110 protein-coding genes and 1 pseudogene (2 of these 111 cut by a window edge) are annotated in these 115,343 nt (G+C 67.0%); 30 read left to right on the forward strand and 81 right to left on the reverse strand.

Going from position 1 to position 115,343, the window contains the following annotated elements; genetic code table 11:
* The 3 genes from IDF66_RS05635 to IDF66_RS05645 all read right to left on the reverse strand — a co-directional run.
* Positions 1–52, reverse strand: partial view of an ABC transporter ATP-binding protein gene (locus tag IDF66_RS05635; RefSeq protein WP_190266333.1) — the 5' portion only. 578 nt of this gene lie to the left of the window's left edge; the window shows 52 of its 630 coding nt (coding positions 1–52); it begins with the start codon at positions 50–52; its stop codon lies beyond the left edge, outside the window.
* Between the two features lie 176 nt (positions 53–228).
* A complete protein-coding gene (cds1, locus tag IDF66_RS05640; protein WP_190265989.1) occupies positions 229–1,362 on the reverse strand; it encodes an L-cysteine desulfhydrase Cds1 in 1,134 nt (377 codons plus the stop codon).
* A 6-nt stretch (positions 1,363–1,368) separates the two neighbouring features.
* Positions 1,369–1,695, reverse strand: coding sequence for a DUF4229 domain-containing protein (locus IDF66_RS05645; RefSeq protein WP_317628599.1), 327 nt, complete (start codon positions 1,693–1,695; stop codon positions 1,369–1,371).
* Between the two features lie 201 nt (positions 1,696–1,896).
* Between IDF66_RS05645 and IDF66_RS05650 the strand changes: the two genes are divergently transcribed.
* From IDF66_RS05650 to IDF66_RS05660, 3 genes are all read left to right on the forward strand, one after another.
* A complete protein-coding gene (locus IDF66_RS05650; RefSeq protein ID WP_164310910.1) occupies positions 1,897–2,118 on the forward strand; it encodes a BldC family transcriptional regulator in 222 nt (73 codons plus the stop codon).
* A gap of 69 nt (positions 2,119–2,187) precedes the next feature.
* The gene (locus tag IDF66_RS05655; RefSeq protein WP_164310909.1) at positions 2,188–2,397 is read left to right on the forward strand and encodes a hypothetical protein; all 210 of its coding nucleotides are present in this window, start codon (positions 2,188–2,190) and stop codon (positions 2,395–2,397) included.
* A 165-nt stretch (positions 2,398–2,562) separates the two neighbouring features.
* A complete protein-coding gene (locus tag IDF66_RS05660) occupies positions 2,563–3,039 on the forward strand; it encodes a helix-turn-helix domain-containing protein (protein ID WP_164310908.1) in 477 nt (158 codons plus the stop codon).
* Here the strand turns inward: IDF66_RS05660 and ccsB are convergent.
* From ccsB to IDF66_RS05705, 9 genes are all read right to left on the reverse strand, one after another.
* Positions 3,024–4,040, reverse strand: coding sequence for a c-type cytochrome biogenesis protein CcsB (gene ccsB, locus IDF66_RS05665; protein WP_190265991.1), 1,017 nt, complete (start codon positions 4,038–4,040; stop codon positions 3,024–3,026). The genes IDF66_RS05660 and ccsB overlap by 16 nt on opposite strands.
* A 21-nt stretch (positions 4,041–4,061) precedes the next feature.
* Positions 4,062–5,765 (reverse strand): cytochrome c biogenesis protein ResB, encoded by a 1,704-nt coding sequence (gene resB / locus IDF66_RS05670; protein WP_190265992.1) that lies wholly within the window; start codon positions 5,763–5,765, stop codon positions 4,062–4,064.
* Positions 5,762–6,568 (reverse strand): cytochrome c biogenesis CcdA family protein, encoded by an 807-nt coding sequence (locus IDF66_RS05675; RefSeq protein WP_164311159.1) that lies wholly within the window; start codon positions 6,566–6,568, stop codon positions 5,762–5,764. Before IDF66_RS05675 ends, resB begins: the two co-directional genes overlap by 4 nt.
* A gap of 2 nt (positions 6,569–6,570) precedes the next feature.
* Entirely contained in the window at positions 6,571–7,230 is a 660-nt protein-coding gene (locus IDF66_RS05680; RefSeq protein ID WP_190265993.1) for a TlpA family protein disulfide reductase, read from the reverse strand.
* A gap of 8 nt (positions 7,231–7,238) precedes the next feature.
* Entirely contained in the window at positions 7,239–7,847 is a 609-nt protein-coding gene (locus IDF66_RS05685; RefSeq protein WP_164311157.1) for a histidine phosphatase family protein, read from the reverse strand.
* Positions 7,848–7,864: 17 nt separating this feature from the next.
* Positions 7,865–9,202 (reverse strand): glutamate-1-semialdehyde 2,1-aminomutase, encoded by a 1,338-nt coding sequence (gene hemL, locus IDF66_RS05690; RefSeq protein ID WP_190265994.1) that lies wholly within the window; start codon positions 9,200–9,202, stop codon positions 7,865–7,867.
* 196 nt (positions 9,203–9,398) lie between these two features.
* The gene (locus IDF66_RS05695) at positions 9,399–10,241 is read right to left on the reverse strand and encodes an endonuclease domain-containing protein (RefSeq protein WP_190265995.1); all 843 of its coding nucleotides are present in this window, start codon (positions 10,239–10,241) and stop codon (positions 9,399–9,401) included.
* A 189-nt stretch (positions 10,242–10,430) separates the two neighbouring features.
* On the reverse strand, positions 10,431–11,303 hold the full coding sequence (locus IDF66_RS05700) for an SGNH/GDSL hydrolase family protein (protein WP_317628600.1): 873 nt from the start codon (positions 11,301–11,303) through the stop codon (positions 10,431–10,433).
* Positions 11,304–11,311: 8 nt separating this feature from the next.
* Positions 11,312–12,814 (reverse strand): PucR family transcriptional regulator, encoded by a 1,503-nt coding sequence (locus IDF66_RS05705; protein ID WP_190265996.1) that lies wholly within the window; start codon positions 12,812–12,814, stop codon positions 11,312–11,314.
* Positions 12,815–12,917: 103 nt separating this feature from the next.
* On the opposite strand from IDF66_RS05705, the gene IDF66_RS05710 reads away from it, so the two are divergent.
* The 6 genes from IDF66_RS05710 to IDF66_RS05735 all read left to right on the forward strand — a co-directional run bounded on the left by IDF66_RS05710 (position 12,918) and on the right by IDF66_RS05735 (position 20,892).
* Positions 12,918–14,312, forward strand: coding sequence for an aminobutyraldehyde dehydrogenase (locus IDF66_RS05710; protein WP_190265997.1), 1,395 nt, complete (start codon positions 12,918–12,920; stop codon positions 14,310–14,312).
* Positions 14,313–14,322: 10 nt separating this feature from the next.
* Positions 14,323–15,675, forward strand: coding sequence for a 4-aminobutyrate--2-oxoglutarate transaminase (gene gabT, locus IDF66_RS05715; protein ID WP_190265998.1), 1,353 nt, complete (start codon positions 14,323–14,325; stop codon positions 15,673–15,675).
* Positions 15,676–15,739: 64 nt separating this feature from the next.
* Entirely contained in the window at positions 15,740–17,710 is a 1,971-nt protein-coding gene (locus tag IDF66_RS05720) for a primary-amine oxidase (protein ID WP_190265999.1), read from the forward strand.
* A gap of 49 nt (positions 17,711–17,759) precedes the next feature.
* Positions 17,760–19,229 (forward strand): NAD-dependent succinate-semialdehyde dehydrogenase, encoded by a 1,470-nt coding sequence (locus IDF66_RS05725; RefSeq protein WP_190266000.1) that lies wholly within the window; start codon positions 17,760–17,762, stop codon positions 19,227–19,229.
* A gap of 66 nt (positions 19,230–19,295) precedes the next feature.
* On the forward strand, positions 19,296–19,844 hold the full coding sequence (locus tag IDF66_RS05730; protein ID WP_190266001.1) for a YdcF family protein: 549 nt from the start codon (positions 19,296–19,298) through the stop codon (positions 19,842–19,844).
* 127 nt (positions 19,845–19,971) lie between these two features.
* On the forward strand, positions 19,972–20,892 hold the full coding sequence (locus IDF66_RS05735) for a type IV toxin-antitoxin system AbiEi family antitoxin (protein ID WP_190266002.1): 921 nt from the start codon (positions 19,972–19,974) through the stop codon (positions 20,890–20,892).
* Between the two features lie 87 nt (positions 20,893–20,979).
* On the opposite strand, the gene IDF66_RS05740 is transcribed toward IDF66_RS05735, so the two are convergent.
* Together IDF66_RS05740 and IDF66_RS05745 are read right to left on the reverse strand one after the other, a co-directional pair.
* Positions 20,980–22,143: an acyl-CoA dehydrogenase gene (locus tag IDF66_RS05740; protein WP_190266003.1), complete on the reverse strand. Its 1,164-nt coding sequence runs from the start codon at positions 22,141–22,143 to the stop codon at positions 20,980–20,982.
* Between the two features lie 113 nt (positions 22,144–22,256).
* Positions 22,257–22,991: a TetR family transcriptional regulator gene (locus tag IDF66_RS05745; RefSeq protein ID WP_190266004.1), complete on the reverse strand. Its 735-nt coding sequence runs from the start codon at positions 22,989–22,991 to the stop codon at positions 22,257–22,259.
* Positions 22,992–23,168: 177 nt separating this feature from the next.
* Here IDF66_RS05745 and IDF66_RS05750 point away from each other — a divergent pair, with 177 nt between their 5' ends.
* Positions 23,169–25,229, forward strand: coding sequence for an acyl-CoA dehydrogenase family protein (locus IDF66_RS05750; RefSeq protein ID WP_190266005.1), 2,061 nt, complete (start codon positions 23,169–23,171; stop codon positions 25,227–25,229).
* A 16-nt stretch (positions 25,230–25,245) separates the two neighbouring features.
* Here IDF66_RS05750 and IDF66_RS05755 read toward each other — a convergent pair whose 3' ends face one another.
* The 9 genes from IDF66_RS05755 to IDF66_RS05795 form a co-directional block, all read right to left on the reverse strand.
* Positions 25,246–25,923, reverse strand: coding sequence for a DUF3093 domain-containing protein (locus tag IDF66_RS05755; RefSeq protein WP_317628601.1), 678 nt, complete (start codon positions 25,921–25,923; stop codon positions 25,246–25,248).
* An 11-nt stretch (positions 25,924–25,934) separates the two neighbouring features.
* The gene (locus IDF66_RS05760; RefSeq protein WP_164310892.1) at positions 25,935–26,351 is read right to left on the reverse strand and encodes a hypothetical protein; all 417 of its coding nucleotides are present in this window, start codon (positions 26,349–26,351) and stop codon (positions 25,935–25,937) included.
* Positions 26,338–27,105: an MATE family efflux transporter gene (locus IDF66_RS05765; RefSeq protein WP_190266006.1), complete on the reverse strand. Its 768-nt coding sequence runs from the start codon at positions 27,103–27,105 to the stop codon at positions 26,338–26,340. Before IDF66_RS05765 ends, IDF66_RS05760 begins: the two co-directional genes overlap by 14 nt.
* A 238-nt stretch (positions 27,106–27,343) precedes the next feature.
* Positions 27,344–28,321 (reverse strand): porphobilinogen synthase, encoded by a 978-nt coding sequence (hemB, locus tag IDF66_RS05770; RefSeq protein WP_190266007.1) that lies wholly within the window; start codon positions 28,319–28,321, stop codon positions 27,344–27,346.
* 85 nt (positions 28,322–28,406) lie between these two features.
* Positions 28,407–30,107 carry a bifunctional uroporphyrinogen-III C-methyltransferase/uroporphyrinogen-III synthase gene (locus IDF66_RS05775; RefSeq protein WP_190266008.1) on the reverse strand — a complete coding sequence of 567 codons (1,701 nt, stop codon included), beginning with the start codon at positions 30,105–30,107 and terminating at the stop codon, positions 28,407–28,409.
* A 113-nt stretch (positions 30,108–30,220) separates the two neighbouring features.
* Positions 30,221–31,177 carry a hydroxymethylbilane synthase gene (hemC, locus tag IDF66_RS05780; protein ID WP_317628602.1) on the reverse strand — a complete coding sequence of 319 codons (957 nt, stop codon included), beginning with the start codon at positions 31,175–31,177 and terminating at the stop codon, positions 30,221–30,223.
* Positions 31,174–32,532, reverse strand: coding sequence for a glutamyl-tRNA reductase (locus tag IDF66_RS05785; protein ID WP_164310888.1), 1,359 nt, complete (start codon positions 32,530–32,532; stop codon positions 31,174–31,176). The genes hemC and IDF66_RS05785 overlap by 4 nt, the downstream gene beginning before the upstream one ends.
* The gene (locus IDF66_RS05790; protein WP_190266009.1) at positions 32,529–33,314 is read right to left on the reverse strand and encodes a redox-sensing transcriptional repressor Rex; all 786 of its coding nucleotides are present in this window, start codon (positions 33,312–33,314) and stop codon (positions 32,529–32,531) included. Before IDF66_RS05790 ends, IDF66_RS05785 begins: the two co-directional genes overlap by 4 nt.
* Positions 33,315–33,505: 191 nt before the next feature.
* Positions 33,506–33,775 (reverse strand): glutaredoxin family protein, encoded by a 270-nt coding sequence (locus IDF66_RS05795; RefSeq protein ID WP_164310886.1) that lies wholly within the window; start codon positions 33,773–33,775, stop codon positions 33,506–33,508.
* A 283-nt stretch (positions 33,776–34,058) separates the two neighbouring features.
* Between IDF66_RS05795 and IDF66_RS05800 the strand changes: the two genes are divergently transcribed.
* On the forward strand, positions 34,059–35,144 hold the full coding sequence (locus tag IDF66_RS05800) for an HAD family hydrolase (protein ID WP_164311154.1): 1,086 nt from the start codon (positions 34,059–34,061) through the stop codon (positions 35,142–35,144).
* Between the two features lie 86 nt (positions 35,145–35,230).
* On the opposite strand, the gene IDF66_RS05805 is transcribed toward IDF66_RS05800, so the two are convergent.
* The 10 genes from IDF66_RS05805 to IDF66_RS05850 all read right to left on the reverse strand — a co-directional run bounded on the left by IDF66_RS05805 (position 35,231) and on the right by IDF66_RS05850 (position 45,226).
* A complete protein-coding gene (locus tag IDF66_RS05805; protein ID WP_190266010.1) occupies positions 35,231–36,394 on the reverse strand; it encodes a zinc-binding dehydrogenase in 1,164 nt (387 codons plus the stop codon).
* A gap of 56 nt (positions 36,395–36,450) precedes the next feature.
* On the reverse strand, positions 36,451–37,644 hold the full coding sequence (locus IDF66_RS05810; RefSeq protein ID WP_223309338.1) for a lysophospholipid acyltransferase family protein: 1,194 nt from the start codon (positions 37,642–37,644) through the stop codon (positions 36,451–36,453).
* A gap of 175 nt (positions 37,645–37,819) precedes the next feature.
* Positions 37,820–38,875 (reverse strand): NAD-dependent epimerase/dehydratase family protein, encoded by a 1,056-nt coding sequence (locus IDF66_RS05815; RefSeq protein WP_190266012.1) that lies wholly within the window; start codon positions 38,873–38,875, stop codon positions 37,820–37,822.
* Positions 38,876–39,001: 126 nt separating this feature from the next.
* Entirely contained in the window at positions 39,002–39,103 is a 102-nt protein-coding gene (locus tag IDF66_RS05820) for a 30S ribosomal protein bS22 (protein ID WP_003402602.1), read from the reverse strand.
* A 243-nt stretch (positions 39,104–39,346) separates the two neighbouring features.
* The gene (locus tag IDF66_RS05825) at positions 39,347–39,580 is read right to left on the reverse strand and encodes a helix-turn-helix domain-containing protein (protein ID WP_161061838.1); all 234 of its coding nucleotides are present in this window, start codon (positions 39,578–39,580) and stop codon (positions 39,347–39,349) included.
* A gap of 189 nt (positions 39,581–39,769) precedes the next feature.
* On the reverse strand, positions 39,770–40,639 hold the full coding sequence (gene proC, locus IDF66_RS05830) for a pyrroline-5-carboxylate reductase (protein ID WP_164310883.1): 870 nt from the start codon (positions 40,637–40,639) through the stop codon (positions 39,770–39,772).
* A gap of 113 nt (positions 40,640–40,752) precedes the next feature.
* The gene (locus IDF66_RS05835; RefSeq protein ID WP_190266013.1) at positions 40,753–41,610 is read right to left on the reverse strand and encodes a thioesterase family protein; all 858 of its coding nucleotides are present in this window, start codon (positions 41,608–41,610) and stop codon (positions 40,753–40,755) included.
* A gap of 44 nt (positions 41,611–41,654) precedes the next feature.
* Complete coding sequence (locus IDF66_RS05840) at positions 41,655–42,578, reverse strand: sugar phosphate isomerase/epimerase family protein (RefSeq protein ID WP_190266014.1); 924 nt, start codon at positions 42,576–42,578, stop codon at positions 41,655–41,657.
* A gap of 8 nt (positions 42,579–42,586) precedes the next feature.
* On the reverse strand, positions 42,587–44,134 hold the full coding sequence (locus IDF66_RS05845) for a hypothetical protein (protein ID WP_190266015.1): 1,548 nt from the start codon (positions 44,132–44,134) through the stop codon (positions 42,587–42,589).
* Between the two features lie 99 nt (positions 44,135–44,233).
* Complete coding sequence (locus IDF66_RS05850) at positions 44,234–45,226, reverse strand: Ppx/GppA phosphatase family protein (protein WP_190266016.1); 993 nt, start codon at positions 45,224–45,226, stop codon at positions 44,234–44,236.
* Positions 45,227–45,371: 145 nt separating this feature from the next.
* Between IDF66_RS05850 and IDF66_RS05855 the strand changes: the two genes are divergently transcribed.
* Positions 45,372–46,199, forward strand: a complete 828-nt coding sequence (locus tag IDF66_RS05855; protein ID WP_190266337.1) for a hypothetical protein — start codon at positions 45,372–45,374, stop codon at positions 46,197–46,199.
* Between the two features lie 32 nt (positions 46,200–46,231).
* Here IDF66_RS05855 and IDF66_RS05860 read toward each other — a convergent pair whose 3' ends face one another.
* The 4 genes from IDF66_RS05860 to IDF66_RS05875 all read right to left on the reverse strand — a co-directional run bounded on the left by IDF66_RS05860 (position 46,232) and on the right by IDF66_RS05875 (position 49,626).
* The gene (locus IDF66_RS05860) at positions 46,232–46,918 is read right to left on the reverse strand and encodes a response regulator (RefSeq protein WP_190266017.1); all 687 of its coding nucleotides are present in this window, start codon (positions 46,916–46,918) and stop codon (positions 46,232–46,234) included.
* Positions 46,915–48,330 (reverse strand): sensor histidine kinase, encoded by a 1,416-nt coding sequence (locus tag IDF66_RS05865; RefSeq protein ID WP_317628604.1) that lies wholly within the window; start codon positions 48,328–48,330, stop codon positions 46,915–46,917. Before IDF66_RS05865 ends, IDF66_RS05860 begins: the two co-directional genes overlap by 4 nt.
* 152 nt (positions 48,331–48,482) lie before the next feature.
* A complete protein-coding gene (locus IDF66_RS05870; RefSeq protein ID WP_164310876.1) occupies positions 48,483–48,815 on the reverse strand; it encodes a GNAT family N-acetyltransferase in 333 nt (110 codons plus the stop codon).
* A 64-nt stretch (positions 48,816–48,879) separates the two neighbouring features.
* Positions 48,880–49,626, reverse strand: coding sequence for a phosphoglyceromutase (locus tag IDF66_RS05875; RefSeq protein ID WP_190266018.1), 747 nt, complete (start codon positions 49,624–49,626; stop codon positions 48,880–48,882).
* A 116-nt stretch (positions 49,627–49,742) separates the two neighbouring features.
* On the opposite strand from IDF66_RS05875, the gene IDF66_RS05880 reads away from it, so the two are divergent.
* A complete protein-coding gene (locus tag IDF66_RS05880; RefSeq protein WP_190266019.1) occupies positions 49,743–51,176 on the forward strand; it encodes an APC family permease in 1,434 nt (477 codons plus the stop codon).
* Between the two features lie 139 nt (positions 51,177–51,315).
* On the opposite strand, the gene IDF66_RS05885 is transcribed toward IDF66_RS05880, so the two are convergent.
* The 3 genes from IDF66_RS05885 to mshA form a co-directional block, all read right to left on the reverse strand.
* The gene (locus IDF66_RS05885) at positions 51,316–52,920 is read right to left on the reverse strand and encodes an AMP-binding protein (RefSeq protein WP_190266020.1); all 1,605 of its coding nucleotides are present in this window, start codon (positions 52,918–52,920) and stop codon (positions 51,316–51,318) included.
* 191 nt (positions 52,921–53,111) lie between these two features.
* Positions 53,112–53,723 (reverse strand): type III secretion system chaperone family protein, encoded by a 612-nt coding sequence (locus IDF66_RS05890; RefSeq protein WP_190266021.1) that lies wholly within the window; start codon positions 53,721–53,723, stop codon positions 53,112–53,114.
* Positions 53,724–53,727: 4 nt separating this feature from the next.
* Positions 53,728–55,077, reverse strand: coding sequence for a D-inositol-3-phosphate glycosyltransferase (mshA, locus tag IDF66_RS05895; RefSeq protein WP_164310871.1), 1,350 nt, complete (start codon positions 55,075–55,077; stop codon positions 53,728–53,730).
* Positions 55,078–55,244: 167 nt separating this feature from the next.
* Here mshA and IDF66_RS05900 point away from each other — a divergent pair, with 167 nt between their 5' ends.
* Both IDF66_RS05900 and IDF66_RS05905 read left to right on the forward strand, forming a co-directional pair.
* A complete protein-coding gene (locus IDF66_RS05900; protein ID WP_190266022.1) occupies positions 55,245–56,534 on the forward strand; it encodes a cytochrome P450 in 1,290 nt (429 codons plus the stop codon).
* A complete protein-coding gene (locus tag IDF66_RS05905; protein ID WP_190266023.1) occupies positions 56,527–57,123 on the forward strand; it encodes a TetR/AcrR family transcriptional regulator in 597 nt (198 codons plus the stop codon). Before IDF66_RS05900 ends, IDF66_RS05905 begins: the two co-directional genes overlap by 8 nt.
* Before the next feature lie 17 nt (positions 57,124–57,140).
* Here IDF66_RS05905 and IDF66_RS05910 read toward each other — a convergent pair whose 3' ends face one another.
* Complete coding sequence (locus IDF66_RS05910; RefSeq protein ID WP_164310868.1) at positions 57,141–57,524, reverse strand: DUF5313 family protein; 384 nt, start codon at positions 57,522–57,524, stop codon at positions 57,141–57,143.
* Between the two features lie 241 nt (positions 57,525–57,765).
* Between IDF66_RS05910 and IDF66_RS05915 the strand changes: the two genes are divergently transcribed.
* From IDF66_RS05915 to IDF66_RS05925, 3 genes are read left to right on the forward strand one after another with little or no spacing between them, the layout of a single operon-like run.
* Positions 57,766–58,686, forward strand: a complete 921-nt coding sequence (locus IDF66_RS05915) for a metal ABC transporter solute-binding protein, Zn/Mn family (RefSeq protein ID WP_190266024.1) — start codon at positions 57,766–57,768, stop codon at positions 58,684–58,686.
* Between the two features lie 4 nt (positions 58,687–58,690).
* Positions 58,691–59,581: a metal ABC transporter ATP-binding protein gene (locus IDF66_RS05920; RefSeq protein WP_190266025.1), complete on the forward strand. Its 891-nt coding sequence runs from the start codon at positions 58,691–58,693 to the stop codon at positions 59,579–59,581.
* Positions 59,578–60,453 (forward strand): metal ABC transporter permease, encoded by an 876-nt coding sequence (locus IDF66_RS05925; RefSeq protein WP_164310865.1) that lies wholly within the window; start codon positions 59,578–59,580, stop codon positions 60,451–60,453. Before IDF66_RS05920 ends, IDF66_RS05925 begins: the two co-directional genes overlap by 4 nt.
* Positions 60,454–60,538: 85 nt before the next feature.
* Here IDF66_RS05925 and IDF66_RS05930 read toward each other — a convergent pair whose 3' ends face one another.
* Entirely contained in the window at positions 60,539–61,054 is a 516-nt protein-coding gene (locus IDF66_RS05930; protein ID WP_223309119.1) for a DUF2599 domain-containing protein, read from the reverse strand.
* Positions 61,055–61,093: 39 nt separating this feature from the next.
* Here IDF66_RS05930 and IDF66_RS05935 point away from each other — a divergent pair, with 39 nt between their 5' ends.
* A complete protein-coding gene (locus IDF66_RS05935) occupies positions 61,094–62,218 on the forward strand; it encodes a beta-mannosidase (protein ID WP_190266026.1) in 1,125 nt (374 codons plus the stop codon).
* Between the two features lie 8 nt (positions 62,219–62,226).
* Here IDF66_RS05935 and IDF66_RS05940 read toward each other — a convergent pair whose 3' ends face one another.
* The 4 genes from IDF66_RS05940 to IDF66_RS05955 are packed head-to-tail and all read right to left on the reverse strand — an operon-like array spanning position 62,227 to position 68,970.
* A complete protein-coding gene (locus tag IDF66_RS05940; protein ID WP_190266027.1) occupies positions 62,227–63,960 on the reverse strand; it encodes a glycosyltransferase family 39 protein in 1,734 nt (577 codons plus the stop codon).
* The gene (locus IDF66_RS05945) at positions 63,957–65,477 is read right to left on the reverse strand and encodes a glycosyltransferase (RefSeq protein ID WP_223309120.1); all 1,521 of its coding nucleotides are present in this window, start codon (positions 65,475–65,477) and stop codon (positions 63,957–63,959) included. The genes IDF66_RS05940 and IDF66_RS05945 overlap by 4 nt, the downstream gene beginning before the upstream one ends.
* Complete coding sequence (locus tag IDF66_RS05950) at positions 65,474–66,997, reverse strand: hypothetical protein (protein ID WP_190266029.1); 1,524 nt, start codon at positions 66,995–66,997, stop codon at positions 65,474–65,476. Before IDF66_RS05950 ends, IDF66_RS05945 begins: the two co-directional genes overlap by 4 nt.
* Positions 66,994–68,970, reverse strand: coding sequence for a hypothetical protein (locus IDF66_RS05955; RefSeq protein WP_190266030.1), 1,977 nt, complete (start codon positions 68,968–68,970; stop codon positions 66,994–66,996). Before IDF66_RS05955 ends, IDF66_RS05950 begins: the two co-directional genes overlap by 4 nt.
* A gap of 233 nt (positions 68,971–69,203) precedes the next feature.
* Here IDF66_RS05955 and IDF66_RS05960 point away from each other — a divergent pair, with 233 nt between their 5' ends.
* Positions 69,204–70,004, forward strand: a complete 801-nt coding sequence (locus IDF66_RS05960; protein WP_190266031.1) for an alpha/beta fold hydrolase — start codon at positions 69,204–69,206, stop codon at positions 70,002–70,004.
* A gap of 67 nt (positions 70,005–70,071) precedes the next feature.
* On the opposite strand, the gene IDF66_RS05965 is transcribed toward IDF66_RS05960, so the two are convergent.
* The 12 genes from IDF66_RS05965 to eltD all read right to left on the reverse strand — a co-directional run bounded on the left by IDF66_RS05965 (position 70,072) and on the right by eltD (position 83,817).
* Entirely contained in the window at positions 70,072–71,622 is a 1,551-nt protein-coding gene (locus IDF66_RS05965) for a carboxylesterase/lipase family protein (RefSeq protein WP_190266032.1), read from the reverse strand.
* A gap of 49 nt (positions 71,623–71,671) precedes the next feature.
* A complete protein-coding gene (locus IDF66_RS05970) occupies positions 71,672–72,433 on the reverse strand; it encodes a LamB/YcsF family protein (RefSeq protein WP_190266033.1) in 762 nt (253 codons plus the stop codon).
* A gap of 28 nt (positions 72,434–72,461) precedes the next feature.
* The gene (gene rlmB, locus IDF66_RS05975) at positions 72,462–73,415 is read right to left on the reverse strand and encodes a 23S rRNA (guanosine(2251)-2'-O)-methyltransferase RlmB (protein WP_190266034.1); all 954 of its coding nucleotides are present in this window, start codon (positions 73,413–73,415) and stop codon (positions 72,462–72,464) included.
* Position 73,416: 1 nt separating this feature from the next.
* Positions 73,417–74,811, reverse strand: a complete 1,395-nt coding sequence (gene cysS, locus IDF66_RS05980) for a cysteine--tRNA ligase (protein WP_164310856.1) — start codon at positions 74,809–74,811, stop codon at positions 73,417–73,419.
* 54 nt (positions 74,812–74,865) lie between these two features.
* Positions 74,866–75,345 carry a ribose-5-phosphate isomerase gene (locus tag IDF66_RS05985; RefSeq protein WP_164310855.1) on the reverse strand — a complete coding sequence of 160 codons (480 nt, stop codon included), beginning with the start codon at positions 75,343–75,345 and terminating at the stop codon, positions 74,866–74,868.
* The gene (locus IDF66_RS05990; RefSeq protein ID WP_190266035.1) at positions 75,342–77,099 is read right to left on the reverse strand and encodes a dihydroxyacetone kinase family protein; all 1,758 of its coding nucleotides are present in this window, start codon (positions 77,097–77,099) and stop codon (positions 75,342–75,344) included. Before IDF66_RS05990 ends, IDF66_RS05985 begins: the two co-directional genes overlap by 4 nt.
* Entirely contained in the window at positions 77,096–78,253 is a 1,158-nt protein-coding gene (locus tag IDF66_RS05995; protein WP_190266036.1) for an ABC transporter ATP-binding protein, read from the reverse strand. Before IDF66_RS05995 ends, IDF66_RS05990 begins: the two co-directional genes overlap by 4 nt.
* Positions 78,250–79,380 (reverse strand): ABC transporter ATP-binding protein, encoded by a 1,131-nt coding sequence (locus IDF66_RS06000; protein WP_190266037.1) that lies wholly within the window; start codon positions 79,378–79,380, stop codon positions 78,250–78,252. Before IDF66_RS06000 ends, IDF66_RS05995 begins: the two co-directional genes overlap by 4 nt.
* Entirely contained in the window at positions 79,380–80,273 is an 894-nt protein-coding gene (locus tag IDF66_RS06005; RefSeq protein WP_190266038.1) for a carbohydrate ABC transporter permease, read from the reverse strand. Before IDF66_RS06005 ends, IDF66_RS06000 begins: the two co-directional genes overlap by 1 nt.
* A 1-nt stretch (position 80,274) precedes the next feature.
* Entirely contained in the window at positions 80,275–81,231 is a 957-nt protein-coding gene (locus tag IDF66_RS06010) for a carbohydrate ABC transporter permease (RefSeq protein WP_190266039.1), read from the reverse strand.
* A 14-nt stretch (positions 81,232–81,245) separates the two neighbouring features.
* A complete protein-coding gene (locus tag IDF66_RS06015) occupies positions 81,246–82,667 on the reverse strand; it encodes an ABC transporter substrate-binding protein (protein ID WP_164310849.1) in 1,422 nt (473 codons plus the stop codon).
* A gap of 61 nt (positions 82,668–82,728) precedes the next feature.
* Positions 82,729–83,817 (reverse strand): erythritol/L-threitol dehyrogenase, encoded by a 1,089-nt coding sequence (gene eltD, locus IDF66_RS06020; RefSeq protein WP_190266040.1) that lies wholly within the window; start codon positions 83,815–83,817, stop codon positions 82,729–82,731.
* Between the two features lie 173 nt (positions 83,818–83,990).
* On the opposite strand from eltD, the gene IDF66_RS06025 reads away from it, so the two are divergent.
* Complete coding sequence (locus IDF66_RS06025) at positions 83,991–85,037, forward strand: sugar-binding transcriptional regulator (protein WP_203588538.1); 1,047 nt, start codon at positions 83,991–83,993, stop codon at positions 85,035–85,037.
* 57 nt (positions 85,038–85,094) lie between these two features.
* Positions 85,095–85,877, forward strand: coding sequence for an SDR family NAD(P)-dependent oxidoreductase (locus IDF66_RS06030; protein WP_164311148.1), 783 nt, complete (start codon positions 85,095–85,097; stop codon positions 85,875–85,877).
* Here the strand turns inward: IDF66_RS06030 and IDF66_RS06035 are convergent.
* The 4 genes and pseudogenes from IDF66_RS06035 to IDF66_RS06050 form a co-directional block, all read right to left on the reverse strand.
* Entirely contained in the window at positions 85,862–87,361 is a 1,500-nt protein-coding gene (locus IDF66_RS06035) for an FGGY-family carbohydrate kinase (protein WP_164310847.1), read from the reverse strand. The genes IDF66_RS06030 and IDF66_RS06035 overlap by 16 nt on opposite strands.
* A gap of 24 nt (positions 87,362–87,385) precedes the next feature.
* A complete protein-coding gene (gene ispF, locus IDF66_RS06040; protein ID WP_190266041.1) occupies positions 87,386–87,850 on the reverse strand; it encodes a 2-C-methyl-D-erythritol 2,4-cyclodiphosphate synthase in 465 nt (154 codons plus the stop codon).
* A 134-nt stretch (positions 87,851–87,984) separates the two neighbouring features.
* A pseudogene (ispD, locus tag IDF66_RS06045) lies at positions 87,985–88,662 on the reverse strand (2-C-methyl-D-erythritol 4-phosphate cytidylyltransferase); the annotation flags it as partial.
* A 41-nt stretch (positions 88,663–88,703) separates the two neighbouring features.
* Positions 88,704–89,192 (reverse strand): CarD family transcriptional regulator, encoded by a 489-nt coding sequence (locus tag IDF66_RS06050; RefSeq protein WP_161061799.1) that lies wholly within the window; start codon positions 89,190–89,192, stop codon positions 88,704–88,706.
* Positions 89,193–89,547: 355 nt separating this feature from the next.
* On the opposite strand from IDF66_RS06050, the gene IDF66_RS06055 reads away from it, so the two are divergent.
* The gene (locus IDF66_RS06055) at positions 89,548–90,135 is read left to right on the forward strand and encodes a hypothetical protein (RefSeq protein WP_190266043.1); all 588 of its coding nucleotides are present in this window, start codon (positions 89,548–89,550) and stop codon (positions 90,133–90,135) included.
* A gap of 90 nt (positions 90,136–90,225) precedes the next feature.
* Positions 90,226–91,605, forward strand: coding sequence for a DNA repair protein RadA (radA, locus tag IDF66_RS06060; RefSeq protein ID WP_164310843.1), 1,380 nt, complete (start codon positions 90,226–90,228; stop codon positions 91,603–91,605).
* A 6-nt stretch (positions 91,606–91,611) separates the two neighbouring features.
* On the opposite strand, the gene IDF66_RS06065 is transcribed toward radA, so the two are convergent.
* Positions 91,612–92,196 carry a PaaI family thioesterase gene (locus IDF66_RS06065; protein ID WP_164310842.1) on the reverse strand — a complete coding sequence of 195 codons (585 nt, stop codon included), beginning with the start codon at positions 92,194–92,196 and terminating at the stop codon, positions 91,612–91,614.
* 28 nt (positions 92,197–92,224) lie between these two features.
* Here IDF66_RS06065 and disA point away from each other — a divergent pair, with 28 nt between their 5' ends.
* Positions 92,225–93,307, forward strand: a complete 1,083-nt coding sequence (gene disA, locus IDF66_RS06070) for a DNA integrity scanning diadenylate cyclase DisA (protein ID WP_190266340.1) — start codon at positions 92,225–92,227, stop codon at positions 93,305–93,307.
* Positions 93,308–93,323: 16 nt separating this feature from the next.
* On the opposite strand, the gene IDF66_RS06075 is transcribed toward disA, so the two are convergent.
* Positions 93,324–94,475 (reverse strand): CaiB/BaiF CoA transferase family protein, encoded by a 1,152-nt coding sequence (locus IDF66_RS06075; RefSeq protein ID WP_190266044.1) that lies wholly within the window; start codon positions 94,473–94,475, stop codon positions 93,324–93,326.
* Complete coding sequence (locus tag IDF66_RS06080) at positions 94,472–95,659, reverse strand: acyl-CoA dehydrogenase family protein (protein WP_190266045.1); 1,188 nt, start codon at positions 95,657–95,659, stop codon at positions 94,472–94,474. The genes IDF66_RS06075 and IDF66_RS06080 overlap by 4 nt, the downstream gene beginning before the upstream one ends.
* Before the next feature lie 104 nt (positions 95,660–95,763).
* Here IDF66_RS06080 and IDF66_RS06085 point away from each other — a divergent pair, with 104 nt between their 5' ends.
* The gene (locus IDF66_RS06085; RefSeq protein ID WP_190266046.1) at positions 95,764–96,771 is read left to right on the forward strand and encodes a LacI family DNA-binding transcriptional regulator; all 1,008 of its coding nucleotides are present in this window, start codon (positions 95,764–95,766) and stop codon (positions 96,769–96,771) included.
* A gap of 58 nt (positions 96,772–96,829) precedes the next feature.
* On the opposite strand, the gene IDF66_RS06090 is transcribed toward IDF66_RS06085, so the two are convergent.
* On the reverse strand, positions 96,830–97,627 hold the full coding sequence (locus IDF66_RS06090) for a hypothetical protein (protein ID WP_164310838.1): 798 nt from the start codon (positions 97,625–97,627) through the stop codon (positions 96,830–96,832).
* Between the two features lie 165 nt (positions 97,628–97,792).
* Entirely contained in the window at positions 97,793–98,428 is a 636-nt protein-coding gene (locus IDF66_RS06095) for a carbonic anhydrase (RefSeq protein ID WP_164310837.1), read from the reverse strand.
* Between IDF66_RS06095 and IDF66_RS06100 the strand changes: the two genes are divergently transcribed.
* Positions 98,427–99,323 carry an HhH-GPD family protein gene (locus tag IDF66_RS06100; protein ID WP_190266047.1) on the forward strand — a complete coding sequence of 299 codons (897 nt, stop codon included), beginning with the start codon at positions 98,427–98,429 and terminating at the stop codon, positions 99,321–99,323. The two genes, IDF66_RS06095 and IDF66_RS06100, sit on opposite strands and share 2 nt — an antisense overlap.
* Here the strand turns inward: IDF66_RS06100 and IDF66_RS06105 are convergent.
* Positions 99,280–100,173 (reverse strand): alpha/beta fold hydrolase, encoded by an 894-nt coding sequence (locus IDF66_RS06105; RefSeq protein WP_190266048.1) that lies wholly within the window; start codon positions 100,171–100,173, stop codon positions 99,280–99,282. The two genes, IDF66_RS06100 and IDF66_RS06105, sit on opposite strands and share 44 nt — an antisense overlap.
* 29 nt (positions 100,174–100,202) lie before the next feature.
* The gene (locus tag IDF66_RS06110) at positions 100,203–100,583 is read right to left on the reverse strand and encodes a DUF427 domain-containing protein (protein WP_190266049.1); all 381 of its coding nucleotides are present in this window, start codon (positions 100,581–100,583) and stop codon (positions 100,203–100,205) included.
* Positions 100,584–100,657: 74 nt separating this feature from the next.
* Between IDF66_RS06110 and IDF66_RS06115 the strand changes: the two genes are divergently transcribed.
* The 3 genes from IDF66_RS06115 (at position 100,658) to IDF66_RS06125 (ending at position 103,257) form a co-directional block, all read left to right on the forward strand.
* Positions 100,658–100,966 (forward strand): antibiotic biosynthesis monooxygenase family protein, encoded by a 309-nt coding sequence (locus IDF66_RS06115; protein WP_164310834.1) that lies wholly within the window; start codon positions 100,658–100,660, stop codon positions 100,964–100,966.
* A gap of 29 nt (positions 100,967–100,995) precedes the next feature.
* Positions 100,996–101,631, forward strand: a complete 636-nt coding sequence (locus IDF66_RS06120; protein ID WP_190266341.1) for an LON peptidase substrate-binding domain-containing protein — start codon at positions 100,996–100,998, stop codon at positions 101,629–101,631.
* Positions 101,632–101,754: 123 nt separating this feature from the next.
* Complete coding sequence (locus IDF66_RS06125) at positions 101,755–103,257, forward strand: aldehyde dehydrogenase (RefSeq protein WP_190266050.1); 1,503 nt, start codon at positions 101,755–101,757, stop codon at positions 103,255–103,257.
* Positions 103,258–103,482: 225 nt separating this feature from the next.
* Here the strand turns inward: IDF66_RS06125 and IDF66_RS06130 are convergent, their stop codons facing one another.
* From IDF66_RS06130 to IDF66_RS06185, 12 genes are all read right to left on the reverse strand, one after another.
* Positions 103,483–104,109 (reverse strand): hypothetical protein, encoded by a 627-nt coding sequence (locus tag IDF66_RS06130; RefSeq protein WP_190266051.1) that lies wholly within the window; start codon positions 104,107–104,109, stop codon positions 103,483–103,485.
* Entirely contained in the window at positions 104,110–105,108 is a 999-nt protein-coding gene (locus tag IDF66_RS06135; RefSeq protein WP_190266052.1) for a hypothetical protein, read from the reverse strand.
* Entirely contained in the window at positions 105,105–106,568 is a 1,464-nt protein-coding gene (locus IDF66_RS06140) for an MCE family protein (protein ID WP_190266053.1), read from the reverse strand. The genes IDF66_RS06135 and IDF66_RS06140 overlap by 4 nt, the downstream gene beginning before the upstream one ends.
* On the reverse strand, positions 106,568–107,821 hold the full coding sequence (locus IDF66_RS06145; RefSeq protein WP_164310830.1) for an MlaD family protein: 1,254 nt from the start codon (positions 107,819–107,821) through the stop codon (positions 106,568–106,570). Before IDF66_RS06145 ends, IDF66_RS06140 begins: the two co-directional genes overlap by 1 nt.
* Positions 107,821–109,086 carry an MCE family protein gene (locus tag IDF66_RS06150; RefSeq protein WP_164310829.1) on the reverse strand — a complete coding sequence of 422 codons (1,266 nt, stop codon included), beginning with the start codon at positions 109,084–109,086 and terminating at the stop codon, positions 107,821–107,823. The genes IDF66_RS06145 and IDF66_RS06150 overlap by 1 nt, the downstream gene beginning before the upstream one ends.
* Before the next feature lies 1 nt (position 109,087).
* Positions 109,088–110,311, reverse strand: coding sequence for an MCE family protein (locus tag IDF66_RS06155; protein ID WP_164310828.1), 1,224 nt, complete (start codon positions 110,309–110,311; stop codon positions 109,088–109,090).
* Positions 110,308–111,366, reverse strand: a complete 1,059-nt coding sequence (locus IDF66_RS06160) for an MCE family protein (RefSeq protein ID WP_164310827.1) — start codon at positions 111,364–111,366, stop codon at positions 110,308–110,310. The genes IDF66_RS06155 and IDF66_RS06160 overlap by 4 nt, the downstream gene beginning before the upstream one ends.
* A complete protein-coding gene (locus IDF66_RS06165) occupies positions 111,359–112,537 on the reverse strand; it encodes an MCE family protein (protein WP_203588534.1) in 1,179 nt (392 codons plus the stop codon). Before IDF66_RS06165 ends, IDF66_RS06160 begins: the two co-directional genes overlap by 8 nt.
* Before the next feature lie 5 nt (positions 112,538–112,542).
* Entirely contained in the window at positions 112,543–113,394 is an 852-nt protein-coding gene (locus IDF66_RS06170) for an MlaE family ABC transporter permease (protein WP_164310826.1), read from the reverse strand.
* Between the two features lie 3 nt (positions 113,395–113,397).
* On the reverse strand, positions 113,398–114,138 hold the full coding sequence (locus IDF66_RS06175) for an MlaE family ABC transporter permease (RefSeq protein ID WP_203588569.1): 741 nt from the start codon (positions 114,136–114,138) through the stop codon (positions 113,398–113,400).
* 116 nt (positions 114,139–114,254) lie between these two features.
* On the reverse strand, positions 114,255–115,145 hold the full coding sequence (locus tag IDF66_RS06180) for a 3-oxoacyl-ACP reductase (RefSeq protein WP_190266054.1): 891 nt from the start codon (positions 115,143–115,145) through the stop codon (positions 114,255–114,257).
* A gap of 95 nt (positions 115,146–115,240) precedes the next feature.
* Positions 115,241–115,343, reverse strand: partial view of a ferredoxin gene (locus tag IDF66_RS06185; RefSeq protein WP_164310824.1) — the 3' portion only. 86 nt of this gene lie beyond the right edge of the window; the window shows 103 of its 189 coding nt (coding positions 87–189); its start codon lies off the right edge, out of view; the stop codon is at positions 115,241–115,243.

Here is a 115,343-nt window from a genome sequence, read left to right on the forward strand (position 1 = left end):
CGTCGAGGGTCAGATCCAGACCGTCCAACGCCCGCACCAGCTGATCCCCCATCTGGTACTCGCGCACCAGACCAACGGCCTTGACCAGCGGTTCACCCTCGACATCGCCCACACGCGAATGCTATCCCACGGGGATGAGGTAACCCTAAGTGCGGCCCTGCGAGATGGTCGCGAGCTCGCTCCTCGGGGAGCAGCGGGGACGCCGCTCCTCGGTGGCCGGGCGCGTGGTCAGGAGACGGCGGCCGTCCACTTCCCGGACGCGAAGAACTCGTCGAGTACTGACGTCGCCTCGGTCAGGTCGAATCCGTGCTCGCCGAGCCACCCGTCGTCGAAATAGGTGTTGCCGTAACGGTCGCCCGAATCGCAGAGCAGGCTGACCACACTGCCGGACTGCCGCTGTGCCACCATGTCGGCGACGATCTGCAGGGCTCCCCACAGGTTGGTGCCGGTCGACGCGCCGACGCGCCGACCGAGCCGATCGCTGATGCGGCGCGCGGTCGCGATGGACGCGTCGTCGGGAACGCCGATCATCCGGTCGATCACCTGGGAGACGAACGACGGCTCCACGCGCGGACGGCCGATGCCCTCGATCCGCGAACCGATCTCGGAGGTGAGCGTGCCGTCGGCGGTGTCGTAGGCCGGCAGGAAGACCGAGTTCTCCGGGTCGACCACGGCGAGCCAGGTGGGATGCCGCCGGTAGCGCACGTAGCGGCCGAGGGTGGCCGACGTGCCACCGGTTCCCGCCCCGACCACGATCCAGGTCGGGATCGGATGATCCTCGTCGGCCATCTGCGCGAAGATCGATTCGGCGATGTTGTTGTTGCCGCGCCAGTCGGTTGCCCGCTCGGCCATCGTGAACTGGTCGATGAAATGGCCGTTCAGTTCGGCTTCGAGCCGGAGCGCCTCGGCATAGACATCACCCGCGCGTTCCACGAAGTGGCAGCGGCCGCCCTCCCGCTCGATGAGTGCGGTCTTCGACGGAGAGGTAGTCGACGCCATCACCGCGATGAACGGGACGCCGATCAGCTTCGCGAAGTAGGCCTCACTGACCGCGGTCGACCCGGACGATGCCTCGATGACGGTGGTGCCCTCCCGCACCCAGCCGTTGCAGAGTGCATAGAGGAACAGCGAACGGGCCAGCCGATGCTTGAGCGAACCGGTCGGATGGGTGCTCTCGTCCTTGAGGTACAGGTCGACGCCGACGTCGTTCCCGTCGTCGGCGGTCCACCTGGACCAGTTCGGCAACAGCACCCTGTGCAGATGTGTGTCGGCGCTGCGGCGGCCGTCCGCCTCGATCAGGCGTACCGCGTTCTCCGACCACGTGCGGTCGCCGCGATGGTCGACGATCCTGGTCGGCTTCATACCGACTCAGTCGGCCTGGCCGCGCAGGCGGGATTGCAGGTCGTCGTGTCGTCGTCGACGGGCGTCGTCGACGGCTGCGATCTGCCGGTTCACCCGCAGACGCAGGGACTTGAACAAGACCATGCCCAGTGGGAGGGCGATCAGGACACCGAACACGGCGGCCACCAACAGCGGCACCTGGACGCCTGCGATCGCGCCGCCACCGATGATGATCGCCGCCACCACGACGACCAGCGCCAGCCTCGCGAGGGTGTAGAGCGCCAGCGACAGCGCAACGCTGCCTGCGGTCGCCTCGCGGTCGGTACTCGTGTCCACTGTCTTGTCTTCACTCACGGTGTCAAGGGTACTGCCCGTGAGGTCGCCCATTTTCGCCCATTTGCGGCGATATGGACGTCTCGAATGTCGGTTTTGCACTCTCTTTACCAATTGCTGACCGTTCGAGTACCCAGGCATCCGGCGTGTATCCATGAACCAGACCCCACATATTTCATTCGTTGCATGTTCATCGTTGCAGGCGAGAGAAGAGGAACACACATGACGGTCATCGACTCAGCCACCCACGGCATCATCACCCCAGGCCTTGCGAGTCAGCACACCCTGACGCCCGGCCAGGTCGCTTCCATGTTCAACGTCAACCCGAAGACCGTGGCCCGCTGGGCCAGCTCCGGCCTGCTGGGATCGATCCGCACCCCGGGCGGTCACCGCCGCTTCCGCGAGGCAGACGTCGTCGAACTCCTGAACCGCCGCACACACTGATCCTGTCGGCCGACGGGGTCCGCCCCACCCGATGGCAACCTCACGTACGCTTGTAGACGGGAGGTTGCCATGACGTTTCTGTTCGCTTTGATCGGCATTGCAGCGATCGGTTTCCTGCTCTGGCGCGCCTTTGGCCCCCAACTCGCCGATCGTGACGATCACGACGACCGACCCACCCGGCCGATCGGCCCGGTCGGGCCCGATGACGACCCCGATTTTCTCCTCGATCTCGACCGCCGCACGCGGGGGCCCAATGGGTCCGATGCCGACGACGCCTGACGCCTCGACGCAAGATCGGTCCTGACGTGGCGAAATCCCGGACTTACGCCCGCGTACCCTACTTGCAGGTAGGGTAATCTCTTTCCATCACGCAGTGCGGATCCACCATGTGGAACGCCGGCGAAAGGTGCAGGAGATCAACGAATCACGCGCGGACAACCGACGTTGACGCCCCAGCTGGGGCGCCCGACGCCCGACGACGAACCCGGCTTCGCAGAGAAGCTGGGCTACCTATTCGAGCACTCACGGGATGAGAACGGCGCGCCGTACACGGGCAAGAAGATCGCCGAACGGGCCAACGACCTCGGGTATTCACTCTCGGACGCCTACATCTCGCAGCTCCGGACGGGTAAGGCCCGGACACCGTCGTTCCGGACCGTCGAGGCCATCGCGCGCGCCTTCGAGGTGAGCGTCACCTATTTCCTCGCCAATCCCGACGAAGACCTCGAGCGCGTCCGCCAGCAACGCGACTACGTGGAGATGCTGGCGACCACCGGAACACACTTGTCCGGGATCGACGTCCGCTCGATCTGCCCGGACACCATCGATGTCGTGATCGCTCTGCTCAAAATGGTCAAGGCGCAGGCTGTGGAGACCCAGCGGACCCCTCCCGGCGAGGACAGCGGTCAGAGTCCCGCGTAGGAGTGCAGGCCGGAGACCACCAGGTTGATGATGAACAGGTTGAACAGCAGCGCCACAAAGCCGGCGACGTTGATCCAGGCGGCCGCGTTGCTCCGCCAGCCGGCAGTCGCCCGAGCATGGAGATACGCCGCATAGATCACCCAGGCGATGAACGACACCGTTTCCTTGGGATCCCAGCCCCAGAACCGGCCCCAAGCCGACTCGGCCCAGATCGCACCGCAGATGACGCCGAGACCGAACAGCGGGAATCCGAAGACGACGCATTTGTAGGCGAGTCGATCGAGGGTGTCCGCGTTCGGGATTCGGTCGATGACCCGTCGCACACCCGCGACAAACCCGGACCCGCCGGCCGCGAGATCGTCGCTCTCCGGGCGACCCCACCGCATCTTGATCAGGTAGAGCGCACTGGCCACACCCGACACCAGCAGCACGCCCGACGACACCGAGATGATCGAGACGTGAATCGCGAGCCAGTAGGACTTCAGCGCGGGGACCACGGGCGCGGCCTGCGTGTACAGCCAGCGACCGCCGACGAACATCAGCAGCGAGACCGGTAGCAGCACGAAGGTCAGCAGCGGCCGGTGTTCGGGCTTGCGCAGCACCACCAGGCCGGCGATGACACAGGCGGCGCACGTCAGCGAGATGAACTCGTACATGTTGCCCCAGGGCGCACGGCCGGTCGCCATACCCCGCAGCACGATGGACGAGATGTGCGCGATCAGTCCGACGACCACCACCGGATACGCCATGTTGCCCAGCCGGTCGCCGAGGTTACGGCGAGGGGTGTCGGCGATCTTGCCGGGTGCCCGATCGTCCACGGCCACCCCGGACCCACCCGCGGTGACCAGTTGGGCCGACGACGTCAGCTTGCGACTACGGGCACCGGCGAGCGCCGCGAGGAACAAGAACATCGCGAGCACGTAGATGGTGATGGCGGTACCGAACAGGAGATCGGAATACCGCGCCAGTGTCTCGTCGACGTGCATCGAACCGGTGTTCATCGCACTCGTCCTCTCAGTCGCTTACAGTCGCCGCCCGCGTATCCGACGTGCCCTCGAGGTGCGCTCGGCGTTCGGGTCGTCCTGGTCGCGCACCAGGTCGTGAGCCTGCTCCTCGAATCCCTCGCCCCAGCCCGCCTGATCGGTGCGTGCCAGACCGGCAATTTCTACTACAGTACGTCGTTCGCCGGCGTCTCCGGAAACCGAACCGGGCACGGGCACGAGCCGGACCCAGATGCGCCGGCGCCGGATCAGCAGCGACACGAGCAGGCCACCGAGCATCACGATCGCCGACACCAGCACCCAGACCTGCGAGGGATCGTGCGAGACCTGCACCGACACCCAACGCTGATACCCGTCGAATCGCACCGAGGTGCCGTCCGCGAGTCTGTGCGTCTGCCCCTGCGCCAGATTCACCTGCGCGCGCTGCTGCAGGCGTCCCTGCTCGATCAGAGTCTGGTCCAGGGAGTACGCATTCTGCGGTTTGCCGGTGTCGAGTCCGGTGTCGCCCTCGTAGATGCGGATCGCCACCGCCGGATCCTTGGGAATCGGCGACGACGAGGTCAGCAGGGTGCCGTGGTAGTTGGCGGTCGGGGCGAACAGCCCTTCCAGAGCGACCTGATGTGAGCGACGCTCGTCCTCGTTCGGGTAGAGCCCGGCCGGGGTGTCGAAGCGCGCCGCCCCCGACGACATCATCGTCTGCATCTCCTCCGGGATGAACAACGCCGTCTGCTGACGTTGCTGACCGTTCGGGAACGTGACCGTGAACGTCGGGGCGTAGCCGTTGCCGAGCACGTAGACGCGATCGCCGGCCACCCGCAGCGGGTCGTTGACCCGGATCGTCGTCGACTTCCAGCTCGACGGGTCCGTCCGCTGGGTGCCCTCGGTGTAGCGCACCTTGGCGGTGTACATATCGGGCTGCCCGTTGGGCAGGAAGGTCGCGTCGAATCCGTCGACGCGGAAGCAGAACGGGTTGAGGTCGGTGCCGTCGACGAGATTGCCCGCCTTGAACGAGTCGTAGACGGCGGTCGAGGTGTTGCAGAGACCCTGCTCGCCGTCGGCGACGAGGCTGCGGGTGCCCTCGTAGCCGTACAGCTTGCCGAAGGCGATCGACACCAAGAGCGCGAGCAGCGCGAAGTGGAAGACCAGGTTGCCGAACTCGCGGAGGTAGCCCTTCTCCGCGGAGACCTCCACCACGCCGTCGTCCTTGACGACGGTGGTGCGTCGCCATCCGCGGAGATTGCCGGAGATACGTCGCGCCAGGCTTTCGGGGTCCCCATCGACCTCGTGCTCGACGTGTCGCGGTAGGCGCTTCAGATTCCGCGGTGCGGCAACGGGTTTGGCGCGCAGGCTGTGAAAGTGCTCGATCATCCGCGGCGTCAGGCACCCGACGAGCGAGATGAACAGGAGTACATAGATGGCGGTGAACCAGGCGCTGGCGAACACGTCGAACAGCTGGAGCCGGTCCATCCACTGGCCGAGCCAGCCGTGTTCGTCGATGTAGGCCTGCGTCTTCTGCTCGTTCAGCGGCCGCTGCGGGAGGAGTGCCCCGGGGATCGCGGCGAGGGCGAGCAGGAACAGCAGCACCAGCGCGGTCCGCATCGAGGTGAGTGAGCGCCAGAGATTGCGAGCGGGCCAGAGCACCCGGCGGAAGATCCAATGCGGACGGGACGGACCGGGCGTCGGGCCGGACACCTCGGCGTCGGGGGTCACGTCTGTCTCGGTCATACGGGCAGCTCCGTGTCGGTGATGAAGGCCTCGCGGACCCACACGATGAATTGATCCCAGAGCCCGGTCACCAGGGCGACCCCGACGGCGATGAGCATGATCCCGCCGAAGATCTGGATCGCTCGTGCGTGATTGCGCAGCCAGCCCAGGCTGCGCAGAGCCCAGGCCGACGAGAACGCGAGCACGACGAACGGGATCCCGAGGCCCGCACAGTAGGCGACGATGAGTGCGACACCCTTGGCGGCGGTCGCGCCCTCGGTGCCGCTGGCGGTCGCGATGACCGCGGCGAGGGTCGGCCCGAGGCAGGGTGTCCAGCCGAGGGCGAACACCGCGCCCAACAGGGGCGCCCCCACCAGGTTGGACATCCGGCGGGGCGCGAAGCGGAACTCGTGCTGGGCCATCGGGACCAGCCCGATGAAGACCAGTCCCATCAAGATGGTCACGACGCCACCGATACGTTGCAGCACTTCGCGATTCACCACGAATGTGTTGGTGATACCGAGCACTGTCGCGGTGGCCGCGACGAAGACGACAGTGAATCCGAGGACGAAGAGTCCGGCGGCGACCGCGACCCGCGAGCGACCGCGTTTGGCCGGTTCGCCGACGGTGACGGCCGGGGCCTCGGCCCCGACGAGCCCGGCGAGGTAGGACAAGTATCCGGGCACCAGCGGGACGACGCAGGGTGATGCGAAGGAGACCAGCCCGGCAACGACACACGCGGCGAGCGCCAGCAGCAGCGGCCCGCTCGACACCGTGGTGGCGAATGTGTCACCGATGGACGCCTGAGGTGCGAGTTCGATCATCGTCATGGTCGGCCCGGGGCCGGTGGGGCCGACGACTGCGGTGCAGGCGAACCCGGTGCGGCCGACGCCGGCGTCGACACCGACTCGGCAGCGACCTTCCGGACGGTCGCGTCGAGTTCGTCGGCCGTGACCGCCTTCAGGAACACCGCGGCAGGCCGATGCTGACGATCCAGGACGACCGTGGTCGGCACCACGGCGGTCGGAGTGGTGAGGCTCGAGAGCGTGATGCCGTCGTAGTCGTAGATCGACGGAAACCCGACACTGCGGTCGGCGACGAAGTCCTTGGCCGACTGCCGATCGTCGCGCAGATTGATTCCGAGGAACTCGACCCCGAGGCCATTGGTCTGCTCGTAGACCCGCTCGAGGTCGTCGGCCTCACCGCGGCACGGCCCACACCACGAACCCCACACGTTGATGACGACGGCCTTGTCGCGGAATCGTTCGTCGGACAGCGAAAGAGGTTGGTCGGTGACGAGATCCGGCCCCGACAGATCGGCGACCTTCTTGCGGTCGGCGGGCGGATAGGTGATCACGGTCTGCCCACCCGGGGAGACGAACTGGAATGTGTCCCCCTGGGCCACTGCGTCATCGCCCGTGCCGCAGCCACTGATCACCCCGATCAGGGCCGCCATTACCGCAACCAGCAGGCAGAACCTTCGCACGCTCGTCCTTACGCTCCCGTTGCCAACGGGTCCGACGCACCGGCGGGCTCGGAGTAGATGATGTCGACGAGGGCGTCGCCCTCGTAGATGAGGCTGGTCAGCGAGGCCAGCGAGCACTGCCGGCGACGCGGGTCGTGCCAGAGCCGCTGGCCCTCGAGAAAGCGACGCAGCGTGTATACCGGCAGCTGGTGGCTGACACAGACGGCCTCATGACCGCGGGCGGCGTCGCGCGCCTTGTTGGCGGCGGCCAGCATGCGGTGCGCGAGTTGGATGTACGGTTCGCCCCACGACGGGGTGAACGGGTCACGCATCTTGGGCCAATGGCGGGGCTTGCTGAGGGCGCCGTCGCCGACCGAGACCTTGAGACCCTCGAAGACGTTGTCGGCCTCGATGAGTTCGTCGTTGGTGACGATGGTCAGCCCGCGGGCGCCTGCGATCGGTGTCGCCGTCTCCTGGGCGCGCTGCAGCGGCGACGCGAACACCGCGGTCACGTCGTGGTCGGCGAGTGTGTCGGCGACCTTGTTGGCCTGCGCGCGACCGCTGTCGGACAGCCGGAACCCGGGCAGGCGCCCATAGAGGATGCCGTCGGGATTGTGCACCTCGCCGTGCCGCATCATGTGGACGATCGTGTTGGTCACTGGGACTCCCCCGTTGCACTGGCCGATGCGCTTGCTGCGGCCCGGGCCGCGGCCGGCAACGCGTCGGCGATTCGTGAGAAAGCATCCTCGTCCAGCGCCGCGCTGACAAACCAGGCCTCGAAGGCGCTCGGCGGCGGATAGACCCCGCGCTCGAGCAGCGCGTGGAAGAACGGCGCGAACCGCCAGGTCTCGGTGGCCTTGACCCCGGCATAGTCGGTGATCGGGTCGGCACGGTCGGTGAAGAAGACACTGAGCAGATTGCCCGCGCTCTGCACGCGGTGCGCCACTCCCTCGGCGCTCAGCGCCTCGGTGAACAGGGCTGCCAGTCGATCTGCGTTGGCGTCGAGAGCGGTGTAGGTCTGCGCATCGGCGTGCCGGAGGGTCGCGAGTCCGGCGGCGACGGCGACCGGGTTCCCCGACAACGTTCCTGCCTGATAGACCGGCCCGGTCGGGGCGAGGTACTCCATGATGTCGGTGCGGCCACCGAATGCCGCCGCAGGCAGGCCACCACTCATCACCTTGCCGAAGGTGTAGATGTCACCGGCCACGCCCTCGATGCCGTACCAGCCGGCCGGACTCACCCGGAAACCCGTCATGACCTCATCGATGATCAGCAGCGCGCCGTGCCGGCGGGTCAGTTCCCGCAGACCGGCGTTGAAACCGTCGTGCGGGGCGATAGCGCCCATGTTGCCCGCAGCCGCCTCGGTGATCACCGCGGCGATCTCGTGGCCGAACTCCTCGAACGCCTTCGCGACGGCCTTGAGGTCGTTGTAGGGCAATACCAGGGTGTCGTGGGCGGAAGCACCGGTGACCCCGGGTGAGGTGGGCAGACCCAGCGTCGCGACGCCCGAGCCGGCGTCGGCCAGCAGCGCGTCGACATGGCCGTGATAGCAACCGGCGAACTTGATGACCTTGGACCGGCCGGTGAATCCACGCGCCAGCCGGATCGCCGACATGGTGGCCTCGGTGCCGGAGTTGACCAGGCGAACGCGCTCGACCGGGTCGACGCGGTCGATGATCTCCTCGGCCAATTCGATCTCGGCCTCGGTCGGGGCACCGAAGGAGAGTCCGCCTGCAGCGGCCTTCTGGACTGCCTCGACGACGGCGGGATGGGCGTGGCCGAGGATCATCGGCCCCCACGAACTGACGAGGTCGACGTAATCATTGCCGTCGACGTCGGTGAGGTGGCAGCCCTTGGCCGACGCGATGAACCGGGGATCTCCGCCCACCGCGGAAAACGCCCGGACCGGGGAGTTGACGCCGCCGGGAGTGGCCGCCGTGGCGCGGCGAAAGAGTTCTGCGGACTTCGCGGCGGCATCAGCGGATCGGGTCACGGCCTCCAGTGTTCCAAACGGCGCCGACGGGGCCCAAATCGTTCAGGCTGCTCTCAGCCTGCGGCAACAGGTCGGTGACGGCGGTCACCCGCGGTGAGATTCGGTCGGCCGGCCGCGATATGGATGCGGTGTCAGCGGGTACTCGCGACAATTATTGATCCGAGACGCCGCTGACGCCGCATTCATATCTGGGCGGTCAGCCGGCGAGCTGCTTCACATGCTCACGCCGGCGAACGAGGTCGAGCACCGTTGCCTCCGCCTGTGCCCACTCGTGCACCACACGCCGGTAACTGAAGCGCAGGGTGACGTAGCCGAGGCGGGCCGCCTCCTCATCCCGCCGACGGTCCTTCTCGATCTGTTCCGGCGACCGATCGTGGTACTCCACACTGTCGATCTCGATGATGAGACGGTCACCGACCAACAGGTCCACCCGGCCCACGCCCGTGATCCGGTGTTGCACCCGCACCCTCATGCCCAGAGCGCGCAGGCGACATCGCACCATCGTCTCGGTGCCCGACTCGGCACCGGGATCGCAGCGGTCGAGGAGGCGACGGATGCGACGAGGAGCGCCGATGAACACCTCGTCGAGGTCGGACCTCTCCAGCATTTGTTGGTGAAGGATCGAGTCGCAGACGACGACGATGCCCTCCTCGTCCAGACACTTGAGCGCATGCCGTAGTGCGGTCCGGATCCCGTCGACGGCGTCGACCTCCCGCTCCGGGGGCGCATACTGCTTGCAGTACCGATGCGCACCGGATCGATGTGCCGCCTCACGACCACGAATGTGCATCTTGCGGGGCCCGGGCGGAATCCAGACCCCGTGGAGTTTCAGCGCCGACACACAACTGACCACACCACCGGCGGCAACAGCCGCCGCCACCGAGGTGTTCGCCGACCTGGTCGCATACCAGCCGCGCCGCAACAGCCGGAGATCGCCGTCCTCGCACGCCCGCCGGAGGCGGCTCTGGGTGACACCGAGGCCTCGCAACTGCGCCCACGATGCGACTCCGTACGGGAGGTGGAGATCACTGAGGTCCATGGAGTCAGCGTGGTGCAGAAATGCTCACGGAACTCGGCAGCGACGGGCAGGATGGCCGATCTGTGAATTGTTCGGTGACTGTGGACAAGTCGCAGCGCGATATGGATGCGGTGTCAGCGAGTGTTCGCGACAACTATTGATCCGAGCCCCCGCTGACGCCGCATTCATATCGCGGCGGCGACGACCGGCCTACCGCAGGGCCGCCGCCACCTGGTCGGCGATTGCCTGCTGGCCCAGCTCGTTCGGATGAGCCGGGGCGGCGCCGGTCGCGCCGACCTGCGGCTCGATCCAGCGCGTACCCACCGGTGCACAGGCGTCGTGCCCCTCCGACACTCCGGACATGTCGACATAAGTGACACCGGCCTGTTCCGCGGCCCGCTGCACCGATCGGTTCAGAACCGCCTGCAACTCACGGAGATACGGCACATCACCGGCCGCCACACGCATCGTCGGGTAGCAGCCCGTCTGCGCCGGGAGGATCCATGGGTAGCCGACCGCCAGCACCTGCGCGCCCGGCGCCTTCGCCCGCACCGCCGCGAGTGCGCGCGCCAACGCCGGGTAGGTGCGATCCCGGACGATGTCGACGTACTCCGCCCCGTGCGCGGCACGGCACGGTGACCCACCCGGATCGGTCGCAGCCACGTCTGAGCACGCACGGATGGCAGTGGTGTAGACCGCGCTGTCGTTGCCGCCGATCATCACCGTCACCACGTCGGGGCCGCCGGCGAGTGCATCCAATTGGGCGGGCACACCGGCGTATTGCGCCGTGAAGAAGTCGGTGGTGTCGGCGCCGCTACAGCTGACGTCGTCGAGCCGGTAACCACGTGCCGCCGCGAGCAGGTGCGCGAAGTTGCGGGATGACCGGAGACACAGCACGGGCGAATCCTCCACCAGCGGCTGCACTCCCGCCGCGGCGCTGTAGCTGTCGCCGAGATTGACCTGCCGAGGCGCAGGCATCGGCGAGCTGCCGGCAGCGGACGTGGGGGTGGATGCCTGCGGCTCGTCGGCGGTGGTCGTGCAGCCGCCGAGTACCGAAGCCACAAGCACCAGAACCGTTGTCACCACCTTCCTCACGCGTCCGCCCCCAGCAGCATCAGCAGCAGCTCGGCCCGGGTCCGCGCGTCGGAGAGGTCGACCTCCAACATGTCCTCGATCCGCTCGATCCGGTGCCGCAAGGTGTGCCGATGCACCCCCCGCGCCGCGGCCGCGACACCCCAGTTGCCGTTCGCCTCCAGGAATGCCAGCAGGCTCTCGCGCAGATTCGTACCGTGCTGTTCGTCGTGGGCGATCACCGGCGAAAGGCGTTGTGCGGATGCATCGGCCAGCGCCTGCCGGACCGGATTCATCGTCAGCAGTGATCGGCTGCCGCACAGGTCGACGAGCTGCCCGACCGCCGCCGACCGACACGCGAGCCGAGCCTGTCGCACCGATTCGCCCACCTCACGCAGCTCGCCCGCCGGCCCGATCCCGCCCGACACGGGGGCACTGCGATTCATCATGGCCAGCAGCCCGACGGCGAACTCCACGTGATCGTCGCCGCGCAACAGGGCGATCACCTCGACGTCGTCCCGATGGACGAACACCGGTCGCCATCGGTGATCGAGGTCGTCGACGAGCCGACGTCGCCCCTGCGCTGCCGCCTCCGGGTCGGCAAAGGTGAAGACCGCGGCGCGGACCCGGCCGGCCCGGTCCGCTGCGCGTCCCAATATCCGGCGCAGTCCCGGTCCGCTGACCGAGCCGCCGATCGCGAGGGCCAGCGCGTCGTCGTGCAGATCCACGACGTCGCGGGTCACCTGACGCGGTTTGGCATGTTCGATGGCGAGCAGCGAGGTGGCGTGCCCGACCAGCATGCGCGCGACATCGTCGAGCGCCGACGTCCCGACGACACCGAGATGCCCGTAGGTCCGACCACCCGAGCCCACCCGGGCAACCGTGATCGTCGCGTCGTCTGTCATCCACACCGCGCCGGCGGATGCGGGATCGCGCACCACCAGATCGCGAATCCGATTGAGGTCGGCGGACGGGATGGTGCGCGGTGCCGTCGCGACCACGGCGAGGCCGGTGTCGAGGAGCACAACATGCTGGTCGATGGCCTCGGCGAGCTCACGGACCAGCGCCGCGGAACCGCCGGACGCGGCCGCGCGGGTCATTCGCGGTTGCGCCTTGGTGGCCGTGACCAAGCGGGCCGACCGTTGTGCGGCGATCTGATCGAGCACGGCCCGGGTCACCGCGGAGAACGGGATCGGCAGCGGCACCTCGAACAACGGCAGACCGAGCTCGTCGGCGGTCTCCGCCATGTCCCGGGGTACCTCGTCGAATCCGAACCCGACACCGAGCCCCACCGCCGCGACACCGACCCGGTCAAGGCCCGCCAGGTACGCACGGCGCACGGCCACATCCTCGCCGAGCCGCAGCCCGGTGGTCAGCAGCACCTCCCCGCCCGACAACCATTCTCCGGCGTCGGCGAGCTCCGAGGACACCGCGCAATCGAGCGAGCGGCCCAGCCCGTCGGCCCCGCCACGCAGCGCCAACTGGAGCCTGCGCTGCGCCAGCAGCCACCGGACGGTCGTCACACACTTCACCCTAGCGACGAATGGACATGATGGAGTGAACTCCGCCTGCGCCTGTACAGAATGTCAGGCCGCGTCACGCCACGGACAGGCGAAGACTGGACCCATGTCCGCACTGCAGAACTACATCAACGGCGAGTTCGTGCCGTCGACGTCCACCGAGACCATCGACATCATCAATCCGGTCGACGAATCCGTCGTTGCCGTGTCACCGGTCTCGACCGCAGCCGACGTCGACACCGCGATGGCCGCGGCCACCGCGGCTTTCGCCGGCTGGAGCACCACCACGCCGTCCGAGCGCCAGAAGGCGCTGCTGAAGCTCGCCGATGCGATCGAGGCCGGATCGGATCGACTCGTCGCGGCGCAGGCCCGCAACACCGGCCAGCCCGAGGAGCAGATCGCCGACGAGGAGGTCACGGTCGGCGCCGACCAGGTGCGGTTCTTTGCGGGCGCGGCCCGCATGCTCGAAGGCAAATCCGCGGGCGAGTACATGTCCGGCCACACCTCGTTCGTCCGGCGGGAACCCGTCGGCGTGATCGGCCAGGTGACGCCGTGGAACTACCCGCTCATGATGGCCATCTGGAAGATCGCGCCGGCCATCGCGGCGGGCAACACCGTGGTCCTCAAGCCCTCGGACACCACGCCGGAATCCACTCTCGTGCTTGCCGAGCTCAGTCAGGGCATCCTGCCGCCGGGCGTGCTCAATGTGGTGCTGGGCAACGGCGAGACGGGGGCGACCGTGGTGGGCCATCCCACGCCCCGGATGGTGTCCATCACCGGCTCGGTACGGGCCGGGATCGCCGTCGCGGTATCCGCCGCGCAGCAGCTCAAGACCGCACATCTCGAACTCGGCGGCAAGGCCCCGGCGGTGGTGTTCGCCGACGCCGATCTCGACAAGACCATCGAACCGCTCGCGGCGGCCGCCTTCTTCAACGCCGGCCAGGACTGCACGGCGGTCACCCGCGTCCTGGTGCACGAATCCATCCACGACAAGGTCGTCGACCTGCTCGTCGCGGAGGCGGAGAAGGCGACCGTCCCGCCCCTCAACAACGTCAACCACTTCTCCAAGGTCACCGCCATCCTGGACGGGATCCCGTCGCACGCGACGGTTGCGACCGGCGGAAAGCGCAAGGGCGACAAGGGGTTCTTCGTCGAGCCGACGATCATCACCGGAGTCCGGCAGGACGACAAGCTGGTGCAGGAAGAGACCTTCGGCCCGGTGATCACGGTGCAGCCGTTCACGGACGAGGCCCAGGCCGTCGAGATGTCCAACGACGTGGCCTTCGGTCTGGCCTCGAGCGTCTGGACCACCGACCACGGTACGGCGATGCGGATGTCGGCCGCACTCGACTTCGGATGCGTCTGGGTCAACTGCCACATCCCGCTGGTCGCCGAGATGCCGCATGGCGGCTTCAAGCATTCCGGCCACGGAAAAGACCTGTCGCTCTACGGTATCGAGGACTACACCCGGGTCAAGCACGTGATGAGCAACATCGAGTGAGGTGAAGGCGATGACCACCATGGCCCACCGGCTGCCGCAGAAGCGGCATCTGGTGACCGAACTGCCCGGACCGCGGTCGAGTTCGTTGACCGTCCGCAGGCGGGCCGCGGTGGCGCCCGCCGTCGGGTCGGCGGCACCGGTGTATGCGGTCGACGCCGACGGTGGCGTGGTCATCGACGTCGACGGCAACTCGCTGATCGACCTCGGGTCGGGCATCGCGGTGACCACCGTGGGGGCGAGCAATCCGGCAGTGGCCGACGCCGTTGCCGCGCAGGCCCATCAATTCACCCACACCTGCTTCATGGTCACCCCGTACGAGGGCTATGTCGCGGTGGCCGAGAAACTCAACGAACTCACCCCTGGCGATCACGAGAAACGCACAGTGCTGTTCAACTCGGGCGCAGAGGCCGTCGAGAACGCGGTCAAGATCGCGCGACTGGCCACCGGTCGCGACGCGGTGGTCGCGTTCGACCACGCCTACCACGGTCGCACCAACCTCACGATGGCATTGACCGCGAAGACGATGCCGTACAAGCACAACTTCGGGCCGTTCGCCCCCGAGGTCTACCGGATGCCGATGAGCTACCCGTACCGGGACCCACTCGCCGCCGACGGCGTGGCCGCCGCGGATCGGGCGATCAGCATGATGGACAAGCAGATCAGTGCCGACAGTCTGGCCGCGGTGATCGTCGAACCCATCCAGGGTGAGGGTGGATTCATCGTTCCCGCACCGGGGTTCCTGCCCACGCTCGCGCAATGGTGCCGCGCCAACCGGGTGGTGTTCATCGCCGACGAGGTGCAGAGCGGTTTCTGCCGCACCGGTGACTGGTTTGCCTGCGACCACGAAGGGGTGATCCCCGACCTGGTCACGATGGCGAAGGGGATCGCTGGCGGCATGCCGCTGTCGGCGGTCACCGGGCGCGCCGAACTGATGGACGCCGTCCATCCCGGCGGGTTGGGAGGCACCTACGGCGGCAATCCGGTGGCGTGCGCCGCCGCACTGGCGGCGATCGACCAGATGACGACCCTCGATCTGCCGGCACGCGCCCGACAGATCGGCGAACTCATCCTGTCGTCGCTGTCGGCCACCGCGGCGTCGCTGGCCAATGACGGACGTGACGTGATCGGCGACATCCGCGGCCGGGGCGCGATGGTCGCCGTCGAACTGGTCAGGCCCGGAACAACCGAACCCGATCCGGAGCTGGCCAAAGCCGCGGCCGCGCACGCCTTCTCGCGCGGCGTCATCGTGCTCACCTGCGGTACATTCGGCAACATCCTGCGATTGCTTCCGCCACTGGCCATCGACGACGAACTTCTCCGTGAAGGACTCGACATCATCGGCGAGGCGCTCGCCGCCGACTGAACCGCACGGTATCCGACGAACAGCACGCGACGAGCACGGCAACCGACGAGCAAGGAGACCGCCCATGACGGACACGGCAGCTCAGGCAGCAGATTTCGGACACCCGCTCGATCCGCTCGACGCCGACGAGTTCCGGGCTGTCGCGGCCCTTCTCGCGCACGAGCACGACGTCGGCGACGGCTGGCGGATCGCCTCGATCGAACTCGCCGAACCGACGAAGGCCGAGCTCGCGGCGTACGCGGCCGACGGCACCGTGCCGGCGCGCCGGGCCGTCGTCATCTGTCTTGACTCCGGGCAGAATGCCACCTACAAGTCATTTCTCACTCTCGGCACGGATCCCGACGTACCCGGCACCGTCGATTCCTTCGACCATCTGCCGGGCGTCCAGGCGAATTTCACCGTCGACGAGTTCGAGGAATGCGATCGTGTCCTGCGGGCGCATCCCGATGTGCAGGCTGCGCTGGAGCGTCGCGGCATCACCGACCTCGACAAGGTCTTCATGGACACCTGGACCTATGGCGGCGCGGTGATCCCCAAGGAGTTCGAGGGGCGCCGACTCGGCTGGTCGGACACCTGGGTCAAGGATGCCGACGGCGCGAATCCCTACGCCAATCCCGTTGCGGGACTGCATTGTGTGATCGACGTGAACACCATGGAGCTGTTGCGCATCGAGGACAGCGGCGGATTCGAGCAGGCGGAGGTGATGGGCGAGTACGTGCCCCGCCACATTCCGCAGCGTATCCGCGACGAGTCCCGCCGTCCGCCTCTGAAGCCGCTCGAGATCACCCAGCCCGAGGGTCCGTCGTTCACCCTCGAGGGCAACCTGCTGAGGTGGCAGAACTGGTCGTTGCGGGTCGGTTTCAACTATCGCGAGGGCATGACGCTGCACACCGTCAGCTATCACGATGCCGGACGGGAACGCAGTGTCGCGCATCGCCTCTCGTTCGCCGAGATGATGGTCCCCTACCGGGACCACTGCGAAGACCATTACCGCCGCACCGCATTCGACATCGGCGAGTGGGGACTCGGCTTCATGACCACCTCATTGGAGCTCGGCTGCGACTGCCTCGGCGAGATCCGCTACCTCGACGCCGTGCTCCACGACAGCGCAGGCGAGCCGTTCACCATCACCAACGCCATCTGCATCCACGAGGAGGACAACGCGGTCCTCTGGAAGCACGTCGACCACGACGCCGGTGCCGAGGTCCGGCGAATGCGCCGCCTCACGGTGAGTTCCCATGTCACCGTGGCCAATTACGAGTACCTCGTCTACTGGCGGTTCTATCAGGACGGCAACATCGAGTGCGAGGTGCGGGCCACCGGCATCATGGTCACCACCCCGATGCCACCCGGTGTGACGTCGAACCCGCACGGCACCACCGTCGACAACCGTACCTACGCACCGTTTCACCAGCATTTCCTGGTCGCCCGGCTCGACCTCGACATCGACGGCACCGACAACACCGTCTTCTCGTCGGAGACCGTCGCCGAACCGATGGGTCCCGGCAACCCGCTCGGGTTGTCGCTGATCCAGCAAAACATCGCGTTGCGCACCGAGTCGGAGGGCATGCAGAACATGAACTTCGCGACGCAGCGGGCGTGGAAGGTCGCCAACACCAACGTCACCACGGCGCTGGGGCACCACCCCGCCTACAAGCTGGTACCCACCGGCGCGCTACCGCCCATGTTCGATCCGGCGTCGCCGATCTTCCGGCGGGCGACGGTGATCGGCCACACCCTGTGGGTGACCCCGAATCAGCCCGATGAGCGTTGGCCGGCAGGCGAGTTCGTGAACCAGTCGGATCACGACACCGGGCTCGGTGAATGGACCAAGGCCGATCGTCCGATTCTCGACACCGACGTCGTGCTCTGGTACACCTTCGGCATCCATCACATCACCCGCCCCGAGGACTGGCCGGTGATGCCGGTGGACACGGTCTCGTTCTGGCTCAAGCCCTTCGGCTTCTTCGATCGGAACCCGGCGCTCGACGTCGAGCCCTCGCCGGGTTCGCACAGCTGCCACGGCGACGACTGATCGCTGCCCCGCACCTGCTCGCACGCAACTGACAAGGATGTGAGATCCGATGAGCAACAACGACGTGGTGGACCCGCAGGCCGTTCTCGACGGCGTCCCGACCGGACTCTGGATCGACGGCGCGTCGGTGCCGTCGACGGCAGGCGGGACATTCGCCGTGTACGACCCGGCCACCGAGGAGGAGCTGGTGTCGGTGGCCGACGCGACGGTCGAGGACGCGCGCCTGGCGCTCGACAAAGCGGTGGCGGCGGCCGACGACTGGGCGGCCACCCCACCGCGCGAGCGTGGCGAGATCCTTCGCCGGGCGTTCGAGCTGCTCACCGACCGCGCCGACGACCTCGCGTTGCTGATGACGCTCGAGCTCGGCCGGGCACTGCCCGACAGTGCCGCGGAAACCAAGTACGGCACCGAGTTCCTGCGGTGGTTCGCCGAGGAGGCGGTGCGCATCGACGGCCGGTTCACGCGATCACCTGCGGGCACCGGGCGCATCCTCGTCTCGCACGCGCCGGTGGGGCCGTGCCTGGCGATCACCCCGTGGAACTTCCCGCTGGCGATGGGCACCCGCAAGATCGGGCCGGCGCTGGCCGCCGGGAACGTGATGCTGGTGAAGCCCGCACACGAGACGCCGCTGACGATGCTGGCACTCGCCGAGGTGTTCGCCGAGGCCGGGCTGCCCGGCGGCGTGTTGTCGGTGCTGCCGACGAGCAGTTCCGGCGACCTGTCCACGGCCATCATCACCGATGACCGGATCCGCAAGATCAGCTTCACCGGCTCCACCCCGGTCGGCCGGAACCTGCTGGGGCAGGCGGCCGAACGCGTGCAGCGTACGTCGATGGAGCTGGGCGGCAACGCCCCGTTCCTGGTGTTCGACGACGCCGACGTCGACGCCGCGGTCGAGGGTGCGTTCGCAGCGAAGATGCGCAATGGCGGAGAGGCCTGCACGGCGGCCAACCGATTCCTGGTGCAGGCGGGTGTTGCCGAGGAGTTCACCGCCAAGCTGACCGAGAAGATGTCGTCGGCGCGCCTCGGCCCCGGCTACCAATCCGGGATCACGCTCGGGCCGCTGGTCAGCGCCAAACAGCGCGACAAGGTTGCCGAGGCCGTCGACGGCGCCGTCGGCGACGGCGCGCGAGTCCGGCTGGGCGGCAAGGTGCCCGAGGGCAAGGGCTTCTTCTACCCGGCAACCGTGCTCGATCAGGTCGACGCGTATGCCCCGGTGACCCGGGGCGAGATCTTCGGTCCGGTCGCCGTGATCAGCACCTTCGAGTCCGAATCCGACGCCGTGAAGGCCGCCAATTCCACCGAATACGGACTCGCCTCGTATTTCTACAGCCGCGACCTCGACCGCTGCATGCGTGTCGCGGAAGCCCTCGATTCGGGCATGGTGGGCGTCAACCGGGGCGTGATCTCCGACCCCGCCGCACCGTTCGGCGGTGTCAAGCAATCAGGCATCGGACGCGAGGGCGGCAGTGAGGGCATCGAGGAGTATCTGTCGGTGAAGTACATCGCGCTCACCTGACCGGCGCTCCCGGGCCGTTGACGTGCGTTCCGTGCATGACACCGTGAATTTTGTACACTCGTGCACATGCGTGTCAGGGTCACCGCCGTTCTCGTATCACTCGTCGCCGCACTGGGCCTCACGGTCGCCGCGCCTGCCCAGGCCGCGCCGGGTCCGGGTAGTTCCGATCTGTTGTCGCCCAACAGCCTGTTCCTCTGGCAGAGCCCGCCGACGCGCTACATCGTCGTGCTCGGGGCGAAGATGGGGACCTTCGGACAGACGCCCGGCATCCTCGAGCAGCGGATGAACGTCGCCGCCGGGCTCGCCAAGTCCCATCCGTTCAACCGCATGATCGTCTCCGGAGGCAACACCTGGTGGCTACCGGTGTCGGAGGCGCAGTTCATGAACGTCGGCCTGCTGCGGCGCGGTGTGCCGGTCTGGCAGATGGTCAACGAGGGTGCGTCCACCAGCACCGTCCAGAACGCCGGCAACACGGTCGGCATGCTCAAGGCGATGGGCGCCTCGGGTGCGCTGATCGTCACCAACGGTTTCCACATGCCGCGCGCCATGAAGGATTTCCGCGACGCGGCCGCCAAGGCACACGTTCGTCTCGACTTCCGTCCCGCATACGCCTGACCATTTCAGGAACCCACTTCTCGCGACAGACCGTTGACGCGCGAAAGGTCTTTTGCGAGAAGTCGGGTCTCTCCGTCTCGTGAGCCGCAGATGCAACCGGCGGCAGGTCCGGTGCGTCTGATATCGCATGGACGGTTTCGCATCACTGCAGGGCGCGGCCACTCGTGCTGAACTGATCTCCGCCGGCTATGCCGACCACGAGATCCGGGCGGCGCTTCGGGCCGGCGTGCTGACCGCGCTCGGGGCCGGGGTGGTCATCCCGGCAGACTTGCTCGACGGTACCCCGGAACAACAGCATCGCGAGCTCGCACTGGCACGGGCCCGCTGCACTGCGACGCCTGGCCGTGCCCTGGCCGGCGCGTCTGCGGCCGCAGTGCTCGGGCTCCCGGTATGGGGCCTCGACACCAGCCGCGTCGCCATGGTCGAGAACGGCACAAAGTCGCGGTCCAGATCGACCGGCGTCATGCGCGTGGTGTCGGATCGGCGTCCCGCCTCGACGGTCGTGGTCGGCGGCGTACCGGTACTCGCACCCGCACGGGTCGTCGTCGACATCGCCCGGCGATCGCCACGGATTCCTGCGATCGCGCTCGGAGATGCGGCGCTGCAGGCCGAGTTGTGCAGTCCCGACGATCTGGCGAACGAACTGGACCTGATCACCGGGATGGCCGGCGCGGCCAGTGCCAGACGGATCATCGGCGAACTCGACGGCGCGGCCGAATCGGTTCTGGAATCGCGCAGCCGCATCGAGATCCTCGACGCCGGGCTGCCCGCGCCCGAACTCCAGGTGGATCTCTACGACGCATGGGGCAAGTGGGTCGCGAGGGTGGACTTCTACTGGCCGCGGCATCGGGTCGTCGGCGAGAGCGACGGGAAGTCGAAGTACTCGGGGGCAGACGGTGACGGCCGCCTGCTCTACGAAAAGGGGCGGACCGATGCGCTCGTCGAGATCGGCAACCGCGTGATCCACTGGGGCTGGGACGACGTCGACCAGCGCGTGCGCTTGATCGCACGACTCACGACGATGTTGTCGGTGTCGAAGGCATCGTGACGACAAAGAAACCTCACCTGGCGCCAGGGACCTTCCGCGTGACGGCGGTCTGTGGCGACAGGTGAGGTTTCCGATGCAGGGGAAGGGTCAGCGCAGCAGCGCGCGACTCATGACGACGCGCTGGATCTGGTTGGTGCCCTCGTAGATCTGGGTGATCTTGGCGTCACGCATCATGCGCTCGACCGGGAAGTCGCGGGTGTAGCCCGCGCCGCCGAAGAGCTGCACGGCGTCGGTGGTGACCTCCATGGCGACGTCGGAGGCGAAGCATTTGGACGCCGCGGAGATGAATCCGAGGTTCTTCTCGCCGCGCTCGGCGCGCGCAGCCGAGGTGTAGACCATCAGGCGAGCGGCCTCGACCTTCATCGCCATGTCGGCGATCATGAACTCGACGCCCTGGAACTTGCTGATCGACTGACCGAACTGCTTGCGGTCCTTGACGTATTCGATCGCCTTGTCGAGCGCACCCTGCGCGATACCGACGGCCTGCGCGCCGATGGTGGGGCGGGTGTGGTCGAGCGTCTGCAGCGCGGTCTTGAAACCGGTGCCCTCATCGCCGACGATCCGGTCCTCGGGAATGGTGCAGTCCTCGAAGTAGAGCTCGGCGGTCGGTGACCCCTTGATGCCCAGCTTCTTCTCCAGCGGTCCGACGGTGAAGCCCGGATCATCCTTGTGCACCATGAACGACGAGATGCCGTTGGCGCCCTTCTCCGGATCGGTCACGGCCATCACGGTGTACCAACTCGACTTGCCACCATTGGTGATCCAGCACTTGGAGCCGTTGAGCATCCAGCTGCTGCCGTCCTTGCGCGCGCGGGTCTTCATCGAACCGGCGTCGGAGCCGGCCTCACGCTCGGACAGTGCGTAGGACGCCATGGCCTCACCGGACGCGATCGACGGCAGCACCTGCTTCTTCAGCTCGTCGGAGCCGTTGAGGATCAGGCCCATGGTGCCGAGCTTGTTCACGGCCGGGATCAGCGACGACGACGCACACACGCGCGCGACCTCTTCGATGACGATGCAGGCGGCGACGGAGTCGGCACCCTGACCGTCGTACTCCTCTGGCACGTGGATCGCGTTGAAACCGGACGCGACGAGTGCGTCGAGGGCCTCCTGCGGGAACCGCGAGTTCTCATCGACGTCCGCGGCGTGCGGTTCGATCTCCTTCTCGGACAAGGCACGGATCGCCTCGCGCAGCGCCACGTGCTCCTCGGGCAGTTCGAAGACGTTGAATTCCGGGTTACCGAATCCCATGATCTCTCCTTACAGGTCTGTGCACTGGGCATGGGGATGACACTGCGTGCCATCGGATAAGTCGAGGCTAACGCACTGCGGCACTCAGTGCCAAGCTGTCCTCACGCTTTCTGTCATTGTCCGCGATGTCGCTGCTCGGCACCCAGTTGTTCGGCGACCTGCCGCGCTATCTCATCCGCCGACGTCCCCGACGGGTAGGTGACCACCGACACCACCGCCCCGGCATCGACCACCGCACCGGTCGATCCGGATTCCTCTGCCGGCGCGGACGCAGCGAAGCTTGCGCGCACCCGTCCGAGTTCGGCGCGCAACCGCTCCATCGTGGCGTCGGCGTCGCCGCGGATCATCGACCGCAGCAAGTAGTTGTGGGCGCCCGTGATCGCAGCCGCGTACGCGACGACACGCACCGGAGACTCCCCCGGCAACCGGGCGCGCAGGAAGTCCTCGAAGAGCCGCTGATATCGATAGGTGGTCACCAGTTCGCGGTCGCGGAGCGCCGGCACCTCCTGCACCACCCGGAACCGTCGTACGGCCAACTCATGGGTGTCCCGGAAGTGCGCGAACACCTGCTCCGCGGCCGAGCACACCACGACCCACGGATCGCCGTCGGCGCCCTCGAGATGCGCGGCCACCTGCGCCAGGAGCGCCTCGTGGTCGGCGAAGATGACATCTTCCTTGGCGCCGAACTGCCGGAAGAAGGTGCGCCTCGAGATGCCCGCGGCCACGGCGATCTGCTCCACCGTCGTCGATTCATAGCCCTGCTCGGAGAAGAGCCGGATCGACTCGGCGACCACGTGGACACGAAAGTCCGCCGGATCGGGGCTGATCGCATCCGTTGCCGTCGACATGGGTTCAGTATCGCCGACGCGCCCACCTTCCCGCTTCCGGCCGCACATACACCCCACTGGCCGCACTCCGATCCCGAGCCGGAACACGAAGGTGCGGCCAGAAACACAGATCGCACCGGGGGTAGCAGCCGCCACAAACCCCTCAACCCGCGCCGGTCCGGTACGTAACGTAGGGGCATGGCAACTCCCATCGAGAGTCCCTCCACCACCGTCGCGGAGACCGACGTCACCGACGACCCCGAGGCCGTCACCCCACCCACCGACGACCTGACGTCCGACGAGCGTGCGCTGCTCGTCGACAACCTCAGGTACGTCCTCGACGGACGGTGGCGCGCGACCCGCGACCTGGTCCGTGAGAGCGCCGATCGTTCCGATCTCCTCCCCGATCCGTCCCGCACCCTCGACGAGGCCCGCACGCGCATCCTCGCGGAGATGCGCGAGTTGGCACAGAACGGTTTCGCCGCAGCCGGATTCGCGGCCGACCACGGCGGCTCCGGCGACGTCGGCGCATCCATCACGGCCATCGAGATGCTCGGGTACGCGGACTTGTCGCTGATGGTCAAGGCCGGCGTCCAGTGGGGACTGTTCGGCGGTGCCGTCGAGAACCTGGGGACGGCGCGCCACCACGATCGCTACGTCACCGCCATCATCAACCTGGATCTGCTCGGCTGTTTCGCGATGACCGAGACCGGCCACGGCTCCAATGTGCAGGCGCTGGAGACGACGGCGACCTACGACGCCGCGACCGAGGAGTTCGTCATCGACTCGCCGACACCGTCGGCGCGCAAGGACTACATCGGCGGCGCAGCCGAGCACGCCCAGGTGGCCGCGGTGTTCGCCCAGCTCATCACCGGCGGTCCGGGCGAGGAGCCGTCGAGCCGCGGCGTGCACTGCTTCGTGGTGCCGATCCGCGACGAGAACGGCGACGATCTGCCCGGCGTGACCACCAGTGACTGCGGATACAAGGGCGGACTCGCCGGTGTGGACAACGGCCGGATCACCTTCGACCAGGTACGCGTCCCTGCGGAGAACCTCCTGAACCGCTACGCCGACGTCGAGGCCGACGGTACGTACACCTCGCCCATCGAGAATCCGAACCGCCGCTTCTTCACCATGCTCGGCACGCTGATCCGAGGCCGGGTCAGTGTCGCCGCCACCGCCGGCGCGGCCGGTCGCAAGGCCCTGACCCTGGCAACGCGATATGGGTTGGTGCGCAAGCAGTTCGAGGCCCCTGAGGGGACCGACGAGATCGTCGTGATGGACTATCTGGCGCATCAGCGCAAGCTGCTGCCACTGATCGCGAAGTCGTATGCGATCGCCTGCGCGCAGAACGAACTCACCTCCGAACTCCACGAGGTGCAGTCGGGCAGCGCCGGCAGCGGGCCGGATGGCCGTCCGGCCGACGATTCGGATGCCGGCCGTCAGCGGCAGCTGGAGAGTGACGCCGCCGGACTCAAGGCGTACGCCACCTGGCACGCCTCGCACACGATCAACGTGTGTCGTGAAGCATGCGGCGGCGCAGGCTATCTCGATGAGAACCAGCTCTCGATCATGCGCGGCGACATCGATGTCTTCACCACCTTCGAGGGCGACAACACCGTGCTGACCCAGCTCGTCGGCAAAGAGCTGCTGTCCGCCTATGCCGACGATGTCCAAGGCCTCTCGACGGCAGGTTGGGTGCGGTTCGTCGTGGGGATGGCTCGCGACGTGGTGGTCGAGAAGACCGCCGCGCGCCAGGTGGTGCAGACCTTGCTCGAGGGCTCCGACGAGGACACCGAGAAGTCGAACCTGACCAACCGCGGCACCCAGATCCGGCTGTTCCGCAACCGGGAGGACCACCTGATCCGTACCTGCGCGCAACGTCTGCGGGTCGCCCTCGACGACGGCAACGACGCGTTCGAGGTGTTCAACAACGCCCAGGACCATTTGCTCAAGGTCGGGCGGGCCCGCACCGAACGCGTCGTGCTCGAGGCATTCATCCAGGCCATCAACGACTGTGATTCACGCTCGGCGGCGGAGGTTCTGGGCAAGGTGTGCGATCTGTTCGTGTACTCGGCCCTCGAGAGCGACCTGTCGTGGTTCCTGATGCACCGCCAGGTGTCCGTGGAGCGTGCCAAGGCGATCCGCCGCGGCGTCAACGAACTGTGTACGGAGCTGCGGCCGCACGCGCGGAGCCTCGTCGACGCCTTCGGGGTGCCTGAGGAACTGCTCGGCGCCGCCATGCTGTCGAACGGCTGAGGGACGAGAGACGGGCTCAGCTGTCGTCGCGTCGGCCGCGCGGCGGCAGCCCCATCTGCGCGGCCTGGTGTGCGACGGTCAGTTCGTCGCGGAACCGCCCGACGTCGCGGGCCCACGCCTGGGCGAGCCCGCCGTCGGCGAGCTTCACGCCGACACCCTTGCGGCGGCGGGGCACGGCGGGGAGTTCACCCAGCGCCCGTGCACTCTCCCACGTCTGATGTTCCGGACCGTTGTTCTCGGGATAGATCTTCGCGATGTCGGTCAACGGCAGCTTGCGCGTGCCCTGCTGCAGGGTCACCTCGGTGAGGCGGACGCTGACATGGGTGCGGGCCGCGTGGACCTGCACGAGGGAGAAGCCGACGAGGATCACCGCGAAGATCATCATCACCGGCCAGTGGACCTGGCCGGGTCCGGCGATCTCCGTCGCGAGTACGGCGCCGATCAGGATCGGGCCGATCGACACCACCCACCAGCTGCCACCGGGTTCGTAGAACAGCACCTCGCCCTCGTCCACCGCCTCGGCAGTGTCGTCGTCGGTCGCGGTGTCGTCGGCGGCCGCGGTGTCGGTGTCGTCGGTGTCAGCGGTGTCGTCGGCGGCCTCAGCCGTGGCGTCTGCCGCGTCAGCAGCGGTCTCCGCGACGTCGGGGATCTCGTTAGCCTCGTCGTCGGGGCGCGACTCGTCCGGTTCGGTCACGTCGGGGCGGCTCACTTCTTGCTGGGCTTCGGCGGATTGGTGGCGGCGTACCAGGCCTCGGATTCCGGGCGGTAGGCCAACAGGGAGCCGAACAGACCCACCAGCGCCGCCACCAACGCGAACGCCAGGATCGGGAGTCCGAAGCTCACGATCAGCAGCATGATGACCACCACCAGGGTCAATGCAGAGAGCGATGACCGCCACCGGGCGTCTCCGACGAAGGCCTTGCTCCCGATGAGGAAGTAGCAGACACCGATGACGGCCACGATGATGCCGACACCGATGGGCAGCAGGGTCGGGCCCGAGGAGACGATGCCCAGCACGATGAACAGGACTCCGAGCGCGACGAGAAGTCCACCCGACACCGTCCAGCACCGATAGGCCCAGACGACGAGTTTCGGTCGCTCGGCGGGATCAGGACTCACCACGTGATTCGTTTCCTTCGTTCGACTGCGGACGCGTGGACTGGGGCTCCGGAGGAGAGTGTTGCCCGTCACCATACGGCCACGATTGCGGCGTTGCCCTGTGGTGGTCTCCTGGACTCGGCGACCACTGCGGCCCGCCTGTGGGCGGTCCCGGCTGGTGTTGTGGCTGTTGAGGATGGTGGGGGTGCTGCGAGTACTGGGGATGTGGCGGGTACTGGGGATGTTGCGGGTACTGGGGTGGCTGCGGTGGGCGTTTCCGGTGAGCGGCCATGTCGCGGCAGTACTGCTCGGATTCCCGACGGAGCAGGAGCACCGACGCACCGACGCCCGCGACCCCGCTGATGATCATCGGGATCATCACCCATCGCGGCGCGACGTCGCCGAACAGACTGAACACCAGATTGACCGTGATGAACACGCCCATGGCGGCCACGATCAGGCGCGCCCAGTTGTAGCCGTTGCGGGTCAGCAGGACCAGGCCGGCGGAGACGACCGTCAGCGCGACGCCGAAGATCGCGAGGACGACGATCAGGGTTCCGTTCGATGTGAGGAGGTCGACCTGCTCACGCGGAGTGTCGGCGGGCAGGGTCCGGATCTGCCGGTCCCACGCGTCCCGCAGTGACGGGTACTGGCCGATGAACGCGACGATCTGACCGATGATCACCACCGCCCACAGCTCGGTGGCGATGGACATGGCGTCCGGGCGATCGGGCCGTGTGCCCTGATCGGGTGGCGCCGGCTGAGTCGGTGCGGTCATGGCTCCAGGGTAATGAATGGCCGAACGCGCTCACCATGTCGATCGCGCCCAGATCTCCGGGAACCGATCGCGTCGGGCAGGCCTATGCCAACCAGCCCGCGACCTCGGTTGCCCACCAACCACACGCGGCAGGCCTATGCCAACCAGCCCGCGACCTCGGTTGCCCACCAACCACACGCGGCAGGCCTATGCCAACCAGCCCGCGACCTCGGTTGCCCACCAACCACACGCGGCAGGCCTATGCCAACCGGCCCGCGACCTCGGTTGCCCAATACGTGAGGATGATCGAGGCGCCTGCACGCTTGATCGAGGTCAGTGATTCGAGGATGGCCCCATCGCGGTCGATCCAGCCACGTTCTGCGGCCGCGGTGATCATCGCGTACTCGCCGCTGATCTGATACGCCGCCACCGGGACGTCGGCGATCTCAGCGGCATCCCGGACGATGTCGAGGTAGCTCATCGCGGGTTTGACCATCACGAGGTCGGCGCCCTCCTCGAGGTCGAGGCGGATCTCGCGCAGTGCCTCGATCCGATTCGAGGCGTCCTGCTGGTACGTCCGGCGATCCCCTTCCAACGACGACCCGACGGCCTCGCGGAACGGGCCATAAAAGGCCGACGCGTACTTGGCGGCGTAGGCCAGGATGCCGGTGTCGGTGAGCCCCTCGGCGTCGAGACCGGCGCGGATCGCGGCGACCTGACCGTCCATCATGCCGCTGGGGCCGAGTAGGTGGGCACCCGCGCGAGCCTGGGCCAGCGACATGGACACATACCGGTCCAGGGTGGCGTCGTTGTCGACCCGCCCACGGTCGTCGATGACCCCGCAGTGCCCGTGATCGGTGAACTCGTCGAGACACGTGTCGGCCATCAGCACGGTCGAGTCGCCGAGGTCGGCCGACAATGTCCGCAGGGCGCGATTGAGCACGCCTTCCGGATCGTCGGCGCCCGATCCGACGGCGTCCTTGTCGTCGGGGGCCGGGACACCGAACAACATCAGCCCCCCGACACCGGCGCGGACCGCCTCGTCGGCAGCCTTGCGCATTGAGTCGGGCGTGTGCTGGACGACGCCGGGCATCGACGAGATCTCGCGCGGCTCGTCGATGCCGTCGGCGACGAACATCGGCAGGACCAGATCCTGCGGTGCGACCACGGTCTCGGCCACCAGGCGCCGCAGCGCCGGAGTGGACCGCAGTCGGCGGGGACGGATCACCGGTGCCATGGACGCATCCTCCTTTGGTTGCGAGCCCTTCGAGACGCTTCGCTCCTCAGGGAACGGCTCACGCTTCGCTCCTCAGGGAGCGGGTTCAGGACCGCGACCGCCGCGACTTCTTCCGCGGAGGCGGCAGCGCGCCCTCGGCACGCAGTCGCGCGGCGTGCTCGGCGAGTGCGTCCACCAGTTCGGACACCGAGGCGCTCTCCGGCTGCACGTCCACGCGCAGACCGAATTCCGTTGCGGTCTCGGCAGTCTTGGGGCCGATGCACGCAACAATGGTGCGCGCGTGCGGCTTTCCGGCGATACCGACGAGGTTGCGGACGGTGGAGCTCGAGGTGAAGCACACGGCGTCGAAGCCACCGGTCTTGATCATCTCGCGCGTCTCGGCGGGCGGCGGTGCGGCCCGGACGGTGCGGTATGCGGTGACGTCATCGATCTCCCAACCGCGTTCACGCAGCCCTTCCGACAGGGTCTCGGTTGCGATGTCCGCGCGGGGCAACAGGATTCGGTTCACCGGATCGAAGACGTCATCGTACGGCGGGAAGTCGTCGAGCAGTCCGAGCGAGCTCTGCTCGCCGGAGGGAATGAGCTCGGGCTGGATGCCGAAGGTACGCACCTTCTCCGCGGTCGCCTCGCCGACGCAGGCGATCTTGACACCGGAAAAGGCCCGGGCGTCGAGACCGAACTCGGCGAACTTCTCCCAGACGGCGCGCACCGCGTTGGTGGAGGTGAACACCACCCACTGGTAGCGGCCGTCCACCAATCCCTTGACAGCCCTTTCCATCTGGGCCGGACTCCGCGGCGGCTCGACGGCGATCGTCGGTACTTCCTTGGGGATGGCACCGTGCGACTGCAGGCGATCGCTCATGTCGCCGGCCTGATCCTTGGTACGCGGCACCAGCACGGTCCAGCCGTACAGCGCGCGCGATTCCCACCAGGAGAGCTTGCCGCGGTGGCCGACGACCTTGCCGATGGTCAGGATCAGCGGGCCGACGAGCGCGTTGCCCTGTTCGTTGAGCGAGGCCAGCGTCGACTCGATGGTCCGCTGGGCGCACGTGGTGCCGTTGACGGTGATGGCGACCGGGGTCTGGGCGGCCATACCGTGTTCGGTCAGCGCGCTCGCGGTCTCCGCGAGGTGTCCGGCGGTGGCGTGCAGCACCAATGGGCCGGGGGCCGCGGCGAGCGCCGCCCAGTCGACCCCCTCCGACCGCACGTCGGCCTCGGTGTGACTGGATCCGAGCGGCATGCCTGCGTAGCTCGGCACCACGGACGCGGCGGGGAGTCCGGGCAGAACCTCGAACTGCACCGACGACCGCGCCACGGCATTCACCTCGGCGAGCACCGAGTCGGTGGTGAGGGGATCCCCCGAGACCACTCGCACCACATCGTCGCCCGCCCTGGCGGCTGCCACGAGGGTCTTGGCGACCTCGGCCGGATCGCCGAGGGCCGGATGGACCACCGATGTCTCGTCCGAGTCGCCCGCGACGTCGGGGTCGGCGGCCTTCGAGGTTTCGGCGTCAGTCGGATCGGACTTGCCCGGGTCGTCCGTGGTGGCGGCGTCCTTGGTGGCGTCCTTGCCCGTCTTCTTGCCCGACCGCGTCGACGACTCGGACTCGACGCGATTGGCCGCGCCGATCATGTCGACCACACCGGCCGGGACGTCGGGATCGATGTAGGCCGTGGTGGCCTTCTCGATGACGTTTCGGGCGCGCACGGTCAGCAGGTCGGGGTCACCTGGTCCCGACCCGACGAACAGGATCCGTCCCGGATTGACCTTTTTCGTACGGCTCATGAGTTCGCACTCTCCTGCCCCTGTCGGAGCTGCAGTTCTCTCTGCTACCGGAGTTGCGAGGGTGAGTGGGCTCGATTGTCGCGACCCGCTCACCAAGGGCGCCGAGGGCGCCGCTAGGCTTGCGAACCGCGGCCGACGAGCACGCCCGCTCCCAGCTCCAGCAGTTCGGCGGCGAGATCCTTGCCGAGTTGCTCTGCACGATCGACGGGTCCCACCACCGAGGCACGGATCACGTCCGATCCGTCCTCGGCCGCCACTGCCGCGCGGAGCGACAGTTCGGCGAAGATGCGCCCGTCGTCGTCGATCGACTCGACCACCTCGGCGATCGCTCCGACCGGGGCGGTGCACCCGGCCTCGAGGGCCGCGAGCACCGATCGCTCGGCGTCGATCGCCGTATGTGTGGACGCGTCGTCCAACTCGGCGAGTATTCTCACCAGTTCGGCATCGTCGGAGCGGCACTCCACGGCCAAGGCCCCCTGTGCCGGCGCCGGTAGCATGACCACCGGCTCCAGGGCCTCGCTGACCTCATCGGCCCTGCCGATGCGTACCAGACCGGCCCTGGCGACCACGACCGCGTCGAGTTCACCGCTGGCGACTTTGCCCAACCGAGAGTCAAGGTTGCCTCGTAGGGGGCGGATTTCCAAACCGAGACCCAATGCTCTAAGCTGTGCCGCCCGGCGCGGCGCCGAGGTCCCCACCGTGGACCCGGGAGGCAGTTCCCCGAGCACCATCCCATCCCTGCTGACCAGTGCATCTCTGGGATCCTCGCGGGGCGGGACGGCGGCGATGGTCAGTCCGGATTCGGGTGCCGTCGGCAGATCTTTGTACGAATGGATCGCGACGTCGATCTCGTCGTTGTGGAGCGCGACGCGGATCGCCGTGGTGAACACCCCGACACCGATCTCGGCCACCGGCGCCTGTGAGGCATCACCGGCGGTGCGGATGATGACCAACTCGGCCGGGTGCCCGGCGGCGACCAAGGCATCGGCGACGGTCTGGGCCTGGGTGGTGGCCAGCAACGAACCACGGGTCCCGATCCGGATCACGGTGCTGTCGGCTCCCGCGCTCACTGCTCGGTCCGGCCGGCGTCGCCCATCTCCGGCGCCGAGACCGATTCCGCGGCACCGGGTCTGAGCTCGAAGAGTTCGCGCAGCGCCTCGGCGTAGTGGTCGCCGTTCGGGGTCGAGGCGAGTTGCTTCACCCGGACGGTCGGGGCGTGGAGAAGCTTGTCGACGACGCGTCGCACCGTCTTGGCGACCTCATCGCGCTGCGGGTCGTCGAGGCCGGGCAGTCGGGTCTCGAGGCGCAGGATCTCCGCCTCCACCACGTCGGCGGCGCGCTGACGCAGCGCGGCGACGGTCGGGGTCACCTCGGCCTGACGCTGGTGGGTCAGGTAGTCGGCGAGTTCGGCGGCCACGATGGACCGCGCGGCGTTGGTGTCGTTCTCCGCGGCCTGGGTCTCGGCATCTCCACGCAGGCCCTCGATGTCGACGACGTGGACGCCGGGCAGCCGTCCGGCAGCCGGGTCGACGTTGCGTGGCAGCCCGAGGTCGCAGATGACCAGCGGGCGCCCATCGGTCCGGGCGGCGAGCGCCGAGTGCACCTCGCCGACGCTGACCACAGTTCCGACCGATCCGGTGCAGGTGACCACGACGTCGGCGACGGCCATCGCGGCCGGCAGCTCGTCCAATCCGGCACCGCGAACCGCGATGCCGTGATTGGCGGCGATGTTGCCTGCGAGGTGTTCGGCGTTGGCGACGGTGCGGTTGACCACGACGAGATCGCGGACACCTTCGCGGGCGAGCTGTGCGGTCGCGAGGCCGCCCATCGCCCCGGCACCGACCACGACGGCCGAACGCAGCCCCGAGGTGGCCTCGGTGCCCTCTGAGCCGGACAGAACGGCCTGCGCCCGATGCAGGGCCACCGAGACGACGGAGGCGCCCGCCCGGTCGATCCCCGTCTCGGTATGGACGCGCTTGCCGACGCGCAGCGCCTGCTGCGCGAGTTCGTGCATGACCCGGCCGGTTGACTGATTCGCATCCGCGTCCAGATAGGCGTTGCGGATCTGCCCGAGGATCTGCTGCTCGCCGACGACCAGCGAGTCGAGGCCGGCGGCGACGGTGAAGAGATGTTCGACGGCCGCCTCCGAGTAGCGGACGTAGGCGTGGCGGGTCATCTCGGTGACCGTCATCCCCGAGTGGTCGCCGAGAACCGCGCCGACCGCTTCGAGTGCGGGGTGGAACGCGTCGACCACCGCGTAGATCTCCACACGGTTGCACGTCGAGACGAGCATCGCCTCGGAGATGGCCCGCGACGACAGCAGTGCGTCGACGAGCTTGGGCCGATCGTGGTCGGAGACCGCCAACCGCTCGAGCACCTCCACGGGTGCACTGCGGTGCGAGACCCCGAACAACAAAACACTCACGCCGTCACCGTTTCCTCACCCGTGGGTGAGCCCATTCGATTCATGCGGGCCCCACCCATCGCGGGTTTCCTGTTCGACGCACGCACACCCGTCGTCCGGCCGGCCGAGGCCGACCCGGGACGCGTTCGCGTCGCGTTGAACGCCAACACCTGTAGCTCCAAGGCTAGATCAACCTGTCGGACGACAACATCGGAGTCCGTCCTCAGTGTCATCTGAGTGACGTTGAGCAGTTGCCGGACCCCGGCCCCGATGAATGCGTCGCACGCGTCCTGAGCGGTGGTGTCGTCGGTCGCGATGACCCCGATCTCGATCGTGTCGGCGCCGTGACCTGCGCAGACATCAGAGATCGTGGACAATGGCGCGATCACCGGACCACCCGGCTCGATGACGCTGCCGATCAGGGTCGGGTCTGCGTCGAACATCGCCACGACCCGGAATCCGTGACCGAATCCGGCGTGTGCGAGCAGTGCACTGCCGAGCCTGCCCGCCCCGGCGAGCGCCACCGCGTGCGCGCTGTCGGTGTGCAGGGCGAGGGAGATCCGTGCCGTCAGCCGTCCGACGTCATAGCCGACCCCGCGCACACCGTTGGCGCCCACATGGGACAGGTCTTTACGCAGGATCGCCGAGTTGACGCCGGCAGCCGTGGCCAGCTGAAGGCTCGAGGCCACCAGAACGCCCTGCTCGCTGAAGGACCGAAGCACGTGAAGATAGGTGGCCAGGCGGGTCACCGTCGGTTCCGGGATGTCCGGGCTCACCGCGGGCGTGTCGTCCGCCGAGGACATGGACACCGAGTTGTCGGATGTGGGGGCCTCAGGGCCTGTCGCGCCGCCGCTCACGGTCTGGTCATCCTCCTCCGGCCGTCGGCGGAAACCACCCGCCATCCCCCATCCAGATCCCCGTACCGGACCTCAGCGTATACCGCAGGAGAACCTCGTCCGCCCCGGCCCACCGAGTCCCGTCAGCCTCACTGTTCTCAGCCGTCACGCCTCGCCAGATCGGCGCGCAGGCGGGGCTCGTCGATCTCCCAGTAGCTGTGTTCGTCGCCGTCGAGCAGCAGCACCGGCAGCCGGTCGCCGAACTCCGCTCGCACCGTGGGATCGCCGTCGGCGGCGGCCCGATCCACGTCCACTTCGTCGAACCCGGTCCCGAGTTCGGAGCAGATCCTGGTCAGGTCGGCTCGTGCGGTGGCGCACGCCGAACAATCTGCTCGCGTGAGCAACGTCAACGGTTTGGCGCCCTCCATCGATCACCTCCATCGCGGCCGCGTGGTCGTGCTGGTTCCGTCAGCCTTCTCACAGCGCCAGTGTGACACCCTCACGATCGGGCCCGACTAGTCTGGACCGTGGCTACTGTGGACATCCGGAGACGGAACCGAAGGCGTGGGAGGTTGACCTGTGGGCGAAGCTCCGGACGGCGCCGGGAGCGAAGCGAGCGGGCCACAGCACCACGGCGCCGGGAGCGAAGCGAGCGGGCCCCAGGGTGACGGCGCCGGGAGCGGGCCCCAGAGTGACGACACCGATGCCACCATCCCGGCCCTCGATGAGACCGCGCTCGACGGTGAGGACTGGGAGACCCACGCCCAAAGCATCGATCCGTCCGGAACCGGCGGCGACGACGGGCTCGACGACTCGCGCGACGACGACACCGTCGACGATGACGAGGACGCCTCACGGGTCGCCACCTGGATCTCCGAACGTGCCCGGGCCACCAGCGGCCGCTTCCGACAGACGGCTCACGAACTACGTCAGGCCCTCGCCGGCGAGGCGAGCGCCCGGGTCGCCGTCGACACGCTCCGCGCCCGGCCACCGTCGGACGAGGAACCCTCGGAGACCCCGCGGGATCTGACGGCTGCTGCGTTCTTCGACGTCGACAACACTCTTGTCCAGGGCGCGTCGATCATCCATTTCGCCCGCGGCCTGGCCGCACACAAGTACTTCACCTACGGCGACATCCTCGACTTCGCGTGGACGCAGGCGAAATTCCAGATCACCGGCAAGGAGAACCCCGACGATGTCGCGGAAGGTCGCGAGAAGGCACTCTCCTTCATCGCCGGTCGCCAGACCTCGGAGCTGATCCGGCTCGGCGAAGAGATCTACGACGAGTACATCGCCGACAAGATCTGGCCCGGCACAAGGGCTTTGGCACAACGTCATCTGGACGCGGGTCAGCAGGTGTGGCTGGTGACGGCCACGCCGGTGGAACTCGCACAGACGATCGCCGAGCGCCTGGGGCTGACCGGCGCTCTCGGCACCGTCGCCGAGAGTGTCGACGGCGTGTTCACCGGTCGACTCGTCGGCGACATCCTGCATGGTCCAGGCAAGGCGCATGCGGTGCGCGCGCTGGCGATCCGCGAGGGCCTGAACCTCAAGCGCTGCACCGCATATTCGGACTCGCACAACGATGTGCCCATGCTGTCTTTGGTCGGGACGGCGGTGGCGATCAACCCGGACGCCGACCTCCGCGAGGTGGCCAAGGTGCGCGGCTGGGAGATGTACGACTTCCGTACCGCCCGCAAAGCGGCGAAGTACGGCGCGACGACCGCGTTGGTGCTCGGCGCGGCCGGGGCGGGTGCGGCGACCGCGACGAGGTTCTGGCGGCAGGCCAGGGGCTGAGGGCCCAGTTGCTGTCGGCGGGAAATCGGTTGCCGTCGGCGCAGTTTCGGTTGCGTCGACGGGAAATCGGTTGCTGTCAGCGGGGGCTACAGCGTCGCGACATCCGACATCGGATCGATCAGCACCTTGGCGTGATGCTCGGCGCCCGCGAGTGCGTCGAATGCCGCGGCCACCCCACCGAGTCCGACAGTTGCGGTGATCAACGGGCTCGGGTCCACCTCGGCGTCTGCGATCATGTGCAGGGTGTCGCGGAATTCGCCTGGGTCGTAACCGAAGACGAAACGCAGGTCGATCTCCTTGTTGATCGTCATGGCGGGCCGGAAGGTGTCGGGTTGCATACACACACCGACCACGACGACCCGTGACCGGAACGGCGAATGGGACACGATGTCCTCGATGATGCCGGGTACGCCGACACACTCGAACACCACCGGTCCCCGCGGCGTCGCACCGACGCGTTCGGCGAGGCGCATCACCTTCCACCACGGCACACCGCGGATTCGCTGTAGTTCGTGCATCGCGCCGAACGCGGTGTCGAACAAGTCGCTCGCGCGGGTGAGGTAGTTGCGCTTCTCGGTACATGCGTCCCACGGCGACTCGACCGTCGGGTCGACGACAACATCTGCCCCGCAGCGTCGCGCGAGCGCCCGGCGTCCGGCCGAGAGATCGCTGGCCACCACCGATCGGACGCCTGCCGCCTTCAGCATCAGGATCACCGCGAGGCCGATCGGTCCGCAGCCGATCACCACCGCGACGTCACGCTTGCCGACGTCACCGCGCCGGACCGCGTGATGGGCGACCGCCAACGGCTCGGTGAGGGCGGCGAGATCCGCCGTCACGTTGTCGGGCACGGGCATCGTCAGGTCCTCGGCCACCAGCAGCAGGTCGGCGTAGGCGCCCGGCGCATGCACGGACAGACCGGTGAGGTGGGCGTCGTCGCCGTGCTTGATCATCGGCATGGCCACCACCGATGTCCCCGGCGCCCAACGCTTTCGACAACCCGGACCGTAGGCGACCACGTCACCGGTGAACTCGTGCCCCATGACCACCGATTCCGTCGACCGCATGAATCCGCCGTAGCCGACCTCGTCGGCCACGTCGGCGCTGGCGTCGCATTGCGTACGCGCATGGAGGTCGGAGCCACAGATTCCCGCCCTGATCACGCGGATCAGTACCTGCCCAGGTCCCGGCGTCGGTATCGGGAGCTCGACCACCGACAACTCACCGTCGTGGCATGCCACAGCCTTCATCTTCGGCCCCACCCTTCGTCGCCTCGCTGCTGTCTTCCGGCGACGGCCGGGTTCGATCAGCCGAAGTAGACGCTACCGCGACGGCTGAGCATACGGAACAAGGTCTGCTGGATTTCTTCACGGACGTGATCGGTCAGGTCGAAGACCACCATCGGATCGTCGGCGGAACTCTCGCCGTAGGAGCCGGTGTCGATCGGGCGACCGAAGTGGATGTGCCATTTCGACGGCAGCGGGACCACCCCGAGCGGACCGAGCCACGGAAAGGTGGGGGTGACCGGAAAATACGGCAGGCCAAGCACTTTCGCGACCGGCTTGAGGTCGGCGAGCATCGGATAGATCTCTTCGGAGCCCACGATGGAGACGGGGACGATGGGAGCGGCGTTGCGCAGGGCGGTGGTCACGAAGCCACCACGCCCGAACCGCTGCAGCTTGTAGCGGTCCTTGTACAACTTCCCGATGCCCTTGTAACCCTCGGGCCACACCGCGGTCAGTTCGCCTGCCCGCAGCAGCCGGTCGGCATCATGATTGCAGGCCAGGGTCGCACCGATCCGCCGGGCGACCTCGCTGACGCCTGGGGTGTCGAATGCCATGTCCGCCGCCAGAACTCGCAGATGGCGTCCGGTCGGGTGATTGTCCCGCACGGCCAGCGACGTCATTATCGCATCGATCGGGAGCGTGCCCGCGTGGTTCGCCACCAGGAGCGCCCCGCCCTCGGTCGGCAGGTTCTCGATCCCCGAGACCTCGACCCGGAACCACTTCTCATAGACCTGCCGGATCGCCGGGAACCAGACCGACTCGGTGAAGTGCGGATCGAAACCGAACTCGTCGACCTCGTACTCACCGGTCATCCGTTCCCGGATGAACCCGGCGGTCGCGGTCAGAGAATCTGCGACCGCACCTCGGATACCGGAGAGCGAGAAGAGCGGACTCGACCGCGACGGGCCCAGGTGCTCGACGAGCGATTCGGCGGGCAGGCGCACGTCTTCGCTGATCGGTGTCACGGGCGCGGGCGGTAGCCCGAAGCCATCGGTGTTGGGGTGCCCGGTTTGTGCGCCTTGCCCGGAATTCCGTTGCGCCGTCATAGTTCTCGCGGCCGGTCGGGCGCCGGCCGGCTGCTGACTCGGGTGGCGCGCACGGCCTTGTTCACGCGCGGCACGACGGCTCGAATGTGGCGGGTCGACACCGTCGCCCGGCGTCGCGTAGAGCTGGATCACCTTTGCAGTACGTGCGTCGTTGGCGCCACCTGCCAAGAATCTCACCCCTACGTTCCACGTTGTGTTCGAGCCCCGACAGCCACGATGGCATCTCAGCGATTATGCTACGCGCTCACCGGACTGGGTCTGGTGTCCAAGTCTAAGGCCTGGGTCTCGTTCGTGCACGGGTGTGTGCGAAGTCACGCGGCCGAGTCGGGCGCGGCGCCGATGCTCATTGGAGCTGGTGCGCGGCATCGACCACCCGTCGTTCGAGTGACCGCCAGGAGTCGGGCGCGACGACGGCCGACAACCCGCCGCGTTCGATGAAGTCGTCGACGGTCTCCAGTGTCGAAAACCGCGGCGCGAAACCGAGTTCCGAGCGCATCCTGGTGGTGTCGAGGACGCGCCCGTAGGTGAGATATTCGGTCTGGCTGGAACGCAATTTGGCCGACCTGAGGTCCTGGAAAACGCCGGTGATCGGCGCGAGCAGACTGCTCGGCACCGGGAGTTCGATGTGGCCGATACGCCGGATCGCCTGGGTCAACGTCACCACTCCCTCACCGGAGACATTGAAGGTACCGGGCTTGCCGGTGAGGGTCACGTGCTCCATCGCCGCCAGCGCGTCCTCCTCGTGGAGGAACTGCAGCCGCGGTTGATAGCCGATCACGGTCGGCACGATCGGCAACGAGAGGTAGGAGCCCATACGCGTGTTGATCCGTGGCCCCAGCATCGCCTGCGGCCGGACGATGGTGACGTCGATGTCCTGCCGGCGGCGCCCCAGCCCGCGGACGTAGCCCTCGATGTCGAGGAGGTCCCGACCGTACCCGCGTTTCGGCTCACGGCGTGCAGGTGTCTCCTCGGAGAAGTGCGACGGATCGTGCGCACTGGCGCCGTAGACCATCGCGGTCGAGCGCAGGATCAGCCGCTTCACCGATGGACTGCGCTGGCAGGCCGCGCACACCTGCATCGCGCCGACGACGTTGAACTCCTTGATCGCGGCCGAGTGCGGTGCGGTCTCCATGATCGAGGTCGCCGCGTGCACCACGGTGTCGACCTCGTAGCTCGCGATCGCCTTGGCGATCGCCGGTCGCCGGATGTCGAGACGCAGGAACTCGGCGCGACCCATACGGCGCATCAGGTCTTTGCGCGGCAGTCGTGAGTCGACTGCGAGCACCCGCTCGATATCGGGGTTGGCCGCCAACCGCGCCACGAGGTATCCGCCGAGGAAGGTGGACGCCCCGGTGACCAGCACCGTTCGCGGCGTCGCGGTGGCCCGCTCGTCTGACATGCCCCAAGGCTAGCGGGCCGTCACGCGGTCCGCTGCGCGCAGCCGATCAGCTCAGAGGTGCACAAACACGAAGAACCCGCCATGAGCGGGTTCTTCTCGGCAGGTCGCCGGTCGTGGAGCCGACGACTATTTGCCGAGCTTACGACGCTGCACCCGGGTCCGCCGCAGCAATTTGCGGTGCTTCTTCTTCGACATGCGCTTGCGGCGCTTCTTGATCACAGAACCCATCGGGGTGCTTCCTCACGGTTGACGCTTCTATTTCTGACAGTCTGGTGTGCCCAGCCATGCGTGGCGCAGCGCGTAGGCATCAGCACGCGAAGTCCCACATTACCGGTCCCCGGTGGTCAAGCGAAAATCAGGTCGTCAGATGCCACAACTCCCCCGGCCGAGTCGCGCCGACGAGCGCGCTCCGCCGAGGGAGTGGAGATGTCGTTCGGACCGGATGACGTCCGGCGCCCGAGGGACCGGCGATCAGCCGACGTCGAAGTACGAGGTCTCCAGGTAGTCGTGCACGGCCTTGGCATGCACCCGGAACGAGCGGCCGACGCGCACGGCCGGCAACTCGCCGCTGTGCACGAGCCGGTACACCGTCATCTTCGATACTCGCATCAGCGATGCGACCTCGGCGACCGTGAGGAACTGCGACCCCGAGGCCGCATTGCTCACCGCGCCAGTCCTGTCACCAGGCTTTTCTGCAGGTGCCATGAATTACTCATACCTCCGGTGCACGCGTCGCGGCCGCCGGCTTCCCCTCCGGCGGACATCAGACACGCACGTGCTTAAAGGAGCTTAGCGTGGCTGATGTGAAAAAAGCGACGTGAGTTGTGTGAATGTTGCGGCAAATTTTGCGTCAACCCCTACATCCTGGGATTTCGCAGGCCATCGACCACAAATTCAGGGGGTGTCGGAATCGGTCCGACGCCCGTTCGCACCCGACAAACCCTCAACGTCGGGTCGATGTCCGGCCTTCGCACTCGCCTGTGCGCATGCCCGCGTCGCCTCGTAGACGCCGTGCCGAAAGCCGTTGGCCTCGAACTCGCGGATCGCCGCTGCCGTGGTACCGCCGGGTGACGTCACCGCAGCGCGCAGATCGACCGGCGACAGTCCCGATTCGCTGAGGAGCAGACCGGCACCCCTGATGGTCTGCACCGCCATCTCGCTGGCCTGCGGCCGGCTCAGGCCGAGGGCCACACCGGCATCGATCATCGCCTCGGCCATCAGGAAGACGTAGGCGGGCCCGGAGCCGGAGACCGCGGTCACCGCATCCATCTGCTTCTCCGGCACCACTGCGACCTTGCCGACCGATTCGAGGAGCCCCACGACCGCGGCGAGCTGTTCGTCGCCGACGTAACGCCCCGCCGACACCGCCGACATCGCCTCGTTGACCAGCATCGGCGTGTTGGGCATCACCCGGATCACCGGGGTCCCGGCCTGCAGCGCGTTCTCGTACCGGGAGATCGGGATACCGGCCACCAGGGTCACCGTGACACGCTCGGAGTCGGCGCTGTCGTCGGCGCTGGCCAGCTGGCGGAGCACCGAGTCGACATCGTCCGGCTTGATCGCCAGGAACACATAGTGCGCGCCCTCGGCGGCCGAGGCCACGTCGGTGACGAGGACGCCGTACTCGTCGGCGATCTCTTTGGCCCGACTCGACATCCTCTCGGCGACGACGAGGTTCTTGGTCTGTTTGCCGGACTGGATCAAGCCGGCCAGCAGCGCCTCTCCGATCTTGCCGCCGCCCACGATGGCGATGCGTTCGGTCACGAGTGATGCCTTCCTGAAGTCTGATGTGTGAGCTGGTCGCGGTGGGTACCGCGAGCGAATGCTGCCCGGTGTTCCGAGCCCGATGGTCCGGGCCCGGCGCTCCTGGCTCGATGCTAAGAGCGCTGCGGGATGAGGGCGAGTTGTCGCGACTGCGCGACGATCGTCCCGGTCGAGTCCACCACGAGATGGTCTTCCTCGAACATCCCGGGTCCCACCTCTGTGCTGGTCGCGGCGAATCGCAGCCACCCGGGTGCCGGATGACGGCGGATGTAGGTGGTCAATTGGACGGTGGGAGCCCAGCCGAACAACGCCAGGTTCATCACCACCGGTGGCGAGATGTCGCAGACGAGCACGGCGAAGTTCGTATCCGGCTCCCCACCCTTCGGGCGGACCCACCCGCGCACCACGGGCTCACCGGTCTCGCCGCGGGCGATCGGGAAGGTCTCGGGGTCGAGCACGAAATCCAGCGCGGGCCCGAGGTGGTTGACCTCGGCGATCGGTGAATCGTCGAGTGCGATACCGCTGGCCGGTGGCTCGTCGGGCGTTCCGTCGAGCACCGTCGGAGCCGTGTGATGCGGCGCCCCGGCATCAGGGCGCGCGCAGGTGACCGACGACGACACCATCGTCCGACCGCCCTGCACGGCGTCGACTGTCATCACCGTGACCGTCCGGCCGCGCTTGCGCAACAGCACCTCGAGGTCGATAGCCGCGGCGTCCGGGGCGGCGAGGTAGTCACTGCTGATGGCGACCGGGATCTTCGCCGCCTCCGCGTCGTCGTCAGAGGCCCCCTGCGGGGAGAGGTCGGTCAGCGCCTGTCGGGCCGCATGCGCGACGACCATCTGCAGACTGCCGCCGTGCACCTTCGGTCCGATGGTGAACACGGGGTCCATCACCGCGCGGTAGGTGATCCGGTCGTCGCCCGACCTGCCCACCTCGGTGAGGGCCAACACATCGGCCAGCTTCTGGGTCATCGATCCGCTCTCTGGTTCATGTCGGGCGGACTCGACCGGTGCGTTCACACCTGGTCGGTCCGGACCCGTTCGGGGCCGTCCGAGGGCAGCGTCCGTCGGAGATGCTGCCGCGCAAAATCTAGCGAATGGGCCAACAGTGCACTGCGTTCGGGTTTGTTGCGGGCGGAGCTGGTGGTGACCTCCAGCACGACGGCACCGTCGAAGTCACTCTGCGCGAGAAGCCGGCAGACCTCTGCGCACGGCTGATTGCCGTCGCCGGGAAGCAGGTGTTCGTCGGTGGCCGCGCCGTCACCGTCGGCGAGATGCAGGTGGTTGAGACGCGATCCCATCCGGTCGAACATGGCCAGCGCGTCGACGCCCGCGGTCGCGGTGTGGGAGAGATCGAGGGTGTAGTTGGCGTAGCCGTCGTCGGTCGGGTCGATCGACTTGCCGAACGCCGACGCCGCGAGCCCGGGACCGCCACCGCGACCGGCGAGACGTTTCGCCGAACGCTCGCCCGCTCCGAACAGGCGGTCGGCGCGCATCGGGAACATGTTCTCCACGGCGATCGCGATCCCGCTGTCCTCCTCGAGTTCCGCGACGAGATCGTCGAAGGCTTCGACATAGGCCCGCTGCCAGCGAAACGGCGGATGCACCACCACGGTCTGGGCGCCGAGGTCCTCGGCGGCCTGCACCGACCGCGCCAATTTGACCAGTGGGTCACGACCCCAGACGCGCTGGGAGATCAGCAGACACGGTGCGTGGATCGACAGGACGGGCACCTGGTAGCGCTCGGACAGGTATTCGACGTGCCGAATGTCCTGGCTCACCGCCTCGCCCCACACCATCAGCTCGACCCCGTCGAATCCGAGTTCCGCGGCGTAGGCGAATGCCGCCTCGGTGTTCTGCGGATAGACCGATGCCGTCGACAACCCGATGGGGATGTCGCGTGTCTCGGGTCGTGTCGGCGATGGCACGGCGTCTGTCACGGTGGGACTCAGGTGGCCAACAACACCAGTGGGCCGATCGTCACGATCAGCCCGACGCCCAGCGCGAGAAGCGTGGTCGTGAGATCTTTCGTCCGCCGCACTAGATGCGCGAAGGTGACGATGCCGAAGATCACCAGCACGGCCAGCACCAGCGCGAAGTAGACGTTCCACTTCCACAGTTCGGTGAAGCCCCAGAACAGTCCGATGCCGATCGCGAGACCGGCGATCGACTGTCCGATGACGACAAGCCACGCCACCGTCGGCGAGTGCTTGCTCCCGTCGCTGTCACGCTTGTCGTCGGTCTGCTCGTCGGCCGTAGGCGTGGCCGCCGGAGCGACGTCGCGATCGCTGGTCGTCGCGACCGGGTCGAGAGCCTCGGCGCGAGCGGTTTCGATCGCAGCGGCCCGACGACGACCTGCGCGGGTGCTGAGATCGTCGGGGCCCGGGCCGTCGGTCTCGTCCAGGTCGGTGTCGGTGTGTTCGGCGTCGATGTGAGCCGTGTCGATGTGGGCCGTGTCGGTGTCCGGACCGTCGGCGAGGTCACCGATGTATTCGGTCCGGGCCTCCGCGGGGTCCGACGGCTCGGCTACCGTCGGTGCTGCGAATGCCGCGGTACCGCCCACCGACAGATCGTCGACGTCGGGCTCCCGGTCGGCGTCTGCGACCTGGTCGGGTTCATCGAAGCCGGGCTCGTCGGCCACCACCTGCTCGCGCGCACGCGCCGCCGCAGGACGGGAGGACCGGTCGGAATTCTGTTTGTTCTTGAGCCAGCCGAAGCGCCGCTTCGGGGGCTCGGGCTCCTCGTCGATGTCGGCGAACGCACGATAGGCCTCGAAGTCGTCGGCCGATTCGGGCGTTTCCTCGATCACCTCGGGCGTTCCGGACAGGGAGGCCAGGTCGTAGCCGTCGATGTCGTCGGGCTCCACGACCACCAGCTCGTCGTCATCCTCCACCACGGGGATGATCCCGGTCACCGCATTGGCGTTCTCCGATTCGGCGGCCGACGGACGGCCCCGCGGTGCCGGTCCCGGCCGATTGGCGCCGGTCTGGGGCGCGAGCCGACCGGTGACCGAAGAGGCGCTGAAGTCACGGGTGGAGGGCGAGGCATATCCGGGCATCCCGCTCGCGGTGGGACCGGCCGGCCGGTTCGACGGCGGCGGCGCGTCCGGGCCGGGCTTCTGAGATGGGAATGGGGAGGGCGCCCGATCTGCGACCGGGCGGTCATCGGCATAGCGACGTGCGACCGGGTTCGCCGACCGCGGGAAGGCGCCCGCGTCGTCGCGGCGCTCCTCCGGCGCCGGCGTTTCCGGAGCCGACCGGCGATTGCCGCCGGTCTCCGGCTCGGCGGGACCGGCGTCGGTCGCATCGGCCGACCGGACGCGCGGGATCTCACCGGTCAGTTCCGACACGGACACCGAACCCTCGCGGCCGACGCGGCGCCTGCCGCGGCCTTCGCGGGTACCGCCGGTGGCGGCACCGCCCTCCTCGCGACTGCGTGCCAGCAACTCCGACACGGAGATCGGCCGTGAGTCCGGTGCATCCGGTTCGTTCGCCATCAGAGTGCGCTCTCCGTCCTCGAGATCAACCCGCCCCCTCGCGGGACATCGTCAATTGTGTGTCCGATGTCCTCCGCGCCTGCGGATCGGGAACACCGGTCATCCAACGCCGCGGTCCACCCCCCTGGTTCCCACGGCTCCGTTTCCGATGGACTCTGCCGATTCCGCCGGCTCCGAGTCGAGCCGACGCAGGATGACCCCCTCGCGCAGCGCCCACGGACAGATCTCAAGTGTATCGACTGACAGCGCCCGCATGGCCGCCTCCGCCACAAGCGCGCCTGCGACCAGCTGACCTGCGCGATCTGCGCTCACGCCCTCGAGTTCGGCACGATCATCACGAGTCATCCGCGAGATGAACGAGATCAGTTGACGCAACCCACTCGACGTCAGCTGGCGTTTCACTCGGGGGCCTGCGCTCGACGGCGCCGCCCCGGTCAGCCGGGCCAGACTCCGGAACGTCTTCGACGTGCCGACCGCGAGATCGGGTTTGCCCGGGTCGATGAGTTCTTTCGCCGCGGGCCGCAGCTCCGCGTCGAGCCAATCCCGCAGCACCGACACCCGACGGCGGTCCGGTGGGTCGCCGGGCAGCCACTCCCGCGTCAGCCGGCCGGCACCGAGTGGCACCGACAGCGCCACCTCGGGTTCCTCATCCACCCCGTTGGACATCTCCAGCGATCCGCCCCCGATGTCGAGCGCGAGGATGCGGCCTGCGCTCCAGCCATACCAGCGCCGCACCGCCAACGACGTCAGTCGCGCCTCGTCGGGACCGGAGAGCACGGTGACCTGCACGCCGGTCTTGCGTGCGACCTCGGCGAGCACCTCGTCGCTGTTGCTCGCGTCGCGTACCGCCGACGTCGCGAAAGCCATGATCTGCTCACAACCCGACGTCGATGCGATGTGGGTGAACTCGTCCACCGACTCGATGAGCTTGGCTGCCGCGCGATCGGACAGGCGGCCGCGGTCGTCGATCTGCTCGGCGAGGCGCAGCACGGATTTGGTGGAACTCATCGGGGTGGGGTGGCCACCGCGGTGGGCGTCGACCACCAGCAGATGAACCGTATTGCTGCCCACGTCGAGCACTCCTAGACGCACGTCCTCACACCCTACTGCGTCGTCGGCCACGGCACACCGGAGACCCTTGCCCCGGTCCCCGGCGCGGCGCGTACCCGCTCGACATGCGAAGACGCCGCCGGCGGTTACCGTGGACACCATGGCCCGCACCGAAGCATCGACGCGCATGAAACCGGCGCCCGAGGTGGATCTCGACTTCCCGCGTGAATGGTACGAATTCATCGATCCCGACAATTCCGAACACGTCATCCGGGCGGACCTGACGTGGTTGCTCTCCTACTGGACATGCGTGTTCGGGACTCCGGCGTGCCAGGGCATCATCGAGGGCCGTGAACACGACGGGTGCTGCAGTCACGGCGCCTACCTCTCCGACGAGGACGACCGTCGGAAGCTGGCCGAGGGCATGGCCATGCTGACCGCCGACGACTGGCAGTTCCACAAGAAGGGCTCCGGCAAGGACCCGCTCGGCCCCCGCGGCTACCTCGAAGAGGGCGACCTCGACGACGAGCCCGCGCTCAAGACTCGAAAGTACAAGGGCGCCTGCATCTTTCTGAACCGACCCGGCTTCGAGGGCGGCGCCGGGTGCGCATTGCACTCGATGGCGCTGCGTCGGGGACTCGAACCGCTCACCGTGAAGCCCGAGGTGTGCTGGCAACTCCCGATGCGTCGCGAGGAGAGCTGGGTGGAACGCCCCGACGGCACCGAGATCCTCCAGACCACCATCACCGAGTTCGACCGACGCGGCTGGGGCGAGGGCGGACACGACCTCCAGTGGTATTGCTCCGGATCGCCGGACGCGCATGTCGGCGCCACCCAGGTCTGGGAATCCTACGGCCCGGAGCTCACCGAGCTGATCGGCCGACGGGCCTACGAGGAGCTGGCTGCCGCATGCCGGCGCCGAAACGGATTGGGCCTGATCGCGATTCACCCGGCCACCGCCGCCGCGACGACCCGGCGGGAGACCGACATCAAATACGAACTCCTCGAGGACTGACCGGCCGGGGGCCACGACTGACCGCCCCGGGGCTACGGCTCGAACTTGTAACCCAGACCGCGAACCGTGACGAGGTGTTTGGGAGTGCCCGGATCGGGTTCGATCTTGGACCGCAGGCGCTTGACGTGGACGTCGAGGGTCTTGGTGTCACCGACGTAGTCGGCGCCCCAGACCCGGTCGATCAGCTGCCCGCGGGTGAGCACGCGTCCGACGTTGCGCAACAGGTACTCGAGGAGGTCGAACTCCTTGAGTGGCAATGTGGTCGACTGGCCGTTGACCGCGACCGTGTGGCGCTCCACGTCCATCCGCACCGGTCCCTCCTCCAGCACGCCGATTGCCAGATCCTCCTCGCCCGCGTCTCCGCCGCGGCGCAGAACCGCACGGATGCGCGCGATCAGCTCACGCGCCGAGTACGGCTTGGTCACATAGTCGTCGGCGCCCAGTTCGAGTCCGACGACCTTGTCGATCTCGCTGTCACGGGCGGTCACCATGATCACCGGCACACCGGACCGTGCCCGCAGTGATTTGCAGATCTCGGTGCCCGACATGCCGGGCAACATCACGTCGAGGAGAACGATGTCCGGGCTGACGCGGTCGAACGCCGTGAGCGCCTGAGCCCCATCGGTGACGACGCTGGCCTCGAAGCCCTCTTTGCGGAGCAGGAAGGCCAACGGGTCGGCCAACGATTCCTCGTCCTCGACGATCAATACGTGCGTCACCTATGCAATTCCTTCGGTCGGGTCGGGTGATCCGATTCGGCGTTCGACGCCGGATCGAGGTGTGCGGGCAGGACCGGATCGTCGTCGGGAAAACCGGGGGTCAGATCCTGCGGGATGCTGAGGGTGAATGTGGAGCCGGTGCCGGGCTTGCTCCACAAGCCGATGTTGCCTCCGTGATTGGCGGCGACGTGTTTGACGATGGCCAGACCGAGGCCGGTGCCACCAGTGAGGCGCGAACGGGCCTTGTCCACCCGGAAGAACCTCTCGAAGACGCGTTCCTGATCGTCGGGTGCGATGCCGATACCGCGATCGGTCACCGCCAGGGCGACCATCGGGCGACCGTCCGTGGTGGTGATACGACGACTGATCGAGACGGTGGTGTGTTCCGGCGAATATGCGATGGCATTGACCACGAGATTGGACAGGGCGGTCAGCAGGAGCCTGCGATCGCCGCGAACGGTGAGTCCGGACGGCTCGTCCGCGCGCAAGGTGATCGAGACCGCTTCGGCATTGGTCGTCGAACTGTCGATCGCCTCGGAGACCAGCTCGTCGACGTCGACCGGGGCGAACTCCGACGTCTCGCCGCCTTGCAGCCGCGAGAGGGCGATGAGTTCGCTGACCATGTTGCCCATGCGGTCGGATTCGACGAGCACCCGACGGCCGAAGTGTTCGACGGAGTCCGGGTCGTCGGAGGATTCGAGGAGAGCCTCGGCCAGCAGGCCGATCGCCCCGACCGGGGTCTTCAACTCGTGTGAGACGTTGGCGATGAAGTCGCGACGAGTCGCCTCCACCCGCGAATGCTCGGTGTCGTCGACGCCGTAGACCACGGCGTAGCGCTCGTCGTCGTGCGCGACGAGTCGCACCAGGCAGCGCACCGACTCCACGTTGCGCGCGGTGGTGCGGCCGGTGGAGATGAAGCCAAGCGACGACTGGGTCGGAGTGAACTCGAAACGCGCCTCCACCTCGGTGTCGAGGACCTCTTTGGCGGCATCCCACACGGCGTCGGCGAGCAGGCGTTCACGGACGACGCCGAGCTCGACGGCCTGATGGTTGTAGAGGACGACGTCGCGGAAGCGGTCCACCACCGCGACCGCGCTCTCACTGTTGCGCACGATGAGACTCAGCAGTCCGGCCTTGGTCATCCGCCCGTCGTCGGTGGTCACGTCGACGTCGGTGTCGCGCAGTTCGGCCGCCGCGTCCACCTCGCGCGGCGCGTGCGCGGCGAACATCCGCGATTCGAGCAATGAGGTCGCCACCTGGGCCGAGGTCGCCTGCGGCGAACTCGTCCTGGGGGCGGAGAACGGTCTCCACGCACGGCCGGCGCTCCAGCTCCGTCCGCGCCAGCCGAGTCCGACGAGCACTCCGCAGACCAGCGCGAGCGCGAAAGCCGCGACCAACAATGCAACGGTCACAATTGCAGCTTACGGCGCAACAAACGCCCACTGCACATTCCCGGCCATTGTTCCGCGGCTGTTCACCCGGTGTTCGACCATTCCCTCACACCCGCCACCAGGTCGTTGCTATGCCGCGTGATCCAGCAGTCCGCAGACGTACAGTCCGCCGGTCACTGCGGTACGGGAACCGCCATGTCGGCGTACTCGGGATGTTGCGAGATGAAGCGCTGCACGTACGAGCAGACCGGCATCACCTGCTTGCCGGTTGCGCGGATGTCGTCGAGCACGTACCGAACGAGTTGTCCCGCATAGCCATGACCGCTGAACTGCTCGCGGACGACGGTATGGGTCAACACCACCTGATACGGCTCCGAGACATAGTCGAGATAGCCGACCATCTCTTCGTCGCCACTTCCGTCAGCCGCCGGATCCGGTGTCAAGATCGCTTCGTACCGCTCCTGAGCAGGGGAATGGGTGATGCGTAGGGTCCCGACATTCGCCATGGCATCCAATGTAGCGCGCGTCACAGCATCGGCACCATGACGATTTTGTTACAGCTGGCCGGAACTACTTCTGCCCTTGGGCCGCAACGGCTGCGGCGCCCGCTGCGGCCGCTTCCGGGTCCAGGTAGGTCCCGCCGGGATTGAGCGGCTTCAGGTTCTCGTCGAGGTCGTAGCGCAACGGGTTGCCGGTCGGGATGTTGAGGCCGGCGATGTCGGCATCGGAGATGTCGTCGAGGTACTTCACCAAGGCGCGCAGGGAGTTGCCGTGGGCCGCGACGAGCACCGTCTTGCCTGCCCTGATGTCGGTCGCGATGGTCTCGGTGAAGTACGGGATCATGCGTGCGACGACGTCCTTGAGGCATTCCGTCAGCGGCACCTCGGCGAGATCGCCATAGCGCGGATCGTCGGATTGGCTGTACTGCGCGTCCCGCTCGATGGGCGGCGGCGGCGTGTCGTAGCTGCGGCGCCAGAGCATGAACTGCTCCTGGCCGTACTTCTCGAGGGTGTCCGCCTTGTTGAGCCCCTGCAGGGCACCGTAGTGACGCTCGTTGAGTCGCCAGTCGCGGGTCACCGGAATCCAGTGGCGATCGGCCTTGTCCAGTGCGATCTGCGCGGTCTGGATGGCCCGACGCAACAGCGACGTGTAGAGGATGTCGGGCAGGACGTCGTGCTCGACGAGCAACTCACCGGCACGGACCGCCTCGGCCTCGCCCTTCTCGGTGAGCGCCACATCGACCCAGCCGGTGAACTGGTTCGACGCGTTCCACTCGCTCTCGCCGTGCCGCATCAGAATCAAGGTGCCGTTGCTCATGGGAAGAGTTTCGCATAATCACCACGGGGCCACCCGTCTGCTCCCGAACGGCGACGAACCGGCCACAGAAGGATCAATAACGCGCAATTCGGGCAAAACGGATCTACCTTCTCTACATGACCGTCAGCGCGGAGACCGGCGCGGCCGGTGCCGGAGAGTCCAAGCAGCCCGAACTCAGACGTGTCCTCGGGTGGAAGCTACTGCTGCTCTTCATCATCGGCGACATCCTGGGAACGGGCGTCTACGCCCTCACCGGTCAAGTGGCAGGTGAGGTCGGCGGCGCGGCCTGGGCACCGTTCCTGATCGCCTTCGCGGTGGCCACCCTCACCGCGTTCTCCTACCTCGAACTGGTGACCAAGTACCCCCAGGCAGCGGGTGCCGCCCTGTACGTGCACAAGGCATTCGGGGTCCACTTCATCACCTTCATCGTGTTGTTCACGGTGATGTGCTCGGGCATCACGTCGGCCACGACGGCGTCTCGCGCGTTCGCCGTCAACATGCTCACCGCGTTCAGCGGGGGCGACAAACCGGATGCCACGAGTCCGGCCCTGCTGTTCTTCGCGATCGCATTTCTGCTCGTCGTCATGTTCATCAACTTCCGCGGTGTCGCCGAGGGAGTGGGCACCAACGTGGTGCTCACGCTCGTCGAACTGTCCGGCCTGCTGATGGTCATCTTCATCGGCTACTGGTTCATCGTCGGCGGCAACGCCGAACACTGGGATGCGGTGGTCGCCTTCGAGACACCCGACGACAAGAACGTCTTCGTCGCCATCACGGCCGCCACCTCACTGGCGTTCTTCGCCCTCGTCGGATTCGAGGACTCGGTCAACATGGCCGAGGAGTGCAAGGAACCGGTGCGCATCTTCCCGAAGGTGATGCTCAGCGGTCTGGCGATCACCGCGGTCGTCTATGTGCTGATCTCCATCTGCGCGGTGGCGATCGTGCCGGTCGGCGTGCTCGCCGAGAGCGAGACGCCGCTCGTCGACGTGGTGCAGTCCGCTGCGCCCGACTTCCCCATCGGCGATCTCCTGCCGTGGATCTCGATGTTCGCCGTGGCCAACACCGCACTGATCAACATGATGATGGCCAGCCGCCTGCTCTACGGCATGTCGAAGCAGGGCGTGTTACCTGCGTTCCTCTCCTATGTGCACCCCGGTCGACGGACTCCCGTGGCGGCCATCATCTTCACCACGGTCATCGCCCTCTGCCTGCTCGTGTACGTGAGCGCCGACCCGGAGAGTTCGGTGGTCGGCCTACTGGGCGGCACCACCGCGCTGCTCCTGCTCGCGGTGTTCACCGTGGTGAACGTCTCGGTGCTGGTTCTCCGGCGTAAGCCGGTGCAGCACAAACATTTCCGCACCTGGACACCGCTCGCGGTGCTGGGTGCGATCACCTGCGGCTACCTCACCCTGCCGGTGACCGGACGTGACTCGGAGCAGTACGTGATCGCCGGGTGGCTGCTCCTGCTCGGCGTCATCCTGTGGGTCGTGACCTACCGGCACCACAGACGTCAGCACGTCCCCGAGGGACACCTCGAGGACGTGAACTGACGGGTCTCGATACGCCCTCGGCCAGCGCCTCGGGCTACTCGACCGGCGAATACGTTGTCCGCCAGATCCGTTATCCGCTGGTCGAGTAGCCCGCGAGCTGCCAGGCGAGCGGGCGTATCGAGACCACCTGCGTCCGAGGCTACTTACGCAAGTCCTTGCGCAGGATCTTGCCCGATGCGGACTTCGGGATCGCGTCGATGAACTCGACCACCCGGACCTTCTTGTGCGGCGCGACCTTTGCCGCGACGAACTCGATGACCTCGGTCTCGCTCAGCTCCGCATCGGGCTGCTTGACGACGAAAGCCTTCGGGATCTCTTCGCCGTCGTCGTCGTTGACGCCGATGACCGCGGTGTCGGCGATCCCCGGGTGCGTGAGCAACAGCGCCTCGAGCTCGGCCGGTGGGACCTGGTAGCCCTTGTACTTGATGAGCTCCTTGAGCCGGTCGACGATGTAGACGCACCCGGTCGGGTCGACCTGTGCCATGTCGCCGGTGTGCAGGTAACCGTCGGCGTCGATGGTGTCGGCGGTGGCCTGCTCGTTGTTGAGGTAACCCAGCATGACGTTCGGGCCCTTCACCCAGAGTTCCCCGGGCTCCGAGAGACCTTCCGTCGGCAGGTCGATCTCGTCACCGGTGGCCGGGTCGACGATCTTGTTCTCGGTGTTGGGGATCGCCCAGCCGGTCGACGAGAGCGGCGGCTCGTCGTAGCCCAGCGCGGCCTTGGTGTCGATCGGGATCAGATGGCTGACCGGCGACAACTCGCTCATGCCATAGCCCTGCAGCATGTGCAGGTCCAGCCGCTTCGCGACCGCCTTGCCGAGCTCGTCGTCGAGGGGGGCGGCGCCCGACATCATGACCTCCAGCGACGACAGGTCGTAGTTGTCGATGATCGGATGCTTGGCCAATGCGACCGCGACCGGCGGCGCGATGAAGGCCTTGGTCACTTTCTGGTTCTGGATGTTCTCCAGGAACTCGACCAGGTCGAACCGCGGCATGATCACCAGGCGCCCACGGTTGTAGAGCGCGGCGTTGAGCAACACCGTCATCCCGTAGATGTGAAAGAACGGCAGGACCGCGATCACCACGTCGTCGTTCGTCACACCCTGCAGCGGCTTGATCTGGGCGACGTTGGCGACCAGGTTGCGGTGGCTGAGCGCGACACCCTTCGGGTTGCCCGTGGTGCCCGAACTGTAGGGCAGCGCCGCGACGTGGGTGGCCGGGTCGATCGTGATGTCCGGCGCCGGCAGATTCGGGCCGAGCAGATCGACCGCGTTCGGATGACCCGAACTCTCCTGCCCCTCGCCGTCGAGGACGATCAGGTTCTCGTCGGCGATGCCGACTTCCTTGGCGGCCGCGGCCGCCTGCTCGAGCATCGGCGAGATGGTGATGAGCATGGTCGCGTTGGCGTTTGTCAGCTGCTTGGCGATCTCGGGTGCGGTGAACAGCGCATTGATCGTCGTCGCCGTGCCGCCGGCCCGCAGGATGCCATGGAAGACCGTCGCGAAGGCCGGGATGTTCGGCGACAGCACGCCGACCACGTCGCCGACCCCGATCCCGCGCGCCGCCAGGGCGCCTGCCGCTGCGTCGATCTGGCCGATCAACCGGCGATAGGTGGTCTCGTCGCCCGACTTCGGGTCGACCAGCGCCACCCGGTCGAGATCCTCGTCGGCGATCGACCCGAACAAGAAGTCGTAGACACTCACGTCGGGGATCTCGACGTCGGGATAGGGACTCTTGAAGCTCATGACACCTCCGTTGGTGATCTTTCGGGCGCAATCGTAGCAATACTCGTTGTCGAGTTCCGCCCGAACGCGATGTCCGCATCGTCCGATTCGTCCGCATCTGGCGATCCGGTCCTGCGCAGGCACAACTCTACGAGACGACCACGATCACTGTGAGGGCGCCCACACCTTCGGTCGAACGGTCAGCGCCGTCATCAGTCCAGGTCATCGGCCGAACCGTCCGACCGCTCCCCTACCGAGTCGACCGACGTCACGCCCGGAACATAGCGGTCCGGCAGCGGTTCGCCGGGTTCGGGCAGTGACTCCTTGTCGATCAGGTGCTCGAACGCGAGCAGATTGCGCAGGGACTCGCCACGCGACACCCGCCACGCCCACTCGCGTTGGATCGAGGCGAGGAATCCGATCTCCAGAAGTGTGTTGAAGTCGCCGTCGGCGGCCTCGAGGACCTGACCGAGGACCCGGTCGAGTTCGTCTGCGCTCAATGCATCACCCGAGATGCGGCCGACCAGGTAGATGTCGCCGGTGTTGTCGATCGTGTATGCGACCCCGTACAGCCGACGGTTGCGCCGGAGCAGGTAGCGATAGACGCCCTCGTGGTTCTCGTCCGGACGCCGGCACACGAACGCCTCCACACGGACGCCGTGCGGGCCGGCGGTCAGGAGGACGGTGGTCGTCAGCTTGCGCTCGCCGGGCAGTTCCAGCACGAGGTGATCGGCCTGGGCGCCACCGGCATCCTTGCGACTGAACGAGATCTCCCGTTCGGTCAGGGCGGTTTCGAGCAGTTCGACGATCTCGGCCTGGTTCACTCGTTCATCCTTGTCCCACACTCATCTTGGACCGGCGTCTGCGCCAGCGCCGGGAGCCGCGCCGCACGGTGGCCGCCCCGGCGGCGCCCGGATTCCGGGTGGCAAACGACTGCATCGCGGCCGAATAACTGGAGAGCAGTTGGGTCGAGGTGTGCTCCCACGAGAACTGCTCGGCGTGCGCGCGGGTGTTCTGCCGCATCGACGCCAGGCGGTCGGGATCGGCCAGCAGCGCTCCGATCGCACGCGACCAGTCCTCGACGTCGTGCCCGTCGACCAACACACCGGTCCGGCCGTCCGCCACGGCGACGCTCAGACCCCCCACGTCGGCGGCCACCACCGGGGTACCACAGGCCTGCGCCTCGATGGCGACGAGCCCGAAGCTCTCCGAGTAGCTCGGCACGGCAACCAGATCCGAGGCGCGGTACACCTGGGCGAGCCGATCCGCGGATTGGGGCGGGAGGAAGGTGACGGAGTCGGCGATACCCAGGTCCGCGGCCAGGTCGATGAGGGCGGTGGGCTGCGCGAGGCCGGTCCCCGACGGCCCGCCGACGATGAGGACCCTGACCCGGCGCCCCTGCCCACGCGACAGCTCGATGATCGGGGCGGCGGCCGCCAACAGAACGTCGGGAGCCTTGAGTGGCTGAATCCGCCCAACGAAGGTCAGTACCGTCTCGTCGTCGCGAAGGCCCAGTTCGGCGCGCGCCAGGGCACGCGGCCCCGGCGAGTAGACATCGAGATCCGCGCCGGGCGTCACCACGTCGATCCGCGCGCGGTCGGCGTTGTACATCGACACCAGCTCGGTCGCCTCGGTCTGGGTGTTCACCACCATGCGATCGGCCTCGTCGACCACCTGCTGCTCGCCGATCACCCGCAGCATGGGTTCGGCCGTGTCGCCTTTCGCCAGCGACGCGTTCTTGACCGCTGCCAGAGTGTGCGCGGTGTGCACCAACGGCACTCCCCATCGATCCCGCGCGAGCCAGCCGACCTGGCCGGACAACCAGTAGTGCGAGTGGATCAGGTCGTAGTAGCCGGGCTTGTGCATCGCCTCGGCGCGCAGGACACCCGCCGTGAACGCACAGAGCTGAGCAGGCAGATCACGTTTGTCGAGACCCTCGAACGGTCCGGCCACGACGTTTCTGACGGTCACGCCGGGTGCCGCCTGCACGCTCGGCGCGTCCGACGACGACGTCGCGCGGGTGAATATCTCGACCTCGACCCCGCGACGGGCCATCCGCGTCGCGGTCTGCCAGACGTAGACGTTCATCCCCCCGGCGTCGCCGGTACCCGGCTGCGCCAGTGGTGACGTGTGCACGGAGATGAGTGCGACGCGCCTCGGCAACGGGGGGCTGGTCATCCCTCCACCTTAGAGAAAGTCGACAGGGCCATTCGGCCCGGCCACGTCGGCGCCCTGAGCACACCCTTCCACTCGCCCGGGCGCAGTTCTCCGCCGTGCGGGCGGGGTTCTGCGCCCGCACGGCGAAAGCGGTTGACACTTGATTCATAGTGTCTCACCATCAATACATGTCAATCGGAGTGTCTGAGCGCGCGGAGTACGTCTTACGGTCGGGGCCCTCGTGGGCGGATCCGCACCCGATGTACGCGGCCCTGCGCGAACGGTCGCCGGTGCACCGGGTGGTCGCCGATGCCGACAACGGCGCCGCGGGCGACTTCTGGGTCCTGACCCGCCACGCCGACGTGATGGCCGCGGCGAACGACACCGCGACCTTCTCCTCGGCGCAGGGCCTCACGGTCACCTATGGCGAACTCGATGCCATCGGGATGGCCGACCACCCCCCGATGGTCATGCAGGATCCGCCGTCGCACACCGAGTTCCGCAAGCTGGTCGCCCGCGGCTTCACTCCTCGGCAGGTCATCGAGGTGGAGCCCAAGGTCCGCGAGTTCGTCGCCGAACGTCTCGACCGACTACCCACCGATGGTCCCGCCGACATCGTCGGCGAGCTCTTCAAACCATTGCCGAGTATGGTGGTCGCCCACTATCTCGGTGTGCCCGAGGAGGATTGGTCCCGCTTCGACGGCTGGACCCAGGCGATCGTCGGCGCCGCGTCGGGCGTCGGGGGGATGGCGGCCGCCGGCGAATCGGCGGGCGCGGCGACGATGGAGATGCTCTCGTACTTCACCGAACTCGTCGACCACCGCAAGCGCCACCCGGCCGACGACACGGTCTCCCAGCTCGTCGCCGCGGGCCTCGCCGACGACCCCGACGATCCCGGGGGCCTGCTCTCGATCCTGGCATTCACCTTCACCATGGTGGCCGGCGGCAACGACACGACTACCGGCCTGCTCGGCGGCAGCGTCGCGCTGCTTCACCAACACCCGGATCAGCGACGACGGCTCGTCGAGGATCCAGACCTGATCCCCGGGGCCATCGACGAGTTGCTCCGCCTCACCTCCCCTGCGCAGGGATTGGCGCGCACCACGACCCGCGACGTCTCCTACCCGGCGCCCGACGCGCAGAGGGTCGGCCATCTGCCGCCCGAGGCGGCCGACGGCGCCGTCACGATCCCTGCGGGTCGCAAGGTATTGCTCTGTTACGGGTCGGCCAATCGCGATCCCGAGGTGTACGGGGCCGACGCCGACGTCCTCGACGTCACCCGCCGGCCCCGCAACATCCTCACCTTCAGTCACGGCAACCATCACTGTCTGGGCGCCGCAGCGGCACGGATGCAGGGACGGGTCGCGCTGACCGAGCTGCTCGCCCGCCAACCCGAGTTCACGGTCGACGTGACCGGGATCGAATGGGCCGAGGGCAACTACGTTCGACGACCGACCTTCGTACCGTTCCATGTCTGACACGACCACCGACTGGCTCGCGCCGGAACGGGCCGAGCTCGCCGCACAGCACATCCTCGACATCGCCGAGCGGATGTTCGTCGAGAAGGGGGTGTCCGCGGTGACCATGCGTGACATCGCCTCGGCCGCCGGATGCTCGCGTGCGACGTTGTATCGCTACTATCCCGGCAAGTCGGAAGTCCTTGCCGCCTATGTCGATCGGGCCGCGGCCGAGCTTGGGACAGCGGTCGGCACAGCCACCCGGCACGAGTCCGATCCGGGTGCCCGACTGCTCGCCGCAGTGACCACCGCCGTGGCAGGCGTGCGGTCGAACCCCGCGCTGTCGGCATGGTTCGTCCCCGATGCCGCCGGGCAGTCGGCGAATCTGGCTCTTCTCTCGCCCGCCATCGAGGAGATCGCGGTGGGGTTCCTCGGCGACATCGCGCCGAGCACCCGACCGAACGAACGACGCGACCGCGCACGGTGGGTGGTGCGCGTCATCGTGTCACTGTTGACGAGCCCCGGCGAGACCGCGTCAGACGAGCGAGAAATGCTGCAGCGCTTCGTCGTTCCGGTCGTGACGACCGCAACGCGAGGCCCGGTCGACTGATCCGACCGACCGATGCGTCACCGGCCGCGGTACTTCCTCCGGTACTCGTCATAGAGGTCGGCATTGCGATCCCGCTCGAGCTTGTTGACCAGATCTGGATCGAGACCGTGCTGACTGAGCCGGTGTCGCCGGTACACCCGGTTGAGAGCGATCGAGAAGAAGATGTACGGAATGATGATCGGGATCGTCATGTTCAGCCGCACCACCAGATCCGCAGGCACGAACATCATCGGGGTGATCAGCAGCAGACAGGGGATCGCCCAGCGGACGACCATCCGGACCGTGGCGCCGGGACCCGCCAGATCGCGGGTGACCCAGTCGTTCATCGATGGTGGGAGTTTCGCGCCGTAGGCGTAGCGCACGTACTGCTGAGCCGTCGGGGTCGTGCGTTGCCCGGTCATGCGACACCGTCACGTCGCATCGTGCGGATACGCCGACCCATGTCCAAGCTCCTCCTTGCAGATGCCCCGCGATCCGAGCGTAGCCACCACGCTCCGCTTCGGCCGAATTCGATAGTACACGATTGAATCGATGGCAACTCGCCGCCGTGACGCCTGACCAGCCGCCCGATTCGCCGACCGGGCCGACGCTCACCTACACTGCTTTCGGTAACGATTGTCATTTGCGTGAGGCGGAGACACGATGAGGCGAACACTGGCTGCGACCGCGGCCCTGCTCGGAGCCGGGGCCCTGGCCCTGACCGGGTGCTCGGGCACCGACGACGGCAACCCGTCCGGCACACCCACGGTGGTCACCTCGACGAATGTGTGGAGTTCCGTCGCTTCGGCGGTGGCAGGCGACAAGGCCACCGTCACCTCGCTGTACACCAACTCCGAGGGCGATCCGCACGAGTTCGAGCCGTCGGCAGCCGACACCGCGCAGGTCACCGACGCCGACGTCGTCGTGCTGAACGGCGGCCACTACGACGCGTACATGGAAGACGCCGTCAAGGGCTCGGACGCGACCGCGATCAATGCCTACGACATCCTGGCGGGCGAGAATCACGACGGTGGCGACCATTCCGACATGAACGAGCACGTCTTCTACGACCTGTCGGTCGCCGGACAGGTGGCGACCGAGGTCGGGGACGCACTCGCCGCCAAGGATCCCGGCAACGCCGATGCATTCCGGGCCAACGCGAGGGCCTTCAACGAGAAGATCACCGGTCTGCGAGGACAGCTGGCCGCCATCAAGGCAGCTCACGACGGGACCAAGGTCGCGCAGACCGAGCCGCTGGCGGGTTATCTGCTCGACGAGGCAGGGCTGGTCGACGCGGCGCCCGCCGGATTCGCCCAGTCGGTCGAAGAGGGCCAATCCCCGTCGGCCGCCGACCGGGCCGCGATGGAGGATCTGCTGACCTCACGCACCGTCGGTGCGCTCGTCTACAACACCCAGGCGGTGGACTCGGTCACCGAGAGTGTGCTGCAGACCGCCCAGAAGGCCGGCGTTCCGGTCGTCGAGTTCACCGAGACCCTGCCCGACGGCGTCACCGACTACATCACGTGGCAGTCCGGCCAGATCCAGGCGTTGGGCGCCGCACTGGGTGAGCATGCCGCACACTGACATCATGGCTGATCCTGACCACAGGACCGACCCGGCGGTCACGCCGACGACCGACGTCGGGCCGCGACCGGATACGGTCGCCACCTTCGAGCACGGCCGACTCGCCTTCGGCTCGCGGGTGCTCTGGGACGACCTGAATCTGCGCATCGCGCGCGGCGAGTTCATCGCGGTGCTCGGACCGAATGGTTCCGGCAAGACCTCATTCCTGCGCTGCCTGCTCGGCCAGTACCCCCTCGACGCCGGCACGCTCGACGTCACCGACGCCATCGGCTACATCCCGCAGCAGCATGCCGACGATGCCGACCCGATGGCCATGCGCGGCCGCGACCTCGTCGGCTTCGGCGTGGACGGCGGCCGGTGGGGCATCGGGCTGCGCGGCCGATCGCGTCGCAGGCGGCTGGTGGACGCCGCCTTGGCCGAGGTCGGGGCGACCGCATACGCCGACGCCCCGATGGGGTTGTTGTCCGGTGGCGAGCAGCAACGTCTGCGGGTGGCCCAGTCGCTCACCGGCGACCCGACGTTGCTGTTGTGCGACGAGCCGCTGTCGAGCCTCGACCCGACCAATCAGCAGCTCGTCGTCGAACTCATCGATGAACGACGGCGCAAAGCCGACACCGCGGTCGTGTTCGTGACCCACGAGATCAACCCGATTCTCCCCTATGTCGATCGGGTGCTCTACCTGGTCGGCGGGCATTTCCGGATCGGCACACCCGACGAGGTGATGACCACCGAGACGCTCTCGAATCTCTACAGCAGCGACGTCGAGGTGTTGCGGGTCAACGGACGACTGTTGGTGATCGGCGGCGAGGACGCCCATCACTGCGACCATCGGCCCGAGCCGGCGACCGCCACCACCCAGCCGGAGGACGACGGAGGGCGGTCCGGCCTCACATGACCGTCGCAATCCCTCAGGCGGCCGCAGAGATACAGATCAGCAAATTCTGGGATTTCAGCGAGACCGCCGAACTCCTCGGGCGTGGCTTCGTCCAGCAATCGCTCATCGCAGTCGCGCTCCTCGGCCTGCTCGGCGGCATCCTCGGCCCACTCATCGTGGCGCGGCAGATGTCCTTCGCGGTCCACGGCATCAGCGAGTTGTCGGTGACCGGCGCCTCGGCCGCCCTCCTGCTCGGCATCAGCATCAACGTGGGCGGGGTGATCGGTGCGGTCGTCGTGGCCGCGGTCTTCGGCTACATGGGCAACCGCGCGCGCGAACGTGATTCGGTGATCGGCGTGGTGATGGCCTTCGGCCTCGGCCTGGGCGTGCTGTTCCTGTCGCTCTACGGCAGCGCACGAACAGGTTTCGCGATGCTGACCGGACAGGTGGTGAGCGTGGGCACCGGCGGGCTCACCGCGGTCGCGATCACCACCGTCGTGGTCGTCATCGGCATGGCGGTGATCTATCGCCCATTGCTGTTCTCCTCACTCGATCCGCGGGTGGCCCGCGCTCACGGCGTACCCATCCGGACCCTGTCGGTGGTGTTCGCCGTGTTGATGGGTCTCGCGTGCGCCCAGGGCGTCCAGATCATCGGTGCGCTGCTGGTGATGTCGTTGCTGATCACGCCGGCCGCGGCCGCCGCGCGCCTCACCGCGAATCCGACGACGGTGCTCGTGCTGTCGGTGGTGTTCGCGGAGGTCGCCGCGGTGGGCGGGCTGATCCTGTCGCTCGCGCCGGGTCTACCGGTCTCGGTGTTCGTGACCACGATCTCGTTCGTGATCTATGTCGTCTGCCGGTGGGCCGGACACCGACGGCATTTCGCGACCCGCTGACGTCGGTCGGAGTTCCGTCATCTCGCCGAGCGGGCGCAGTTCAGCGCACGCTCGACGACGGACTGCGCACGACCGGCGAATGCGGTCACTCCTCCGGCGCGCCGGGATTGCACCGCGTCTCGATCATCACCTGCTCGGTGACCACCGGGCGCGACGGCTCGATGTTCCAGCTCGGCTTGTCGGGCTCCACGGCGCGCGCGAAGTTCCAGTGGCAGTCGAACTGTGCACGCATGCCGGGGGTCTCGGCATCGGGTGCCATGGCGAGCACCTCGGACCAGGCGATGTCCGCACCGCGCGGGTTGTCGGTCCGGCGGCCAGACGACGTCGGGTGGATCTGCAGGCTCGCCCCGACGTCGGTCTGCACCCAGTCGACGTGGTCAACGTAGGGCGGTGGGAGCACCGGGGTGGTCACAGCGGCGCCCGGGGCGCTGGTCGAGTCACTGGTCGACGCAGCCAGAGCGTCATCCGGAGACTCGGCGGGCCCGTCCCCCGACGACCCGCATCCGGCCACCGCGACGATCGTGGCCGCGACGCAACCGATCGCTCCGACCATCCGGACGACCCGCCGGGCACGTGAGGGACGAATGAGATCGACATTCATATCTCGGACCCTACGTCGACAGCGGAGTAGTCTCCGTCTGTGCACAGGCTCCGGACGGTTGCCTCACTCTGCGTCATCCTGGTTGCGGCGTCCGTCGTCGCAACCGGTTGCTCGCCGTCCACGCCGGAACCCTCGGGCGAGTCGCCCGCGCATCACGTGCTCAGCGGCCGGGTCTCCACCACCCCCACCGGGTTGCTGCTCGACGGACACGACTGGTGGCCGTCCGGATTCAACGCCTACCAACTCGGCACGGATTGGTCGGTCAACAAAGGGTGTGGTGCCGAGGTGGACCTCGACGACTATTTCGGCGCGCTCCCCCCTCATGCACTGACGCGGATCAGCTTCTTCTCGATGTTCGTGGTCGACAAAACGACGGGTTCGGTGGATTTCGGTCCACTCGACGCGGTCCTCGCCGCAGCCGAGCGGCATGATCAGCTGATCCTGCCGGTGCTGACCGGCAGTACCGGAATCTGTGAAGACGACCAGTTCAAGGACCGTTCCTGGTACATCGACGGTTGGCTAACCCGTAAATCGCTGGGCGGCATGACCTTCGCCGACTGGATCACGGCCGCGGTGACCCGATGGAAGGACGAGCGGGCAGTCGCAGGCTGGGAACTCGTGGGTGAACCCGAGACCAGCGTCTGCGGGACCAGCGGGTGCGACTGGCAGGCACGCCGATGTCCCGACGGTGGTGCGGCGGTGTTGAAGTCGTTCTTCGACGACGCAGGCGAACGGTTGAGGTCGATCGACCCGGGTCGTCCGATCTTCGCAGGGCTCATCGGGGGCGATCAGTGCGGGACGGAGGGCACCGACTACGCCGACGTCGGGTCGTCGCCGCAGATCGACGTCCTCGACTTCCACGACTACGGCGGGGGTCCCACCGACTACGGACCCGCCGGCAGCGATCTGCCCACCCGGATCCGGCAGGCACATTCGCTCGGCAAGCCGATCATGGTCAACGAGATCGGCATCAAGGCCGGCTCGTGCCTACCGATCGCCGCTCGTGCGGATCGATTCCGCGACAAGCTCTCCGAACAACGTTCCGCGGGCACCGCGGGCGGCCTGTTATGGGCGTTCGTTCCCGATCCCCGTCCCGATCAGTGCACCTACGACATCGGTCCCGACGACCCGGTCTGGACGGTCGTCGACGGGGCGGTCCACTGACCCGTCACTCAGCCCGTGGCATCATCGTCGGAATCACCGGAGGCCTCGGCCTGATCCGTCTTGAGCTGTTCGCTCTCGGTCAACTCCGCTGCGGGAGTCACGCGGTAGACCCGCCAATCCGGCAGATCGACGCCCTGGTTGGGGGCCTCGAGCATCAGTACGCCGATCCCTCCGCCGTTCTCATACAGAGTCGGATACCGGATGTTGAGCGCGTCGGAGGCTCCGCGCCCCGTCACCGGCACCGCCAGCATCAACCGGACACCATGTGCGGCAGGGTTGTTCACGGTCTCGTCGAAATCCTCGTCGGACGGGATCACGAACCGTTTCGGATGTCTCGACTGCGCGATCACGGCGAATCCGTACACGGTGTCGCAGAGCACGCTGCCCTGCGGGAGATCGAGGCTGTCGAGATACTGGGCCAACGAACGTTCAGTGGAGAAGGATCTCAGGGTCCGTTGCGCGTCGAGGACCTTCTGATCAGTCGAATCGGGGTCGGGGAACACCACCTGCTGTAGTGCGAACTCCTGGGGCGCATACTTCGTCGAAGTCATACCCCAGGCGGTGACCGGGACGGCCACCACCATCGCGATCACCGCGGCCACCCCCAACGCGAAATGACCTTTTGTGCGGGCCACCACCATGTCGGGCATCCGCGCGTTGGCGCCCTTCCGTCGGAACGGCGTCGATCGACGCGCCGGAACCGCGATCAGTGCGGTGATGGTCGCCAGCAGCACCACGGTGATGTAGAACCGCAGGAACCCGAACGTGGTGCCCCGCGCATAGCTCCAGATCTGGAAGAAGAGCACGCCACCGATGAGCGGCACCGGCGCGAGCAGCGGACCCATTCTTCCCCAGCGGCGCCGGACGTTCCAGACGATCGCCAGCAGCAGCGGGAACAGCGGCGCGAGGATGAGGACCTCGACGATCGAGAACTTCAATGCCTGGAAGGCATTCGCCGAACCGCTCCCCCCCGACAGTTCCAGGATGGAGGCGTTGCCGTACTGGGAAGCCACCTGCGCGAAGAACTCCCCGGTGATCAGCCAACTGGTCAGCGCCCACCCGAGAAACGCGACCGCACTCGGCAGCGCGACGAGTCCCATGTCGAGGATGGCGCGGGTGACCCGGGTGGCCCGAGGGGAGCGGCGATACGAGACGACGGCGACAACGATACCGGTGGCCAGCGAGGCTGCTGCGCCGTCGTAGCGCGTCAGATAGGCGAACCCGAGGGCCATTCCGGCGGTGACGAGTTCGTGGACGTCGTCGGTGTCGATCCAGCGCATGCCGCGCCGGGCCCCCCAAGCGAGAAAGAACAGGTACGGCGCCTCGCTCATACCGTTGGCCGCGTAGAACACGATCATCGGATTGATCGCGTAGCAGATGGTCACCGGGATCAGGATGCGCCGTTCGATGCCCCGATCGCGGCCGATCCCGGACAACTGGATCACCGATCCGGCCATGAACGCCGACGACATGACGGCCGCAGAGATCGCCGACGTCGTCATGGCCGGGAAGATCGGGCTGAGGGCGGTCAAAGGCAACTGGATGATTGCCGTCAGCGGCGTGAAGATGAAGCCGATCGCGGAGACGTGCGGATCACGACTGAACAGCACACTCTGCGCCGACTGCACGCGGGACAGCGAGTCGCCCATGAAGAATCGGACGTCGGTGGCCAGATAGACACCCAGGGTGAGATAGATGATCCACACCACCACGAACAGCGCGATGATCTGCCGACGGGTCATGCAGTACCCGCACTGCCCGCCGCGGACGCCTCTGCGCCCTCGGTCGTCTCGGCCTCCTCGGCACTGGTCGACAGGCCGTGAAAGGTCTTCTCCCAGTACGACGGGTTGAAGAGCATCTGCCACATCCCCTTGATGGCGGCAACGCTCATCATCACCCAGTAGGCCGGCACGATCAGGGCCGACCACAGCAGCTTGCTCCGATCGTCCTCACGGATGGCGACCAGGTTCATGTAGATGGCCGCGCCGTTGCCGAAGATCAACGAGATCAGCGAGAGATAGTAGATCGGTCCCGGGAAGATGTCCGCGAACACCTTGGGCTGGCCCGCGATCCACACCACCATGATCAGCCAGAAGATCATGTTGACGCAGGCGATCGCCGGGGTGCCCGCGATCAGCAGTGTGAACCGAAACCACCCGACCGGCCCCAGGATTCGCCACAGCGCGACGGGACGGCGCATATGCACCAGCCACGTCTGCATGTAGCCCTTGTACCAACGCGATCGTTGTCGTATCCAGTTGATCGGGTCGACGTTGGCCTCCTCCAGCGTCAGCGAATCGAGCACCGCGGTGCGATAACCGCGGCCGGCGATCCGCACGCCCAGATCCGCGTCCTCGGTCACGTTGAAGGGATCCCACGCGCCGATGTCGTCGATCACCTCCCGGATGAAATGGTTCGACGTGCCCCCCAACGGGATCGGTGAACGACTGACCATCAGTCCGGGCAGCAGGTAACTGAACCAGATCCCGTAGTCGGCGGTGAACCATTCAGTGAGGATGTTGTCGCGCGAGTTGTGGAAGTTCAGCTTGCCCTGCACACAAACGACCCTGTCGTCGGAACCGCGGAACGCGGCGACCACACGTCGGAGTTGCAGAGGGTCGGGCAGGTCCTCGGCGTCGTAGATGGTCACGATGTCACCGGTCGCGAAATGTAGCCCGTAATTGCACGCCTTCGGCTTGGTCCGCGGCTGGGCGGGCGGCACCAGCACGACGGTCACGAGGTCGTGGTGGCCGACGTCTCGGGCCGCCTCGATCGTCGGCGCGTCATCCTCCTCCAGCAGCAACAGCACTTGCAGCTTGTCGTGTGGGTATGCGAGCGATTCCATCGCCGCGATCAGGTCACCGACGACCTCCGGTTCCCCGTACGCCGGCACGAGCACAGTGTACGGCGGAAGGTCGTCGTCGGCGATCGCCCGGGCCTCGTCGTCGTTGATCGCGATCGCACCGCTGACCAGGCCGCGCCGGAAGATGAGAACGCGGTCCAGCAGGGACACGATGTAGACCAGCGTGGCGATCGACACCAGGACCGCGACCGTCACGATCGGGAACAGGACGAACAACACGGCCACGACCACCACGAGTGAGATCCCGATGATCTTCTGACTGCGACTGAACGGCAGCGAGGCCGACATCTCCGGGTCCTCGTCGCGGAGCCGTTCGACGGCGTCATACAACGCCGCCTGGCGATAGTCCGGATCGGCCAGCAACTCCTCGACACTGCGTGTCTCGTCGTTGTTCATCGCGACTCCTCCCCGATCGCGCCCACTTGTGCGTTGATCAGGTCCGAGGCGCATCCGACGAGCAGATCGCGGTCCTTGAACTGGGGCTCGAGGTCGACCGTCACCGAGTTGCCCCGGAACAGCACCGTCATGAAGGTCGCCAGATTGCGTGCGACGGTCAGGTCCGGGACCGGGAAAGCCGCGTCGGGGTCGTGATTGTCGACCGAGAGCAGACTGACCCGCTGGGTACGCTGGCCGTCGGTCCAACTCCAGTACAACCTGGTGAAGGTCAGGTAGCTCTCGTCGTCGACGATCGTTTGGAGATAGCCCGTCACACCATGCGGCAGAGGCACCTCGATCGGTTCGCTGAATCTGTCTCCGACGAAGTCGTAGACGAAGATCGCCGGATACACCTCGAACCTCAACGGGGTCGTGGCCTCGACCGCGTTCACCTCCACTCGCCGGGGACGAGCGAACTTGTCGAAATCGGTACTGCCCTCGGCCTGGAAGAGGTCTTGGACCGTCATGGTCGACTCGGGTCCGTAGAGACGTTCCACCCAGTCGTATCGGGTCACGTTCTTCTGCACCCATCCCGATGGCACGACCAGCGGGGGGCGGGTGTCGAGTCCATCGATCTCCTGGTTGGGCGTCTGCCCGTAGGAAGGGATCGGGATGAAGAACATCGCGACCGCAAACACCACCAGCGCCAGACCCGGACGCCCGACCTTCCGGACCGAGACCGAGTACATGGGTCGGCCCAGGGGAGTCCATGACTCGTGTCGACGCCGGTGGTCGACGTACAACAGGGCACTCGCCACGAGTGCCGCGCCCACGGCGGGGACGGTCTGGTAGACCACCCGAGCCGCATGCGGGAAGATCAGCCACACGCCGATCAGGGCGACCACGCCGACCACGCCCGCGATCGCCGCGCCGGCCAGCCCGCGATTGAGCGTCCGCCCGGTCGCCACACCGGTCGCGATGGCGCCGAACGCCACCATCACCACTCCCGCGGCGAGCGAATCACCGCCCAGTGGCAGCACGATGATCCGATACGGGACGGGGAAGATCACCAGCAGCAGGAACCAGGCCCCGCGATACCGCGCGATCGGCCGTAGACCGAACACCATGCATGCGCCACCCAACAGGAACACCCACAGCGCCAGCAGGTCCACATGCGTGGTGAGGTATTCGCCCGGATACCGGAGGTTCATCGCCTTCACGGAGATGGAGATCACGAGCAGAACAACTCCGACGATGACGTCGGTCTGGCGATCGTAGATCGGCAATTCCGTTGCGCGACGCCATGAAATGCCGACCGCGGCGATCACCACGAGCACGACCGCCGCGGGCAGGTAGGTGATGATCGTCCCCGCCACCATCTCGGTGGCGACCGCGCCGAGCGTCTGCCAGAAGGCGATCACCGCCGTCACCAGAACCAGGCCCCAGCGCAGCGCCACGACCACCGCGGGGTTCTCCGCCAGCCGCTCGTGGAGCCCCGGACCTCGCGACGCGGATGCCGGTGCGGTGCCGGTGACCGTCATGGCGTCTGTGTGGGCGAACCGCGGTTGCGCCGCCTGCGCAGCAGGATCGTGCCGAAGATCACCAGCCCTGCGAGCAGCGCGCCACCCGCGACCACACCGACGATGGTGAAGATCCTCGTCGCGGTATCGGTATCCGACGTCGGCGCGCCCGCATTCACCTCGTCCGCCGCGACCGTGACCGGATCGCGCCCGGCCGCCTGGAGAATCGCGTCTCCGTCGACCGCCGACCAACGGGTGCCAGACGACAGCCAGTCCAGCAGTGCGTCGAGGTCCTTCGAATCGTTCGTGGACGTCGCGACCAGCAGACTCCGATCACCGGTACGGGTCACCTCGAGCCCGCCGAAGTTCACACCCGGATTCAACGTGACCGAGGAGGTCTGCTGCGAATCGCCCGATCCCGAGACGACTTTCAGCGTGCGGCCGTCGGATTGCAGCGGCAGGTTCAGGCTCGGGAGGCCGGCACCGTCCGCCGAGATCAGGATCGCCGGCTGGCTCGACGACCCGGCATCGTTCATCGACACCACGTCGATGCCGAGCGGTACGGCGGACATCTTCTGCAGACCCGACGCGATCGACACCGCGCGGGCTACATCGGCGGGATCGCCCTTGGTCCAGGCGAGTTGGGTCCGCGGCATCAGCGCCTGCGGCAACGACTGGAACCCGCTGGGCTGGGGTGGATCGGCCTCGTCGGCCTGGACCTCTCCCGCCGAGCTCAGACTCAGTGTGCTGCGGTAGCCGGTTCCACAGGTCTCGCCGAGGTTGCCGTGCTCGAGAGTCACGGTCAGCTCGGTGTAGCGGCTCAACAGGTCGTCGGGGATGTCGACCCAGGTGTCGTAGGTGCCGCTCTCGTCGGCCGGGATCGTCGCGATCGCCCGGTCGCCGATCTTCACCGAGATGAGACCGTCGGCGTTGGGTGCGCCCGGGCTGTAGGAGCCGGTGAGCTGGACGCGGATGCCCTTCGACGGCCTGCCCATCCGGGTCTGATCGATGCCGACCGTGAGGCTCGGCCACGCCGCCGACGTCACGCTCTGGTTCGTGACACCGAGGTCGGAGAGGTTCTGCACATCGGGTGCGATCTGCGGCGCCGAATGGAGTGCGCCGGCCACCGCCGACGAGCTCATCGCGATGGGCGCGAGGCTGGAGGTGAGGAACTGGGTCTGCGTGACCAACTCATCGGGCGAGCCGCCGATCTCGAGGTAAGCGGAGCCTTGATTGTCGTGCAGGCTCAGTCCGGGAGGGGCGTCGGTGCTGATCATGATCTGCCGCTCGAGCGGGCCGGGCACCGTCGGCGGGGTCGCGCCGCGCGGCAGGGCGACCGTCTCGATGGGCACCGGTGCGGACCCGTAATTCGACACGACCGCCGTGGCGAGGTTCACCGCGGCCTCACCCTCGGCTTCTTTCACGTCGTCGGGGATGTAGATGGTCAAGCCGCGCAGGACCGGCGGCAGGAAGTCCGCGACGTCCGTCGGGATCGCCTCCCGCCCGGCGTAACTGACCGTAGTGTTGGTGATGCGCAATGCGTGGTCGGCATCGAACTGGCAGAAGCCCTCGGCACGGAGATACCCGCGAAGCACGATGTCGGCAGCGTTGCGGTCCACCCGCACCCCCCGCAATGGCAACTCGATCGGGGCGTTCGGTGTGGTGGTGAGCGGCGTCCGGGAGATCAATCGGTCGCCCTGGAGGACATCGATGCTGCCGCCGGTGACGAACGCGGGGAGCTGCAGGTTGCCGCGGAGCGCCGACGGACTGAGGTCCCTCGGCACCGGCAGCGTCAGACTGGTCTCGCCCTGCTGACCGGGCAGTGAGATCGTCGACGACGACCCGAGGTCGTCGAGACGCATCGGAGGGGGCGGATCGCCGGGAGCTGCCGATGCGATGCCCCCGAACGCGCTGAGCGCGGCGATCATGCCGACGACGACGATGACGACAACCGGCACCAGACCGGCACGACGAGACCTCTGATCAATGCCCATCGGACCCCTTCATGGGCGCACGACCCGACGGTGGCCGTCCGCGCTCTCGGCGAGACATACCCAGTGTCACTGAAGTGAACTTAATCGACTCGCCGCCGATGTGTCAGAGATAATCCCGTTCTCGTCTTGTCGCCACGGTTTCGTCGTTGTGGATTCGTCGTTGTGGATTCGTCGTTGTGGATTCGAGTCGAAACCGTTCCCCTACGGGCTGCCGCTTCTGGAACGATGGCTGGGTGTCGAGCGTGACCGCGGGTGAACAGGTCGACGGCGGCGTCTATGTGGACGTCGACGGACGGCGGGTGTGGCATTTCCATGGGGGCGACCCCTCTGGCCAGGCCATTGTGCTGCTGCACGGGGCCTTCGGGTCGGCGGCCACCTGGGGCTCACAGATCGCCGATTTCACCGGGGTCGGATTGAACGTCTACGCCCCCGAGCGCAGTGGACACGGCCACTCACCCGATCACGACGGCCCGTTCACCTACGCCGACATGGCCGCCGAGACCATCGACTACCTCGAGAACGTCGTGAGCACGCCGGCCCACCTGGTCGGCTGGAGCGACGGTGCGGTGATAGCGCTGCTCGTCGCCCGGCAACGGCCCGACCTGGTCAACCGCATGGTGCTGGTGGCCAACTACGTCAACACCGACGGCCAGGAGGCCGCCGAGTTCTTCAGCCTGATCCAACAGCGGAATCCGTCCACGGTGGAGTTCCTGCGCAGCGGCTACGTCCCGATCTCGCCCGATGGGCCCGACCATTTCGATGTCGTGTACGAGAAGACGGTGGCCATGCTCAGCCGTGAGCCCGAATACGATCTCGACGATTTCGCCGACGTCGCGGCCCCGACCCTGGTGGTCGCGGCCGATCGGGGCGTCGTCCGCATCGAACACGTGCTGGCCCTGTCCCGGGTGCTGCCCCACGGCCGGTTCGCGGTACTCCCGGGCACGCACATCCTGCCGGTGGAATCGCCCGAACTCTTCAACCCGCTGGTGGTCTCGTTCCTCGCGGCCGATCCGGCCAGTCACTGGGCCCCCTGACCACCGACCGACCACCCGCATCCGCACCCGCCGACGGCAACCTCTTTCCCGCCGACGGCACCGTCGGTCACGCCGAGGCGTGGACCTTCTGCCAGGCGGCGCGACGGGCGCCTTCCGGGTCGGTCTGCACCCGGTCGGGATCGTCGATGATGAGCACCTTCCGGCTGCCGGACTCGTAGGCCGGCCACCCCACCCCGGGAACGCCGCCGGTGGCGAAGGCACCCCAACGATCCTGCACGTCGGCGATCACCCGCCCGGTCGACCGCCAGTCCCCGACCGCGAGGCCTGCACCCAACGCCGTGCGATAGGCACCGAACACCGCGAACAGTTCGGTGGCGTGGGTGGCCCCGACACCGGTCGCGGCCAGGATGCGAGTGTGGAAGTCGTAGCGATAGACGTAGGTCGGCGCGACCCGGCTGTGTCCCTCGGCGAAGGCCACCATCGGCGCCCAGAACACCGCATCGGCCGCCAGCTGGACGTCGTCACGCTGACCTCCGTTGTACAGCGCCCGGATCTCCCGACGGTCCTGCTCGTCGGTGACCCGGACCAGGGCCTTCTCTGCGTCCGGCAACACATTCCAGAACTTGGTGAACAGTTGCCCCTCGTCGTGATTGCTGCCGATGATCAGCGGCACCGGGAGCGTCGTGCCCGCCGCGGCCGCATCCAGCGGCGATGCCGGCAGATAATCACCGTCGACCACCGGTCCGTACGGGATCGCGTCGTCGACGCCTGCGGCGGCGGCGAACTTCATCAGACGATCTCCGGCACGGTGGATCTCGTTCGCCGACGACCGCGCGAGCAGCGCCTGGGCGTCGGCGGCCGAGATCGGTTCGGCCTCGGTGTCGATCTGCGTCGACCGACGCTGCGGATCCCGCAGCAGGCGCAGGAACTCGTCGGCGTAGATCCGCGCGGAGTCCTTGCCGATGACGAGTTCGGTGGCCGGACTCTCCGCGATGGCCCTCGTGAACAGCCCGTTCGCGGCAGGGGTACTCAACAGACTCACCACCGACGTGCCGCCGGCACTCTCGCCGAAGACGGTCACGTTGTCGGGGTCTCCGCCGAACGCCGCGATGTTGCGCTGCACCCACGACAGCGCCGCGACGTGGTCCTTGAGGCCGAGATTCGAGTCGAACGGCCGGTCATCGGTGGCATACGCGCCGAAGTCGAGGAATCCGAACGGGCCGAACCGGTATTGAACGGTCACGACGACGACATCTTGCGCGCGGGCGAGCAACGACCCCTCGTAGAGAGGTGTCGCCGCGGTGCCGAGGATGTACGCGCCGCCGTGGATGAAGAACATGACCGGTCGCGGCGTCGACGACGGGCGGTCGGGTGCGAACACGTTGAGGGTGAGGCAGTCCTCCCCTACCGGCTGATACTTACCGGGAGCGACCGCGGTGAACTGCTTCTCCTGGATCGCCGCCTTGGCGAACCGGGTGCAGTCGCGGACGCCGGGCCACGGATTGACCGGCTGCGGATCGCGAAAGCGCAGGCCGGCCACGGGCGGCGCGGCAAATGGGATGCCTTTCCAGCTGATGGTGCCGCGCCGGGTGCGTTTTCCCCGCGCGCCCTCGACGATGCCATCGGCGGTGGTAACCCTGCTATCGATCGATGTCATGTACCCCAACATAGACGACGCCGTCTCACCGGCGTAGCCGTCGGCGACCTCAGGCCGAGACCGAGATACCGGCCTCCCGAAGCGCGTCGCGGACGGCACGCGCGTGTGCGACGGCGCCGGGGGTGTCGCCATGCAGGCAGACGGACTCGGCGTCGACGGTGATCACCGATCCGTCGACGGCGGTGACCGTGCCGTCGACGATCAGCCCGACGACACGTCGCGCGATCTCGGCGCTGTCGGTCAGCACGGCCCCCTGCTCGGTCCGCGGGACCAAGGTGCCGTCCGGCCGATAGCCACGATCGGCGAAGGCCTCCATGATCACCGGGAGCCCGGCCGCCCCGGCGATCCGCAACGACACCGAGCCGGGCAGACCCATCAGCGGCAACGAACCGCCGAGCCCGACGATCGCCGCCACCACCGCGTCCGCCTGCCCCTCGTGCCTGACGATGGAGTTGTACAGCGCACCATGCGGTTTCACATACGACACCTCTGCGCCGACCGAGCGGGCGATGCTCTCGAGGGCCCCGATCTGATAGATGACATCGGCAGTCAGGTCGTCGGGCGCGATGTCCATGAAGCGCCTGCCGAAACCCGACCGGTCCGGATAGGAGACCTGGGCACCGATCCGCACACCGGCGTCGGCCGCCGCCCGACATGTCGCGATCAGTTCCGCGGGCGTTCCGGCGTGAAAGCCACAGGCCACATTCGCGCTGCTGACGACCTCGAGCATGGCCTCATCGTCGCCGACACCTTCACCGAGGTCGGCGTTCAGGTCGATGACGAGATCCGCCGGCACTCCGCGTCCACCCATGCCGCGCAGTCTAGCGGCCGCGGCGGGGCTACTGCCGTCGCTGACGTGCGAACTCGGCGAGCACGACGCCTGCCGCGACCGAGGCGTTCAGGCTCTCGACATCGCCGGCCATCGGGATCGACATGATGGAATCACAGGTCTCGCGCACCAGCCGCGAGAGGCCTTTACCCTCCGACCCGACCACGATGACGGTGGGTCCCGTGCCGTCGTACTCGTCGAGGGTCACATCACCCTCGGTGTCGAGACCCACCAGCTGGGCGCCGTCGGCCGCCCAATCCTTCAGCGTGCGAGTAAGATTCGGCGCCTGCGCGACGGGCAGTCGAGCAGCAGCCCCGGCGCTGGTCCGCCACGCGACCGCCGTGACACTGGCACTGCGACGTTGCGGGATGAGCACACCGTGGCCACCGAAGGCCGCGACCGAGCGGATGACCGCACCGAGGTTGCGCGGATCGGTGATGTTGTCGAGCGCCACCAGCAGCGGCGGCGTCCCGCTGTCGACGGCGTCGCGCATCAGGTCGTCGGGGTGGGCGTACTGGTACTCGGGCACCTGCAGGGCGATGCCCTGGTGCAAACCGTTCGACGACAGGCGGTCGAGTTCGTTCTTCCCCACCTCGAGGATCGCGACACCGAAATCGCCTGCCATCTTCACGCTCTCGGCGACCCGCTCGTCGGGCTCGGAGTTGGTGGCCAGGTACAGCGCGGTTGCCGGCACCCCGGCGCGCAGGCATTCCAGCACCGGGTTGCGGCCGAGGACGTACTCGGGACCGTCTTCCTTGCGGGTACGGGCACCGCCACGACCGGTGGTGGTCTTCGCCGCCGCCTTGGCCCGCTTGTGAGCAGGGTGATACGGCCGGTCGACCGCCTTCGGTGTGGCACCGCGCGCCTCGAGTCCGCGGCGTCGCTGCCCGCCCGAACCGACCGTCTGCCCCTTCTTGCTGCCGGTCTTGCGCACCGCGCCTTTACGTTTGGAGTTTCCTGCCATGTCAGGACGTTCCCTTCAGCGACCACTGCGCACCATCTGGTGTGTCGGTGACCTCGATGCCGGCCTCGGCGAGTCGATCGCGGACCGAATCCGCGGTCGCCCAGTCTTTTTCCGCGCGCGCCCGCGCTCTGCGATCGAGTTCGGCGCGCACCAGGACATCGAGTGCCGTGGTGGCCGCACTCTCGTCCGCACTGTCGTCGGACCAGTGATCGTCGAGTGGATCCACGCCGAGGATGCCCATCATCGCGCGCACCGACGACGCGGCCGCGAGCGCGGCGGTCCCGTCACCCGACTCGAGTGCGGTATTACCTTGTCGCACAACGCTGTGCACCACCGCGAGCCCGGCGGGTACGCCGAGATCGTCGTCGAGTGCGTCGGCGAACTCCGCGGGAATCTCCCCGACCGCCACCTCACCCACGCGCGACGACACCCGCGTCACGAACGACTCGACTCGCCGGTATCCCGCAGCCGCCTCGGTGAGCGCGCCGTCGGAGTATTCGAGCATCGACCGGTAGTGCGCACTGCCCAGGTAGTAGCGCAGCTCCACCGCGCGTACCCGCGAGAGCATCGCCGGGATCGCCACCACGTTGCCCAACGACTTGCTCATCTTCTCGCCGCCCATGGTCACCCAGCCGTTGTGCAACCAGTAGCGGGCGAACGGATCTCCGGCACCGTGCGCCTGCGCGATCTCGTTCTCGTGGTGCGGGAAGATCAGATCCATTCCACCGCAATGGATGTCGAACTCCGGACCGAGAAGCGACGTGGCCATCGCCGAGCATTCGAGATGCCAGCCGGGACGGCCGGGCCCCCACGGCGTCGGCCACGACGGTTCGCCGGGTTTGGCCGCCTTCCACAGGGTGAAGTCACGCGAGTCCCGTTTGCCGGTCCCGGCGCTCTCCCCCTGATGGACATCGTCGAGCCGGTGCCCCGACAGCGATCCGTAGTCGGGCAGGCTCAGCACGTCGAAGTAGACGTTGCCGTCCGATTCGTAGGCATGTCCGCGGTCGATGAGTCGCTGCATGTACTCGACCATCTGGGTGATGAAACCCGTGGCGCGCGGTTCGCTCGACGGCGCGATCACGCCCAGCGCGTCGTATGCGGAATCGAAAGCGCGCTCGTGGGTCGCCGCCCACTCCCACCAGGGACGACCGTTGTCGTGCGCCTTGCGGAGGATCTTGTCGTCGATGTCGGTGACGTTGCGGACGAACAGGACGTCGAGGCCCTGATGTTCGAGCCAGCGCCGCAGCACGTCGAACGCGATCCCGCTGCGCACATGGCCGATGTGGGGTACGCCCTGGACGGTCGCGCCGCACAGGTACACCGACGCATGTCCGGGGTGCAGCGGAACGAAGTCGCGCACCTCTCGGGAAGCGGTGTCATACAGGCGCAGGGTCACGACGTGCCATCTTACCCGGTTTGACGTCGGCGAACGCGCGCGGCCCGCCGCCGTTCAGCAGGCGCTTCCGGTGTCCTGCCCCTCGTAACCACGCAGGGCGTCGACCTTTGCCGCCGACGCGCTGGTCGCGTCGAACTCGTAGCCCAACCACTCCCTCGCCAGGCGACGCGCGAGTTCCAGCCCGACGACACGCTCGCCGAAACACAGGACCTGCGCATTGTTGGACAGGACCGAGCGCTCGACCGAGTAGCTGTCGTGGGCGGTGACCGCACGGATGCCCGGGACCTTGTTGGCGCTGATGGCGACGCCGAGCCCGGTGCCGCAGACCAGCAGGGCGCGGTCGGCCTTCCCATCGGCCACCATTCGCGCCGCCGCGACCGCGACATGGGGGTAGTCGGTGTGGTCGTCGGATCCGACTCCGACGTCGGCGACCTCCCCGACCCTGTCGTCGGCCTCCAGGTCGGCTTTCAGCGCTTCCTTGTACTCGTAGCCCGCGTCGTCCGATCCGACGACGATACGTAGTTCTGAACTCATCGCATTCCTTCCGGCGAGGTGTTCTCGGCGACGCCGGCAATGGTGTCGGCAACCGTTTTCAGGCACATGGCCAGCGATGTGGCACCCGCATCGGGCGTGCCGACACTCCGTTCGGCCAGTGGCCGCGCCCGCCCGATTCTGGGGCGAAGTCGAGCGGTGGCCTCCGCTGCCTCCGCGGCGACATCGGACGACGATCGCCAGGCAGCGCGCCACTCCTGCCCATCGGCCACGCGCTGCTCGAAGTCCTCGACGAACGGCAACAGGGAGTCCAGCATCGTCTTGTCGCCGGGCGCGGCACCGCCGAGTGCGATCAACGCGTCGTATCCGTCCCGGAGACCTCCGGCGACGGCATCCGGGTCCGGACGACCGGTGTCGCCCAGTCTGGTCCCGAGTGCGCCCAGCAACGCACCCCACAGGACGCCGGACGTCCCGCCCGCCCTCGCGGCCCAGGCCTTGCCCGCCTCCGAGAGCACCGACCCCTGACCGGCACCGGCGGCGACGGCCAGGTCCGCGGCGGCGACCGCAGCCGCCGATCCCTTGACCATGCCGCGCCCATGATCACCATCCCCGGCGACGGCATCGATCCGGCCGAGTTCGTCCTCCGCTGCGAGCAGCACCTCGGCCATGGCGGTCAGCGCCCGCGCCGCGACGATGCCGCCGGCGCGGCCGTCGTCGTCGGCCGACGCCGCGAGGTCTTCTGGCCGCTGTCCGGACATTCCCTCGTCCACGGCGCGACGTTCGCCACCGGCAGTCCGCGACAGCGCCCCCTTGCGGTACGCCGGGGTGTCCGCGGGCGCTCGCCAATACTTCTCGAGCTCGTCGTCGAGCCACATCACCGTCAACGAACAGCCGGCCATGTCCAGACTGGTGACCAGTTCGCCGACCTCTGGTTCCACGATGGTGAATCCGCGATCCCGCAGGAGTCCGGCAACCGTCGACCAGACGACGAAGAGCTCCTCGTACTTGGTGCGGCCCAGGCCGTTCAGGATCACCGCGACGCGAGTCGACGACGTCTGCGGAGCATGCTCGAGGACCCCGTCGACCAGCGTCGCGGCCAACTCGTCCGCGCGCGGCAGCGGCTCGTCGGAAACCCCGGGCTCCCCGTGGATTCCGAGGCCGACACCCATCGTCCCCTCCGGCACGGTGAACAACGGGTGATCGGCACCGGGCATCGTGCAACCGCCGAAGGCGACACCGAGAGTGCGGGTCGCGGCGTTCGCGGCCTCCGCAACCCGCACCACCCCGGTGATGTCGAGACCGTCCTCGGCGGCGGCGGCCGCGCACTTGAACACGGTGAAGTCGCCGGCGATCCCCCGACGCTTCTCCTCGCTCCCCGCGGGCGCGCTCGCGACGTCGTCGGTGACGGCGAAATAGTGTGCGTCGACACCTTCGGCACGCAACTCCGCCACCGCCAGACCGAAGTTCATCACGTCGCCCGCATAGTTCCCGGTGGTCAGGAGGACTCCGGCATCGCCGTGCGCGGCACGCGCCACTGCCGCGGCCTCATCGGCCGACGGCGACGTGAAGATGTTGCCGACCACAGCGCCGTCGGCAAAACCCGCGCCGACGACGCCGCAGAACGCCGGGTAGTGGCCGGACCCGCCCCCGACCACCACCGCCACCTTGCCCGGACGTGTGGTGGTCGCCCGGACGACACCGCCGGGCACGCCAACCACCTGCTCCGCATTCGCGTCGAGGAAACCGGCGAGCATGTCCTCGGTGAACCGCGCCGGATCGTTGTACAACTTGGTCATCGCAGTCGATCTCCGTTGTCGGTGTCGAACAGGTACACACGCTCCGGCGATGCGGTGAGGACGACCCGCTCCTCCGCCTCGTGGATGTCCTGCGCAGGGGTGACGGTCACGATGCCCTCTTCCATTCCCCGCACGGTCGACGTCGTCAACCCGAACTCCAGGAGGTGCTCGAACCAGGCGACCTCGGCCCCGACACCGGCCCCGTCCTCGCGAGTGCCCCGAGCCAACGAACAGTCCTGCGGACGCACACCCACGGTCACCGATTCCCCGTTCCGAACCGAGCTCGCCGACGACTCCAGATACCCGGCGCCGGAGCCGATCTCGACACGGGTACGGCCGTCGACGATGCGCACGACCCCGGGCAGTACGTTGATCTGCGGCTCGCCGACGAACTGGGCGACGAACAGATTGGCCGGGTCGTCGAAGACCTCGTCGGGCGTTCCGAACTGCTGCACCACACCGTTGGCCATGACGGCCAGGCGGTCGGCGAGCGACAACGCCTCCACCTGATCGTGGGTCACGACGATCGTGGTGTAGCCGAACTCGCGCTGCAGGACCTTCAACTCGCGGCGCACCCGATTGCGCGCCGACGCGTCGAGATGGCTCAGCGGTTCGTCGAGGAGTAGGACCGGGGGGTTGCGGACCAGTGCCCGGGCCAACGCCACGCGTTGTTTCTGACCGCTCGAGAGCGCCGCGGGGCGCAGCGACAGCAGGTCTTCCATCTCGAGACGGGCCGCGATCGAATCCACCATCTGCTCGGCGCCGGCGACCTTGCGGGCCTTGAGCCCGTAGAGAAGGTTCTCCCGGATCGACATCGGCGGGTAGAGCGCATAGCTCTCGAAGCCGACCCCCACACCTCGCTTGGCCGCGGGCAGATCCGAGATCTCGCGGTCCCCGATCGTGATGGACCCGCTGGTGACCGTCTCGAGGCCCGCGATCATCCGCAGCGTGGTGGTCTTGCCGCAGCCGGACGGGCCCAGCAGTGCCACCAGTTCCCCCGGCTCGATGGCAAGGTCGATTCCCTTGACCGCGGTGAACTCCTCCCGACCGCGTGCCGCGTACGTCTTCACCAGCGAGTCGAGGGTCAGACTCTGGGCCCCTGCTGCGCTGTCCGTGGTGATGGTCGCTGCGTCGCGGCCACGGGTGAAACTCATCGTGCTGCCTCCACAGATGTCTCGTACGGGTTTCCGAGGCGGATGGTGTCCCCGTCTCCCGCGGCGAAGAAATGAACGTCCGAGCGGGCGATGGACATCACGGCGTCTGAGCCTTCACCCACCCCGTGGCGCCCGGTGGTCAGCGCGATCAACTGTTCGCCCGCGACATCGACGGTTAGCTCGATGTTGCGGCCGAGTCGCTCGGCGAGGACCACATGCCCGCTCAGCGCGACATCGACCGAGGTGTCGACCTGTGATCCACGGACATGGAAGTCACACGGCCGCATTCCGACCCGGACCCGGTCACCGCGGGATACGGGCAACCCATCGGGTATCGCCACCTCCAGCTCACCATCACCGAGCCGGACCACCCCGTCATCGACGACGCCGTCGAGGAGGTTCATCTCGGGCTGGCCGAGCGAGCGCGCGACGAACGTGTCGGCAGGTCGGTTCCAGAGTTCTGCCGGTGTGCCGATCTGGACGAGTCGCCCCTCGCGCAGCACCCCGATCCGGTCGCCGAGCGCCAGTGCCTCCTGGTAGTCGTGCGTGACGTAGACCGTCGTGGTGTTCGACATCGCACCCAGTTGTTTGAGTTCGGCCCGCATCGCGGCACGCAGCTTCGCGTCGAGATGACTGAGCGGTTCGTCGAGGAGATACACGTCGGCAGGACGGACGAGCACCCGCCCCAGGGCCACGCGCTGGCGCTGACCGTTGGACAGCTCACGCGGAAACCGCTTGAGCAAGTGGTTGATGCCCAGCGTGGTGGTGACCTGATCGATCCGCTCCGCACGCTCGGCCTCGGAGTACTTTCCGGTGCGGCCCGACTTGAGCGGTGACGCCAGGTTCTCGCTGACGGTCTTCTGTGGATACAGTGCATAACTTTCGAAGGCCATCGCGACGTTGCGGTGATAGGGCTCGACCCGCGTCATGTCGACGCCCCCGATGTGCACCGACCCGCCGTCCACGTCCACCAGTCCCGCAATGGATTTCAAGGTGGTGGTCTTGCCTGCGCCGCTCGGCCCGAGGATGACGAAGAACTCGCCGTTCTCGATGGCGACCGACAGGTCGTCGACCGCGGTGACCTTTCCGAACCGTTTGGTGATCTGCGAGAGATCGAGTGTTGCCATCAGGCCTTCACCGCCCCGAATGAGAGTCCACGAACGAGATAGCGCTGAATCGTCAGCGCCAGGATCAACGGAGGCAGAGCCGCGATGATCGCGGCCGCTGCCGTCAGGTTGTAATACGCCTGCCCGCCGCCGCCGAGGAACTTGGTGATCGCGACGGTCACCGTGCTGGCATTGCTGTCGGCGAGGATCAACGGGAAGATGTAGTTGTTCCACGCGAAGATGAAGGCCAGCAGGGCGGCGGCCGCGATTCCTGGGCGGACCATCGGCAGGGCAACCATCACGAACGCACGCTTGCGCGTGTATCCGTCGAGCAACGCGGCCTGCTCGAGATCCTCGGGGAGATCCTGGAAGTATGACCGCAGAATCCACACCACCAGCGGCATGGTGACCAGTTGCAGGACCCAGATCATGCCCACCTTGGTGTCGAAGAGCCCGATCTGGTTGTAGATCACGAACAGCGGGACGATGACCATCAACTCCGGCGCGAACCGGAACGAGAGCATCTGGAACATCAGGTCATTGGAACCCCGGTACTGCCAGCGGCCCGCCGCGTAGGCCGCGGGGATACCGATGACGAGCGACACGATCACCGCGCCACCGCAGTTGATGAGACTCGTCAGGAGAGATGCCTTGAAGTCGACGCTGGTCAGCTCGGTGCCCCGGCTCGACAACACCGTGCCGAAGTTCTCCCAGGTCGGACTGAAGTGGAAGAACGTGGTGGTCTGCTGTTCGTCGTTCTTCAACGCCAACAGGAACATCCAGACGATCGGGAACAGCGAGAAGACGAACCACACGAGGATCGTGAGGTCGGCTGCCACCGAACCTGCGGTGAATCTCTTTCGCCCCGGCAGCAATTCGGCCGGCGCGAGCGACGGTTTCCTCAACTTCGGCATCTCAGGACTCCGCTCCGGCAGCACGACGCTGCGCTTTTCCGAGCACGCTCACGAGGATGCGCGCGGTGATGAACACGATGATCCAGAGCAGCAGCATGTACGTGCTGCCGCGCGAGTAGTCGAGGTTGATGATCGAATCCTCGAAGGCCCCGATCTGCAGGGTGCGCGTGGCCACGCCCGGACCGCCCGCGGTGAGGACGTAGATGTGGTCGAACACCTTCAGGTTGTCCATGAACCGGAAGATGACGGCGACCAGGATGTACGGCCAGATCATCGGGAGCATGAGCTTGCGGAACATGTAGAACCAGCTTGCGCCGTCCACCTCGGAGGCCTCGAACGGTTCCTTGGGCAGCGACCGGATGCCGGCCAGTACGAGGATCGCCACGAAGGGCGTGAAGATCCACAGGTCGACGAGGATGACCGACCAGAGTGCGTTGGAGCTCGAGAGCCAGTCGAAGGTGTTTCCCAGTCCCAGAACATGGTTGAGAATTCCGAACTGGGGGTTGAACATGAGCTTCCAGATGACGCCCGCGATCACCGGCGCGATCATCAACGGGAGGATCAGTACCTTCTCGAAGATCCGTCCGACGAAACTGGATCGATTCAGCAGCAATGCGAGCCCGACGCCGAGCGCCGTCTCCACCGCGGTGGCGACGACCGCGAAGATCGCGGTGACCGACACGCTCTTCCAGAAGATCTGGTCGCCGAGGACCGATGCGAAGTTCTTGAACCAGACGAAATGCGGGTCCGGGTTCACCGCCGCGTAGTTGAGAAACGCGTAGTAGGCGCCGACGAAGAACGGGTAGAGGATGCCGATCACGATGATCAGCGCGGGTAGCGAGAGAAGGTATGGTCGAGCCTTACGTCGCCAGCTCGGCACTTCCGGAAGGTCCCTGGCCGCCGTCTGCGATGGTTGCTCCGGCGTCGCGGGAGGCGCCTTGGGGGTCTGTGTGGTCATGGATGCCAGAACTCCTACAGGTTGACCTTGGACGTGTTGGTCTTGGCAAGGCTTCTCAGCCGGGACGACGCATCATCCCCGCCGTAGATGTCCTGCAACGCGACGGCCCAGTCCTTGGTGGTGTCGAAGAACTTCTTCTGGGGCGTGAACTGGATCTTCGAGGAACCGATCACCGTTTCGAAGGTCTCCAGATAACCCGGCTGATCGGCCGCCACCTTCTTGAAAGTCGTGTCGAACACCGACTTCCGCACCGGATCGGCATAGATGCCACCCTCGACGGCCTTGTTCATCGAGTCTTTCCCGGTTGCCCACTGCATGAACAACCATGCCGGGAGTTTGTTGGCGGAGTTGGCGTTCATCGCCCAGCTCCATGTCCACAGGTTGGTCTTGTGGTTGCCGTCCGGGCCGGCCGGACCCGGGTACCAGCCGAGATTGCCCGCCTGGGCACTGGCCCCAGGCTTGTTCTTCGGGTAGGTCGCCGAGTCGGCGTCGTAGACCATCATGGCTGTCCCGTCGCCCAGATCACCGGTCGCATTGGGGTAGTCGTAGGTGGTCCACGACGTCGGCCCGGCCTTGTGCTGCATCTCGATCCACTTCTCGGTGAAGGCGACAGCTTTGTCACTGTCCATCTCCGCGACCAGTTCGCTGCCGTTGAACGAGTAGTCGACAGCGCCCTCACGGGTGTACTGCGTCATGAAGCCGGGATGGATGGTCGCCCATGATTTCGATCCGCGCGTGGCGATCCCATATCGGTTGGCGGACCGGTCGGTGAGGTCGATGGCCAGCTGGACGAAATCGTCGAAGCGGTCGGGCAGCCGGATTCCGCGTTTGTCGAAATATGCCTTGTTGTACGCGACGACGTTGTTCTCGAATCCCCACGGAATCGCCCATTGACCGCCGGTCCCGAGTGGGCTCCCTGTCTCGAAATCCCAACGCGTGGAGGTCCGTAGACCTTCGAAGATGTCATCGAAGTCGTATTCGGCACTGGTGGCCGACGAGTTCTGCAGCCATGGTCCGAGATCTTCGATCCATCCGGGGGGCCCGTACTGCCAGATGAAGTACGCACCGAGCATGAACGCGTCGTGTTTGCCCGTACCACCGGCGAGTTCGGTGTTGAGCTTCGTGAAGTAGTCGGCCTCCGGGACGAGGTCGACGTTGACATTGATGCCCGTGAGCTCGGTGAACTCGTGTAGCAGCGGCTGATACGACTGCTGGTACGGGTGCGGGGTCTGCAGGATGTTGATGGTCGACCCGGATGCCTTGCGCCAGTCGAACCCACCGGTGACCGCAGAAGCGCCGTTCGGCGCATCGGTGCGACCGCCGATCCCGCAGGCGCCGAGCACCGGCACCGATGCGGCCGCGACACCGGCGAGTCCCAACGCCCGCAACATGTTCCGGCGCGACATCTGCGGTCCGCCGAACCGTTCTCCACTCATCTGACCCCTGTCCTCCGTGTAGCTGTCATGTAGCTGTCGGTGATGTCCGCACCCGTCTCGGTCACTGCGGGATGAGGGAGACCTTGACCGACTCGGTGCCCTTCGCGACGAGATCCAGACCCTTCTGGAACTCGGCCAGTGGGAGCTGATGGCTGCAGATCTCGTCCATCGGCAACACGCCGGACTCGATCATGCGGATGGCAGCAGGCCAGCAATACGGCCCGAGATGGGCGCCGAGCACATCGAGCTCCTTGTCGTCGCTGATGATGCTCCAGTCGACGCTCACATCACTGCCGAAGACTCCGTACTCGACGTAGCGGCCGAGCTTGCGCAGCAGGTTGAGGCCCTGCGGCACCGCCGAGGGGTGCCCGGTCGCCTCCAGGTACACATCGGCGCCGTAACCGTCGGTGAGCTCCCGGATGATTGCGCCCGGATCCTCCTCGGCGATGTTGATGACCCGGTCGGCCCCGCACCTGGCGGCGAGGTCGAGTTTCGCAGGCGCCATGTCGAGGGCGACGACGTGCATCGGGTTCTTGGCACGGGCACCGGCGACCATGCCCAGACCGATGGGGCCGCAACCGGCGACCACCACGACGTCCTCGAAGGTGATCCGGGCTCGTTCCACCGCGTGCAGCGAGCACGACAACGGTTCGGTGAACGCGGCATGATGTGCGGGGATGTCGGGGGACACCCGGTGCACCAACGCCGCGGCCGGATAGACCATGTAACTCGCCATCGCACCTGGCGTCCGCCGCTTGAAGCCGTACAGATCGTGCGGTGCGCACATGTGATACTCGCCGCGCTTGCAATACCGGCACTCCCAGCACGGGACGATCTGCTCGGAGACCACCCGGTCACCGACCGCGATGTCCCAACGGCGCGTGGCGGCCTCGTCGACTGCGACGACCTTGCCCACGAACTCGTGCCCGGGGATGACCATCGTCTCGGCCCACGCAGGCCGATTCTCGTCGCCCCAGAACTTCGCGGCCCCGTGGTAGCACTTCAGATCGCTCGCGCAGATACCGACGGCCTCGACTCGGACAAGTGCCTCGCCCGGCCCGGGCCGGGGTACCGCCACTTCCTCGAGGCGGTAGTCCTCGGGCCCGTGGCAGACCACTGCCTGCATCTTCTCGGGAATCTGGTCGAGCATGAGTTCTCCTTCTCCGCGTGGATGCCGACCGACCTCACGCACCCCGCCAGGTCGGTCACAGCGCACCTGTCATGTGGTTGGTGTCACACTAGCCAGCGGCCGTAGCAAATGTCCAGAACCAATGTTCAGAGAATTCATTTCACGATCATCTGTTCAGTGCCATACTCGTCAGCGTGGGACGGTCAGCACAGAACACCCGGGTCTCCGGCGTCCAGGCAGCCACGCCCGACGCCGAGAACGGTCACTTCTCCCCTGCGCTGCTCTATGCCGCGGCAAAGCTGTACTACTCCGAGGACGCGACCCAGGCCGAAGTGGCCGCCCAGCTCGGCACCAGCCGCGCAACCGTCAGTCGCCTCCTCGCCGAGGCGAAGCGACAAGGCATCGTCCGCATCGAGGTCGTCCCACCGACCGGCGCCGAGGACGGCGACCTCGCCGAACGGGTGGCACAGGCGATCGGGCTGACGTCGGTCCACCTGAGCCTTCCGCTGCCGGCTCCGGCACCCGGTCGTACCGGCGTCGACGTGATGGGTGGGACACTCGCCCCGGTGGTCGCACGGGCGCTGGCGGGCGCAGGCCTACTTCCCGGCGACGTCTTGCTGGTGTCGTCGGGCCGGACCGTCTACGAGGTCGCCCAGTTCGAGCTGACCTCGCTGCCCGGTGTGCTCGTGGTCCCCACCGTCGGAGGCAACGATCAGCCCGAGGCCTGGTATCAGACGAACGAGATCACTCGACTGATCGCCGACCGAGTCGGCGGACGTCCCAACTACTTGTTCGCACCGGCGCTTCCCGGGCCCGACCTGTACCGGTCGCTCTTGAACGACCCGGCCATCGAACGGATCATCCGCCTCTGGCCGCACGCCCGCGCAGCGCTGATGGGCGTCGGCGCCCCACCGCTGCTGCGCTCGGACATCCCGCAATTCGTGCCGACGTCCTCGGTCTCCCTCCGAGATTCGGTTGGCGACGTGTGTTCGCGATTCTTCGACCGCGACGGTGCCGCCGTCGATTTCGAGGGTGGCGACCGACTCATCGCCGTCGAACTCGAGCTCCTGCGCCACATCCCCGTCGGTATCGCCGTGGCCGTCGGTGCCGACAAGGTCGAATCGGTCATCGCCGGCGCGCGGGGCGGCTATTTCAACCAGCTCGTGACCGACCCGGCGACGGCGCTCGCGATCGCCGAGCGCGCCGAGGCCCTCCCGGACAGCACCCCCACCGGCGCCTGACCTCCGCTCCACCCGAAACGCTTCCCCCGACAACCCCCGAGGTGACCAGTGACGACCATGCCCAGCGCTCAGCACACCGACGACCTCGCGCTACGCGGCAAACGCGCCTTGGTCACCGGAGCCACCAAGGGGATCGGCGCCGACATCGCGCGCCGGTTGGCCGCGGCCGGGGTGAGGTTGGTGTTGACCGGCCGAGACGAGGCCGAACTCGCTTCGGCCCGAGACGATCTGACGAATGAGTTCGGCGTGGACGTCGAGACGGCGGCCGTTGATCTAGCGGACGCGTCGGCACCGGAACATCTCGCCGGTGTCGCGATCGCCGCCTTCGACGGACTGGACGTGTTGATCAACAACGCCGGGGTCTCCTACCCCGAACCGGCGATCGTCACCGACCCCGGCCATTTCGATACGACGATCGCGATCAACCTGCGGGCCCCGGCGCTGTTGGCCGCGGCGGTCGGTCGCCATCTCGTCGAGCAAGGCACCGGCGGCTCGATCGTGACGGTCGCCTCCGCCGCCGCCCTTGCACCACTGCCCGAGCACTACGCGTATTGCACCGCCAAGGCCGGATTGGTCATGGCCACAAAGGTTCTCGCGCGCGAACTCGGGCCGCACGGAATCCGGGCCAATTCGGTGTGTCCGACGGTCGTCCTCACCGAGATGGGTCAGCGCGTCTGGGGCGACGAGGCAAAAGCGGCCCCGATGCTCGCACGAATTCCTCTGGGCCGATTTGCATTACCGCACGAGGTCTCGAACACCGTCGCGTGGCTGTGCTCGGATTCCGCGAGCATGATCAACGGCGTCGACATCCCTGTCGACGGCGGCTACACGATGGGTTGATGTGCCGAGGTGGCGATCTCGGTCAACCGGTGGACCTGCGGCCGGGTTGCCGGGTAGAGCTCCTGCCACGTGGCATAGAGGTCGTCATACAGCGCACGATACTCGGGACGGGGTTCGACGACCCGGGCGATCCTGGCCCAATCCGTCTGCGGGGGAACCAATCCGACACCGATCGCCGCCAACAATGCGTCCCCGTAGCTGGCTCCGATGGTCTGTTCCGGGATGAACTGCGGACGCCCGATGACGTCACTCATCGTCTGCACCCAGACGTCGCTCCGCACTCCACCACCGACCGCGACGCTGCGCATCGCGACATGCGCATCGTCGAACCTGTCGAGGATCTGGCGGATCCCGAACGAGATCCCCTCGTAGGCGGCTCGGAACAAGTGACCACGAGTGTGCCGCAACGTCATCCCGGCCACCACCCCGCGCGCCTTGGCATCGAACACCGGGGTGCGCTCACCCGCCAGGTACGGCAACACCAGCAAACCCTCACAACCGGGCGCGACAGCTGACGCCTCGGCGGTGATCTCGTCGAATGCGGCTCCCCCGGTGACGGCCTGCAGCCAGTTGATGAGACTGCCCGCGGTCGAGGTGCCCGCCGCCAGGGCGAGCGTGTCGGGCTCGATTCCCGCCGTCGTCCAGAGCGCCGAATCGCTGTGATAGGCATCGATGATCTGAACGAGGAACATCGTCGACCCGTACATCAGCATCTGGTCACCGGACTTGCGGACGCCAACCGAGAAGCCTTCCGAATACGCGTCGACCGTGCCGGCGACGACCGGCGTACCCACGGGCAGCCCGGTCTCCTCTGCGGCCTCGGCGTGAACGTGGCCAACGACTTCTGAGGGCCACACGAGCCGCGGCAGCGGCAGATGCCCGCAGATCCGCTCCGCCCACGTGTCGTTCCACCGGAAATGCCGGGTCTCGTAAAGCGGGTCGCACTGACTTGCCGTGTGATGATCGATGACATACTCGCCGGTGAGTTTCGCCGCGACATATGAATTGGAGCCATACCAGCGACGGGCGCGCGCGAAGATCTCGGGCTCGTGACGGCGAACCCACTCGATCTTCGGTCCCACCGCCTGACTCGACAACACGGTGCCGGCCCGTTCGAGGATCTGGTCGGCACCGAGTTCGGCGGTGAGGATGTCGATCTCCTCGGTGGCGCGGGTGTCGATCCCGTAGAGAATCGCCTGCCGGCATGGATTGAGCTCCTCGTCGCACAGCACCAGGCAGGGGCCCACCCCACTCACGCATACTCCAGCGATCCGGGACCCGCGCGGCGCCTGCTCCACGAGACGCCTGCTGAGTTGGCACACCTCTGCCCACCACACCCGCTCAGGATCGAATTCGGCCCATCCGGGCCGCGGCAGCGATACATCGTGGGACAACGTCTCGGTGGCGAGAACCGAGCCCGAGGTGTCGACGATCACCCCTTTCGAACTACCGGTACCCATGTCGATTCCGAGCAACAGATCCACGTGCAACACCCTAACGGCCGTGATTCAGCGGCCGTCGAGCAAAGCGGTCGCCACGGCCGCCACGCCCTCGCCCCGACCGGTCATTCCCAGCCCGTCGGTGGTGGTCGCCGACACCGACACCGGCGCGCCGAGCGCCGCACCAAGCACCTGCTGCGCCTCGTCACGACGAGGTCCGATCTTCGGTCGGTTGCCGATCACCTGGACCGCGGCGTTCACCACATGGAAACCGGCATCGGTAACGAGTTGCCGCACGTGCTCGAGCATCGCCACCCCGGACACGCCCGCCCATTCGGGGCGGCCGGTCCCGAACACCGAGCCGACATCGCCGAGTCCGGCCGCCGACAGCACCGCGTCACACAGGGCGTGCGCGCCGACGTCACCGTCGGAATGACCTTCGCAACCGGGTACCTCGGGGAAGTGCAACCCGACCATCCAGCACTGCGCTTCCGCGTCCACCCGGTGCGCATCGGAGCCGATACCGACTCTCATGAGGGTCGCTCCGTGCGGTGGTCTCGATACGTCTCCTCGCTACGCTCGTCGACTACTCGACCAGCGGGAGTCGAGTGCTTGTCGACTACTCGACCAGCGGGAGTCGAGTGCTTGTCGACCACGCGACCAGCGGGCGATGTCTCCGCCACGACGTCGCGCGCGATCCGGAGATCCCAGGGCGTGGTGATCTTCATGGCCAGCGGATCGCCGGCGACCACGTGGACCGGAATCCCGGCACGCTCGGCGAGTCCCGCATCGTCGGTGGCGAGGCCGGAGGCATCGGCATGAGCCTGCATCAGCGCCGCGCGGGTGAACCCCTGGGGGGTCTGGATGGCACGGAGACGTTCACGGTCGACGGTTCGGATCACCGCCTCGCCTGTGTCGTGCCCGGCCGACGCCGGATCGACCTCTTTGAGCGTGTCGGCGACCGGCAGTCCGGGGACCACCGCGAGATGTCCGTGACGCACGGCGTCGACGACCCGATGGAACACATCGGGCGGTGTGAAGGGGCGAGCGGCGTCGTGGACCAGCACGATGTCGGAGTCCGTCCCGGCAATGCCTGCCCGGACCGACTCGGAGCGGTGAGAGCCACCCGCGACAACGGTGGCGGCCGGGACCAGACGCTTCGCCTCGTCGATCAGGTGCACCGGAACCACCACGACGACGGTGTCGGCAACCCCTGCTCGCAGGATGCCGTCGACACAGTGTTCGAGAATGGTGGTTCCGCCACCCAGATCGACAAAGGCCTTCGGGACCGCCTCACCCAGCCGGGTGCCCGACCCCGCCGCCGGGACGACCACACTCACCGTCATACCGGCGCCACCAGGACGTCAGTCACGTGCAGTTCGGTGCGTCAGGACGCCGCGGCCAGCACCTCGTCGAGAATGCTGGTCGCCTTCTCGTCGTCGGTGTTCTGCGCCAGCGAGAGCTCGTCGACCAGGACGCGACGGGCACGGGTCAGCATGCGCTTCTCACCTGCCGACAATCCTCGGTCCTGCTCACGACGCCACAGGTCACGAACGATCTCGGCGACCTTGATGATGTCGCCCGAGATGAGCTTCTCCTGATTCGCCTTGAATCGGCGTGCCCAGTTGGTGGGCTCTTCGGTATGCGGGGCGCGAAGCACCTCGAAGACCTCACCGAGCCCCTCTGCGCCGACGACGTCACGGACGCCGACGTATTCCAGCTTCGTCGAGGGGATCTGAACGGTCATGTCACCATCGGCAACCTTGAGAACGAGATATTCGATCTGTTCGCCCTTGATGGTCCGAGTCACGATGTCCTCGACCCGAGCAGCACCGTGATGTGGGTAGACAACGGTGTCGCCAACTTTGAAATTCAATGTTCCGTGCCCCTTTCGAGTAGACCCAGTCTAGCACGGGCGTCCGAGAGGGCCCACACAACGGTGCAGGTCAACGCGCTGTACCGTGCCCTCCGGCCACACCTCGCGGGGCGACGGACCAGCACAAACCGGGCCGTGATCGTCCACACACGGGCACTGTCGAAACCCCCTCCGGCACATCATCGCACCACCCTCGACGGCACCGATCCGACACCCGATCGGACTTTTGCCACCGCCGCCCACTACGCTGCGTAGTGCAGGGTTCACGCATGTGCGTATCGGCCTTTCGAATACCTGGGAGGAACGGGTGTCAGTGCTTCGGAAAACCGCTCGGCGTTCGGCTGTCCGGACGCGCATGGGGCGTACGGCCAAGGTGACCGCAATCGCCGCGGCGGGCATCGCTCTCGCACTCGGCACCACCGCGTGCGGCGCGGGCCAGATCTCACAGACGGCGAGTCAGGAACCCGCCGTCAACGGCAACCTGGCGAACGTCGGTTCGATGCAGCTGCGCAACGTGCAGATCATGTACCCGACCGACAAGGCCGACGAGGTGTTCGGCAACGGCGGACCCTTCGAGATCTCGTTCGTGATCAGCAACGTCGACCCGGTCCTCAACGACCGTCTGGTCGGCATCGACGCTCCCGACGGCGGCAAGGTCACCATCGTCGGTGACACGAGCATCGCTGCGGGACAGGCACTTCGTGCCGGCAAGCCCGTCGGGCTGCTCGAGCCCGAGAACGTCCAGAGCACCGACGAGGAGAAGCGCCTCACGGTGACACTGTCCGGCGCAGGCGACTCGGTCGCGTCCGGTCTCACGACGCCGCTGAAGTTCCGCTTCGAGAAGTCCGGTGAGGCCACCGTCGACACCCCGGTCGACTCCGGCGCCACCCTGCCCCGGCAGGACAAGATCCGCCAGGCCGAGGCCCCCGCCGTCGAGCACTGAGCTCCCGAGCACTGAGCTCCCGAGCACTGAGTTCCTCTTCCGGCGGTCGCGCTTCGCATGGCTGTCGGGGGCCCTCACTAGGCTGACCGGGTGGCCAAACCGAAGTCGTCCTTCCGCTGCAGCGCCTGCGGGCACTCCGTCGCGAAATGGGTGGGCCGCTGCCCGGACTGCGGCGAATGGGGCACGGTCGATGAGGCCGCCACCACGATCGGCAGCCGTGGCAACGCGGTCGGCGGCGTCACGCCGACCAGCCCGGCACGGCCCATCACCGAGATCGACGCCAACGCGTCGGTGGCGATTCCCACCGGTATCGAAGAACTCGACCGCGTCCTCGGGCGTGGCGTGGTGCCCGGATCGGTGATCCTGCTCGCGGGCGAACCCGGCGTCGGGAAGTCGACCCTGTTGCTCGAGACGGTCAAGCACTGGGCACATCGCGGCCAGAAAGCCCTCTACCTCACCGGCGAGGAGTCGGCCGGGCAGGTGCGGATGCGTGCCGAGCGCACCGATGCGGTCCACGAGAACGTCTACCTCGCGGCCGAATCCGACCTCGCGACCATCCTCGGCCACGTCGACGAGGTGAATCCGTCGCTCGTGGTCGTGGATTCGGTCCAGACGGTCGTCGCGACCGGAACCGACGGTGTGACCGGCGGTGTCACCCAGATCCGGGCGGTGACGACGGCACTGGTGTCGATGGCCAAGAACCGCGGGATCGCCGTGGTGCTCGTCGGGCACGTCACCAAGGACGGGGCGGTCGCAGGCCCCCGCTCGCTCGAGCATCTGGTGGACGTCGTCCTGTCCTTCGAGGGCGACAAGCATTCGAGCCTCCGGATGGTGCGGGGCATCAAGAACCGCTTCGGCGCCGCCGACGAGGTCGGTTGCTTCGAGCAGCGCGACGACGGGATCCATCAGGTACCCGACCCGTCCGGGATCTTCCTCCATCAGCGCGACGCCGACGTCACCGGTTCGACGACCATGGTCACGATGGACGGCAAGCGCGCGCTGGTGGGCGAGATCCAGGCGCTCGCCAACAAGAGCACCATGGCGACTCCCCGGCGTGCCGTCTCCGGCCTGGACTCGGCCCGTGTGGCGATGGTGCTGGCCGTCCTACAGGCCCGGCTCGGAGCGCCGCTCAACGACCAGGAGGTCTACCTCGCGACCGTCGGCGGGATGCGCGTCACCGAGCCGGCCGCGGACCTCGCGATCGCGCTGTCGGTGAGTTCGGTGCTCGACAACACCCCGATCCCACACACCACCGTCGCGATCGGCGAGGTCGGCCTCGCCGGCGAGGTGCGGCGGGTGTCCGCGGTGGCCAAGCGGGTGACCGAGGCCCGACGGCTGGGTTTCCGCCACGCGATCATCCCGGCGGGTACCGACGAGAACCTGCCGTCGGGAATCCGGGTCACCCGGGTGGGCAACCTGGATCAGGCGGTCCGCGCCGGACTGGCGAGTGTGGTCGAGGCGCCGTTCTGAACGGGCTCAGGGCCGCGAGAGTCGCTGCTTGTACTCGTCGGAGATCTGACTCTTGTCGATGTGCTCGGCGAAGTGTTCGCGGGCGTTGATCGACACGAAGATGGCATGGGCCGTCGCGACCGGCTGATCGGGGTCACCGATGTGCGCGACGCCCTCGGTGTAGAGCTTGCGGCGCTGCCGCCCGAGCAACGTCGCGCGGAACTGCAGCGTCGATCCGACCGGGATGGGGCGGAGGAAGTCGACCTCGAGGTGCACGGTGACCGCCGACGGCCCGACGAGCAGCGGGGCCATCCCCATCACGTCGTCGAACGCAGTGGTCAGGATGCCGCCGTGCAGCACGCCGGGCCCACCCTCGAAATGGGTCTCGACGGTCATCGCCGCGGTGACCGTGAAGTCCTCCCCGGCATACATCTCGAGATGCAGACCGTGCGGTGAATCCTCCCCGCACCCGTAACACATCGGGTTGTGCATCCTCATCCGCTCACCCGGCCGTACGGCCTTGGGATGACGCTCGATGGGGTCCAGGTCGGTGGGCACCACAAAACCGCTCTTCACGTCCCGATACCCTAGTCCGTACGCGGTACCACCCATGCGACGTGGTGGGACCGGAAAGGGCGAGATGGCCGAGATCGCGAAGTCGGAGCTGACCAGGGAGACCCTGGCACGGGTGGCCCCGGGCACCGGTCTGCGCGACGGGCTCGAGCGCATCCTGCGTGGCGGGACGGGCGCCCTGATCATCCTCGGGCACGATTCCGACGTCGAGAAGATCTGCGATGGCGGATTCCACCTCGACGTCGAGTTCGCCCCGACCCGCCTGCGCGAGCTCGCGAAGATGGACGGAGCCGTAGTCCTGTCCACCGACGGCAAGCGGATCGTGCGGGCTAACGTCCAGCTCGTGCCGGATCCGTCGATACCCACCGAGGAGTCCGGTACCCGGCATCGTGCGGCCGAACGCACCGCCGTCCAGATCGGCCACCCGGTGATCTCGGTGAGCGCGTCGATGTCCATCGTGAGCGTCTACGTCGACGGCGTGCGCCGGGTGGTCGAGAGCCCGGACCCCATCCTGTCGCGGGCCAACGTCGCCCTCGCGACGCTCGAGCGGTACAAGACCCGACTCGACGAGGTCATCGCGGGACTGTCGCGGGCCGAGATCGAGGACTACGTGATGCTGCGCGACGCCATGTCGACCGCACAGCGCATGGAGATGGTTCGGCGGGTGTCGGTCGAGATCGAGGAGTACGTCCTCGAACTCGGCGCGAACGGCCGCCAGGTCAGCCTGCAACTCGAAGAGTTGCTCAGCGACAACGACACCATGCGAGAACTGCTCGTCCGTGACTACTACGCGAGCCCGGAGCCGGCGAGCACCGAGGAGGTCCGGCAGGCGCTCGAGAGCATCGAGCAGCTGTCCGACACCGACCTCCTCGACCTCACGCTCCTCGCGGGCGCATTCGGCTATCCGACCACCATCGAGGCCCAGGACACTGCGATGAGCCCGCGCGGTTATCGGCTCCTGGCGCGCATCTCACGTCTGCAGTTCGCCCACATCGACCGTCTGGTGCGGAGTTTCGGCACCCTGCAGGCACTCTTGGCGACCAGCGCCGCCGACCTGCAGGCCGTCGAGGGCATCGGCAGCATCTGGGCCCGTCACATCCGCGAGGGACTGTCCCGGCTGGCCGAGAGCAGCATCGAGCGATACGAGTAGTGGGGGCTGGGACAGCTCACACTGCGTCGGCGAGTGGATCGTGCTCGTCGAGGCGGGGTGGCGCGCAGCGGTAGGTCACCGGGGTCCCACTCATCCGGATCGGGTTGGCCACCTGCCGGATCGGCGTATCGCGTCGCGGGTCGTCGATGGTCACCACCGGTGTGAGTTTGAGTCGCTCGGCGAGCGCGATCGCGTCGGCGATGTCGTTGAGCGGCCCGCAGGGCACACGAGCACCGGTGAGCGTGACGAACCAGTTGTCGGCGGTGTCCTGTGCGAGAAGCGAGTTGAGGACGTCGACGAGTTCGCTGCGATGGGCGACGCGATCGGAATTGGTGGCGAACCTCGTGTCGGAAGCCATCTCCGGCCTGCCGAGAGCGTCGACGAGCGCAGCGAATTGACGGTCGTTCCCGACGGCGAGGACCAGTGGCCGATCGGCGGTGCCGAAGACCTCGTACGGGGCGATGCTCGGATGCCGATTGCCCATGGCATGCGGCACCACCCCCGCCGCCACGTATCCCGACGTCTGATTGACGAGCGCCGAGAGCAACGACGAGAGCAGATTGACCTCGATACGCTGCCCCTCGCCGGTGCGGTCGCGATGACGCAGCGCCGCGAGGATGCCCACCGCGGCATGCAATCCGGTGATGACGTCGACCATCGCGACGCCGACCTTGGTCGGGCTGTCCCGGTCGGGACCGGTGATGCTCATGAGACCGCCGACAGCCTGGATGAGCAGGTCGTAACCGGGGAGCTGATTGTCTCCGCCGAAGCCCGTCACCGAGCAGTAGACGATGCCGGGGTTGTCTTCGCGCACAGTGTCGTAGCCGAGACCCAGCCGGTCCATCGTGCCCGGCAGGAAGTTCTCGACGACGACGTCGGCACGCTCGACGAGCCGTCGGGCAGCGGACAGCCCGTCCGGGTCGGTGAGGTCGAGGGCGACCGAGCTCTTGTTGCGGTTCACCGACAGGAAGTACGACGACTCCGCCGCGTCGGGATCGCCGACCCATGGCGGCCCCCAACTACGGGTGTCGTCGCCGACACCGGGCCGCTCGACCTTGACGACCTCGGCACCGAGGTCGGCGAGCAGCATCGTCGCGTACGGTCCGGCGAGCACCCGACCGAAGTCTGCGATGACCAGCCCGTCCAACGCGCCGGTGGGGCCACTCACCGGAATGCACCCTCGCCGGTGAGCGCCTTGCCGATGGTCAGCTGATGGACCTCTGAGGTGCCTTCGTAGGTGAGCACGGACTCGAGGTTGTTGGCGTGGCGGATCACCGGGTATTCGAGCGTGATCCCGTTGGCGCCCAGGATGGTTCGGCATTCGCGCGCAATCGCGATCGCCTCGCGCACGTTGTTGAGCTTGCCGGTGCTGACCTGCTCGGGGGTGATCTCGCCGCGATCCTTGAGACGGCCGAGGTGATAGGCCAGCAGGTGCCCTTTGCCGACCTCGACCGCCATGTCGGCGATCTTCGCCTGGGTGAGCTGGTAACCGGCGAGCGGCTTGTCGAACACCTGACGTGTCTGCGCGTAGTCGACCGCGACCTCGAGGCAGTCCCGCGCGGCACCCATGGAGCCGAAGATGATCCCGAAGCGTGCCTCACCCAGGCTCGTGAGCGGCCCGCGGAGTCCCTGCGCCTCGGGCAGCATCGCCGACTGCGGCAGGCGGACGCCGTCGAGCACCAGCTCGGATGTGACCGACGCGCGTAGCGAGACCTTCTTGTGGATCTCGGGGGCCGAGAAGCCCGGCGTGTCCGTCGGCACCACGAAACCACGGATGCCTGCCGCACCGTCGGCGAGATCGGTCTGCGCCCACACCACCGCGACGTCGGCGATCGATCCGTTGGTGATCCACATCTTGGTGCCGTTGAGCACCCAGTCGTCGCCGTCGCGCTTGGCGTGTGTCCGCATCCCGGCGGGATTCGACCCGAAGTCGGGTTCGGTCAGGCCGAAGCACCCGATCGCGTCGCCTGCCGCCATCCGCGGCAGCCACTCCTGCTTCTGCTCCTCGCTGCCCCAATGGTGAATCGAGAACATGGCCAGCGAACCCTGCACCGAGACGAGACTCCGGATGCCCGAATCGACCGCCTCGAGTTCGAGGCAGGCCAGCCCGTAGGTCGTCGCGCTGAGCCCCGGACAGCCGTAGCCCTCCAGATGCATACCCAGCGCACCGAGGGAGCCCAGTTCCTTCGCGATGTCGCGGGCAGGCAGCGTCGCCTCCTCGAACCAGTCCGCGACGTACGGACGCAGACGCTCGTCGGCGAACTTCCGGACGGTGTCCCGGATCGCGATCTCCTCCGGCTCGAGAAGCGAATCGAGGGCGAAGAGCTGGCTCAGGGTCTGCGGTCGGGACATCGGTTCCTCCGATTGCGAGAACGATTGCGAGAACGTTTGCATCGACTAATGTAGGGCTGCCGGGCTGAGTTCGTCAACCCGCATCCGGAGGGAGGTGAGCGAGCATGCGCGACGGAAACCGGGCGCCGACTCTGAAAGAGATCGCCGAACGCGCCGGCGTGCACGTGTCATCCGCCTCTCGAATCCTGCGCCAGACCGAGCCCGCCGACGGATGGTCTGAATCAGCGCTCCGCGTCCGACGGGTGGCCGCCGAACTCGGCTACCAGCCCAATCTCTGGGCGGCCAGCCTGCGCACGCGCAGGACCACCACCCTCGGGGTCGTGATGACCCGGCTCACCGACGGGGTGGTGGCAACGACATATCAGGGCATCGAGGAGGCCGCGTCCCGCGCGGGGTACTCCGTCCTGCTGTCGAGCCCGCCCGACGATCTCGACGCACAACGGCGTGCCATCGAGCTTCTCGTGGGTCGCCAGGTGGACGGCCTCCTGCTGAGCAGCCTGCACAATCCGGGGCGGCCGTTCATCGACACGCTCCGGATCGGCAACGTCCCCATGCTCGCGGTGACGCGCCACGCCGAGTCCGGGCTACCCTTCGTCGGCGGCGACGACGTACACGGCGGTCGACTCGCCGCCCGGCACCTGCTCGACCGCGGGCACACCGACATCGCCGTCGTCGCAGGCCCGCATCACGCCACCACCGCAGGCGACCGGCTCAACGGGTTCCGCGCCGAGCTGCGCGACGCGTCCGTCGAGCTCCGGGCGGACCGGATCGTGCACTCCACGTTCGAGGTCGACGGCGGCATCGAGGCCGGCCGGGCCCTACTCGACCCATCGACACGTCCCACTGCGATCTTCACGGTGTCCGACACCATCGCCATCGGCGTCATGGGCGTCGCGCGCGACCTCGGACTGCACATCCCCGACGATCTGGCTCTGGTGGGCTACAACGACATCCCCGTCGTCGCGCAACTACCGGTCCCGCTGACGACCGTCCGGTCGCCTGCCCAGGAGATCGGGGCGACGGCGGCCCGCCGATTGCTCGATCTGGTGGCCGGTCGCGAACCGGAGACCGTCCGGCTACCGGTCGAACTCATGGTGCGCGCGACCACCTGACCGATTTGGTGGCAACAGTCCGCGCTCACCGCGGATCGTTGCCACTGAATCGAGGCGTTCAGGGCTGCGCGGGCGCCACCACGTTGAACGTGATCGGCGCGGACTCCTTCTCTCCGATCTTCCCGATGGCCTGGTAAGCCCCGACCGCGATCGGCACGCGCGGCTTGTCGCAGCCGGGGCTGCTCGTGGTGCCCGACCATGTGATGGTGTCGCGCACCTGCTGCGAGGGTTTGAGATTCACGTTGTTGACCGTCTGAAGGGGCGAGCAGTCGCGCGCCGACCAGAGGGTCCGGGTGCCGTCGAGGGTGCGGACCACCACGTTCTGCGCTGCCTTGCCGACGTCACGGGTGCAGTCGGTGAGTCCGGCGTTGGTGGTGACGATCGTGAAGACCGGCTGGTCACCCGTGCTGTAGGTCGGCTTGTCGGTGTACAGGACAACCGAGATGTTCGCGTCGGGGCACAGCCCGGACGGCGGCACCGGTCCCGGAGCCTGCGCGACGCCACTCGGCGCAGGCACCGACGACGACACGGCGGCCGAACCACTTGCGCCTGCCGCGGCGTCGCCCCCGGGAGCTCCGTTGCTGGAGCTGTTGTCGGTTCCGCCACCGGTTCCGCCGCCGGAGACCTGACCACTCGCCGATGGATCGGAGGACTCCGCTGTCGGCGCGGTCGAATACGCCGTGGACGACGCGACCGACGACGCGGCCGCGGTATTCGACGGATTGTCGCCGTTGCTCCCGGTGGCCCAGATGATGAGTCCGATGATCAACGCAAGCACGACGGCGGCACCACCGAAGGCGACGATACGACGTCGCCAGTAGATCTCAGGTGGTAGCGGGCCTTGCGGTTCGATCACGGAACCCACGCTAACGGCCCCTGTTGACGCCGCGTCCGACCGCGCTCGGCGTGTCGCACAAACAGCACCTGACCGGCCAAAAGTCTAAAGTCGGGGTTCAGCCCCGGACCCTGTCACCCGCATCGGCGCTCACGAATGCGCGAGGGTGCGTCGATACCGTTCGGGTCAGGCGTCGACGGTCTCGATACCGTCGAGCTGACCGATCACGCCGCGCACCTGCGCGCGTCCCTCGCCGAGCTGATAGGTGAGCCCGACGATCGCGAGGCGACCGTCGGCGACCCGATCGGCGATGATGCGGCTACGTTCCATGAGCTGCTTGCCGGTCTCGAGGACGTGCCGCGACTCGAACTCGTCGACACGGGTCAGCCCTTCGCTGCGGCCGGCCAGGATGCTCGGGCTCACCTTCTCGACGACGTCGCGGATGTAGCCGCCGGGGATCTCCAGGTTGTCGAGGGCGTTGAGGGTGGCCTTGACCGCCCCGCAGCTGTCATGGCCGAGGACCGCGATCAACGGAACCTCGAGCACCTCGGCGGCGAACTCCAGCGAGCCCAGCACCGCCGAGTCGATGACCTGGCCCGCCGTACGGACCACGAACATGTCGCCGAGCCCCTGATCGAAGATGATCTCGGCGGCGAGACGCGAATCCGAGCAGCCGAAGAGCACCACGTGCGGGTGTTGTCCCGACGTCAGACGCTCCCGATCCTCGATACCCTGTTTGGGATGTTGAGACTCACCGGAAACGAAGCGATCGTTCCCTTCCTGCAGGATCTTCCAGGCCTCGGTCGGCGTCACTTGGCTCATGGCCACTAGTGTGCCACCGGCCGTTCTGCTCGGCTGGTTCGACCTCCACGAGCGCGATCTGCCCTGGCGTGAACCCGGGTTGTCGGGCTGGCAGATCCTCATCAGCGAGATCATGTTGCAGCAGACCCCGGTCTCGCGCGTCGTCGGACCGTGGCGCGAATGGATCGAGAGGTGGCCGGTGCCGTCGGCGATGGCTGCGGCCTCGGCAGGCGAGGTACTACGCGCGTGGGGCAAACTCGGCTACCCGAGGCGGGCGCTGCGGCTCCACGAGTGCGCGACCGTGCTCGCCGAGCAGCACGACGATCGCGTCCCCGACGACGTGGCGACGATGCTGACCCTGCCCGGCATCGGCGACTATACCGCCCGCGCGGTCGCATGTTTCGCTTACGGGCAGTCGGTTCCGGTGGTGGACACCAATGTTCGACGGGTCATCGCCCGGGCCGTGCACGGACGCGAACAGCCCGGTAATCCGTCTCGCAGCGATCTCACCGACGCCACCGCTCTCCTGCCGCGCGGCACCGACGGCTCGGTCGATGCGGCGGCACCACGGTTCTCCGCCGCGCTGATGGAACTCGGCGCCCTGGTGTGCACGTCCCGCAACCCGAAGTGCGATGACTGCCCGCTCCCCGACTGCACCTGGGTAGGGCTCGGTCGGCCGGCCCACACCGGACCGGCGCGCAAGGTACAGAAGTTCGCCGGCACCGACCGGCAGGTGCGAGGACTCCTGCTCGACGTCCTGCGCGGTACCGATCATCCGGTGGTCCGGGCCAACCTGGACACGGTCTGGACCACCGACACCGCCCAACGCGACCGTGCCCTCGATTCGCTGCTCACCGACGGACTGGTGGAGCTCACCGCCGACGGTCGGTTTTGTCTTGCCGGGGAGGCGAATTGATGATCCATCCGGCCGAGGTGGTCGGCATCCCGGCCAGAAACGCCTCCAGCGCACCGCGATAGATGTCCGGGGCGTCGTCGTGCACCAGATGTCCGGCGTTCGGCACACGCAGGTACTGCGCTGCGCTGTGGGCCGAACACATGGTGCGCATCTGCCCGGGTGGGGTCACCGAGTGCTCGGCCTCGATCACCAGCGACGGCACCCGCACCGAACTCCATTCGGACCAGAACTCCCGACCGCCCCACTCTTCGGCGATCTCCGACCAGATCGGCAGCCTGCCGTGCAACCGGCCGTCGTCGAAGGCCTCGTAGAAGTAGCGGCCGGCGACCTCGCCGAACATCTCCTGCGCATGCGACATCGACACGAACCGCTCGGGCCAGCTGTCGAACCACGGCGTCCAGTTGCGGGTGGTACGGCCGCGGAAGTCCGGCGCCATGTCTTCGATCACCAGCGCCGACACCATCTCCGGGTAGGCGGCCGCCGTGCACCACGCGTGCAACGCGCCCATCGAATGACCGACAAGGACTGCGGGGCCCTGATCGATCCAGATGAGGACCTCGGCCAGATCGGTGACGAATCGCTCGGTGCTCAGCTCGGCGGGATCATCCGGCATCTCGACGTCGGCGCCGGTATGGAAGGCCGCGTCGAGGGTGAAGACACGGCCGTGCCGTCGCAACCATGGGATCTGACGCCGCCAGGTGCGTCCGCGCCCCATCAGGCCGTGCAGCAGGACGATCGGGCCGACACCGCGGACAGGGTGGCCGTCGGAATCGGTCGGTCCGCCGTGATCGAGCAGACCGATGTCCGCGGTCCCGGTCTCCGGCGTCGGCGCGGTTCGAGTGGCGGTCACGGCTGACAGGTTATTGCAGTCGCCGCCGATCAGCCCGATGCCGCGTCGAGGTCGACCGACACCCGACCCGGATAGAACGCGACGTGGTCGGCGATCTCCGCGACGGCGTCATACGGGGACCGGTACACCCAGACCGCGTCGGTGAGCACCTCGTCCCCGAGAGTGAGGTCGTAGTAGTTGCACTCGCCCTTGTACGGGCAGAAGGTGGTGGTCGTACTCTCGCGGAGCAACGACGGGTCCACGGATTCCCGGGGTATGTACTGCACGGGCGGGTACTCCGCCTCACGAAGGGTGAGCGCGTCCACCGTCCGCGCGACGACGGTGTCGCCGACGCTGACGACGACGCGATCGCCCGTCGGCGCCACCGTGATCGGGTGATCGGGCCCCGGTTCCAGTCTTCCGCGTGCCATGACACCTCCACTGCGACGTCGTGCGGGCATTGAACTGTCGATACCTCACTCCAGCATGCCAGTAGGGTGGGTCCATGGCAGTTGTGAAGATCAATGCGATTTCGGTACCCGACGGCGCCGGACCGGAACTCGAGAAGCGATTCGCGAATCGCGCCCATTCGGTCGACGGCTCACCGGGATTCCTCGGATTCCAGTTGCTGCGTCCCGTGAAGGGCGACGACCGGTACTTCGTGGTCACCCAGTGGGAGTCCGAAGAGGACTTCCAGGCGTGGGCGTCGGGCCCGGCCAAGGAGGCACACTCGGGTGAGCGTGCGAAGCCGGTGGCGAGCGGCGCCGACCTGCTCGAGTTCGAGGTCGTACTCGACGCCAAACCCAGCGCCTGACGGGCGTGCCGCGCGCCTCGGGCACGCCGATGTTCCCACTGGGAACCGCACTCTTGCCCGGTGAGCCGCTGCCCTTGCGGATCTTCGAGCCGCGATACCGCCAGATGCTGGCCGACTGCCTCGACGGCGACGATCAGGAGTCGCCGTCGGCCACGCCCCGTGACGCGGGGTTCGGAGTCGTGCTGATCGCGCGTGGCCACGAGGTCGGCGGCGGCGACGTCCGGCATGATGTGGGCACCTTCGCCCGCATCGAGAACCTGATGCGCCGTCCCGACGGCCGGGCATCGCTCACCTGCACCGGCGCAGCGCGAATCCGGATCACCGAGTGGCTCCTCGACGATCCTTATCCGAGAGCTGTCACCGAGGCCCTCCCGCAGCCCCGAATCGGCCCCGACGACCATGCCAGGGTGATCGACCTCGGCCTGGCGCTGCGCGCCTTCGTCGACGAGGTGGCCACCACCCGGCCCGAGGCGGTACCGGTCGGTCTTCCGGATTTCGACGTCGCCGACCTCGCCGAACACGGCCTGTTCGAGTGGGCCACCCGGCTGCCCATCGGCCCGGCCGACCGGCAGCAGCTGCTCGAATGCGACACGGTGGCTGAGCAGATCTCCGTTCTCGACGATGTCGTCGAGGGACTCACGGCGATGATCCGCTTCGGTCGCTGACGTCTGCCGGGCGAGAATGCCCGGTTCGGTCGACGCAGGTGGCGACCACCCCTGGCCCCGAAGTTAGAACGTGTTCTAGTATCGGTTGTGGAGTAGTTCACACCACCACTCAGGAGCACATCTATGACCGAGACCGTCGAGTCCCGTCCGGCATCCGACCTGGTCGGCGCCGGCGACCAACCGCAACTGTTCATCGGTGGACAGTGGGTGGATCCGCATTCGACCGAGACGCTCGAGGTGTTCTCGCCCGCCACCGGCGAGCGGGTCGGTTCCGTACCGCTCGCCGACGAGGTCGATGTCGACACCGCGGTCAAGGCCGCCCGGGCCGCATTCGCGTCGGGCGTCTGGCGCGACACCGCACCGGCCGATCGCGCCGCGGTCCTCAACCGCGCGGCCGATCTGATCAATGAGCGCATGGGCGAGATCAGCAGCCTGGTCTCTGCCGAGATGGGCGCCACCCCCACCGATGTCACCACCCTCCAGGGGCTGGCCGGCACCGGAGTGCTGCAGGGATACGCCGCCGCCACCACCGACTTCGCGTGGGAGGAGAAGCGCGCCGGACTGTTCGGTGAGACCCTGGTGACCCGCGAGGCCGTCGGCGTCGTGGGCGCGATCATCGCCTGGAACGTCCCGCTGTTCCTGCTGTGCAACAAGTTCGGTCCCGCGCTGGCAGCCGGCTGTTCCATCGTGCTCAAGCCCGCTCCCGAGACGCCACTGAACGCGAACCTGCTCGCGCAGCTCTTCGTCGAGGCGGGCGTTCCCGAAGGCGTGATCTCGGTGGTGCCCGGCGGGGTCGCCGCGGGCCAGGCGCTGGTCGACCATCCCGACGTCGACAAGATCACCTTCACCGGCTCCACCGTCGCCGGCCGTGCGATCGCCGCGCGCTGCGGCGAGACCCTCAAACGCTGTTCGCTGGAACTCGGCGGCAAGTCGGCCGCGATCGTCCTCGACGATGTCGACCTCGAGGCCAACATCCACATGCTGGTCTTCTCGGCCGGCCTGATCAACGCAGGCCAGGCGTGCGTCGCCCAGACGCGCGTTCTGGTCCCACGCTCGCGCCACGACGAGATCGTCGATGCGATGGTCGCCACCGCCAAGACCTTCACCCCGGGACTTCCGACGGCCGAGGGCACCGGGCTCGGCCCGATCATCACCGCCAAGCAGCGGGACAAGGTGGAGGGTTACGTGGCGAAGGGCAAGGAGGAAGGCGCAACCGCTGTGCTCGAGGGCACCCGCCCCGAGGGGCTGGAGAACGGCTTCTACGTCACCCCGACGATCTTCACCGGTGTCACCAACGACATGACGATCGCGCGCGAGGAGATCTTCGGCCCGGTCATCAGCGTGATCGCCTATGACACCGTCGACGAGGCCGTCGCCATCGCCAACGACTCCGATTACGGTCTGGCGGGGTCGATCTGGACTGCCGACGTCGAGCGCGGCGTCGAGATCGCCAAGCAGGTCCGCACCGGAACGCTCGGGATCAACTGGTACGCCATCGATCCCGGGTCACCCTTCGGCGGGTACAAGAACTCGGGCATCGGACGCGAGAACGGCCGCGAGGGGCTCGAATCCTACGTCGAGCACAAGTCGATCCTCATGCCGATGGGATACACTTCCGAATCCTGATCTCTCACAGGGGAATCGGGGCCGGTCGCCGAAAGGTGACCGGCCCCGTTTTTCGTCTGAGCCGACGCACCTGCCCAGAAAAGCGGGCGGGACAAGTCCGAACCAGCTGCCGATCGAGTAGTCCCGAGCTTGCGAGGGAGCGTATCGAGGTCGCCGCAGCAGGCCTCGATACGCCTCGTCGCAAGCTCCTCGACTATTCGACCAGCAAACGACCGCGGAGTCGGCTCAGCCCGCGGGGGGAGCTGACGGGGCAGGCGATGCCGACGGAGTCGCCGACGACGGGTCCTTCGACGTCGGCATGGGAACAGCGCCGGGCGGCGGGGTGTCCGTCTGCTCGACACGGCTACGGAACGAGTCGTCGGTGATCACGTCGATCCCGTTGATCATCCACCGATCGCCCTGCTTGACCATGCTGAACGTCAGCCTGCTCGGGTCAACGCGGACGAGTTCCTTGTTGTTGCGCGTGACCGACTGGTTCATGAAGATCAGCACCTTGGAGGTGTCCTGGGTGTTGGTCACCACGCCGGCGTCCTGGATGGTCACGGCCGACACCACCCCTTGCTTGCGCACCTCGGCGGCGAGATTGTTCTTGGTGACCAGGTCGTCGTAGGTCGGCTTCGCCGCACCGGTCAACACCGACTTCGACTCAGCGATGTGCTGATCGACGTTCTGCGGGGTGTACCCGAACATGGTGGTGGCGTAGCCTTTTGCCGCATCCAGAGACGAGTTCCGCGCGTTCTCGGTTGCTCGGTCATCGAAGAACCGGATACCGAGGAACACCGTCACCGCCGCAGCCGCGACCAGCAATATGACAAGTGTTGCCGCGACGACGCGGCCGGTGGTGATACGCATCTACGTCACCCACTCGAAGTTCGTCATCTTCAGGTCGCCGTTGATCCGGGTCATCTGCACCCGCCACCGGAACGTCTGAACGATCGTCTCCTCCTTGGGATCCGGATTCTTCATCTGCCACCCGTAGACGACGATGGCAGTTCCCTCGTCCGGCTCCGCCTTGGTCACGGCCTCCGACAGGATCGTGGTCTTGGTGTCGATCTTCTGGTCCTTGACCAGACCGACGGCCTGCTTCATCGAGTCCTGCATCTGCTGCTGAGCCTTGCCACTCGTCTTGTCCTGCAGCGTCTTCAGAGCACCGTCGACATTGTTGGGGTTGAGTGTGGTCAGGTTGACGATCATCTGCGAGGCGAAATCCGAGTACTCGGCTCGCAGATCGTTCTTCGTGTCATAACGGTTGATACCGACCGCGAAGATCACCGACACCGCAACGCAGGCGACGATCACGACCCCACACACGGAGGCCAGGACGATGCGCTTGGTCCGCGACGAATCGGTGCCCTTGTAGCGCACCGCCGAGCCGTCGCCTGCAAGACGATCGTCACGGCTCCGGCGCGACGCGGCATTGCGCGCACGCCGACGCTCCCGATAGGTGAGCTGATCACCCGCCACCGGGACGGATTGTTCCTCGGAGTCGCTCTTGCCGGCGTCGCCCTTCTCGGCGTCACTCTTGTCGGCGTCACTCTTGTCGGCGTCACTCTTGTCGGCGTCACTCTTGTCGGCGTCACTCACGCCGGTGCCGCCGTTGGCAGTGTCGCCCTTGTCTTTTTCCTCTGCGTTATCGACGGCGTCGGACGACGGCTCCTCGGCAGGCGCCGCGGCCGCGCCGGACGTCGCCGAACTCGGAGGCTGTTTCCGCCCACGGCCGAGCGGCGCCTTGCGAACTGGCGCCTTGCGAACGGGCGCGCGACGAACAGGCCTCGACGGGGCCGACGCCTGTTCCTCCGTATTCTCCGGGCTGGGGTCGGGCGTGGTGTCCTCGGGCTTGTCCGAGGTCACTTCTGCACCGTGCTGCTGATCATGCTCTCCCACGTACTGTCTTGTCCTTGTGAATCCTGCCCGAGACCGGCGTTGTAGGTCTTGCCGTCCGGACCGATGTAGTCACCCGTCTTCGGATCGTACGGGGTGGCATACACCGCGGCGCCAGGCGTGTAGCTCGACGGGGTCGCCTCGGCGGTCTGACCGGTCGGTGCCCTGGCCGAAGACTTGGCAGGCGACTTGGTCGACGCATTCGCCGGAGCTTTCAGCCCGAACGGCAGACCGTTCGGGAAGGCCACGTTCTCGCCCTTCGGCTTGTACCCCGTTCGGCATTCCTCGGGTGTCGGCGCCCGACGGCCCGGGAACTCGGCGCAGGGGAAGTTGCGGGCACCGCGCACCGCGAGGTTCGAATCCTGGGGCACGCGGCACAGCATGCCCGGCGGGATGTCGCGCGGGGTCTGGATCGCCGGCGACCGCCATTGCGAAGCGGGCATGAAACCCATCGTGCAGGTCCCCGGGTCCTGGAAGCCCAGCGCGAAGTCCACGTTGGCGCCGTAATGACCGTTCTCGGTGTTCAGCGCCGTGACGAGTGCGGCTATCAGTCGCGGATAGAGCACCACGATCTGCTGGAGATTCGGATGGTAGACGGCCAGCGTCTTCGCCGACACGCCGAGATTCGCGATGAGCATCGGCAGAGTCTGGTTCATCGACGAGAAGAGCTCCTGCGTCTGCGACGCGGTGGAGGGCCCCTTCTCCAGGATGTCGGTGACCTCCGGGTTGTTGGCCCGCAGCTGGTCGGTGAACTTGGTGACGTCCGAGGTCCAGGAACGGATCTCGTCGGTGGTCTGCGACTGCGTGGACAGCAACGGCCCGGCCTGGTCGATGAGTTTCATCAACGGCTCGGTGTTCTTCGATGCATCGCCCACCAGCAGCGTCATCGAGTCGAGCAGTCGCTGCAATTGCTCGCCGGTGCCGTTGAAGGCATCGAAGGCCTCATCCATCACCGAGCGAAGCTTTGTGTTCCCGACCTTGTCCAGCAGCGCGTTCGCCTGGTCGAGCATGGTCGAGATCTCGACGGGCACCTGGCCACTGTCCACCACCGACCCGTCGTAGAGGTGGCCGGAAGGTCCGTTCGGGACCGGTGTGAACTCGACGTACTGCTCGCCGATCGCCGACACGCTGCGCACCGCAGCCTGCGACGACGCCGGGATCTCGGTGTCGCTGCCGATCGACAGGTCGGCGACCACGCCGTTCTCGGTCAGCTTGACCGCAGTGACCTTGCCGACGTTCACGCCACGGAAGCTGACGTTCGCGTTCTGGTAGAGCCCACCGCTACTCGGCAACTTGAGCTCGACGCGGTACTCCCCGATCCCGAACATCGACGGGATGCGAATGTAGAAGATCGCCATCGCGACCAGCGCGATCACCGTGACGATGGCGAAGATGAGCAGCTGGATCCGGACGAAGCGAGTGATCTTCATCAGTTACCCCCGCTCTTCTTGGGTGCCGGGGCCGAGGCGGTCGCCGGGGTACGCCCGTTCGACTGCTTCTTGTTCGGCTGCATCCCCTCCGGGCTCAGCGGTGAGGTGAACGGGTCGAGGCCGCGCTTGGCGGCACCCGCCTGCTGCCCGACGATGCCTTCCGGGCCGACCAGGCCGACCGACGACAACAGTCCGCGTGACAGGCGTCCGAAGGTCAGATCGAGGACGAGGTCGGAGTTCACGTAGTCGCCCTTCACGATCTTCGGGATAGCCGACTCGTAGAACGGGAACGTCAGGAATATTCCGAGCGACTGTGTCAGCGCGGGCCCGGTCGCCTGCAACTGATCGAGCACCGGGGCGAGATTCGACACGATGGTCTTGATGTCCTTGTCGTTCGCGTCGATGATGTCGTTGCTCGTCTTCGAGAGCTTGCCCAGCGCACCCAGGGTGTCGGTGAACTGTTGCTTCTGCTCGTTGAGAAGCCCGAGGATCTGCGGTCCGTCGGCGAGCGCCTTCTCCACGGTCGGGGTCTGCTCGTTGATCGACGCAGCCAGGCGATCGAGGCCCTCGGTCGCCCGGATGATGTTGGCCTTCTGGTTGTTCAGGTCGCCCACCAGGGTGTTCAACCGCGGTACCAGCTTGCTGATGGTGTCCTGACGACCGGTGAAGACCGAGTTCATCTCGTGCACGATGTCGCCGAACTGCGCCAGACCACCACCGTTGAGCACCACCGACAACGAACTCAGCACCTGCTCGGTGGTCGGGTAGGTACACGCCGCGACCTGCTGTGCCGAATTGATGTCGGGCACCGACGGTGCACCGGGACTCGTGGTGATGTTGCTCTGCTCAGGACATTTGGTGAGCGGGATCTCCTCGCCTGCCGCCATCACACCGCCGGTCGGGTTTTCCGGCTGGACGATTTGCAGGTGCGACGACCCGAGCACACTGGTCATCCCGACCATCACATGCGAGCCGCGAGGCACCGTGACACCCGGGTTGAGACGAATGTCCACGTGGGCGTTCCAGTTGTCCACCGTGATGGGCCCGACGCTGCCGACCGTCGCGTCGTCGATCATCACCGGCGCATTCGACACCAGCCCGGCAGCCGTCGGGATCATCGCGGAGATCTGGTACGACCCGTTGCCGGTGCCCTGCGCCCCCGGGATCGCCATGCTGTTGAGTCCCTGGAAACTGCACCCGGACACACCGGCGATCAGGACCGCGGCGATGACCGCAATTCTCGCCCGACGCATCAGTTCTCACCCCCGAACGGCACGAGCAGGTTGCCCAGGGCACTGCCACCGGTGTTGTCGTTCTTGCGGGTCTGGGCGTCCTGCTCGCGGATCCCCGCCTGCGCGCGCGCCTTCACATCGGCGTTCTGGTACTGGATCTGATCGGGCCGTGCGTTGATACCCGTCACCGGGTTGGTCAGGAACGGCGGGTAGTTCATCGAGATCGAGGATAGGACCGGCGCAAGGGTGTCGACACACTTGTCCACCTCGGCCTGACTCTGCCCCGGCCGGTCATTGGCCTCCATCGAGCCACACAGGAGCGTGATGAGGTTGGCGCCCATGCCCAGCCCGAAGATGCCGGAGAGGGACCCGGTCATCGGGTTGTAGATGTTGTAGAAGTTCGCCAGCTGGTGCGGCCCCGAGTGCAGCAGACCGCGAACCTGTTCGTCCTTGTCGGCCAGGATCTTCGTCGTATCGGAGAGGTTCTTCACCGAACCGGAAAGTGCCTTCCCGTTCTTGTTGATGAAGTCCTGCACGTCCGACATCGCACTGTCGAGATTGTGCAATGCACCGTTGAGTTCGTCGGTGTTGTCGCCGAGCACCTTGCTCACCGAGGCGATGCGACCGTTGAACTGGACCATCTGTTCATGGCTCGCCGCCAATGCGTCGGTGAGTTTCTGGAGACTCCGAACCGTCGAGAACAGGTCTCCGCGGCCCGCCGACAGCGTTCCCATCACGTCGGAGAGTTCCTTGATCGACGCATTGATGGCCGCTCCGTTGCCGTCGAGGTTCTTGTCCGCGACGTCGATCAGCTTGGCCGCCGAACCGGGGTCGGCGCCCTTGGGGCCGACCGCCTCGGTCAGTTTGGACAGCTGCTTCTTGATGTCATCCCATTCGACGGGGACCGCCGTTCGGTTCATCGGGATGTCCGCGCTCGCAGCCAATTTCGGCCCACCCGCGTAGACGGGCGTGAGTTGGACGAACCTTCCCGACACCAGACTCTGCGCGACGACCACCGCTTTGGCGTCGGCAGGGATGGGAGTGTCCTTGTCCACCTGCATCTTGATCTCGACGTCCCCGTCACGCGGCGTCACCGAGGTCACCTTGCCGACATTCACACCGAGGACCCGGACCGGGTCGCCGTTGTACAACCCGCCTGCCGACGGGAAGTATGCGGTGATCGTGTTGTTGGTGGCCTTGTTGAAGCCCACGTAGCCGACGACGATCACCAGGATCGCCAGCACCACCGCGGCGATGGCCTGCCAGACGCGTTTGCCGATGCCCATGTCAGCCCCCCTGCCTCGGTGTCGAGGCCGGAGCCTTCGGATAGTCCAGTTTCGGCGCCTTCGGTTTCGGCGCGTTCGGGTCGTACCCCGGCACCAGCTTGAAGCCGTTCGGGTCCACCGGGTTCGTGTAACTGAAGGCCTTCCAGATCTCCGGGTACTTCCGCTGCAGGGTCTTCATGAACACCGCCGTGTAGTCACCGAAGGTGGGGATGCCGACCAACGAGGAGAAGTACGGTCCGGAGGCCACCGCTTCTCCGAGCACGTTTGCGTAGGGCCCGAGTTCGTCGATCGCCGCCTTGAGGCTCGATTCGTTGTCGGTGAGGATCTTCAGCACTCCGTCGAGCTTGGTCAGGACCGGGGCCAGCTGCGCGTTGTTGTCCTTGATGAAGCCGCTGATCTGCATGCTGACGTCACGAGTGCCCGAGATCAGTTGCGCGATGGCGGCCTGCCGCATCTGCAGCTCACCGAACAGCGAGTTCGCGTCCAGCAGAAGCCGATTGATCTGTTCGCTGCGGTCACCCACGATCTTGGTGACCTGATTTGCCTTGCCGAGCAGCCCTCGCAACGCGTCGTCACGGTCGGCCACCGACTTGGAGAGTCGGGCGACACCGTCGACGGCGCCGCGCACCTGATCCGGCGTCTGCGAGAACGTGTCGGACATGACGTTGAGCGCCTTGTTGAGCTGATCGGAATCCGTCTCGGCCAAAGTGTCGGTCGCGCCCTCGAGGGCGTCGGTGAGCGAATACGGCGCGATGGTGTTCTCGTTGGGGATCTCACCGCCGGGACGGATGCGGTCCGGACCGTGCGGCAGGATCGTCAGGTTACGCCGACCCAGGACGGTCTCGGTCTTGATCGCCGCCTGTGAGTCGATCCCCATCATGACCGTGTCGTTCATCCGGAACGTGACTTGCGCCTTGGTGCCACCCTTGGTGCTCGCGAGCGAGACATTCTGCACCGTACCGACATTCACGCCGGACACGGTGACGATGTCACCGGAGACCAGACCGCCGGCGTCGTCGAAGTAGGCCTTGTAGGTGCTGATCGGCGACAGGTACGGCAGCTTGTCCATCTGCATGGCCACGATCACCACGAGCGCGGTGATCACCACACCGATGACACCGATCTGGGCCCGACTGCGACCGCCGCGCTTGTCTTCTCGCGCGACGTCCGCCTCGTCCGAGGTCGTGCGCTGGTTGCGGAACATTCCGCCGAACGGAAGGCTCATGTGATCGGGCACCTCCCCCCGGGTCCGGTCGTGTCACCTGTCGCGTTGATGTTGGACCACTCGATCTGCTTTCCGCCCGGTCCGGTAAAGATCAGGCGGACCTTGCAGAGCCAGATCTGCAGCCATGCACCGTAGCTACCGAGATTCGACAGCTTCTTGAAATCGCCGGGCAGCCGTTTGAGCAGGCCGCTCACGTAGTCGCCGCCCTTGAGGAACTGATCCGACGTCTTACCCAGATTCGTGGTGGTGGCCTGGATGTCGGGACGGGTGGACACGAGCAGATCCGACAGACCGTTGGTCAGCTTCGATGTCTGGGTCAACGCATTGCCGATCGTGCCCCGCTGCGCGGACAGGCCGGTCACGAGCTGCTGCAGCAGATCGACGCTCTGGTCGAAGCCCTTGCGGTCACCGTCGAGGGTCGTCAGGGTCTTGTTCAGATTGTCGATGACCTGACCGATCAGTGCGTCGCGATCGGCGAGGGCGTTGGTGAACTGCGAGGTGTTCGACAACAGACTGTTCAGCCCTGCGCCCTGCCCCTGGAACACGTCGATCAATGACGCCGAGAGTTCGTTCACCTCAGCCGGATTCAGCGTTCGGAACAGCGGCTTGAATCCGCCGAGGAGCTTGTCGAGGTCGAGCGCGGGTTGAGTGTGCGAGACAGGAATCTGGTCGCCGGGCGACAGCGTCTTGTCGGGGTCGCCGGTGCCGCGCTGCAATTCGAGGTAGCGGTCACCGGTGAGGTTCTCGTACCGCACGAGCGCCTGGACGGAGGTCGGCAGCGGAAACTTCTGGTCGACGCTGAAACCGATCTCGGCCTCGTTGTCGGTGGTCAGCGACACCTTCTTGACCGACCCGACCTCCACGCCTGCGATCTTCACCTTGCTTCCCGGCTTGATCGCCGACGCGCTGGTGAACAGCGCCGAATACTGCTCGGACTTGCCCGAGCGGTATTGACTGAACACGACGACGAGCGCCACGAACACCAGGACCATCACGACGGTGAATGCCCCCAGTTTGATGAGAGTTGCGCGGAACGCGCGGGCACGGTTATCCACGGGGCGGTGCTCCGAACAGCAATTGGAAGATCTTTGTCTTGTCGGCCTTGGGGGTGGTGCGGGGCTGGTATGGGGTGTTCGCGGTGTCGCTCACATAGAACGGCACGTGCTCGGTGGAATCCTGGTTGGTCAACCCGCCCTCACATGTCGGCGGTCCGTTCGCCGCCACTTTGGGGAGGTCCTCCGGGTAGCGGTAGGGCTCCTTGCCGGGTAGCAGACCCGCGTTCAGTTTCAGCAGGCCGTCGTTGACGCCGAAGACCGGTGCCGCCTTCTGGCCGGCGACTGCGGTCGCGGTGATGAAGCACTTGAGGCCGGGGGCCTGATAACCGAGCAGCCGGGCCGTCGGATTCAGGTTCGACAGCGCCGAGATCAGGGTCGACTTGGACGGGGCGATGATCCCGTTGATCGTGTTGGCCATCCCGGTCGCGTTGATGAGCAGCGCGTCCAGATTGGCGGTGTTGTCGACCAGGGTGTTCCCGACGTAGGTGAAGTTGTCCACCGTGCGCATCAGGTTCGGCATCGAGTCCGCGTACACATTCGTCACTGTGGCGGTTTGCCGGAACAGGGCATTGAGCTCTGGAAGGTGCTTGTTGGTCGTACCGACCAGCTTCGACAACTGATCGACCGCGACGCCGACCTGCTCACCGCGTCCCGACAGCGCGGTGTTGATCGCACCGAGGGTCGCGTTCAGCTTCTCCGGCTGCAGCTGCGCGAGCACACCCACCAGCTGCTGGTACACCGTGTTGAGCTCGACCACCACGTGATCGGCGTCGATGGTCTGTCCCGACTGGATCGTCCCCGACGCCCCGGAGGCCGGGACGACAAGGTTCACTGCCTTCGCACCGAAGATGGTGTTCGACTTGATGTCGGCGCTCACGTTGCCCGGGATCTTCGACATCTGGTCGGACGCGATGTCGAGTTTGACAACCGCGTGGTCGCCGTTCTCCGAGATCGACGCGACCCGGCCGACCTCCACACCGCGCAACTTGACCTTGGCGTCCGGGTTCATGACCAGCCCGGCGCGCGGTGCCTGCAAGGTGACCGGCTGGGTCGATGCGAACCAGCCGAGGAACTGACCCGCCGCCGCCGCGATGACCGCGACCAGCGACACGACCATGACGGTCGCCGCCGTCCGGCGGACCGCTCTGCTGCGCTCCTGTCGTCTGACCATGTCCCTTATCCCGCCAAGTTGAACTTGCCGTCGGCGCCGTAAATGGCGAGCGACGTCAAAAGTGTGATGACGACCACAACAACGAGCGATGCGCGAACTGCGTTCCCCACGGCGACGCCGACACCCACCGGACCGCCCGACGCGTTGTAGCCGTAGTAGGTGTGGATGAGCATCACGGCGACCGCCATACAGATCGCCTGCACGAAGGACCAGAGGATGTCCGACGGGATGAGGAACGTGTTGAAGTAGTGGTCGTAGACGCCCGGCGACTGTCCATAGATGAACACCGTGGCGAACCGGCTGGCGATGAACGAGGCGAGTGACGCGAGCGCGTAGAGCGGGATGATCGCGATCAGGCCTGCGACGATCCGGGTGCTGACCAGATACGGGATCGAGGAGATCGCCATCGTTTCGAGAGCATCGATCTCCTCACTGACCCTCATCGCGCCGAGCTGGGCCGTCGCACCTGCGCCGATCGTCGCGGCTAGGGCGATACCCGAGATCACCGGAACCGCGATACGCACGTTGATGAACGCCGAGAAGAAGCCGGTCAGCGCTTCGACGCCGATGTTCGCCAGCGAACTGTAGCCCTGGACGGCGATGGTGCCGCCGGTGAACAGCGTCAGGAACCCGACGACCACCACGGTGCCGCCGATCATGGCGAGCGCTCCGGTCCCCATCGAGATCTCGGCGATGAGACGCAGGGTCTCCTTCTTGTAGTGCTTGATCGCTCGCGGGATCGCGACGATGCTGTCCCAGTAGAAAAGGGCCTGATCGCCGATCTGATCCCAGTCCTCGCCCGCTCTCTTCGCAGCGATGCGGGCAGTGCGGAACCTGGTCGTGAACGGAAGAACCATGTGTCAGCCCGCCGTCGCTTTGAGACCGACCGCGGTCACCACGACGTTCACGACGAACAACGCCATGAACGAATACACGACGGTCTCGTTGACCGCGTCGCCGACACCCTTGGCGCCACCCTTGACGTTGAGGCCCTGATAGCAGCCCACCATCCCGGCGAACAGGCCGAAGAGCGCTGCCTTGACCATCGAGATCATCAGCTCGCCGAAACCGGTCAGCAGTGTCAGGTTCGCGATGAACGCACCCGGGTTCACGTCCTGCAGGAAGACCGAGAACATGAATCCGCCGCCGATGCCGATCGTGCACACAAGGCTGTTGAGCAGGATCGCCACCCCGGTGGACGCGATGATGCGCGGGACGACGAGGCGATGGATCGGGTTGATACCGAGCACCTTCATGGCGTCGATCTCTTCACGGATGGTGCGCGCGCCGAGGTCGGCGCAGATGGCCGTGGCTCCGGCGCCCGCGACGATCAGCACCGTCACGATCGGTCCGATCTGGGTGATCGTGCCCAACGCCGCGCCGGCACCCGACAGATCCTGTGCGCCGATCTCGCGCAGCAGGATGTTCAGCGTGAAGCTGACCAGGACGGTGAACGGGATGGCGACCAGCAGGGTCGGGACCATCGAGACCCGGGCGATCGCCCACGATTGCTCGACCGTCTCGCGCCATTGAAATGGCCGGCGGAACAGCTCCCGTGCGGATTCGACCCCCAGGGCGACGAAGTCCCCAACACCTGACATAGGCGTGGCGAGCTTCTCAAACACCAACACTCCTTACCCCCCTGGGGAACCCCCCCAGTCGCTGTGCCCGCCCCGGCGAACACCGCGAACTTATCACGTGGTCAACACACGTTTGGTCAGTCGACCAATTCACTCGCCGAGAACGTCCGGCTCGCGTCGCGGCCGGCAAAGTAGCTGGTCAGCGTCTTCGCCAGGTCGCCATCTTCCCATGCGGCCCCCACTGCCGTGAAGGTCTCCTCCACGGTCGGGGCGGCCATCAGCATCACCTTTGCCCCGTAGACGACGAAGACCTGTCCGGTGACGCTGTCGGCGTCGCTTCCCGAGAGGTACTTCACCAGCTTGACCACGTGTTCCGGCGCAAGCGGATCGGCACCGTCGTCGGGAGCATCCCCGAAGACGTCCGAGGTCATCGGCGTCCGCGCGCGGGGGCAGATCGCATTGGCCCGGACCCCGTAACGTTCGAGAGCCCGCGATGCCGAAACCGTCAGGGCGATGATCCCGGACTTGGCCGCAGCATAGTTCGCCTGCCCGCCCGGTCCGAGGAGTCCCGCTTCCGAGGCGGTGTTGATCAGGCGCCCGTAGACCGGCCCCCCGGCCGCCTTCGAGGCGCTGCGCCAATGGCTCGCAGCGTTGCGATTGAGCAGGAAATGCCCGCGCAGATGGACCCGGATGACCAGATCCCACTCGTCGTCGGTCATGTTGAACAGCATCTTGTCGCGGGTGATCCCCGCGTTGCTCATGACGATGTCCAGACCACCGAGGTCGTCCGTGGCGGTCCGCATGATCTCCGTCGCGGTCGCCGACTCCCCGATGTCTCCCGCCACCGGGACTGCCCGGCCTCCGGCCGCCGTGATGACGTCGATGACATCACTCGAATCGAGTGACGCCGCAAGGTCGTTCACGATCACCGTGGCGCCCTCGCCGGCCAAACCGATCGCCTCCGCGCGACCGAGACCCCCACCGGCACCGGTAACGACCGCTACACGTCCGTCCAACGACTGACCCACGCCAGTTCCCTCCTCAAGGCTGCAACAAACTAGAACCTGTTCTAGCACGAACGCGCTCAGACCGGAACCGGTTGGTCAGATTCCCGTCGTTCGGCTCATTCCAGCGAGAGTGCGGACTTGGGGCAGCTGGCCACCACCTGCCGCATCTCCTCCTCGCGTTCGGCCGGAACCTCTTCGTTGAGAATCACCAGGTAGTCG

It is taken from the genome of Gordonia hankookensis, assembly GCF_014673215.1.
GTDB lineage: Bacteria > Actinomycetota > Actinomycetes > Mycobacteriales > Mycobacteriaceae > Gordonia > Gordonia hankookensis.

Excerpts from the sequence above, each read along its gene's own strand:
- IDF66_RS05650 (WP_164310910.1), top strand. The coding sequence starts at position 1,897 with ATGACGGTCATCGACTCAGCCACCCACGGCATCATCACCCCAGGCCTT.
- IDF66_RS05900 (WP_190266022.1), top strand. The coding sequence starts at position 55,245 with ATGTCAATCGGAGTGTCTGAGCGCGCGGAGTACGTCTTACGGTCGGGG.
- IDF66_RS06000 (WP_190266037.1), bottom strand. The coding sequence starts at position 79,380 with ATGGCAACACTCGATCTCTCGCAGATCACCAAACGGTTCGGAAAGGTC.
- IDF66_RS05880 (WP_190266019.1), top strand. The coding sequence starts at position 49,743 with ATGACCGTCAGCGCGGAGACCGGCGCGGCCGGTGCCGGAGAGTCCAAG.
- IDF66_RS05720 (WP_190265999.1), top strand. The coding sequence starts at position 15,740 with ATGACGGACACGGCAGCTCAGGCAGCAGATTTCGGACACCCGCTCGAT.
- IDF66_RS06170 (WP_164310826.1), bottom strand. The coding sequence starts at position 113,394 with ATGGTTCTTCCGTTCACGACCAGGTTCCGCACTGCCCGCATCGCTGCG.
- IDF66_RS05805 (WP_190266010.1), bottom strand. The coding sequence starts at position 36,394 with ATGAAGGCTGTGGCATGCCACGACGGTGAGTTGTCGGTGGTCGAGCTC.
- IDF66_RS05685 (WP_164311157.1), bottom strand. The coding sequence starts at position 7,847 with ATGATGCGGCACGGCGAGGTGCACAATCCCGACGGCATCCTCTATGGG.
- disA (WP_190266340.1), top strand. The coding sequence starts at position 92,225 with ATGGCCGAGATCGCGAAGTCGGAGCTGACCAGGGAGACCCTGGCACGG.
- cds1 (WP_190265989.1), bottom strand. The coding sequence starts at position 1,362 with ATGAAGCCGACCAGGATCGTCGACCATCGCGGCGACCGCACGTGGTCG.
- IDF66_RS05725 (WP_190266000.1), top strand. The coding sequence starts at position 17,760 with ATGAGCAACAACGACGTGGTGGACCCGCAGGCCGTTCTCGACGGCGTC.
- ispF (WP_190266041.1), bottom strand. The coding sequence starts at position 87,850 with ATGAGAGTCGGTATCGGCTCCGATGCGCACCGGGTGGACGCGGAAGCG.
- resB (WP_190265992.1), bottom strand. The coding sequence starts at position 5,765 with ATGACCGAGACAGACGTGACCCCCGACGCCGAGGTGTCCGGCCCGACG.
- IDF66_RS05940 (WP_190266027.1), bottom strand. The coding sequence starts at position 63,960 with ATGACCCGTCGGCAGATCATCGCGCTGTTCGTGGTGGTGTGGATCATC.
- IDF66_RS05750 (WP_190266005.1), top strand. The coding sequence starts at position 23,169 with ATGGCAACTCCCATCGAGAGTCCCTCCACCACCGTCGCGGAGACCGAC.
- IDF66_RS06030 (WP_164311148.1), top strand. The coding sequence starts at position 85,095 with ATGCCCAGCGCTCAGCACACCGACGACCTCGCGCTACGCGGCAAACGC.
- IDF66_RS06010 (WP_190266039.1), bottom strand. The coding sequence starts at position 81,231 with ATGACCACACAGACCCCCAAGGCGCCTCCCGCGACGCCGGAGCAACCA.
- IDF66_RS05775 (WP_190266008.1), bottom strand. The coding sequence starts at position 30,107 with ATGAGCCGTACGAAAAAGGTCAATCCGGGACGGATCCTGTTCGTCGGG.
- IDF66_RS05950 (WP_190266029.1), bottom strand. The coding sequence starts at position 66,997 with ATGACGGTCACCGGCACCGCACCGGCATCCGCGTCGCGAGGTCCGGGG.
- IDF66_RS05735 (WP_190266002.1), top strand. The coding sequence starts at position 19,972 with ATGGACGGTTTCGCATCACTGCAGGGCGCGGCCACTCGTGCTGAACTG.
- IDF66_RS05905 (WP_190266023.1), top strand. The coding sequence starts at position 56,527 with ATGTCTGACACGACCACCGACTGGCTCGCGCCGGAACGGGCCGAGCTC.
- IDF66_RS06055 (WP_190266043.1), top strand. The coding sequence starts at position 89,548 with ATGGGGCGTACGGCCAAGGTGACCGCAATCGCCGCGGCGGGCATCGCT.
- IDF66_RS06175 (WP_203588569.1), bottom strand. The coding sequence starts at position 114,138 with ATGTCAGGTGTTGGGGACTTCGTCGCCCTGGGGGTCGAATCCGCACGG.
- IDF66_RS06115 (WP_164310834.1), top strand. The coding sequence starts at position 100,658 with ATGGCAGTTGTGAAGATCAATGCGATTTCGGTACCCGACGGCGCCGGA.
- IDF66_RS06005 (WP_190266038.1), bottom strand. The coding sequence starts at position 80,273 with ATGCCGAAGTTGAGGAAACCGTCGCTCGCGCCGGCCGAATTGCTGCCG.
- IDF66_RS05675 (WP_164311159.1), bottom strand. The coding sequence starts at position 6,568 with ATGATCGAACTCGCACCTCAGGCGTCCATCGGTGACACATTCGCCACC.
- IDF66_RS05945 (WP_223309120.1), bottom strand. The coding sequence starts at position 65,477 with ATGAACAACGACGAGACACGCAGTGTCGAGGAGTTGCTGGCCGATCCG.
- IDF66_RS05955 (WP_190266030.1), bottom strand. The coding sequence starts at position 68,970 with ATGGGCATTGATCAGAGGTCTCGTCGTGCCGGTCTGGTGCCGGTTGTC.
- IDF66_RS05995 (WP_190266036.1), bottom strand. The coding sequence starts at position 78,253 with ATGAGTTTCACCCGTGGCCGCGACGCAGCGACCATCACCACGGACAGC.
- IDF66_RS05815 (WP_190266012.1), bottom strand. The coding sequence starts at position 38,875 with ATGTCAGACGAGCGGGCCACCGCGACGCCGCGAACGGTGCTGGTCACC.
- IDF66_RS05925 (WP_164310865.1), top strand. The coding sequence starts at position 59,578 with ATGACCGTCGCAATCCCTCAGGCGGCCGCAGAGATACAGATCAGCAAA.
- IDF66_RS06155 (WP_164310828.1), bottom strand. The coding sequence starts at position 110,311 with ATGAGCCTTCCGTTCGGCGGAATGTTCCGCAACCAGCGCACGACCTCG.
- IDF66_RS06120 (WP_190266341.1), top strand. The coding sequence starts at position 100,996 with ATGTTCCCACTGGGAACCGCACTCTTGCCCGGTGAGCCGCTGCCCTTG.
- IDF66_RS06165 (WP_203588534.1), bottom strand. The coding sequence starts at position 112,537 with ATGGTCAGACGACAGGAGCGCAGCAGAGCGGTCCGCCGGACGGCGGCG.
- hemB (WP_190266007.1), bottom strand. The coding sequence starts at position 28,321 with ATGGCACCGGTGATCCGTCCCCGCCGACTGCGGTCCACTCCGGCGCTG.
- mshA (WP_164310871.1), bottom strand. The coding sequence starts at position 55,077 with ATGACCAGCCCCCCGTTGCCGAGGCGCGTCGCACTCATCTCCGTGCAC.
- IDF66_RS05790 (WP_190266009.1), bottom strand. The coding sequence starts at position 33,314 with ATGTCCTCGGCGGACGACACGCCCGCGGTGAGCCCGGACATCCCGGAA.
- IDF66_RS05915 (WP_190266024.1), top strand. The coding sequence starts at position 57,766 with ATGAGGCGAACACTGGCTGCGACCGCGGCCCTGCTCGGAGCCGGGGCC.
- ccsB (WP_190265991.1), bottom strand. The coding sequence starts at position 4,040 with ATGAACACCGGTTCGATGCACGTCGACGAGACACTGGCGCGGTATTCC.
- IDF66_RS05875 (WP_190266018.1), bottom strand. The coding sequence starts at position 49,626 with ATGAGCAACGGCACCTTGATTCTGATGCGGCACGGCGAGAGCGAGTGG.
- IDF66_RS05795 (WP_164310886.1), bottom strand. The coding sequence starts at position 33,775 with ATGGAGGGCGCCAAACCGTTGACGTTGCTCACGCGAGCAGATTGTTCG.
- IDF66_RS05745 (WP_190266004.1), bottom strand. The coding sequence starts at position 22,991 with ATGTCGACGGCAACGGATGCGATCAGCCCCGATCCGGCGGACTTTCGT.
- IDF66_RS05765 (WP_190266006.1), bottom strand. The coding sequence starts at position 27,105 with ATGACCGCACCGACTCAGCCGGCGCCACCCGATCAGGGCACACGGCCC.
- IDF66_RS05825 (WP_161061838.1), bottom strand. The coding sequence starts at position 39,580 with ATGGCACCTGCAGAAAAGCCTGGTGACAGGACTGGCGCGGTGAGCAAT.
- IDF66_RS05970 (WP_190266033.1), bottom strand. The coding sequence starts at position 72,433 with ATGGGTGGACGCGGAGTGCCGGCGGATCTCGTCATCGACCTGAACGCC.
- IDF66_RS05910 (WP_164310868.1), bottom strand. The coding sequence starts at position 57,524 with ATGACCGGGCAACGCACGACCCCGACGGCTCAGCAGTACGTGCGCTAC.
- IDF66_RS05695 (WP_190265995.1), bottom strand. The coding sequence starts at position 10,241 with ATGGACCTCAGTGATCTCCACCTCCCGTACGGAGTCGCATCGTGGGCG.
- IDF66_RS05985 (WP_164310855.1), bottom strand. The coding sequence starts at position 75,345 with ATGAGTTCAGAACTACGTATCGTCGTCGGATCGGACGACGCGGGCTAC.
- IDF66_RS05655 (WP_164310909.1), top strand. The coding sequence starts at position 2,188 with ATGACGTTTCTGTTCGCTTTGATCGGCATTGCAGCGATCGGTTTCCTG.
- IDF66_RS06125 (WP_190266050.1), top strand. The coding sequence starts at position 101,755 with ATGACCGAGACCGTCGAGTCCCGTCCGGCATCCGACCTGGTCGGCGCC.
- IDF66_RS05730 (WP_190266001.1), top strand. The coding sequence starts at position 19,296 with ATGCGTGTCAGGGTCACCGCCGTTCTCGTATCACTCGTCGCCGCACTG.
- IDF66_RS05845 (WP_190266015.1), bottom strand. The coding sequence starts at position 44,134 with ATGGCGAACGAACCGGATGCACCGGACTCACGGCCGATCTCCGTGTCG.
- IDF66_RS06110 (WP_190266049.1), bottom strand. The coding sequence starts at position 100,583 with ATGGCACGCGGAAGACTGGAACCGGGGCCCGATCACCCGATCACGGTG.
- IDF66_RS05855 (WP_190266337.1), top strand. The coding sequence starts at position 45,372 with ATGAAACCGGCGCCCGAGGTGGATCTCGACTTCCCGCGTGAATGGTAC.
- IDF66_RS06130 (WP_190266051.1), bottom strand. The coding sequence starts at position 104,109 with ATGCGTATCACCACCGGCCGCGTCGTCGCGGCAACACTTGTCATATTG.
- IDF66_RS06085 (WP_190266046.1), top strand. The coding sequence starts at position 95,764 with ATGCGCGACGGAAACCGGGCGCCGACTCTGAAAGAGATCGCCGAACGC.
- rlmB (WP_190266034.1), bottom strand. The coding sequence starts at position 73,415 with ATGGCAGGAAACTCCAAACGTAAAGGCGCGGTGCGCAAGACCGGCAGC.
- IDF66_RS05820 (WP_003402602.1), bottom strand. The coding sequence starts at position 39,103 with ATGGGTTCTGTGATCAAGAAGCGCCGCAAGCGCATGTCGAAGAAGAAG.
- IDF66_RS06100 (WP_190266047.1), top strand. The coding sequence starts at position 98,427 with ATGGCCACTAGTGTGCCACCGGCCGTTCTGCTCGGCTGGTTCGACCTC.
- eltD (WP_190266040.1), bottom strand. The coding sequence starts at position 83,817 with ATGCTCGACCAGATTCCCGAGAAGATGCAGGCAGTGGTCTGCCACGGG.
- IDF66_RS06150 (WP_164310829.1), bottom strand. The coding sequence starts at position 109,086 with ATGGGCATCGGCAAACGCGTCTGGCAGGCCATCGCCGCGGTGGTGCTG.
- IDF66_RS05835 (WP_190266013.1), bottom strand. The coding sequence starts at position 41,610 with ATGACCCAGAAGCTGGCCGATGTGTTGGCCCTCACCGAGGTGGGCAGG.
- IDF66_RS06080 (WP_190266045.1), bottom strand. The coding sequence starts at position 95,659 with ATGTCCCGACCGCAGACCCTGAGCCAGCTCTTCGCCCTCGATTCGCTT.
- IDF66_RS05740 (WP_190266003.1), bottom strand. The coding sequence starts at position 22,143 with ATGGGATTCGGTAACCCGGAATTCAACGTCTTCGAACTGCCCGAGGAG.
- IDF66_RS06095 (WP_164310837.1), bottom strand. The coding sequence starts at position 98,428 with ATGAGCCAAGTGACGCCGACCGAGGCCTGGAAGATCCTGCAGGAAGGG.
- IDF66_RS05965 (WP_190266032.1), bottom strand. The coding sequence starts at position 71,622 with ATGACATCGATCGATAGCAGGGTTACCACCGCCGATGGCATCGTCGAG.
- IDF66_RS05930 (WP_223309119.1), bottom strand. The coding sequence starts at position 61,054 with ATGAATGTCGATCTCATTCGTCCCTCACGTGCCCGGCGGGTCGTCCGG.
- IDF66_RS05870 (WP_164310876.1), bottom strand. The coding sequence starts at position 48,815 with ATGGCGAATGTCGGGACCCTACGCATCACCCATTCCCCTGCTCAGGAG.
- IDF66_RS06145 (WP_164310830.1), bottom strand. The coding sequence starts at position 107,821 with ATGCGTCGGGCGAGAATTGCGGTCATCGCCGCGGTCCTGATCGCCGGT.
- IDF66_RS05990 (WP_190266035.1), bottom strand. The coding sequence starts at position 77,099 with ATGACCAAGTTGTACAACGATCCGGCGCGGTTCACCGAGGACATGCTC.
- IDF66_RS05710 (WP_190265997.1), top strand. The coding sequence starts at position 12,918 with ATGTCCGCACTGCAGAACTACATCAACGGCGAGTTCGTGCCGTCGACG.
- IDF66_RS06015 (WP_164310849.1), bottom strand. The coding sequence starts at position 82,667 with ATGAGTGGAGAACGGTTCGGCGGACCGCAGATGTCGCGCCGGAACATG.
- IDF66_RS06065 (WP_164310842.1), bottom strand. The coding sequence starts at position 92,196 with ATGGGTGGTACCGCGTACGGACTAGGGTATCGGGACGTGAAGAGCGGT.
- gabT (WP_190265998.1), top strand. The coding sequence starts at position 14,323 with ATGACCACCATGGCCCACCGGCTGCCGCAGAAGCGGCATCTGGTGACC.
- IDF66_RS06140 (WP_190266053.1), bottom strand. The coding sequence starts at position 106,568 with ATGAAGATCACTCGCTTCGTCCGGATCCAGCTGCTCATCTTCGCCATC.
- IDF66_RS05920 (WP_190266025.1), top strand. The coding sequence starts at position 58,691 with ATGGCTGATCCTGACCACAGGACCGACCCGGCGGTCACGCCGACGACC.
- IDF66_RS05885 (WP_190266020.1), bottom strand. The coding sequence starts at position 52,920 with ATGAGCTTCAAGAGTCCCTATCCCGACGTCGAGATCCCCGACGTGAGT.